107 protein-coding genes, 6 tRNA genes and 1 pseudogene (2 of these 114 running past the window's edge) are annotated in these 115,343 nt (G+C 39.5%); 54 read left to right on the top strand and 60 right to left on the bottom strand.

Going from position 1 to position 115,343, the window contains the following annotated elements:
• The 6 genes from FTU75_RS02650 to FTU75_RS02625 form a co-directional block, all read right to left on the bottom strand.
• Window positions 1-576, bottom strand: partial view of a hypothetical protein gene (locus FTU75_RS02650; protein ID WP_180115050.1) — the 5' portion only. The gene continues 132 nt to the left of window position 1, outside the view; only the first 576 of its 708 coding nucleotides appear in the window; its start codon is at window positions 574-576; its stop codon lies off the left edge, out of view.
• 13 nt (window positions 577-589) lie between these two features.
• The gene (locus FTU75_RS02645) at window positions 590-1,072 is read right to left on the bottom strand and encodes a hypothetical protein (RefSeq protein ID WP_180115049.1); all 483 of its coding nucleotides are present in this window, start codon (window positions 1,070-1,072) and stop codon (window positions 590-592) included.
• 9 nt (window positions 1,073-1,081) lie between these two features.
• Window positions 1,082-2,161: a hypothetical protein gene (locus tag FTU75_RS02640; protein WP_180115048.1), complete on the bottom strand. Its 1,080-nt coding sequence runs from the start codon at window positions 2,159-2,161 to the stop codon at window positions 1,082-1,084.
• A 174-nt stretch (window positions 2,162-2,335) separates the two neighbouring features.
• Complete coding sequence (proB, locus tag FTU75_RS02635) at window positions 2,336-3,469, bottom strand: glutamate 5-kinase (protein WP_180004924.1); 1,134 nt, start codon at window positions 3,467-3,469, stop codon at window positions 2,336-2,338.
• Between the two features lie 40 nt (window positions 3,470-3,509).
• Window positions 3,510-4,724 carry an Obg family GTPase CgtA gene (gene cgtA, locus FTU75_RS02630; protein ID WP_180115047.1) on the bottom strand — a complete coding sequence of 405 codons (1,215 nt, stop codon included), beginning with the start codon at window positions 4,722-4,724 and terminating at the stop codon, window positions 3,510-3,512.
• A 213-nt stretch (window positions 4,725-4,937) separates the two neighbouring features.
• Window positions 4,938-5,312 (bottom strand): helix-turn-helix domain-containing protein, encoded by a 375-nt coding sequence (locus tag FTU75_RS02625; protein WP_180040486.1) that lies wholly within the window; start codon window positions 5,310-5,312, stop codon window positions 4,938-4,940.
• A gap of 115 nt (window positions 5,313-5,427) precedes the next feature.
• On the opposite strand from FTU75_RS02625, the gene FTU75_RS02620 reads away from it, so the two are divergent.
• A complete protein-coding gene (locus FTU75_RS02620; protein WP_180115046.1) occupies window positions 5,428-6,282 on the top strand; it encodes an SDR family oxidoreductase in 855 nt (284 codons plus the stop codon).
• 58 nt (window positions 6,283-6,340) lie between these two features.
• Here FTU75_RS02620 and FTU75_RS02615 read toward each other — a convergent pair whose 3' ends face one another.
• The 7 genes from FTU75_RS02615 to uvrB form a co-directional block, all read right to left on the bottom strand.
• Window positions 6,341-7,021 (bottom strand): hypothetical protein, encoded by a 681-nt coding sequence (locus FTU75_RS02615; RefSeq protein ID WP_078190209.1) that lies wholly within the window; start codon window positions 7,019-7,021, stop codon window positions 6,341-6,343.
• 3 nt (window positions 7,022-7,024) lie between these two features.
• Window positions 7,025-7,726 carry an MFS transporter gene (locus FTU75_RS02610; RefSeq protein WP_143221649.1) on the bottom strand — a complete coding sequence of 234 codons (702 nt, stop codon included), beginning with the start codon at window positions 7,724-7,726 and terminating at the stop codon, window positions 7,025-7,027.
• Window positions 7,727-8,032: 306 nt separating this feature from the next.
• The gene (locus FTU75_RS02605) at window positions 8,033-9,490 is read right to left on the bottom strand and encodes a glyceraldehyde-3-phosphate dehydrogenase (protein ID WP_111885541.1); all 1,458 of its coding nucleotides are present in this window, start codon (window positions 9,488-9,490) and stop codon (window positions 8,033-8,035) included.
• A 710-nt stretch (window positions 9,491-10,200) separates the two neighbouring features.
• Window positions 10,201-11,877 (bottom strand): hypothetical protein, encoded by a 1,677-nt coding sequence (locus FTU75_RS02600; protein ID WP_180115045.1) that lies wholly within the window; start codon window positions 11,875-11,877, stop codon window positions 10,201-10,203.
• A gap of 218 nt (window positions 11,878-12,095) precedes the next feature.
• Complete coding sequence (rarD, locus tag FTU75_RS02595; protein WP_180115044.1) at window positions 12,096-13,028, bottom strand: EamA family transporter RarD; 933 nt, start codon at window positions 13,026-13,028, stop codon at window positions 12,096-12,098.
• A gap of 127 nt (window positions 13,029-13,155) precedes the next feature.
• Window positions 13,156-13,752: a lipocalin family protein gene (locus tag FTU75_RS02590; RefSeq protein WP_111885539.1), complete on the bottom strand. Its 597-nt coding sequence runs from the start codon at window positions 13,750-13,752 to the stop codon at window positions 13,156-13,158.
• 155 nt (window positions 13,753-13,907) lie between these two features.
• Complete coding sequence (gene uvrB, locus FTU75_RS02585; RefSeq protein ID WP_180115043.1) at window positions 13,908-15,929, bottom strand: excinuclease ABC subunit UvrB; 2,022 nt, start codon at window positions 15,927-15,929, stop codon at window positions 13,908-13,910.
• A 294-nt stretch (window positions 15,930-16,223) separates the two neighbouring features.
• Between uvrB and FTU75_RS02580 the strand changes: the two genes are divergently transcribed.
• Window positions 16,224-17,012: a hypothetical protein gene (locus FTU75_RS02580; protein WP_180023438.1), complete on the top strand. Its 789-nt coding sequence runs from the start codon at window positions 16,224-16,226 to the stop codon at window positions 17,010-17,012.
• A 195-nt stretch (window positions 17,013-17,207) separates the two neighbouring features.
• Window positions 17,208-18,665 (top strand): sensor domain-containing diguanylate cyclase, encoded by a 1,458-nt coding sequence (locus tag FTU75_RS02575; RefSeq protein ID WP_180115164.1) that lies wholly within the window; start codon window positions 17,208-17,210, stop codon window positions 18,663-18,665.
• A 60-nt stretch (window positions 18,666-18,725) separates the two neighbouring features.
• Here the strand turns inward: FTU75_RS02575 and FTU75_RS02570 are convergent, their stop codons facing one another.
• A complete protein-coding gene (locus FTU75_RS02570) occupies window positions 18,726-18,905 on the bottom strand; it encodes a hypothetical protein (RefSeq protein WP_078190224.1) in 180 nt (59 codons plus the stop codon).
• A 441-nt stretch (window positions 18,906-19,346) separates the two neighbouring features.
• On the opposite strand from FTU75_RS02570, the gene FTU75_RS02565 reads away from it, so the two are divergent.
• The 4 genes from FTU75_RS02565 to FTU75_RS02555 all read left to right on the top strand — a co-directional run bounded on the left by FTU75_RS02565 (window position 19,347) and on the right by FTU75_RS02555 (window position 23,166).
• The gene (locus tag FTU75_RS02565) at window positions 19,347-20,405 is read left to right on the top strand and encodes an OmpW family protein (protein WP_180035627.1); all 1,059 of its coding nucleotides are present in this window, start codon (window positions 19,347-19,349) and stop codon (window positions 20,403-20,405) included.
• A 244-nt stretch (window positions 20,406-20,649) separates the two neighbouring features.
• Window positions 20,650-21,861 (top strand): MFS transporter, encoded by a 1,212-nt coding sequence (locus tag FTU75_RS02560; protein ID WP_078190227.1) that lies wholly within the window; start codon window positions 20,650-20,652, stop codon window positions 21,859-21,861.
• Window positions 21,854-21,988 carry a hypothetical protein gene (locus FTU75_RS18315; protein WP_257223690.1) on the top strand — a complete coding sequence of 45 codons (135 nt, stop codon included), beginning with the start codon at window positions 21,854-21,856 and terminating at the stop codon, window positions 21,986-21,988. Before FTU75_RS02560 ends, FTU75_RS18315 begins: the two co-directional genes overlap by 8 nt.
• A 221-nt stretch (window positions 21,989-22,209) precedes the next feature.
• Window positions 22,210-23,166 (top strand): TauD/TfdA family dioxygenase, encoded by a 957-nt coding sequence (locus FTU75_RS02555; protein WP_180115042.1) that lies wholly within the window; start codon window positions 22,210-22,212, stop codon window positions 23,164-23,166.
• A gap of 107 nt (window positions 23,167-23,273) precedes the next feature.
• On the opposite strand, the gene FTU75_RS02550 is transcribed toward FTU75_RS02555, so the two are convergent.
• Window positions 23,274-24,185, bottom strand: a complete 912-nt coding sequence (locus FTU75_RS02550; protein WP_180115041.1) for a LysR substrate-binding domain-containing protein — start codon at window positions 24,183-24,185, stop codon at window positions 23,274-23,276.
• Window positions 24,186-24,287: 102 nt separating this feature from the next.
• Between FTU75_RS02550 and FTU75_RS02545 the strand changes: the two genes are divergently transcribed.
• Window positions 24,288-25,139, top strand: coding sequence for a pirin family protein (locus FTU75_RS02545; protein ID WP_180115040.1), 852 nt, complete (start codon window positions 24,288-24,290; stop codon window positions 25,137-25,139).
• 94 nt (window positions 25,140-25,233) lie between these two features.
• Here the strand turns inward: FTU75_RS02545 and FTU75_RS02540 are convergent, their stop codons facing one another.
• Window positions 25,234-26,217, bottom strand: coding sequence for an alpha/beta hydrolase (locus FTU75_RS02540; protein WP_257223703.1), 984 nt, complete (start codon window positions 26,215-26,217; stop codon window positions 25,234-25,236).
• A gap of 335 nt (window positions 26,218-26,552) precedes the next feature.
• Here FTU75_RS02540 and chrA point away from each other — a divergent pair, with 335 nt between their 5' ends.
• Entirely contained in the window at window positions 26,553-27,791 is a 1,239-nt protein-coding gene (chrA, locus tag FTU75_RS02535) for a chromate efflux transporter (protein WP_180115038.1), read from the top strand.
• A 35-nt stretch (window positions 27,792-27,826) separates the two neighbouring features.
• Here the strand turns inward: chrA and FTU75_RS02530 are convergent, their stop codons facing one another.
• Both FTU75_RS02530 and sthA read right to left on the bottom strand, forming a co-directional pair.
• Complete coding sequence (locus FTU75_RS02530; RefSeq protein ID WP_180115037.1) at window positions 27,827-28,939, bottom strand: AAA family ATPase; 1,113 nt, start codon at window positions 28,937-28,939, stop codon at window positions 27,827-27,829.
• Between the two features lie 142 nt (window positions 28,940-29,081).
• Entirely contained in the window at window positions 29,082-30,497 is a 1,416-nt protein-coding gene (gene sthA / locus FTU75_RS02525; protein WP_078190237.1) for a Si-specific NAD(P)(+) transhydrogenase, read from the bottom strand.
• A gap of 206 nt (window positions 30,498-30,703) precedes the next feature.
• On the opposite strand from sthA, the gene lipA reads away from it, so the two are divergent.
• The 3 genes from lipA (at window position 30,704) to FTU75_RS02510 (ending at window position 35,187) form a co-directional block, all read left to right on the top strand.
• Window positions 30,704-31,717: a lipoyl synthase gene (gene lipA / locus FTU75_RS02520; RefSeq protein ID WP_180115036.1), complete on the top strand. Its 1,014-nt coding sequence runs from the start codon at window positions 30,704-30,706 to the stop codon at window positions 31,715-31,717.
• A 410-nt stretch (window positions 31,718-32,127) separates the two neighbouring features.
• Window positions 32,128-34,641, top strand: a complete 2,514-nt coding sequence (locus FTU75_RS02515) for an acyl-CoA dehydrogenase (protein ID WP_180115035.1) — start codon at window positions 32,128-32,130, stop codon at window positions 34,639-34,641.
• Window positions 34,642-34,800: 159 nt separating this feature from the next.
• Window positions 34,801-35,187 carry a carboxymuconolactone decarboxylase family protein gene (locus FTU75_RS02510; RefSeq protein WP_180108291.1) on the top strand — a complete coding sequence of 129 codons (387 nt, stop codon included), beginning with the start codon at window positions 34,801-34,803 and terminating at the stop codon, window positions 35,185-35,187.
• 104 nt (window positions 35,188-35,291) lie between these two features.
• On the opposite strand, the gene FTU75_RS02505 is transcribed toward FTU75_RS02510, so the two are convergent.
• Together FTU75_RS02505 and FTU75_RS02500 are read right to left on the bottom strand one after the other, a co-directional pair.
• Window positions 35,292-35,549, bottom strand: a complete 258-nt coding sequence (locus tag FTU75_RS02505) for a hypothetical protein (RefSeq protein ID WP_180004813.1) — start codon at window positions 35,547-35,549, stop codon at window positions 35,292-35,294.
• Between the two features lie 186 nt (window positions 35,550-35,735).
• Window positions 35,736-36,914, bottom strand: a complete 1,179-nt coding sequence (locus FTU75_RS02500; RefSeq protein WP_078191894.1) for a S1C family serine protease — start codon at window positions 36,912-36,914, stop codon at window positions 35,736-35,738.
• 169 nt (window positions 36,915-37,083) lie between these two features.
• On the opposite strand from FTU75_RS02500, the gene FTU75_RS02495 reads away from it, so the two are divergent.
• Together FTU75_RS02495 and FTU75_RS02490 are read left to right on the top strand one after the other, a co-directional pair.
• Window positions 37,084-37,842, top strand: coding sequence for a Nif3-like dinuclear metal center hexameric protein (locus FTU75_RS02495; RefSeq protein ID WP_180076868.1), 759 nt, complete (start codon window positions 37,084-37,086; stop codon window positions 37,840-37,842).
• Window positions 37,843-37,998: 156 nt separating this feature from the next.
• The gene (locus FTU75_RS02490; RefSeq protein ID WP_078192384.1) at window positions 37,999-38,625 is read left to right on the top strand and encodes a superoxide dismutase; all 627 of its coding nucleotides are present in this window, start codon (window positions 37,999-38,001) and stop codon (window positions 38,623-38,625) included.
• Between the two features lie 324 nt (window positions 38,626-38,949).
• Here FTU75_RS02490 and FTU75_RS02485 read toward each other — a convergent pair whose 3' ends face one another.
• Entirely contained in the window at window positions 38,950-40,293 is a 1,344-nt protein-coding gene (locus FTU75_RS02485; protein ID WP_180115034.1) for a hypothetical protein, read from the bottom strand.
• A gap of 495 nt (window positions 40,294-40,788) precedes the next feature.
• On the opposite strand from FTU75_RS02485, the gene FTU75_RS02480 reads away from it, so the two are divergent.
• The 5 genes from FTU75_RS02480 to FTU75_RS02460 all read left to right on the top strand — a co-directional run bounded on the left by FTU75_RS02480 (window position 40,789) and on the right by FTU75_RS02460 (window position 42,076).
• Window positions 40,789-40,864, top strand: a tRNA-Asn gene (locus FTU75_RS02480).
• A 5-nt stretch (window positions 40,865-40,869) separates the two neighbouring features.
• Window positions 40,870-40,945, top strand: a tRNA-Asn gene (locus FTU75_RS02475).
• A gap of 218 nt (window positions 40,946-41,163) precedes the next feature.
• Window positions 41,164-41,239, top strand: a tRNA-Asn gene (locus FTU75_RS02470).
• 256 nt (window positions 41,240-41,495) lie between these two features.
• A tRNA-Asn gene (locus FTU75_RS02465) sits at window positions 41,496-41,571 on the top strand.
• A 22-nt stretch (window positions 41,572-41,593) separates the two neighbouring features.
• A complete protein-coding gene (locus FTU75_RS02460) occupies window positions 41,594-42,076 on the top strand; it encodes a DUF2726 domain-containing protein (RefSeq protein ID WP_218948310.1) in 483 nt (160 codons plus the stop codon).
• A 75-nt stretch (window positions 42,077-42,151) separates the two neighbouring features.
• On the opposite strand, the gene FTU75_RS02455 is transcribed toward FTU75_RS02460, so the two are convergent.
• The 4 genes from FTU75_RS02455 to FTU75_RS02440 all read right to left on the bottom strand — a co-directional run bounded on the left by FTU75_RS02455 (window position 42,152) and on the right by FTU75_RS02440 (window position 45,567).
• On the bottom strand, window positions 42,152-42,412 hold the full coding sequence (locus tag FTU75_RS02455; protein WP_180101918.1) for a hypothetical protein: 261 nt from the start codon (window positions 42,410-42,412) through the stop codon (window positions 42,152-42,154).
• A 182-nt stretch (window positions 42,413-42,594) separates the two neighbouring features.
• Window positions 42,595-44,055, bottom strand: coding sequence for a S9 family peptidase (locus tag FTU75_RS02450; RefSeq protein WP_180115032.1), 1,461 nt, complete (start codon window positions 44,053-44,055; stop codon window positions 42,595-42,597).
• 122 nt (window positions 44,056-44,177) lie between these two features.
• Entirely contained in the window at window positions 44,178-45,059 is an 882-nt protein-coding gene (ubiA, locus tag FTU75_RS02445) for a 4-hydroxybenzoate octaprenyltransferase (RefSeq protein ID WP_180084131.1), read from the bottom strand.
• A 22-nt stretch (window positions 45,060-45,081) separates the two neighbouring features.
• Window positions 45,082-45,567 (bottom strand): chorismate lyase, encoded by a 486-nt coding sequence (locus FTU75_RS02440; protein WP_180115031.1) that lies wholly within the window; start codon window positions 45,565-45,567, stop codon window positions 45,082-45,084.
• A 202-nt stretch (window positions 45,568-45,769) separates the two neighbouring features.
• On the opposite strand from FTU75_RS02440, the gene FTU75_RS02435 reads away from it, so the two are divergent.
• Window positions 45,770-46,684 carry a polysaccharide deacetylase family protein gene (locus FTU75_RS02435; protein ID WP_180115030.1) on the top strand — a complete coding sequence of 305 codons (915 nt, stop codon included), beginning with the start codon at window positions 45,770-45,772 and terminating at the stop codon, window positions 46,682-46,684.
• Window positions 46,685-46,768: 84 nt separating this feature from the next.
• On the opposite strand, the gene FTU75_RS02430 is transcribed toward FTU75_RS02435, so the two are convergent.
• The gene (locus tag FTU75_RS02430) at window positions 46,769-47,047 is read right to left on the bottom strand and encodes a hypothetical protein (protein ID WP_180101921.1); all 279 of its coding nucleotides are present in this window, start codon (window positions 47,045-47,047) and stop codon (window positions 46,769-46,771) included.
• Window positions 47,048-47,143: 96 nt separating this feature from the next.
• Window positions 47,144-48,559: a type I glutamate--ammonia ligase gene (glnA, locus tag FTU75_RS02425; RefSeq protein ID WP_171263711.1), complete on the bottom strand. Its 1,416-nt coding sequence runs from the start codon at window positions 48,557-48,559 to the stop codon at window positions 47,144-47,146.
• 878 nt (window positions 48,560-49,437) lie between these two features.
• Between glnA and FTU75_RS02420 the strand changes: the two genes are divergently transcribed.
• The 9 genes from FTU75_RS02420 to FTU75_RS02380 all read left to right on the top strand — a co-directional run bounded on the left by FTU75_RS02420 (window position 49,438) and on the right by FTU75_RS02380 (window position 56,242).
• Window positions 49,438-50,022 (top strand): aminodeoxychorismate/anthranilate synthase component II, encoded by a 585-nt coding sequence (locus FTU75_RS02420; protein ID WP_218945341.1) that lies wholly within the window; start codon window positions 49,438-49,440, stop codon window positions 50,020-50,022.
• An 18-nt stretch (window positions 50,023-50,040) separates the two neighbouring features.
• On the top strand, window positions 50,041-51,087 hold the full coding sequence (gene trpD / locus FTU75_RS02415; RefSeq protein ID WP_078191968.1) for an anthranilate phosphoribosyltransferase: 1,047 nt from the start codon (window positions 50,041-50,043) through the stop codon (window positions 51,085-51,087).
• Window positions 51,088-51,103: 16 nt separating this feature from the next.
• Window positions 51,104-51,910, top strand: coding sequence for an indole-3-glycerol phosphate synthase TrpC (gene trpC, locus FTU75_RS02410; RefSeq protein WP_180108178.1), 807 nt, complete (start codon window positions 51,104-51,106; stop codon window positions 51,908-51,910).
• A 106-nt stretch (window positions 51,911-52,016) separates the two neighbouring features.
• Entirely contained in the window at window positions 52,017-53,000 is a 984-nt protein-coding gene (locus FTU75_RS02405; RefSeq protein ID WP_180110057.1) for a hypothetical protein, read from the top strand.
• A gap of 111 nt (window positions 53,001-53,111) precedes the next feature.
• Window positions 53,112-53,801 carry a Smr/MutS family protein gene (locus tag FTU75_RS02400; RefSeq protein ID WP_180108297.1) on the top strand — a complete coding sequence of 230 codons (690 nt, stop codon included), beginning with the start codon at window positions 53,112-53,114 and terminating at the stop codon, window positions 53,799-53,801.
• Between the two features lie 95 nt (window positions 53,802-53,896).
• Window positions 53,897-54,445: a GTP cyclohydrolase I FolE gene (gene folE / locus FTU75_RS02395; protein WP_171262632.1), complete on the top strand. Its 549-nt coding sequence runs from the start codon at window positions 53,897-53,899 to the stop codon at window positions 54,443-54,445.
• Window positions 54,446-54,565: 120 nt separating this feature from the next.
• Entirely contained in the window at window positions 54,566-54,922 is a 357-nt protein-coding gene (locus FTU75_RS02390; protein WP_180115029.1) for a cupin domain-containing protein, read from the top strand.
• Between the two features lie 248 nt (window positions 54,923-55,170).
• Window positions 55,171-55,620 carry a hypothetical protein gene (locus tag FTU75_RS02385; protein ID WP_180095037.1) on the top strand — a complete coding sequence of 150 codons (450 nt, stop codon included), beginning with the start codon at window positions 55,171-55,173 and terminating at the stop codon, window positions 55,618-55,620.
• A gap of 70 nt (window positions 55,621-55,690) precedes the next feature.
• The gene (locus tag FTU75_RS02380; protein WP_180115028.1) at window positions 55,691-56,242 is read left to right on the top strand and encodes a DUF4385 domain-containing protein; all 552 of its coding nucleotides are present in this window, start codon (window positions 55,691-55,693) and stop codon (window positions 56,240-56,242) included.
• Between the two features lie 8 nt (window positions 56,243-56,250).
• Here FTU75_RS02380 and FTU75_RS02375 read toward each other — a convergent pair whose 3' ends face one another.
• The 5 genes from FTU75_RS02375 to hemE form a co-directional block, all read right to left on the bottom strand.
• The gene (locus FTU75_RS02375; protein WP_180115027.1) at window positions 56,251-57,642 is read right to left on the bottom strand and encodes a diguanylate cyclase; all 1,392 of its coding nucleotides are present in this window, start codon (window positions 57,640-57,642) and stop codon (window positions 56,251-56,253) included.
• Between the two features lie 107 nt (window positions 57,643-57,749).
• The gene (locus FTU75_RS02370; protein ID WP_180115026.1) at window positions 57,750-59,654 is read right to left on the bottom strand and encodes a DUF4105 domain-containing protein; all 1,905 of its coding nucleotides are present in this window, start codon (window positions 59,652-59,654) and stop codon (window positions 57,750-57,752) included.
• A 79-nt stretch (window positions 59,655-59,733) separates the two neighbouring features.
• A complete protein-coding gene (locus FTU75_RS02365; protein ID WP_078190276.1) occupies window positions 59,734-60,204 on the bottom strand; it encodes a DUF3015 family protein in 471 nt (156 codons plus the stop codon).
• Between the two features lie 150 nt (window positions 60,205-60,354).
• Entirely contained in the window at window positions 60,355-61,146 is a 792-nt protein-coding gene (locus FTU75_RS02360; protein WP_180115163.1) for a DUF817 family protein, read from the bottom strand.
• A 40-nt stretch (window positions 61,147-61,186) separates the two neighbouring features.
• Window positions 61,187-62,257: a uroporphyrinogen decarboxylase gene (hemE, locus tag FTU75_RS02355; RefSeq protein ID WP_078191978.1), complete on the bottom strand. Its 1,071-nt coding sequence runs from the start codon at window positions 62,255-62,257 to the stop codon at window positions 61,187-61,189.
• A 205-nt stretch (window positions 62,258-62,462) separates the two neighbouring features.
• On the opposite strand from hemE, the gene FTU75_RS02350 reads away from it, so the two are divergent.
• Together FTU75_RS02350 and FTU75_RS02345 are read left to right on the top strand one after the other, a co-directional pair.
• Window positions 62,463-63,683, top strand: coding sequence for a L,D-transpeptidase (locus tag FTU75_RS02350; RefSeq protein ID WP_078191979.1), 1,221 nt, complete (start codon window positions 62,463-62,465; stop codon window positions 63,681-63,683).
• Window positions 63,684-64,225: 542 nt separating this feature from the next.
• On the top strand, window positions 64,226-64,921 hold the full coding sequence (locus FTU75_RS02345; protein WP_180115025.1) for a pirin-like bicupin family protein: 696 nt from the start codon (window positions 64,226-64,228) through the stop codon (window positions 64,919-64,921).
• Window positions 64,922-65,623: 702 nt separating this feature from the next.
• Here FTU75_RS02345 and FTU75_RS02340 read toward each other — a convergent pair.
• The 5 genes and pseudogenes from FTU75_RS02340 to FTU75_RS02320 form a co-directional block, all read right to left on the bottom strand.
• A pseudogene (locus FTU75_RS02340) lies at window positions 65,624-66,025 on the bottom strand (guanosine-3',5'-bis(diphosphate) 3'-pyrophosphohydrolase); the annotation flags it as partial.
• 159 nt (window positions 66,026-66,184) lie between these two features.
• The gene (locus FTU75_RS02335) at window positions 66,185-66,874 is read right to left on the bottom strand and encodes a GntR family transcriptional regulator (protein WP_180115024.1); all 690 of its coding nucleotides are present in this window, start codon (window positions 66,872-66,874) and stop codon (window positions 66,185-66,187) included.
• Between the two features lie 2 nt (window positions 66,875-66,876).
• Window positions 66,877-70,476 (bottom strand): urea carboxylase, encoded by a 3,600-nt coding sequence (gene uca / locus FTU75_RS02330; protein WP_180115023.1) that lies wholly within the window; start codon window positions 70,474-70,476, stop codon window positions 66,877-66,879.
• A 19-nt stretch (window positions 70,477-70,495) separates the two neighbouring features.
• Entirely contained in the window at window positions 70,496-72,310 is a 1,815-nt protein-coding gene (gene atzF, locus FTU75_RS02325; protein WP_180115022.1) for an allophanate hydrolase, read from the bottom strand.
• 454 nt (window positions 72,311-72,764) lie between these two features.
• Window positions 72,765-72,840 (bottom strand) — tRNA-Arg (locus tag FTU75_RS02320).
• A 188-nt stretch (window positions 72,841-73,028) separates the two neighbouring features.
• On the opposite strand from FTU75_RS02320, the gene FTU75_RS02315 reads away from it, so the two are divergent.
• The 7 genes from FTU75_RS02315 to FTU75_RS02285 all read left to right on the top strand — a co-directional run bounded on the left by FTU75_RS02315 (window position 73,029) and on the right by FTU75_RS02285 (window position 79,520).
• Entirely contained in the window at window positions 73,029-73,964 is a 936-nt protein-coding gene (locus tag FTU75_RS02315) for an ABC transporter ATP-binding protein (RefSeq protein ID WP_111883996.1), read from the top strand.
• Window positions 73,961-74,734, top strand: a complete 774-nt coding sequence (locus tag FTU75_RS02310) for an ABC transporter permease (protein WP_078190306.1) — start codon at window positions 73,961-73,963, stop codon at window positions 74,732-74,734. Before FTU75_RS02315 ends, FTU75_RS02310 begins: the two co-directional genes overlap by 4 nt.
• Complete coding sequence (gene queF, locus FTU75_RS02305) at window positions 74,734-75,552, top strand: NADPH-dependent 7-cyano-7-deazaguanine reductase QueF (protein WP_078191985.1); 819 nt, start codon at window positions 74,734-74,736, stop codon at window positions 75,550-75,552. Before FTU75_RS02310 ends, queF begins: the two co-directional genes overlap by 1 nt.
• A gap of 17 nt (window positions 75,553-75,569) precedes the next feature.
• Window positions 75,570-76,220 carry a hypothetical protein gene (locus FTU75_RS02300; RefSeq protein WP_180115021.1) on the top strand — a complete coding sequence of 217 codons (651 nt, stop codon included), beginning with the start codon at window positions 75,570-75,572 and terminating at the stop codon, window positions 76,218-76,220.
• A 788-nt stretch (window positions 76,221-77,008) separates the two neighbouring features.
• A complete protein-coding gene (gene mltB, locus FTU75_RS02295) occupies window positions 77,009-78,010 on the top strand; it encodes a lytic murein transglycosylase B (protein WP_078191987.1) in 1,002 nt (333 codons plus the stop codon).
• 286 nt (window positions 78,011-78,296) lie between these two features.
• Window positions 78,297-78,911, top strand: coding sequence for a septal ring lytic transglycosylase RlpA family protein (locus tag FTU75_RS02290; RefSeq protein WP_078190310.1), 615 nt, complete (start codon window positions 78,297-78,299; stop codon window positions 78,909-78,911).
• 153 nt (window positions 78,912-79,064) lie between these two features.
• The gene (locus FTU75_RS02285) at window positions 79,065-79,520 is read left to right on the top strand and encodes a DUF962 domain-containing protein (protein ID WP_180095001.1); all 456 of its coding nucleotides are present in this window, start codon (window positions 79,065-79,067) and stop codon (window positions 79,518-79,520) included.
• A 253-nt stretch (window positions 79,521-79,773) separates the two neighbouring features.
• Here FTU75_RS02285 and FTU75_RS02280 read toward each other — a convergent pair whose 3' ends face one another.
• The 3 genes from FTU75_RS02280 to rpsB form a co-directional block, all read right to left on the bottom strand.
• Window positions 79,774-80,283, bottom strand: a complete 510-nt coding sequence (locus FTU75_RS02280) for a DUF3465 domain-containing protein (protein WP_180115020.1) — start codon at window positions 80,281-80,283, stop codon at window positions 79,774-79,776.
• 174 nt (window positions 80,284-80,457) lie between these two features.
• Window positions 80,458-81,333, bottom strand: coding sequence for a translation elongation factor Ts (gene tsf, locus FTU75_RS02275; RefSeq protein ID WP_180066391.1), 876 nt, complete (start codon window positions 81,331-81,333; stop codon window positions 80,458-80,460).
• 142 nt (window positions 81,334-81,475) lie between these two features.
• On the bottom strand, window positions 81,476-82,222 hold the full coding sequence (gene rpsB, locus FTU75_RS02270) for a 30S ribosomal protein S2 (protein ID WP_078190314.1): 747 nt from the start codon (window positions 82,220-82,222) through the stop codon (window positions 81,476-81,478).
• Window positions 82,223-82,429: 207 nt separating this feature from the next.
• Here rpsB and map point away from each other — a divergent pair, with 207 nt between their 5' ends.
• The 3 genes from map (at window position 82,430) to FTU75_RS02255 (ending at window position 85,515) form a co-directional block, all read left to right on the top strand.
• Entirely contained in the window at window positions 82,430-83,257 is an 828-nt protein-coding gene (gene map, locus FTU75_RS02265; RefSeq protein WP_078190315.1) for a type I methionyl aminopeptidase, read from the top strand.
• Window positions 83,258-83,527: 270 nt separating this feature from the next.
• On the top strand, window positions 83,528-84,754 hold the full coding sequence (locus FTU75_RS02260) for a pyridoxal phosphate-dependent aminotransferase (protein WP_111883988.1): 1,227 nt from the start codon (window positions 83,528-83,530) through the stop codon (window positions 84,752-84,754).
• Window positions 84,755-85,080: 326 nt separating this feature from the next.
• Window positions 85,081-85,515 carry a PaaI family thioesterase gene (locus FTU75_RS02255; RefSeq protein WP_180115019.1) on the top strand — a complete coding sequence of 145 codons (435 nt, stop codon included), beginning with the start codon at window positions 85,081-85,083 and terminating at the stop codon, window positions 85,513-85,515.
• Window positions 85,516-85,566: 51 nt separating this feature from the next.
• Here FTU75_RS02255 and FTU75_RS02250 read toward each other — a convergent pair whose 3' ends face one another.
• Complete coding sequence (locus FTU75_RS02250) at window positions 85,567-86,025, bottom strand: hypothetical protein (RefSeq protein WP_180115018.1); 459 nt, start codon at window positions 86,023-86,025, stop codon at window positions 85,567-85,569.
• 251 nt (window positions 86,026-86,276) lie between these two features.
• On the opposite strand from FTU75_RS02250, the gene FTU75_RS02245 reads away from it, so the two are divergent.
• Together FTU75_RS02245 and FTU75_RS02240 are read left to right on the top strand one after the other, a co-directional pair.
• Window positions 86,277-86,352, top strand: a tRNA-Asn gene (locus tag FTU75_RS02245).
• Between the two features lie 87 nt (window positions 86,353-86,439).
• Window positions 86,440-87,513 (top strand): hypothetical protein, encoded by a 1,074-nt coding sequence (locus tag FTU75_RS02240; RefSeq protein WP_180115017.1) that lies wholly within the window; start codon window positions 86,440-86,442, stop codon window positions 87,511-87,513.
• 55 nt (window positions 87,514-87,568) lie between these two features.
• On the opposite strand, the gene FTU75_RS02235 is transcribed toward FTU75_RS02240, so the two are convergent.
• From FTU75_RS02235 to FTU75_RS02180, 12 genes are all read right to left on the bottom strand, one after another.
• On the bottom strand, window positions 87,569-88,393 hold the full coding sequence (locus FTU75_RS02235; protein ID WP_180115016.1) for a DUF4198 domain-containing protein: 825 nt from the start codon (window positions 88,391-88,393) through the stop codon (window positions 87,569-87,571).
• Window positions 88,394-88,529: 136 nt separating this feature from the next.
• Window positions 88,530-89,183: a tRNA-(ms[2]io[6]A)-hydroxylase gene (locus FTU75_RS02230; RefSeq protein WP_078191997.1), complete on the bottom strand. Its 654-nt coding sequence runs from the start codon at window positions 89,181-89,183 to the stop codon at window positions 88,530-88,532.
• A 16-nt stretch (window positions 89,184-89,199) separates the two neighbouring features.
• Complete coding sequence (gene pdxJ, locus FTU75_RS02225; protein ID WP_180115015.1) at window positions 89,200-89,925, bottom strand: pyridoxine 5'-phosphate synthase; 726 nt, start codon at window positions 89,923-89,925, stop codon at window positions 89,200-89,202.
• A 9-nt stretch (window positions 89,926-89,934) separates the two neighbouring features.
• Entirely contained in the window at window positions 89,935-90,651 is a 717-nt protein-coding gene (gene recO / locus FTU75_RS02220) for a DNA repair protein RecO (protein ID WP_180115162.1), read from the bottom strand.
• A gap of 8 nt (window positions 90,652-90,659) precedes the next feature.
• The gene (locus FTU75_RS02215; protein ID WP_078192000.1) at window positions 90,660-90,854 is read right to left on the bottom strand and encodes an NF038104 family lipoprotein; all 195 of its coding nucleotides are present in this window, start codon (window positions 90,852-90,854) and stop codon (window positions 90,660-90,662) included.
• A 31-nt stretch (window positions 90,855-90,885) separates the two neighbouring features.
• Complete coding sequence (era, locus tag FTU75_RS02210; RefSeq protein WP_067765139.1) at window positions 90,886-91,914, bottom strand: GTPase Era; 1,029 nt, start codon at window positions 91,912-91,914, stop codon at window positions 90,886-90,888.
• On the bottom strand, window positions 91,914-92,612 hold the full coding sequence (gene rnc / locus FTU75_RS02205) for a ribonuclease III (protein WP_111883979.1): 699 nt from the start codon (window positions 92,610-92,612) through the stop codon (window positions 91,914-91,916). The genes era and rnc overlap by 1 nt, the downstream gene beginning before the upstream one ends.
• Window positions 92,584-92,952, bottom strand: a complete 369-nt coding sequence (locus tag FTU75_RS02200) for a DUF4845 domain-containing protein (RefSeq protein ID WP_078190327.1) — start codon at window positions 92,950-92,952, stop codon at window positions 92,584-92,586. The genes rnc and FTU75_RS02200 overlap by 29 nt, the downstream gene beginning before the upstream one ends.
• A gap of 22 nt (window positions 92,953-92,974) precedes the next feature.
• Window positions 92,975-93,802 carry a signal peptidase I gene (lepB, locus tag FTU75_RS02195; RefSeq protein ID WP_180023354.1) on the bottom strand — a complete coding sequence of 276 codons (828 nt, stop codon included), beginning with the start codon at window positions 93,800-93,802 and terminating at the stop codon, window positions 92,975-92,977.
• Window positions 93,803-93,823: 21 nt separating this feature from the next.
• Entirely contained in the window at window positions 93,824-95,641 is a 1,818-nt protein-coding gene (gene lepA / locus FTU75_RS02190) for a translation elongation factor 4 (RefSeq protein WP_111883977.1), read from the bottom strand.
• Window positions 95,642-95,836: 195 nt separating this feature from the next.
• On the bottom strand, window positions 95,837-96,286 hold the full coding sequence (locus FTU75_RS02185; protein ID WP_111883976.1) for a thioesterase family protein: 450 nt from the start codon (window positions 96,284-96,286) through the stop codon (window positions 95,837-95,839).
• Window positions 96,287-96,405: 119 nt separating this feature from the next.
• The gene (locus FTU75_RS02180) at window positions 96,406-97,788 is read right to left on the bottom strand and encodes a Do family serine endopeptidase (protein WP_111883975.1); all 1,383 of its coding nucleotides are present in this window, start codon (window positions 97,786-97,788) and stop codon (window positions 96,406-96,408) included.
• Window positions 97,789-98,016: 228 nt separating this feature from the next.
• Here FTU75_RS02180 and nadB point away from each other — a divergent pair, with 228 nt between their 5' ends.
• Entirely contained in the window at window positions 98,017-99,663 is a 1,647-nt protein-coding gene (gene nadB, locus FTU75_RS02175; protein ID WP_180115014.1) for an L-aspartate oxidase, read from the top strand.
• Between the two features lie 51 nt (window positions 99,664-99,714).
• On the opposite strand, the gene FTU75_RS02170 is transcribed toward nadB, so the two are convergent.
• The 6 genes from FTU75_RS02170 to pabC all read right to left on the bottom strand — a co-directional run bounded on the left by FTU75_RS02170 (window position 99,715) and on the right by pabC (window position 104,711).
• Window positions 99,715-100,581, bottom strand: coding sequence for a histone deacetylase (locus tag FTU75_RS02170; RefSeq protein ID WP_180115013.1), 867 nt, complete (start codon window positions 100,579-100,581; stop codon window positions 99,715-99,717).
• 11 nt (window positions 100,582-100,592) lie between these two features.
• Window positions 100,593-101,549: a hypothetical protein gene (locus FTU75_RS02165; RefSeq protein ID WP_180115012.1), complete on the bottom strand. Its 957-nt coding sequence runs from the start codon at window positions 101,547-101,549 to the stop codon at window positions 100,593-100,595.
• Window positions 101,550-101,744: 195 nt separating this feature from the next.
• On the bottom strand, window positions 101,745-102,164 hold the full coding sequence (locus FTU75_RS02160; protein WP_180115011.1) for a PaaI family thioesterase: 420 nt from the start codon (window positions 102,162-102,164) through the stop codon (window positions 101,745-101,747).
• Window positions 102,165-102,232: 68 nt separating this feature from the next.
• A complete protein-coding gene (gene tmk, locus FTU75_RS02155) occupies window positions 102,233-102,838 on the bottom strand; it encodes a dTMP kinase (protein WP_180022487.1) in 606 nt (201 codons plus the stop codon).
• 9 nt (window positions 102,839-102,847) lie between these two features.
• Window positions 102,848-103,900, bottom strand: a complete 1,053-nt coding sequence (mltG, locus tag FTU75_RS02150; protein ID WP_111883970.1) for an endolytic transglycosylase MltG — start codon at window positions 103,898-103,900, stop codon at window positions 102,848-102,850.
• Between the two features lies 1 nt (window position 103,901).
• On the bottom strand, window positions 103,902-104,711 hold the full coding sequence (gene pabC / locus FTU75_RS02145; protein WP_180115010.1) for an aminodeoxychorismate lyase: 810 nt from the start codon (window positions 104,709-104,711) through the stop codon (window positions 103,902-103,904).
• Window positions 104,712-104,872: 161 nt separating this feature from the next.
• On the opposite strand from pabC, the gene FTU75_RS02140 reads away from it, so the two are divergent.
• The 8 genes from FTU75_RS02140 to FTU75_RS02105 all read left to right on the top strand — a co-directional run bounded on the left by FTU75_RS02140 (window position 104,873) and on the right by FTU75_RS02105 (window position 112,941).
• Window positions 104,873-105,880, top strand: coding sequence for a sulfate ABC transporter substrate-binding protein (locus FTU75_RS02140; RefSeq protein ID WP_180115009.1), 1,008 nt, complete (start codon window positions 104,873-104,875; stop codon window positions 105,878-105,880).
• 176 nt (window positions 105,881-106,056) lie between these two features.
• Window positions 106,057-107,070: a sulfate ABC transporter substrate-binding protein gene (locus FTU75_RS02135; RefSeq protein ID WP_180115008.1), complete on the top strand. Its 1,014-nt coding sequence runs from the start codon at window positions 106,057-106,059 to the stop codon at window positions 107,068-107,070.
• 33 nt (window positions 107,071-107,103) lie between these two features.
• Window positions 107,104-107,709 carry an alpha/beta hydrolase gene (locus FTU75_RS02130; protein ID WP_180115007.1) on the top strand — a complete coding sequence of 202 codons (606 nt, stop codon included), beginning with the start codon at window positions 107,104-107,106 and terminating at the stop codon, window positions 107,707-107,709.
• A gap of 85 nt (window positions 107,710-107,794) precedes the next feature.
• Window positions 107,795-108,628, top strand: a complete 834-nt coding sequence (gene cysT, locus FTU75_RS02125) for a sulfate ABC transporter permease subunit CysT (RefSeq protein WP_078190342.1) — start codon at window positions 107,795-107,797, stop codon at window positions 108,626-108,628.
• Window positions 108,625-109,512 (top strand): sulfate ABC transporter permease subunit CysW, encoded by an 888-nt coding sequence (cysW, locus tag FTU75_RS02120; RefSeq protein WP_078192018.1) that lies wholly within the window; start codon window positions 108,625-108,627, stop codon window positions 109,510-109,512. The genes cysT and cysW overlap by 4 nt, the downstream gene beginning before the upstream one ends.
• 11 nt (window positions 109,513-109,523) lie before the next feature.
• Entirely contained in the window at window positions 109,524-110,585 is a 1,062-nt protein-coding gene (locus FTU75_RS02115) for a sulfate/molybdate ABC transporter ATP-binding protein (protein WP_180048716.1), read from the top strand.
• A 55-nt stretch (window positions 110,586-110,640) separates the two neighbouring features.
• Window positions 110,641-111,564, top strand: coding sequence for a CysB family HTH-type transcriptional regulator (locus FTU75_RS02110; protein ID WP_078192020.1), 924 nt, complete (start codon window positions 110,641-110,643; stop codon window positions 111,562-111,564).
• Window positions 111,565-111,726: 162 nt separating this feature from the next.
• On the top strand, window positions 111,727-112,941 hold the full coding sequence (locus tag FTU75_RS02105) for an OmpP1/FadL family transporter (protein ID WP_180115006.1): 1,215 nt from the start codon (window positions 111,727-111,729) through the stop codon (window positions 112,939-112,941).
• 57 nt (window positions 112,942-112,998) lie between these two features.
• On the opposite strand, the gene carO is transcribed toward FTU75_RS02105, so the two are convergent.
• Complete coding sequence (gene carO, locus FTU75_RS02100) at window positions 112,999-113,709, bottom strand: ornithine uptake porin CarO (protein ID WP_180023341.1); 711 nt, start codon at window positions 113,707-113,709, stop codon at window positions 112,999-113,001.
• A gap of 374 nt (window positions 113,710-114,083) precedes the next feature.
• Here carO and dapD point away from each other — a divergent pair, with 374 nt between their 5' ends.
• Window positions 114,084-114,905, top strand: a complete 822-nt coding sequence (gene dapD / locus FTU75_RS02095; protein ID WP_078192022.1) for a 2,3,4,5-tetrahydropyridine-2,6-dicarboxylate N-succinyltransferase — start codon at window positions 114,084-114,086, stop codon at window positions 114,903-114,905.
• Window positions 114,906-115,017: 112 nt separating this feature from the next.
• Window positions 115,018-115,343, top strand: partial view of a 7-carboxy-7-deazaguanine synthase QueE gene (queE, locus tag FTU75_RS02090; RefSeq protein ID WP_180023340.1) — the start only. The gene runs 385 nt beyond the window's last position; 326 of the gene's 711 nt are visible here — the first part of the coding sequence; the start codon lies at window positions 115,018-115,020; the stop codon falls past the right edge of the window.

The raw sequence follows: 115,343 nt of genomic DNA, 5'->3' as shown, positions 1-115,343 counted from the left end.
ATGATAATCATGTTTAGTCCCACTATGCTTACCTTTCGAGAAAAAACGCGAATCATCTAAACTACAATCATATATCTCAAGATAACTAAATGTTGTCTTAAGATATTCTTTCCATGAAGCTATGATTTCTTCTTCATTATCTTGATCTGATTCAGGTTTGATATAAATAAACATACCACCATGATTATTTTTTTTCTCACCTTTAGAATATCTTTCTGTTAATTGCAAATACCCCTCTTTCAGATAACTATTACTCGACCATATTTTTGCTTCTGCAAACCACTTATGTCTATCCGTTCTAACAATTATGTCTACATTACCATTAGCATCGGTATCTTTTTCTACTTGATAAATCTTACATCCCTTTAGATAGAGCCAAATACTTGAACTTATTTCTGTTTCGGTTAGTTTTAGATGCTTTTCAACATCTTCCATTATTAAAGAACATGCTTGATCGATATCGTCGTACAAACGCCCTAGAAAATCCTCATAAGAACAACCTTGTAACCACAAAGTCTCGAGTGTTCTCGCTTGTATTAATGGGTTATTAAAATCAAATGTTGGAATACTTGTCATAATTCTCGACCCATCAAACCACTTTAGAAGAGTTAAAAATTTCTCTTCCCTTTTCGGACAACTCGAAATATGGATTTACAAGTGAATTGAATGTTTCTTTAGATATTTCCTTACCGGTTAAAGGATGAAAAAATTCTTCATCCTTATAAGCATCCTCAATCATAGATGCATCCAAAACCACCCATTGTTTTCTAGATTCATCAAACATTCTAAATTTTTGATTAATAATAGAAAATGGATATCTTACAAGCATATATACTGCTTCTATAAAATCATCTAATTGCTCAGCAGTAGCACCACTGATTCCATAAAAATAGTTAAAACTTAAAAAACCGCTCAAGTTTTCCTTTTGTTCTAATAGAAGTTGACTGACAATTTTGTAAATAAAATAGTTAACAGACTCATCTTTTATTGATGAGTCTAAAATTTTATTTAACTTATCTAAATCTGGTTGATGAAACCAATCGGCTAGTGCCCGTTCTTGTATTCCATTCATTACCAATACTCATAATTTCTCAATTATTCTTTCAATCCCATATTCAAAGCTCTTTAAAGATAAAGCATCATCAATAAGAGCTTCATAAATTGGATTCAATGGACTAGCATTATACAATTTTAAAGGTAAGCGAATGGTAAGAGTAACGTCAATAGCGTCAAGTTGTGTCTTATAGTTTTTACAGACACCATAGTAATCCAATTTTTCCTTTGACGTACCAATTTTATAAAAGTTATCATCCCTAACATCTTCATAAGAAGATACTTTGGTAGAGTGATTAAACTTCTGATTCGACGTTGAAAATTGATGTTCAACAATTCGCCCAATTTGTTCACTCTCAAACTCAGGCAATGCCGGCTTCAAATCTAATGCTTTTAAATCTGTGGCATGTATTCCCAAAAAGCCTGCAAGCATTGTGGTTAAATTAGCATAATCTTTATTTCTTTGAGGCTTATCTAGTAGTGAAGACAAATCTTGCCCAAGAATAACCAATGAATTTTTATAATCAATTTTAATAAAATCAAAAGCTGTAACCCAAACCTTTGTATAGGTAATGACTTTGAAGATTTCATCTCGTTGTTGCAAATGCAAGACTCCACCTATTTCACCCATCTTGGCTTCATCAGTAACAACTTCACGCTCATAATAATTTCGATCAATGTTAAAGTAATAATATAAAGCAGTATCCGTTTCTACCAGTGTTTTAAAACAGTATTCTCTATTAACTGAGACACTTTCAGATATAGAAAAATCATCTTCCATATAGTCAATTGCTTTTATAAAAGTGTCTAAATTATCCTTTACTAGATTGAGTTCCTCTGAATCTAAACGAAAAATTGTAATTCTTTTATTACCAAACTTAATAAAATTATTAAGCAACTCATTCAATTCGGATAATGCTTGTGTAACACTAGTATCATTTATCTCTGATTCTTCCAACCCCTGAATTTTAGCGATAAATCTTGGATAACCATTTCCCATAAGACCATTTTTTCTTAGAACATCTACAGCCACATTATAAGGAAATTCACGTTTTGTTAATTCTTTCAAAACCGCAACTAATTTCTCTCTTTTTTCCTCAAAGTTCATATACACCCCCAAATAAATGTGATTATTATATCTAAGATCAAATTCTGCACAATCAAAACAACAACAAGATCAAAAGAAAAACCTGCTTTTGAAGCAGGTTTTTCAGGTAGTCAAATAAGTAGTTAAAAATTAATGATTCCATATTTTTAAATTTAAAAACAATAATTTAAAACATTAATAAATCGACATATGATTGCGATGGATCATTTCAAGTGATCGGGCTTCCCCTAAAACTTGATGAACTTTATCTGAGGCCAAACCTTTGACGATTTCTGCCGAACGTGAACTGAAGTTTACACGACCGACGGCAACACGATGACCTTGTGTATCGACACATTCCACCACATCACCACGTTCGAAATGCCCTTCAACCGCTTTCACACCGACAGGTAATAAACTGCGGTGATTATCACGTATTGCCTTTACAGCACCATCATCAATCACCAAACGTCCAGCTGTTTGTAAATGTGCAGCTAACCATTGTTGATGGGCTGTCACACGGTCATTATCGGTAATAAATAATGTACCGAGTAATTCACCGGCCATTACACGTGACAGCACATTATCACTATCACCGCTCGCAATGACTGTTGGACAACCGGACTTGGCTGCCAAACGTGCCGCACGAACTTTGGTCAACATACCACCACGACCGAATTTACCGCCGCCGCCAGCCATATCGAATAATGATTCATCCATTGCACGTACTGTATGGAACAGTTTTGCATCTGGATTGGAACGAGGGTCTGAGTCAAACATGCCTTCTTGGTCAGTTAGAATCACCAAAAGGTCTGCATGAACCTGTCCAGCCACCATCGCAGCCAAAGTATCGTTATCGCCAAAGCGGATTTCGTCAGTCGACACTGTGTCATTTTCATTGATCACAGGAATCACACGCCAATCAATCAAATGCTGCAAGGCATCACAAGAGTTTAAATAACGACGACGGTCAGCCAAATCGTCATGGGTTAATAAAACTTGAGCTGTACGAATAGAACGTTGTTCTAAAACGCTTGACCAAGTATGTATTAAACCCATTTGTCCAATGGCTGCGCAAGCCTGAAGACTGGGTAGATCTGTGGGTCGGCTGTCCAGATTCATTCGAACCATACCTTCAGCCACAGCACCGGAAGACACAAGAATGATCTCGTGCCCTGCATTGTGTAGTTCTGCAATTTGTCCCGCCCAATGCGAGATTGCATCCAGATCTAACCCTTTTCCGTTTGCTGTGAGTAGTGATGATCCGATTTTAACAACGATACGTTTACAACCCTTGAGCTGACGTTGCCCATCTACCACTTCTATCATCTTGTCCTCAGACTTGTTTGCTTTGACACTTATTCAGCAATTAACGTACGTAGTACGATTCTGCCTCATCATCACCGTCTTCAAATTCATCATCAAAGTCTTCACCTTGACCTGCCAGACGTTGTTGACGACGCATTTCACGATATGCTTCTTTCGCCGCAAGCGTTTGCTCACGTGTTTCAGCTTCAAGCTGATCACGGAACGCTTTAACTTCTGCTGCATATTCAGGATCTTCAGTTTCGCGTTCGCGCTGTTCTTCAATTTGATCCATCAGGTAATACACAACTTCTTTAGTACCTTCAAACGTTAAACCTGAAGTTTTGAATACAGGGCCTTTCCACTGTAACTCTTCGAGAATGTGATCACACCATTCATCACGCGTTTCAGCCGCCAATTGGTCTACTTTATTGAGTACCAATACAACAGGTAATTTTGAAAGTGTTGGGGAGAATTTTTTCAACTCTTCCAAAATTGCTTTTGCATTGTACGCAGGGTCTGATCCATCAATCGGTTGAACATCTACGATGTGCAATAAAATACGTGTACGAGCCAAGTGTTTCAGGAATCGAATACCTAGACCTGCACCTTCTGCCGCACCTTCGATTAGACCTGGAATATCCGCCATTACAAATGAACGGTGACTATCGGCATCAACCACACCTAGGTTTGGCACCATAGTGGTAAATGGATAATCTGCAACTTTTGGTTTTGCTGCTGAAACTGCACGGATAAAGGTTGATTTACCTGCATTTGGCATACCCAACAAACCAACGTCTGCGAGTACTTTTAATTCAAGACGAATTTCACGATATTCGCCTTTTGAGCCGTGTGTACATTTACGTGGAGAACGGTTGGTTGAAGATTTGAAGTGAGTATTCCCCAAACCACCTTCACCACCTGCTGCCACTAACACACGCTGACCGTCAGCCACTAAGTCGCCGATGATATCGCCAGATTCTGTATCTACAATTGTTGTGCCCACTGGAACGAGCAATACGGTATCTTCACCGCCACGGCCTGAGCAGTTCGCTCCACGACCATTTTTAGCACGTTCTGCACGGAATTTACGTGTATAACGATAATCTACTAGGGTACTTGTGTCGTTGTCGGCTTGAACGTATACGTTACCGCCACGACCACCATCACCACCATCTGGACCACCAAATGGTACGAATTTTTCACGGCGAAAACTGGCTACGCCATTGCCACCGTCGCCAGCCTCTACGGTAATGACTGCTTCATCAACAAAGCGCATGTTTGCCAATCCTCTAAAAACTTTAAAACCGCTTATTCTGCCATATTTTAAAGAATTTCTCGAACAATATTATTCAGCAATACTATAAATTTCATTCATCTTGGTGCTGATGCAAATTTTTAAGAAAATCCGCACCTCGCTCGAAAATCTTTAGCTCATCATCAAAATACCTTTGATAAATGGCAAACGAATTTCACTCCCCATTTCTGAAAGCTATTTACGTGCATTTTCCTTGGCTTCAATAATTTCAGGCAAGGTTCGTTCAACCCAACCAATCAGATGCATTAATTTTTCTGCAGCCTGCGAGCCCATTAAAGTCAGTTGATATTCAACTTTGGGTGGCACGACTGGATAGACTGTCCGTAAGATAAAACCATCTTGCTCGAGCATTTTCAGCGTTTGAGCCAGCATCTTTTCGCTCACCCCTTCGATCCGCTGCCTAAGTTCACTAAAACGGTGTACCCCTTCAGTCAAACAACGCAAAACTAATACTGACCATTTATTGGTGAGATGTTCCAATATTTCTCGAGAAGGACAGTCCGTGGATAAAACTTGACCTAATAATTTACTTGTAGCGTATGTGTTCATTAAATCTTTCCTCAAAGTCACTAACTTACTTTTTGGTACGTACTTACATTTAGTAAGTTAGCAGATTAAGATTCAACCATCAAGATTATTTATTCAACAATCAGAGGGTTTAAATATGAAAATCGCAATTACAGGTGCAACAGGTCAACTAGGCCAATTGGTCCTTCAATTTTTATTGAAAGAAACCGCGGCCGAAAACATCATCGCTTTAGTTCGCTCACCAGAAAAAGCAGCATCTCTACAAGCTCAAGGCATCGAACTTCGTCATTTTGACTATGATCAACCAGATACACTGGTTCCTGCACTACAAGGTGTCGATAAATTATTACTCATTTCTGCCAATGAAATTGGTCGTCGTACTCCACAACACAAAGCCGTAATTGATGCTGCAGTAGATGCTAAAGTTCCATATCTTGCTTATACCAGCCTGTTACGTGCTGATACATCGCCATTGGGTTTATCTCAAGAACATCGTGAAACAGAAAGTCTGATTCAAGCTAGTGGTTTAACCTACACCTTCTTACGAAATAACTGGTATGTCGAAAACTATCTTGCCGCTGCAGGACATGTGGTTGAAACAGGCACCCTATTTGGTGCAGCAAAGGATGGGAAAATTAATGCAGCGACCCGTGCTGACTATGCTGAAGCAGCTGCAAAAGTACTTACAAGCTCTGGTCATGAGAATAAAACCTATGAACTTGCAAGCTCAGACAGTTTCACCTTGGCACAGCTTGCTGAAACCCTACAGCAAGTTTCAGGTCAAAATGTTCACTATCAAAATTTAACTGCAGAAGACTACACACAAGGCCTATTACAAGCTGGCTTACCTGCTGGTCTTGTAGATGTGATCGTCGATGCTGATATCAACAGCATTGACGGTGCAATGCAAAGTGATCGTAAGGACTTGGAACAGTTACTCGGTCACCCAACCACTTCTCTACGTAGTGCTGTTGAAGCTGCTTTAAAATAAGATCAAACCAACAAAAAAGCCCGAATTGATTTGGGCTTTTTTTTGAGTTAAATCTAACTTATGGATGTACATTTTTTATCGGCAAATCCATATTCATATCTAAATTTGCCTTGGTATTACGCTCTGCGTTATACATCGTGGCATTAAAGGTTGCAATTTTTCGCATGGTCATCGGGTCATTAAGTTTTAGCTGTGGTGCAAACTGATGTACCACATGCAAATCGACTTTTTCATTAAACTCAAAATACACAGGACCATTAAAATTAATTCGAATAGGAATGTTATAGGTTCTTTTCAAATGAAAAGGCACATCTAACTTGACAGGAATGTCCATTTTTAAGGGAAATTTCGGCACGAGTTTATTTTTAATCACCAAATCTGTGGTCGCCTCAAGCGGCATCGTCTGGTTAATTTGAATATTGGTGGAATAATCAATATCCACTGAGATCGGAACCTCTACACTAAATTGCAAATCTGCCAGATATTTTCCCTTTAAGGGTAATTGCAGCTTCCGATCTAAAGCAATCTGCGTATCCAGAGTCCCAATAGACTGCGTTTGCAAATAATTACCAACGGAAATTTTGGTGGGTAGTGAATGCGACAATTGAATATCAGCATTTTTTGCACGTACTTGCATCGACGCATAAATATTTAAATACAACCAAAATAGTACCGCAACCAATAACGCAACTGCGATAAAACTCAAAATGATGCGCTTCGCCGATTGAAATATCCACATGGCTTACTCCTGAGCTTTCGCTTCAGTTTTGGCATGCTCTCTGTTGAGTCGCATTGTTTTTAGTGGAATTACTAATTCACCCTTTTTAATTTGAACCGGCAACGTATTTTGCACATCCACTGTCGCTTTTAATGCCGTCTTAATTGGAACATTTAAATTACCTTCAATAGGAATGTTGGTTTTTAAATTTGCATTTAGTGGAATATGTAGGTTTTCTTTCAGCACGGTTTTGACTGGCGCATCAAATTTTAAATGTACTTTTTGCTCCAAAGGCACATTCATATTTACTGGAATATCCAATTGTATCGGGATATCACCTTTGAGCGGCAAAGTCACATCCTGCCCCATGACTTTAACTTTCACTTTGGTATTCACAGGTAGGTTTTGATTCACTTTCAAAGTTTCACGCACTGGAATCGTGGTCTTAATCGGGACTTGATTATCAAAATACACCCGTGGCGTCAGCGTTTGAGTTAAGGGAATATTTAAATTTTCATGTATCGGAATTTCAGCATTCACCCTCCCTGTCACGTCCACATCCAAGGCATCATGAATTTTGACTTCGGCTTGTAACGGCTCTTGCAGGTCAATATTGACGTTCTGATTTTCTAGCGGGATATAAATATTAAAGTGCTTAAACACCCAAATGGCGATAAGTACACCACAGAGCGCAGCAAACACAATAAATGCCAATCCACTGAGCATGTGCTTTGCTTGCAAACTAAATTCCTTTTGCTTTTTATTTTTTACAGTCTCATTTTGAACACATTATACAAACCAGTTTGCAATTTTTTGTATTTAATTCTTTAATAATTTCATTAACTTAAAACTTGAATATTTTAGTCAGCTTTTCATTATAAATGACTCTCACTCATCTAACAGTGGCAGAAAAAACAAGAACTTTTGATGCTTTTGATCAATCCATTCGTCATCTATGCCTTAAGTTTTTACCCCTGCTCTTTAGATAAAAAAAGAGCCTCAAATGAGGCTCTTTTTTACAGCATGAACTAATTAAGCATTAGTTTCAGCAGGAACTTTTGGATAGCTTACGCCGCCCATTTGCTCAGCAATACGCAATACTTGGCAGCTATAACCCACTTCATTATCGTACCAAACATAAGCAGTTAAACGGTTACCAGAAGCGATTGTCGCTTGAGCGTCAAACACACCTGCAGTACGTGAACCGATAAAGTCAGACGATACAACTTCAGTTGAGTTTGTATAACCGATTTGACCTTGAAGGTTAGAGTTGATTGAAATTTGGCGAATGTATTCATTCACTTCTTCACGGTCAACATCTTGACCCAAAGTAAGGTTCAAAATTGCAAGAGATACGTTTGGAGTAGGTACACGTACTGAGTTACCAGTCAATTTACCTTGAAGAGCAGGAAGTGCTTTAGCAACAGCTTTAGCAGCACCTGTTTCAGTAATAACCATGTTCAATGTTGCAGCACGGCCACGACGGTCAGCTTTATGGTAGTTGTCGATTAAGTTCTGGTCATTCGTGAACGAGTGAACTGTTTCAACGTGACCATTGATCACTGTGTACTTGTCATTTAACACTTTAAGTGTTGGTGTGATCGCGTTTGTTGTACAGCTTGCAGCAGAGATGATTGTATCTTCATCAAGGATGTCTGCTTGGTTCACACCATATACAACGTTCTTCATATCACCTTTACCAGGTGCAGTTAGAATTACACGTGCAGCGCCAGCGCATTTAAGGTGCTGTGCAAGACCTTCAGAATCACGCCATTTACCTGTGTTATCGATTACAAGTGCATTGTTAATACCGTAAGCAGTGTAATCAACTTCAGATGGGTTAGACGCATAGATCACTTTGATGAAGTTACCGTTAGCAATGATTGCTTCGTTTTCTTCATCAACAGAAATCGTACCTGCGAATGGACCATGAATAGAGTCACGACGTAACAAAGACGCACGTTTTTCTAAGTCACCGTCAGATGATTTACGAACAACGATTGCTTTAAGGTTGAGACCACGACCTAGACCAGATTGGCTGATCATCAAACGTGCAAGGATACGACCAATACGACCGAAACCGTAAAGTACAACATCACGGTTTTCAACGTTAGTTGCATTGCCTTCAAGTGATTTCACAGCGTCAGCAACGAATGCGTCAACATCACCGCCTTTTTCTTTGAACTCAACAGCAAGTTTGCCAAGATCAATTTCAGCAGTACCGATGTTTTCGATTTTCGCCAAAGCTTCAAGAATTGGGAAAGTGTTCACAACTGAAAGTTCAACGTCAAGTACGCGAGTACGACGATGCGCTTTAAGAATTTGGATAACCGAACGGTTAATTAAAGAACGACCGTATACTGTAGCTACGATGTTTTTTTCACGATATAACTGACCCACTAGGGCAATCATACGTTCCGCGATTTCTTCACGGTTTTTCCAGCGACCTTGGTGCTCTGCATGTAGGGCAACGATAGTGTCTTTGCTCACAGATACGTCCTCTAATTAATTGTAAATCTAAGCATAAATTTCAAAACCCCACAATTGTAATGGAAAACTGAAAATTAATGAATCTAAAAGCAGATTTCGACAAGGTTATTTTGTTATATATTCACTATCAATTTTCAAAATAATCATGATTAGTATTATGATTTTATAGCCGAAAGTTGAAAAACCGGCTTTTTCGCAGATTTTTGTCACAAAATTTCAAATGTAGTTTTATCAACCAGATCTCTGCATATTTAGCTCAAAGATAAACGAATATTTATATTTTTCAAATTGTGGTGTTTTTTATTTTGCTCAATTTATAGTATTTTTACTGATGTTAAGCTCGTAATAATAATTTCACATTTTTAAATGATTTTTGAGACTATTCGACGGAGTCTTACATTTGAGGTTTGAATAAAGGGTTTAGCCTTCAGCTAGAGGTACTCTTACGAAACGTTGTTTCTCATTTGGCAAAATGAGAAGCGTGCTTCATAAGGAAACCATCTTGCGGAGCAATGCTCCTCACCGCAAAACTCGTTCACTACTGTCAATTTATTCAAAGTATTGCAAAAACATTTTTTATTAGAAATAACCTTGTCTTAGACAATTGAGGATAACATTACCGAGTATCGTTCTTTTATTTGGATCAAATTACGCCTCTAATGTTACTGCCTAACATTAGTTTTAAAGTCAGATCAATATTTAAAATTCTGTTAATTTTTCAGATTCTCAGCAAACTTTTCCAAATTAAAATCAAAGAAATTTACACTCAGCTCTAATATTTTCGGTAGTGCATTTAAACCATTCTCTCCAGTACTAATCGCAAAATATCTCTGATCACTAAAAGACTGCACCTTTAAGGCATTTTCACATGGCTCAAAATCGAGATTGACGAGCTGTGACGCATGTTCCTTTAGCAACATTAAAACCTGCATATAAGTTTGTCGCTTTTTTTGCTGCTGCGCTTTTAAAGCATCGGCTTCAAGGCTTTCATACTCCCCTGTTTTCGTCATGCGTTTGGAAAATCCAACATGCGCGCCATGGGCACCCGTATTTTCTACAATTACGTCTTTAGCAAAGATCTTCTGTTGATCCTCGTTCGGCTGCAAGAGCGCTTTCAACGCCGTATGAATTTGCTGTGACTGCTGATGATGTAACTCCCAATCATCTTCGTTTTGAACATGAAAAATGTGCGTACGCCGTTTCAACAAAAGCACCTGCCAAGCCTGTAGTTGAAGTCGCAGTCGCTTCAACTCCAAACTTGCCTCAAACTTAGGGCAACTACTCAAGACGTTTAGACTCGTGATGAGCTTCTGAGATATTTGCATGCTATGGAAAAATACAAAGTCATGCTGTATCTGCTCACTCAGTTGATATTGAACAGTCTGATGTAAGGGCTTCAATATCAATGTATTGAACTGCTGCTCAAAAGCAGGTAAAACCGTCGCTAATTGAGTAGCATCCTCTACATGCAGCATTAAAAGTAGATGCTTATCTACCCGTGTATGTAGTTGCTGCATTAAATTTTGTAGATCTAAATGTATAAAACCTGCAATGGATGCCAACTTTGAGACTCGAAATTTTAATTGTTCGATCTGCTGATTCTCTAAAGCAGTAGTTAAATCTATGGCCACCCCATCAAAAACGTCGTCTGCTAAGGCATCATTATGCTTTGTCGATAAAAACCGAGTTGCTGAATACTGCGTCGTCCAATCTAAATCAGGCGACAAAATATAAATAAACTCAGATGTTTGTACGATTTGTAGATATCGCGTTTTTTGTTCACGCTTTAAATAGTATTTAAAAATCGGATGTTGCCAAACCTCAGATGATTTCGGGATAGAAGCATCAAACACTTGCCCCAACACGTGTGACTTTAAGAAAATTTCGATCAAGAAAACTTTAACTTGCAGAGCGGTGAGTTGACGTGCATCACTCGGCGCAATCAAATCCATTTCACGAATGATTTGTGCGGCATTTAAAATGAAATGCTGATGTAATACATTTTTTTCATACTGTAATTCAAAATCTTCTTCTGCATCTATTTTATTGATATAGAGTAGGTTTTCTTCTAATTTTCGCGCAATTTGAATACTCTGGGTCAATATCCTAAGTTCTTCGAGCTGTATTGCCAAATACTGTGCATGCTCACGCATGACATCATATTTTAGTACTTTCATCAGCATGCCCAAATTCATCGGTATATCTCTTTGATACGACTGTGATGAAGACTCCCAACGAATACCTTTTTGCGATAACACCTGCTGTATCTGTGCTAAATTGGATTGATCAAGATCAGTGCATACTTCAGATACAATACTCCGCCAATGCTGATCCAACACAGGCTCTAGCTGTAAAAGTTTAGCGCTTTGATGAAATGGGACAACCACTGACTGCTTCCTGTATCTTGGTTCTTTAATCAATCTTTTATCGATTTCAGTTTATTTTTATCTAAAATAAATTTTTTTGTACACCATCATTCAATACTGTTCTTCCTAAACAATAAATTGAATCATGGCGTGTTTTAGTTTTCTAAGTTTAAGATTTTCTTAAAAAACAGCAAGTGTTAATTGTGAACTGATCAATTTACCGTACCAATATTTTCAGTCTAAGAATCGATTCGATCATTTAATGCTTTTACATTTTTAGCTAGCGCACGTTCATTTTGCTTTTGTTTAAACAGATGCAAGACGCCTTCTATCACCAATAACAATACCGCACCCCAAATTGGAATATAGGTCAGCCATTCTTCGGCTTCTACTCGCTCCCCCAATGCGATGGATGCAAAAGCTAACAACACGGGTTCTAAATAACTCAACAAACCAAAAATCACAAATGGCAAATAACGACTCGCCAACATATAGCTACCTAAGCCAAGCGCACTCAGAAAACCCAGTCCTAAAACCGCAAAAATCAGATACGGGAATAACGACATCAGCGCTAAACTATCGCTATGAATAAATCCTAAATAAAAGGCTACAGGCAAAATTAAGCAAAGATCCCACCAAAAACCACCCAAATGATCGGTTTTAAAGGTACGACGTAAAAAGAAATAAATCGGATAAGCCACAGCGACATAGACAGTTTCCCACGCGATACTGCCAATACGCCAAATTTCGTGGCCGACCCCTAAAATTGCCAATGCCATGGCAGCCATCTGCCATTTAGACAGCTTTTCTTTATACAGTACACATCCAACCAGAACCATCACTAAAGGCAGTAGAAAATAACCCAAAGAAACTTCTAGTCCACGGCCATTAATCGGCCCCCACAAAAACAACCAAAGCTGTGTAGTACATAAAAATGAACTAATGATTAACCAAATGAGAAAGATCGGTTGCTTGACCACACGCCAAAAAATTTCACTGACTTTGTTTAAATCTTTCATCCACCACATAAATAAGGTTAAAAATGGCAAGGTCGCCAACATGCGCCATGCAAAAGTTTGCTCGCTATCTAAAGGTTTTAAAAAGATGGTAAAGAAATACAAAATACCGAAAGTGACCGATGCCAATACAGACAATGCAACGCCTTTATACATCTTTCACTCCAGTCCAAATGACTACATAATCTTGATATTTTGCTTGATCAATCAAGCTTTTCGCATGGACATTCTAGCAAATAAAAAACCATGCACAGGCATGGTTTTTTAGCATTTGTTCAATTATTTAGGTTTTAGGTTTCACTGTTTGCTTGGTATGAATAATATCTGATAAATCATAACCAACAGATTGCGCATAATTTAGATATTCCTGAATCACTTCCTGATCTGGATGAGCCGAACGAGAAAGAACCCACATATATTTACGACGTGGCTCACCCACCAAAACTGTTTGATAGTCTTCATCGGCTTTGAGTACCCAATAATCACCACGCCCCACAGGCAACCAACGAATGGCTTCTGGTAAGAAACTAACTTTTAATTTCGTGTTAAACGGTGCATTTTGTACAAATGCCTCGCCTATTGATTGCTTCTTGGTACCATCTTTAGATACACAGCGATTATTTACATTAATGTTGCCATTTTCATTTAGCGTGTAAACCGCAATCACATCACGGTCACAGCTTTTTTGAAAAACCATAGGCTTACGAGCTACTTCATACCACATACCTAAATAACGATCGAGCTCGACTTTTTCCACAGTCTGTAACGGTTTCGTCTGTGCATAGGCCATTGTGGCTGCACCCAAACCAATTAACACTGCTGCACCAAGTGCAATTTTTGCGAGTTTAAAACCAGCTTTCGGAAGATTCGTTGTTGTCATTTTTATGCCTCATTTCGATGCAAAACATTCGATGAAAATTAAGTAATTCTTTCTCTCGTGTTTTCACTCTAGCGGAAAAAATTGCTCTAAAAATCATTTTCTTGTCTGAATTATGTATGTCATTCAAACAATATTCCGCATCTTGTCTAACAAAATTATGAAATCATCTGTGCTTTTAAACGCAAGATTTCATCGCGTAATCGAGCGGCTTGTTCAAACTGTAATTCCTTAGACGCTTTTAGCATTTCTTTTTCCAACTTATTCATATGTTTTGCCAGAAGTTTTGGATCCGACATCAAATGACGTTCATCTGCAGTTAATGCCTTGGCCTGATCTGAAATTTTTGCATCGATTTCATCATCTGTGAGCACTTCACCAGTATCAATATCATTAACGTTTTGACGCACTGCACTGCGTGGCGTAATGCCATGTTCAAGGTTAAAGGCGATTTGTAAATTACGACGCCGATCCGTTTCATCAATGGCTTTTTGCATTGAGTCAGTCATACGATCTGCATATAAAATCGCTTTACCGTTTAAGTTACGCGCTGCACGACCAATGGTTTGAATCAAAGAACGCTCAGAACGTAAGAACCCCTCTTTGTCAGCATCTAAGATGGCGACTAAAGACACCTCTGGCATATCTAAGCCTTCACGCAGCAAGTTAATCCCAACAATTGCATCGTATACACCTGAACGCAATTCATGAATAATTTTAGTTCGTTCAACAGTGTCAATATCAGAATGTAAATAAGCGACCTTAATACCATATTCTTTCAAATATGAAGTTAAATCTTCTGCCATACGTTTGGTTAATGTCGTAACCAATACACGCTCATTTAAGTTTTTACGATTATTAATTTCTGACAATACATCATCCACTTGCGTTAACACTGGACGAATTTCAATTTCAGGGTCGACCAAACCTGTGGGTCGAACCACTTGCTCAACGACTTGTTCAGACTTTTCCATTTCGTAATGTGCAGGCGTTGCACTGACATAAATGGTCGAAGGAATAATCCGCTCCCATTCTTCAAATTTCATTGGGCGGTTATCAAGCGCACTTGGTAAACGAAAACCGTAATTGACCAAATTTTCTTTACGTGAACGGTCACCTTTATACATAGCCCCAATTTGCGGTACGGTAACGTGCGATTCATCAATGATTAATAAAGCATCATCAGGTACATAATCAAACAAAGTCGGAGGTGCTTCACCAGAAGGACGGCCAGACAAGTGGCGTGAATAGTTTTCAATACCGTTGGTATAGCCAAGCTGCTGCATCATCTCTAAATCATAACGTGTACGTTGTTCGATACGCTGTGCTTCGAGTAATTTATCATTTGCACGAAAGAATCCTAGTCGTTCTGCGAGTTCTTCACGAATCGTTCCAATTGCACGCTGTAAATTATCTTTAGGTGTTACATAATGGCTTTTTGGGTAAATCGTAATCCGTGGCACTTTACGGACCATTCTGCCCGTCAATGGATCAAACCATCGAACTGAATCAACTTCATCATCAAATAACTCTATTCGAATGGCATTTTGATCAGATTCAGCAGGAAAAATATCAATAATTTCACCACGAATACGGTATGTGCCCCGTAAAAATTCGAGTTCATTTCGGGTGTATTGCATTTCCACCAAACGACGGATGATATCATCACGGCTAATACGGTCTCCTTCCACGATATGCAGAAGCATACTCATATAAGCATTGGGATCACCCAGACCATAAATAGCTGAAACTGACGCAACGATAATTGCATCACGTCGCTCTAACAATGCCCGTGTTGCCGAAAGACGCATTTGGTCGATATGATCATTAATCGATGAATCTTTTTCAATAAAAGTATCTGAAGATGGAACATAGGCTTCGGGTTGATAATAGTCATAATAACTGACGAAGTATTCCACGGCATTATGCGGAAAGAAGGCTTTAAACTCGCCATAAAGCTGCGCAGCTAAAGTTTTATTATGCGCCATAATAATCGTTGGACGTTGCGTGCGTGCTATCACATTTGCCATGGTATAGGTTTTACCTGAACCTGTTACCCCTAAGAGCAACTGATCATGCATTCCTTTTTCAATCCCCTTCACCAATTTCTCAATCGCTTGAGGCTGATCACCTGCCGGCTGATATTGTGTTACCAGTTCAAAAGGCTGTTCCTGCATCACACTCTTCTTCAACAGTTTTATATGGCTTTATTATGAGGGCAAAGTTGCACAAAACAACGCTAAATTTATGTAAATACCAGAGGCGTGTACAGACTGAAAATTTATAACTCAACATACCCCCACAGATTTTTCTCATGTTTGAAAAATAATTCGCCTGATTTCGCATGTTTTTCTTGAGGAAACTCTTGGCTCTAAAAAAACTCAGGAATAAAGCGTTCATTTATCCCTTATTGATACTTGACCTATGTAAATTTCACCTGCAACATGAACAAAAGGACGCCACAGATCAAACTTATGACTTACCAATATCATGACGAAAGTATTGTTAAAAACCTACCCGAAGATACTATTTTTGTTTTTGGCAGCAATATGGCAGGTCAACATACTGGCGGTGCAGCGCGTACTGCCCTAGAGCATTTTGGTGCAATGAATGGTATTGGTCGTGGATGGGCTGGTCAAAGTTTTGCTATTCCAACAATGAATGAGCATTTACAACAAATGCCATTGTCTCAGATTCAACATTATGTTGATGATTTTAAAATCTATACCAAGAATCATCCCAAGACCAAATATTTCATTACGTCGATTGGCTGTGGTGTCGCTGGCTATAAAGTTGAAGAAATTGCTCCCATGTTTAAGGGGATTTCCAGAAATGTTATTTTTCCAATTTCATTCCGTCCTTTCGTTGAAAAAGCTTTACCTAAACTTACTTCGAAACTTCTACATACAATTTTTCAAGACTCGGTAATTTTTGCACCTTCGGCAGATGAATTGGTTGATGTTCTGGCCTTAACAGATAATGAAAAAAGTCTTGCGAAAATTGTGCTGAATACCCAAATGTACCCGACAGATAGCAATGGTCGTGACCGTATTTTTGAAATTGAAGATATTTTACATGCCCTGAATGGGAAAATATTTGAGTTTCAAAGCAACTCAGAAGGCCCAATGATGTTTGGCGGCGTCATTTTAGCCCTACTTGAACTGTACAATATTAATGAAAAAGATTTTATTGATGTTTGGAAAGCTGAACGTGAAATCGCTGCACCAAAGCCTGAAAATAAAGCTCGTAAAGCCAGCCGCTAAAGACTATTTTCACCTCATTTCCCCCAAAAAAGCCAAAGTCTACATTGGCTTTTTATCTAAGGTGGATTAATGACTTTTAGCGACTCAAGTCACATTAAAAATAAAGTTTATTTTACATATCACATTATTTTAATATCATTTTTTTCGTCTTATACTACATGCTGTAATTATCATGAAGAATGACGAGCACATAAAATAGACATGCTAGATTCTCCTTTTTTTGAGCTATCCCCCATTGCCATGTGGCTTGAAGATTACAGTGAAGTCAAAAAACAATTTGATCTCTGGCGTCAGCAAGGTGTGCAGGATCTCTCCACTTTTCTTCAACAAGATGAATCACGAATTCTGCAATGTGCAAGAAAAATAAAAATCTTACAGGTCAACACAAAAACGTTAGAACTGTATCAAGCGCGTAATATTGAACATTTATGTCAAAACCTTGATCTCGTTTTTCAGGCGGAGATGTGTCAAACACATATTAGAGAATTGGTTGCATTATGGAATGGGGAAACACATTTTTCCCATTCTGCCGTAAACTATACACTCAGTGGGCAACGTTTAGACATTCAACTCAAAGGCATCGTCCTACCAAATCATGAGCAGGATTTATCAGCAGTCTTAATTACAACTGAAGATATCACATCTTATACCGAAGCTTGCCGTTTACAAGAACAAAGTCGTCATTTAGCGGAAGCGCGTTTCCATTATTCGCCAACCTCTCTTTGGGTAGAAGATTTCAGCCGGGTTAAAATAAAATTAGATCAGCTTCGCGCTTTAGGTATAGAAGATTTTGTGACATTTTTGGATGTTCACCCCGATTTTGTACAAGAGTGTATTAAGGAAATATTGATCGTTGACGTTAATCAGGCCACCCTTGATTTATTTGGCGCTCCGAATAAAGAAATATTGCTCAAAAATGTACATAAAGTATTTGCCAAAGAAATGCTTCAAACTTTTAAAGAACAACTGATTGAACTTTGGAACGGTAATTTACATCATCAACGTGAAGCTATAAATTATGCACTTGATGGCAGTATTCGCCACGTCTTACTACAATTTACTGTATTTCCCGATTATCTCGACGACTGGAGCACCGTGCAGGTTGCATTAACCGATATTACCGCACGTAAAAAGGCTGAAAATTATCTTGAGTATTTAGGTAAGCACGACGTACTGACCAAACTCTATAATCGTTCATTTTATATCGCAGAACTCAAGCGTCTCGAACGCAATCAATTACGTCCTGTTTCTTGTATTTTTATTGATTTAAATGGACTAAAAGAACTCAATGACAGTATTGGGCACGATGCTGGTGACAGTATCCTCAGACGTCTGGGCAACATTTTAAACCAACTTATTCAGCATACGCCCTATTCTGCTTCGCGCATTGGCGGTGATGAATTTGTCATACTTTTACCGGGTGCTGATGATGCAGCACTGCAAAACTGTTTACAAAGTTTGAATGAGTTGTTATTGGTCGATAACCAGTTTTATTCAAATCAACCGATGAGTATATCGATTGGTTCTGCCACCAATATCTTGAATGAGCAAATGGACGATATGCTTAAACGTGCTGATCTTGACATGTATCGTCAGAAGAAAAATTATTATATCAATAAAGACCGTAGAATTCAGTCTGAAATACGCAATTAACATCAATAATTTGCAATAAAAAAGCCATGGTTTGAACCATGGCTTTTTTATTTAAATCTTTTAACGCTTACCCATCGAACGACGTGTACCGCGTGGTGGCATCCAAGTACGGTCAGCATAACGCTGAGGTTTTGGACGCATATCTTCAAAGATTTCATCCGAAGCATTATCTTCAGCTTTTTTAATCGGAAAAGGCAAATTGACTAAAGCCTTTTTCTTGGGAGGGTTTTGCGTACTCATACGAATAACTCAATTGAATCTGGCGCTATTGTACAAAAAAAATGGTTTTGGTGTAAAAGGCTTTGAGAGATTAACCACGATTGACATATAACGACTCAACGATGAACTATGACTTATATCTATATAGGACAACAAAACAAAAAGTTGCTTTGAATATGGTCGTTTTAAACTATTTTATTGACCTAAACAAATAAATTCACTGTCATTTATGTCAATAAATATTGAATATTTACAAATAGATAGAAGCATTTCTAAATTTCAAAAATGTTCGTTTTTTTTACACAAATACCTCAATAAAACCTTCAAACAATACAAATCAACAAGAATGTTACAGGATTATTACCTTTACTCTTGTTTTCTATAACATTTTTTACGCACTAATTTTGAATAATGGGCACTTAGAAAAATTATTATCAATTTACGGACATGGAGTCCTTTCAAATGAAAAAAAGTGTATTGTGCATTGCTGCTTCAATGGCTGCCCTACCTATGCTCAGTCATGCAGACTCACCATATTTTAGTTTAAAAGATGGCGATGGCTTCAAACGTTTTTCTGTCTCTGTTGGTGCTCTACATGTTATGCCACAAGGTAAAGCGCAGCCATTTCGTGTAAATACTGCCATCAATGAAGGCTATGAGGCAGAAGTTGGTGATGTTAAAACACAAACAGTAAAAGACAATATTCGAGAAGGATATAAAGTCCCTCCGCTGCTAGCAGGTGCGCTAAACCTTTTGGACACAGTTCCTGCTTCAATGAGTGGTAAAGCCACGATTTCAGGACTTGAACAATGGGACAATCCAGGGACAGGTCTTGAAGCAGACGACGTCACCACGCTTGGGATCATGACCAACTATTTCTTCACTGACAATGTATCACTAGAAATGAAAGCGGGTATTCCGCCAAAAGTTGATTTACAAGGCTCAGGAAAAATTTACGCACCATTTTCAGCCATTGCGAAACCACTAGGCGGTGCACTGGGAAATCTTGAACTTGAAAATGATATTTTCATTACCGACTTAGGCGCACATGGTGCAGCAGCTTCTGCACGTGCATGGACTCCGGCTGCTGAAATCCAATATCACTTTGGTAAAACTGGCGTCAATAAATTCCGTCCCTATGTGGGTCTAGGCGTGATGTATGCCTACTTCAATGAATTGGAAATGAATCCACAAATTGAGAAAGATTTAATTGCCGCAGGTCACATGATTGCCAACATTAAAGAAGGTAATGCAGGCGCCTCTTTGGAAGGAAAACCAAGTAAGGCAAATCCAAAAGTTGATTTAGAGGCAACTGATGTATTTGCTCCGGTTGCAACGGTGGGCTTCACCTATGACTTCAATGACAAATGGTTTGCTGTAGGTTCTGTCAGCTATGCACACCTACAAAATGAAACAACCATTACCGTTACAGATGCGACACACGGTGAACTGATCAAATCTAAAGCCGATATTGAAGTAAATCCAATTCTTGCGTATGCAGGTATCGGTATGCGTTTCTAATTAATAACCTGAATATAAAAAAGACGGCTACAGCCGTCTTTTTTATTAGGCTATATATGGTCTTTTATTTTGAATTATCTCTTCAACCTCTTTTAAACACTTTTGAATTTATGCTGAGGCAATTTCCTTTATTCATCCATAGTTACCTATAAAAAAAATTTATTGTTTGGTGAATTAAATTTAATCGCAACTCTGCGTTTATTCGAATACCATTGGATTAAATTTAAAGAATGTAGACTGCTGTATGTCTGATACTCGTTTCTCAAAGCCCCTGATTTACATGCTCATTGGCAGTGCTATTATTTTGGCATTGTCTTTAGGGGTGCGTCATGCATTTGGCCTCTATCTCGTGCCGATGAGTGATGAATTCGGTTGGGGACATAACGTATTTAGCCTTGCCATTGCCATGCAAAACTTAATTTGGGGTGCTGTGCAGCCAATTACTGGGGCTTTTGCAGATAAATATGGCAGTAAGATCGTGGTCGCCGTCGGTGGTGCATTATATGCCCTCGGACTATTACTCATGGCCGTCAGCTCCACCGGTTTACTGCTTAATTTAAGCGCAGGTTTAATTCTAGGTTTGGCTCTCTCGGCCACTTCCTTTCCTGTTTTGCTTTCGGCAGTTGGACGTGCAGCGCATCCAGACAAACGTAGTTTAGCCATGGGTATTGCCAGTGCCGCAGGTTCTTTTGGTCAGTTCATTATGCTGCCCTCTACATTACTGCTACTGCAAAAATTTGGTTGGTCTTCGGCTTTGGTGGTCAGCGCCATTTTAATTGCGCTTATTATTCCTTTAGCTTGGATGTTAAAAGCACCAATGTATGTTGCACCAAATGCAACCAATACGCATGAAGCCTCTCTGACATTTAAACAAATTTTGCAATTGGCTTGGGAGCATAAACCCTTTTGGTTTCTAGCACTTGGTTTCTTTGTCTGTGGCTTCCAAGTGGTGTTTATTGGCATCCATCTGCCGGGTTATTTAATCGATCATGGCTTTAATGCCACTACAGGCACTATTTTCCTCGCGCTCGTTGGACTGTTTAATATTGTCGGCACCTACACAGCAGGTTGGCTCGGTGGCAAATATTCCAAACCAAAGTTATTGATGGGGCTTTATGGTTTACGAGGCATTGCCATTATTGCCTTTCTTTTGCTGCCTTTAAGTACATGGACAATCTATGCTTTTGGCGTCATTATGGGTCTACTATGGCTTTCTACCGTACCGCTCACCAACGGTATAGTGGCCAATATGTTTGGCGTTAAATATCTAAGTATGCTCAGCGGTATCGTGTTCTTTACACATCAAGTCGGTTCATTTTTTGGTGGCTGGCTGGGTGGTGTGAACCACGATATGACCGGTAACTATAATGCCATTTGGATTTTTTCGATTGTCCTGAGTATTTTTGGGGTATTGGTACATTTCATGGTTAATGAGGAAAGTGTCATTCATGACTAATTCAACATTATGGTTCCGACTCAGTATTGCCATCAGTATTCTGGCCTTGTTGGCTTTATCCATCGGCTTATGGAGCCAAACACCTCAATTATTTGAATACTTTAACCAAGCGTTTTGTGCGCATTAAAAACGTATTGAAATCTTAATTCCGACCCAAACTGCTGTTTTATCAACACTACAACAGCAGTTTTTTAGCTATTTTCTACACGATTCAATAAAAGCTGCATTTTCAGCATATTAGTATTAATAATAAGTTTTTTCATAAACTTAGCTTATTTTTTAATTTTCCAACCTACACTTTCTTCCATAGATTAAGTCTCAATAAAGAACAATTTGAGAACTTATAAAATGACCGCATTAACTCAACTTTCACAAGCCATCCATGATGCTCCGCGTTGGCATCAAGCAGAACATTTTCAAGATGGCAATGAAATTCGTATTGAAGCGCAACATGACCAAGCTTTGGGGGCTGTGGTTTATGGTTTAGATGCGCGTAAAGCACAGTCTGGGGAAACCATCTACCGTTTAAAACAAGCGCTGGCAGAACACTTGATTTTAATTTTTAAACATCAAAGTCTAGATGATTTACAGTATCTCGCGTTTGCAAGTTACTTCGGTTCAATCTTCCGTCCCGGTGCAGATATTCCTGTGCTAGCGTCACAAGATGATACCGGTACACCGCCAGACGTCGTACCCGTTTCCAATGCAGTGGGCAAAGGTGACTATACTGGGCATGGTGAATTGGCTGCGCACGCAGATCATCAGTGGACTCCTCTGCCATCTTTTGGCTCATTACTCTATGCCATTGAACTGCCACAAGACGGTGGACAAACCTCATGGTATAACACCATTAAAGCCTATGAAGCTTTAGATGAAGCGACACAAAAACATTTAGACCAACTTCAACTCATTACCTATAACCCATTTGTCCGTGCCAAAAATAATAAAGGCACAACGGGATATGGCGCTACACCGCTATATCGTTTCAAAGACCAACCGATTGTTGGACATGCCTATCCACATCCGCTTGTACGTACCCATCCAGAAAGTGGCCGTAAAGGTCTGTGGTTAAATGAACGATCTGAAGTGGAATTGGTTCACTACGATGATCAGTCAGGCAGTGAATTGATTGCATCTTTACGTGAACATTTATTGAAACCTGAGTTTCGATATGAACATCAATGGGAAGAAGGTGACATTGTATTTTGGGATAACCAAGCCACTTTACACTCACGCCGCCCTTTCCCTTCAGACCAACGCCGCTTATTAAAGCGAATTAGCCTAGCAGGAGGACGACCATACTAATGTTGAACTTCATGCCAACAATAAAAAATAAATAACCCTGTAAAATCCGTGTTTGAGCAATAACCCCAAATAATTAAAATATTAAAACAATAAAAACACTGCTCAAATTACGGATGATCTATATCCAAAGCCTTAAAGCCTGAAATCAAATGATCTAACATCGCACGCACACCCGGCAGCATACCTTGTCGTGTCGCGTATGCAACATGGATGACCCCTTGCGGCAATTGCCATTCAGGAAATAGCTCAATTAACTCATCACTTTTTAAAGCATCACGTACAAACACTTTGGGCAAAGAAGCGATTCCCACGCCAGAAATAGCAGCAGAAATCATCGCACTAAAACTGTCAGTTCTTAAGCGTGGATGAAATTCAATTTGTTGGGTTTCACTTTTTTCACGATGTCGAAAATCCCAAAAATGTTTAGGCCGATCAAAACCAATACACGGAAAATTTTGAATCTCAGCCAATTGCTGTGGCATTTCACGCTCTGAGAAAAGTTGTGGCGATGCCACCAAAACATGATCCCATGCATCTAAATCTCGAACGATCAAATCACTATCCATTAAAGGCATATTGCGCACACGAATGGCTAAATCTACCCCTTCCTCAATCACATCAACCCGATGATTAGTCGCCATCAGATGCACACTGACCTCAGGATATTGCTGCATAAAATCGGTGACCATTTTTGCAACAGGCATTTCCACCAAAGCCACAGGACAAGAGATTTTAATCTGGCCACAGAGTTGGTCATTCAACGTACTGAGCACAAAGTTTTCCGTTTCGCTGACTTCCTCTAAAATTTTTAAGCAATGCAAATAGAACTGTTGTCCTATTTCAGTTACTGTAAATTTTCGCGTATTCCGCTGAATCAGACGTACACCCAAACGGGTCTCTAATTCTGTGATACGGCGTGATAGCTTAGATTTTGTAATACCCAATGCTTCACTGGCTTTGGTATAACCTTGGTATTTCACCACTTGCACGAAGTAGTAATAGTCATTTAAATTTTGCATGATTGTTTCATTTTTAGAATAATCTGTTGAGTTTTTCGCCCTGTCATTCCCTCACTATACCTCAATAATAGATCTCAGAAGCAATATATTGAGGGCTGAATTATGAATTCAATCAAACGTGTTTATCATAGTGATCGTAGTACTTGGGTGGGCGATGGCTTCCCAACAAACTCTATGCTCCCTATGCAAGAAATGGGCAATCAAACCAGTCCATTCCTCGTTATGGGCTATACCGGCCAATATCATTTCTCTCCAAGTCATCATCAACGTGGTGTTGGGTCACATCCACATCGTGGCTTTGAAACAGTGACCATTGTTTATGAAGGAGAATTGGAGCATTTTGACTCTAAAGGAAATCACGGCAGCATTGCCAAAGACGAAGTGCAATGGATGACCGCAGGTCGAGGCATTATGCATGAAGAACACCATTCTAAAGATTTTGCCAAAACAGGCGGAAATTTAGACATGGTACAACTTTGGGTCAATTTACCTAGTCATGCCAAAATGACTGAACCTCGCTATCAAGAACTGACTACAGCCAATATTGCTGAAGTTAAACTTGCACAAAATGCAGGCGTGGTACGCGTCATTGCTGGCCAATTTGAAGACACATTGGGCGCAGCTGAAACCTTTAGCCCAATGAATGTGTTGGATGTGCGCTTGAATGCAAATGCTGAACAGGAATTTTCATTCAACCCACAGTGGAATAACATGATTTTTGTATTAAGTGGCGCGATCGAAATTGAAGGTCAACGCTTTGATGCGAAACAGACTTTATATGTCAGTGACCAAGTATCGTCATTGAAACTTAAATCTTTTGAAGCAACCAAACTGCTTATTTTAAGTGGCGAAGCTTTAAATGAACCAATTGCGGCACATGGACCATTCGTTATGAATACTGAAGACGAAATACGTCAGGCATTTTATGATTTTCAACATGGTCATTTTGCTTAAATATTTCCACGATAAAGTCCCAATAAAAAAACCGCCTTCTGGCGGTTTTTTTATATCTATGTTGGTATGAATTACGCATCACGCTTTCAACAGATTATTGCGTGACTTTTTGATAAAACGCATCGATTGCATTGACCATTTGATCGAGTCCCGGCTGTTCCAAAGGATAATGTCCTGCGTTTTTCAACATAACGACATCGACTGGAACTTGCTTAATCTGTGCTAAAAATGGCTGACTTAAAGCCAAAGGTGTCCAGCGGTCTTGCTCAGGCTGCGTGAGTAAAATTGGGCAGACATCAAACTGCTCCGGTGGCGTGTCATTCTTATAATATAAATAAGAATCTAGAAATTTAACCGATACGCTATTCCCAGCTGACGTTTTATCTTTTAAAAAGACCTGAAATGCCGCATCATTATTCACCAAGCGATGCATTTTACTTACCCAACGCATCGGCATTGGCAATGCTGAAAATGGTGTATGTGCTGTCACATGAGCCAGTGGGCTGCCCACGCGGCTCATAAATTTATTCAAAGAGACTTGATCACGCACAGTTTTATTTGAAGTGTCTAGAAAGGTCATACCGACGATACCTTTCACCTTTTTATTTTTTGCCGCCACGTGATAGGTCAACATACCACCTGCACTAAGCCCATACAAAACGATAGGACGATGATCTTTTTGTAGCTCGGCTTCAATGAGGTCATTACCTGCTTGAACCCAATCATCATAACGAATTTTTGAGCCCTTTTTGACTTGGGTGAGGCCATAACCGGGCATATCAATAGCGATAGTTTCATAGCCACGTTGTGCCAAAGGATGACCCAAAATCATCGACATTTGTCGACCATTTGTTCCCACACCATGAAACAGAATCACCTTCACTTTTGCCTGTGGATTCCGATAAGTATCTAAGTGAACAGTATGACCTTGCCAGTTCCACCACTCTTCTTTAGGGCGCTGCGTTTCGTCTAAATGGTATTCTTTGGGTAGATAGTGCTGAATGTCCTGCCAACTGTTTTGATCTGTATAACTTGCTAATGCTTGTGTAGCCGGTAGCTGATCATCTGCAAATGCCATGATTGAAAGTAACGATGCAATGCCACTCATCAACCACTTCAATAAAGCGCTCAAAATTTCTGATAAGGTGTCTGATTTTGGAGAAGTCATTTTTAGACAATTTTTTATGTGTATGTGCTGATGCTAATCAGCGGCGGAAACCGACGCCATGTGCATGTGGGACAGCACTATGTCACTTCGTCCAATTATCTTTTTCCCTGCTAAGCACTTCAAAATATTTTTGAAGCAGGATTTACATACTCCTGCAATAATCAGCCTTTAAGATCTTTTAACTTTAATAATTTTATCCTTTAGAAATTCATAACCTTACTTTTGATTTTAAATATTGGTAACGCATGAGCCAGTCCAAACCACAACGAAACCTTGTCATCTTTCTCACCTTTTTAAGATTAGGGTGTATTGCATTTGGTGGACCTGCGGCACATTTGGTGTTGTTTTTTCAATATTTTGTGAAACAAGAAAAATGGATAACAGAGCATGAATATGCGCATTTGCTTGCCTTGGCTCAAGTCCTTCCAGGCCCAACAAGTAGCCAGCTCGGCATGGCAATTGGATTTCAACTCAACCGCTATCAAGGTGCTTGTTTTGCATGGTTAGGATTTACTTTACCTTCAGCCCTGCTGATGTGTGCCGCGGCCACTTTAAGTATAAAACTCAGTAATCAACTCTCAACTTTATTCTTTCATGTTATTCAGTTAATTGTACTAGCCGTTGTTGCATGGGCATTTTGGCAAATGATGCGAAGCTTCTGTAAAACAAAATTTCAGTATCTAGTCATGCTTTTAGCTGCATTTTTTATTTATTTCTTTCAATTTTCTTTAAATCAAGTTTTGGTGATTTTATGCGCTGCAATTATCGGTTTAGTTTTATCGTCAAATCAATTACACAGCCAAAAGCCAAATATCGCCGAAACATTTCCACCCAAACATGACAATTTTAGCCGGAATGCACATGAAAATACTTGCACCTCTTGGCTATGGCTTCTCGCCTTTATCAGCCCTTTTTTCGTTCTGCCATTCTTCGATATACAACATAGCAATATATTGGCTTTCAGCTTAGAAAGCTTCTACCGCACAGCATCCCTCGTCTTTGGTGGTGGACATATTATTTTGCCATTTTTACATCAGGACTTTGTCTCTACAGGACTGATCAGTAATGAAAATTTTGACTTAGGCTATGCCCTTGCACAACTCATGCCGGGACCTTTGTTTAGTTTCGCCGCCTATCTCGGCACACTTTTACCCATGACCGATGTGCCAATCTTGAATGCCGCACTCGCGACGTTAGCGATATTTTTACCATCATTTTTATTATTGTTTGGCTTATTGCCCTATTGGAATAAATTGATGAAATACCCGATGCTTTTTGGCACCTTAAAAATAATCAATGCGGCTGTCGTTGGTTTATTACTGTGTCTACTATTTCAAATGAGCCAAAAATACATCATTCAATGGACAGACTTTATATTTGTTGCCGTCGTTATTGCTTTACTTCGCAGCAAACTGCCAGTTTGGTTCAGCTTAATAAGCAGTTTTATCAGCTATTATGCTTTTTTAACTTTTCTGCCTTTTTAAACTTAAGCAAAAAAGACTATAACTAAAGAAGTAAATTAATCCTCATCGATTAAGCTTGCGCCCTTGACCACGGTCTTCCCCTCAACCTGATCCAGTTGATAATGCTGCACATCACTATACTGTTTGATCATTTCAACCAGCTCATTGGAATGTGTGGTCAACCAAAGCTGTGTATAGCGACTTGCTTCGGCAATCAGCATCGCCAACGCAGGTAATAAATCGGGATGTAAGCTATTTTCTGGCTCATTCAGTGCCATAAAATTTGGGGGGCTTGGACTCAACAAAGCCACGGCTAAACACAAAAACCGTAACGTCCCATCTGAAAATTCGGCACTTTCTAAAGGTCTTAAGATCCCTTGCTTTTGCATCATCATTTGAAAGCGCCCTCCCATTTCCTGCACATAAAATTGGGTCTGCGGAAAGGCTTTTTCTAGTACTTCAAACAAGGTTTCACTGTTACCTCGCTCACGCAAGGTTTCAAAAGCTGCGGCTAAATTTGTACCATCATGCGCTAAAACTGGCGAACGAATGCCCACTTGCGGGACACGAATCGGTGAATTTCCACTGACTGAAAACTCATGATAAAAGCGCCAATTTTTCATGGTCTCACGCACTTGTGAAACTTCGGGATATAAATGTGGGTCGGACAATTGTCCAAACACCGACTCTTCAGGTGTTAAAGACATCGGATAAGCAATCCGTTCTTCATCAATATTTTTAAGAAATGCCGCTTGGTTGGTTCTTTCCAACAACTCGCTCATTTTTCGACGTTGATAGCCGCTCAACCAAATCCCTTCAACTTTGACCAAAGGATCGAGTGCAAATAACGTAATGAGCGGTTCGGGAAAACCAATTTCAAGTTGATATTCATAATGCTCCATTTCCACAGCAAGCTTCATGCGCTTAGGATCTTTCGATCGATCACCCGCACGGTGACCACCTGCCCACATGATTTTTTGAATCCCGCCTTCATTAGCAATAGCTTGGGATAATTGGCCATTTGCAGCTTCATGTAAGAGACGAACAGCTTTATATAGATTGGATTTACCACAACCATTTGGACCACTGACAATATTCAGACGCGACAAGGCCAGATTCATATGATGAATAGATCGAAAACCTTGAATGGTCACTGAACGGATCGTCATAGGCTACCTAAAATGAGTTGAAAATGCTGATAATTATAAGTTGATTGACTGTATATTTTGTATGCACTTTATTCTACCCATAAAAAACCCGCAAGCCGAAACTCACGGGTCTTTCATTGCACATTCTAAGTTCAATTTAACCTTAGAATAAACGGTTCATACCATTCAATGTTGCAACACGGTACGCTTCCGCCATAGTCGGATAGTTAAATGTGGTTTCTACGAAATATTTAATCGTATTGTTCGGGCTGTTCATCACGGCCTGACCAATGTGGATAATTTCCGCAGCATTATTACCAAAGCAATGAACACCTAAAATTTCTAAAGTATCACGATGGAACAAGATTTTAAGCTCGCCCACGGTATCACCTGTAATTTGCGCACGTGCCAAATGACGGAAAGATGCCTGCCCCACTTCATACGGAATTTTTTCTTCAGTTAACTGTTGTTCAGTTTTACCAATCGAAGAAATTTCAGGAATTGTATAAATACCTGTAGGAATATCCGTTACAGGTGCAATTCCTTCTTCACCGCTCATATTAGAACCAGCACAGCGACCTTGGTCATATGCAGCAGATGCAAGTGAAGGCCAACCGATTACATCACCCGCAGCAAAGATATTCTCTACTTCAGTTTGATATTGATCATTCACGGTTAATTGACCACGGCTGTTTGGTTTAATACCTACATTTTCTAGGCCTAAACCATCGGTATTACCAGAACGACCGTTACACCACAAAATCGCATCTGCTTTAATTTTCTTACCACTTTGCAAGTGCAGAACTACATGATCATCATGTGTTTCAAGATGATCAATCTGCTCGTTGTGGCGAATCAGTACACCCTGCTCACGTAAACGATATGACAATGCATCTGAGATTTCATCATCTAAGTAGCTGAGTAATTTGTGCTGTGTATTGATCAAGTCAACTTTGTGGTCTAGACCAATAAAGATAGACGCATATTCACAACCAATCACACCTGCACCATAAATGATAATTTTTTGGATTGAATAATCCAGATCCAAAATTTTGTCTGAATCAAATACGCGAGGATGATTAAAGTCTAAAGCAGCTGGACGGTAAGGACGTGAACCTGTTGCAATCACTAATTGCTGGAATACTAAAGTTTCCGTCATACCTTCATTGCTAAAAATCAAAACAGTGTTTTGATCTTGGATATACGCACGGCCGTGGAAAATATCAATTTTATTACGGTCATAAAAACGTGAATGCGTTTCAACTTGTTGTTGAATCACTTTATGCGCATTACGTAACACTTGTTTCATCGTGAACTGTTTCCATTCACCGACTTTTTGGAACATAGGGTCACGTTGGTAACGTAAAATGCTTGAAACGGTCTGACGCAATGCTTTACTTGGAATTGTTCCTACATGGGTACAGTTACCACCAAGCTGTTCACGCATATCTACAATAGCAACTCGCTTACCTGATTTAGCAAGTTTCATTGCAGCGCCTTCACCCGCAGGGCCAGAACCCAGAACTACCGCATCGTATTTCACGAAAGTTCCACTAACGACCTCTTTCTTACGTGGCATTCAACGCTCCTTTACAAATATTCTTTAATCTAAGCTGTATTATGACGTATATCCTAACTTTTTTGGATATTTAGCTCACATATATTATGTGATAACCACATTTATTATATGAATATCGTTTTCCCCCTATTTAAGCTCAAGTCCGCTATAATGATCGAGCTAATTTTTTGAATATCTCCTCGTCAAAAACAGTGGAAAAGTTGAATATGTCTGAGAACCGTAAACCTGTACAGGGTGTAAAACTTCGTGGCGCAGAAAAAGTCGCTCGCATACCTGTGAAGGTCGTGCCAACGGTTGAAACGCCTCGTAAGCCTGACTGGATTCGGGTCAAAATGGCTGCCCCTGATGAAGTTCAACGTATTAAAACAACCTTACGCGCACAAAAACTACATACCGTGTGTGAAGAAGCGGCTTGCCCGAACTTACCTGAATGTTTCGGTGGCGGTACTGCAACCTTTATGATTATGGGCGATATCTGTACTCGTCGTTGCCCATTCTGCGACGTTGCGCATGGTCGTCCCAATGCTCTTGACCCAGATGAACCACGTCACATGGCAGAAACCATTGCCAATCTTGGTTTGAAATATGCCGTGATTACTTCTGTCGACCGTGATGACCTTGTTGATGGCGGCGCACAGCACTTTGTTGACTGTATTAAAGAAGCTCGTGACTTGAGCCCAAAAACACTTTTGGAAATTTTAGTCCCTGACTTCCGTGGTCGTATGGATGTTGCCCTTCGTATCATGACGGAGTGCCCTCCTGATGTGTTTAACCACAACATTGAAACTGTGCCACGTTTGTATAAAGCAATGCGTCCAGGTTCTGACTACCAACACTCTCTAAACTTATTAAAAATGTTTAAAGAATACTGCCCAGATGTACCAACCAAATGTGGTTTGATGGTCGGTATTGGTGAAACTGAAGAAGAAGTGATCGCGTTATTAGACGACTTAAAAGCACACGATGTTGACTATGTCACCATTGGTCAGTACTTACAGCCCTCTAAAGAACATGCCCCGATTGACCGTTTTGTAAGCCCAGAAGAATTTGAGCGTTACACTGCACATGGCCAAAAGCTTGGTTTCAAAAACATTTGGGCTGCACCAATGGTCCGTTCAAGTTACTTTGCTGACCGTCAATACTATGGTGAGCCAGTGCCTGCGGTACGTCGTAAAACTGATCCTGCAAAGAAAATTGCAGTTCAAGCGATTGAAGCCTAATCACACTAAGATGTAAAACATCGCAACTTAAAGCCCTCATTGATTGAGGGCTTTTTTTGTAGCTTTCACACTCAGCAAAATTCGTTTCCCACTATAAGATCTTTCGAAAATAGTGTATTCCTTAAACAGTATCCAATATATCGAATTATCCAAGTTTACGTAATGTGACATTTCTTTGCCCGATAGGGATTGTGTTGTGATTATTTATTAATCAATCTATTGATAACACTTTATTTGCGCTTTCATTATATTCGCGCAATTGTCCAATCATACTCACCAGCCGAGTGATGCCATTTTGACAGTCTCATGCACTTTAAAATCAGAAAGACAAAAGATGAGATCATTTTTAAACGCATGTAGGCTGTTTTAAACGCATAACGCTCTGGCCCTTGTCACTGGAGCCATAACAAATGCTATTTATACTCAGTGCCGTACTCTTGATTTTTGCTCTTTGGGCCGTTTTTTTCTTTGAACTTTCACGAACTGTAGGCGCATTAACACTGATATTCGTTTCAATTGCACTCGCCTTTTTAAGCCCATGGTCATTAATACTTGGCATCCCGCTTATTGCTTTAAGTTTAATTGTGTTGATTGACCCACTGAGGCTCAATCTACTCACCAAACCTGCTTATAAAACCTTAGCAAATGCGATGCCGAGTATGAGTACTACGGAACGTGAAGCGTTGGATGCAGGAACAAGTTGGTGGGAAAAAGAGCTATTTATGGGCGCGCCTGATTGGAAAAAATTTGAGGCTTATCCCTATCCTCAGCTCAGTGCTGAAGAACAATCGTTCATTGATAATGAAGTCGAGCAACTTTGTAGCATGCTCAACGAGTGGGATATTCACCATAAACATAAAGACCTCCCACCAGAAGCTTGGCAATTCATTAAGGATAATGGTTTCTTAGGACTGGTGATTCCAAAATCTTACGGGGGCCGTGAATTTAGTTCATTTGCACAAAGCCGAGTCATGAGCAAGATTGCATCCCGCTCACTGACTGCCGCAGTCAGTTGTATGGTGCCCAACTCGCTTGGACCGGGGGAATTGCTTCTACACTATGGTACTGAAGCACAAAAAGACCGATACCTCCCAGGCCTTGCCAAAGGTGAAGAAATTCCATGTTTTGGTCTCACTAGCCCTGAAGCAGGCTCAGATGCAGGTGCCATTCCAGATACAGGTGTCGTCTGTTATGGCACCTTTGAGGGACAACAAGTGCTCGGCTTAAACATGAACTTCTCTAAACGCTGGATTACCCTTGCACCAATTGCCACCGTCATTGGTCTCGCATTTAAGCTATACGATCCAGATGGCTTATTGGGAGATAAAAATAAAACGGAATATGGCATCACCTGCGCCCTATTACCGGCGAGTCATGACGGTGTCATTACAGGCCCACGTCATAATCCAGGCTCACCGTTTATGAATGGGACAGTTGAAGGCAAAGATGTCTTTATTCCATTAGACTGGATCATTGGTGGGATTGAAAATGCAGGCAAAGGCTGGCGTATGCTAATGGAATGCTTAGCGGTTGGTCGTGGTATTTCACTCCCTGCATTGTCAACGGCAGCCGGAGAAATGGCATATTTAAATGTCGGTGCATTTGCCAAAGTTCGTCAGCAGTTTAAAATTTCTGTGGGTAATTTTGAAGGTGTGCAAGAAGCATCGAGTGATATCGCATCAGATGCTTATATGCTTGAAGCATTCCGCTATTTGGTGACTTGTGGTTTAAACCAAGGCGGCAAACCTGCTGTAATGACTGCAATGGCCAAATACTATGCCACTGAAACCATGCGGAAAGTGGTGAATCATGGCATGGACATCGTCGGTGGACGTGCCGTGCAAATGGGACCTCGTAATTTTTTAGCTTTGAATTATCAGGCCATTCCTGTGTCAATTACTGTCGAAGGTGCCAATATTCTAAGTCGCTCTCTGATGATTTTTGGACAAGGCTCAATGCGGTGCCATCCATATTTATTTGAAGAGCTACAATTACTTCAAGCCGAAGATAAAAACGCTGCACTCAATACATTCAATGAAATGCTCTTTAAGCACTTAGGGTATACCTTTAACCGAACTGCACGTGCTTTTGCTTATGCGTTCACAGGTGGCCCATCCGACTCACCTGCTTCAGCAGATGAATTTAGCAGTCCCTACTATAAAAAAATTAATCGATTCAGTGCCGATTTCGCGCTGACTGCAGATATGTGTCTTGGCCTATTAGCCGGTGATATTAAACGTAAAGAAATGCTTTCGGGCCGACTTGCAGACATTCACTCTTATTTATTTATAGCAACGGCTATTCTTAAATATTATGAACAAGGTCAAAGAAGTGAAGCTGAACAATTACATGCGCAACTTGCATTAGATAAAGCTTTGTACAATGTTGAAGAAGCTTTCCAGGGCTTATTTGACAACTTCCCAATGCGGCTGGCAGCTAGCGTAGTAAAAATCATCTGCTTTCCGTTTGGACGAGTTGTTGCTAAACCGACAGACCGTTTAAAACGTGAAGTTGCCACTCAAATGATGCTAGACAATACTTTCCGCCAAGAACTCAAAAAGCATGTGTATTACAGCACTGCAGCAGATGAAGTTTCAGGTCGTATGGAAAATGCCTTTTTACAATTGTTAAAAATTGAACCGCTGTGGAACCAATTTAAAAAAGCTGAATCTAAAGGCCAATTTAAAGGTTTAACTTTTGAAGCACATATAGCCGATGCGATTGCACAAAAAGTCATTACAGCCTCCGAAGCTGAACAGCTCAGCACTTACAACATTCAACGCTATGACAGTATGCTCACAGATGTATTTGACATGCAGCTCATGCATGAACTTGAGCTATCAAATCCACATTTAACCATTGCACCAGAAGTGAAAAAGCAACAACACACCGATGATGAACCAGAAGCCTTCCTGCGTTATTAATCAGCTTCTGCATCGCTTTTGAGCTTAATTTTTCTCAAAATAAAAGCCATTCCACTGTTAAACAATGGGATGGCTTTTTTATACGACCATCAGCCAATGGTATCGCAGAGTCAAAGGTATAGGCTGTACTGAAAAATTACATCACAGAGGGTTTGCTGCATGTCACAACAAGATTATGAAAATGGCTTAAAAGTTCGTACTGAAGTTATGGGCGCAAGTTTTGTTAAACGGGCGCAAGACAATACCGTGCCATTTACTCAACCTTTGCAAGATTGGATTAATGAGCATGCATGGGGTTCAACTTGGCAGCGTGAAGGCGTTTTACCCCGTAAATATCGCTCACTGATTACCATTGCATTTTTAACTGCACAAAAAAGTCCAACAGAACTCAAGGGTCATGTCCGAGGTGCTTTAAATAATGGGGCGACTGTAGAAGAAATTCAGGAAGTGTTACTTCATAGTTTGCCATATTGTGGCGCACCGGCGACTCAAGAAGCCTTTCGTGCGGCACTTGAAGTCATTAATGACTATCAAAAATCTGAATAAGTTACTGCGTTATAAAACGGCTTTAGAAAACTACGATTATCGTGGTTTTCTAAAGGGTTTCATCTTGTTTTTAACTTAGGACCTTAAATGCAGTGAATCCCGAATCAAATCCAATACACATTAAAATTATAGAAGAATTCATTCACTTCAAATCGAACTTGATATCCCAATTCTGTAAGCTCAGCAGATAAACTTCGAATCTCTTCTAAAGCTAAATGCTTGGGTAAAACCGTAAATACGGCGGTATTCCCCTGTTTGGCATTTTCCTCAATCAGCAAAGCCAAACGTGTCTTATATAAGGCGATATCTAAATTGGCTTGACTGGATAAAACTTTGGCATATTCAGCGGGTAAAAAGCTCATATTCTTATACGCTTATCTGATTATTATTGCTTATAAATTAAGCCAAATTCAGCAAAGTGTGCAATGCATTTTTGTAATTGATATTTCAATTACAAAGCGCATTGTTTGGCGCAAACGATGCTCTTCAAAGCGATACACAAAAAAAGGTACTCAAAAGAAATCCCTCATGACGAGGGATTTTCTATGCTAGCGGGGTAATGGAATATATTGCGAGTCACTATTTTGAGTTTGCGGTTTACGCTCTCCCACTTGTACAGGTAATGTCATCGCCTTTCCGTCTCGCTCAATGTCAATTTGCATAGTGCTCAATGGCGCTTGTTGTGCAACGTAGTTGATTAAATGTGAGGTCGAGGTAATCAGCTCATTATTCACTTTCATGATTTTATCACCACGTTTTAAACCTGCTTGTGCTGCAGGTCCATTACGAATAACATCTGCCACAATCACACCATTCACCCGTGGATCTAAAATATTTTCTTGTTTAATTGGAAGTAAACTAATACCTAACCAACCACGAACCACTCGCCCATCTTTTAAAATGGCGTTCAGCACTTGTTGACATACTTTTGCAGGAATGGCAAAACCAATCCCCAAAGAGCCACCTGACTGCGAGAAGATCGCGGTATTTACACCAATTAAGTTCCCTGCAACATCAATTAAAGCACCACCAGAGTTGCCGGGGTTGATCGCCGCATCTGTTTGAATAAAGTCTTCGTAGGTATTGATCCCCAAATCTGAACGACCTGTAGCCGAAATAATCCCTTGCGTAACCGTCTGACCTACGCCAAAAGGGTTACCAATCGCTAGGACAACATCACCGACTTCATTGCCACTTAGCTTAAACGGCAAAACCGGTAATTGACTCATTTCAATCTTAATCACAGCTAGGTCTGTATCTGGGTCTGTGCCTACAACTTTCGCTTCAGCACGGCGACCATCATGTAAAGCCACAACGATCTGATCGGCCTGCGCAATCACATGGTTATTCGTCAAAATATAGCCATCTGGACGAACAATCACACCTGAACCTAAACTATTTTCGTTTTGATTGGTTTGATCTGGAAGTTGATTACCAAAAAACTCACGGTAAACCGGATCATTTAATAAAGGATGATCCAATTGTTTCACTTTTTGCGTAGTGAAAATATTGACAACCGCTGGCGCAGCAACTTTTACCGCAGCACTATACGAAACTACACCGCCTGTACGCGACGTATCAATGAGGGGCTCAACCTTTTCTGCAGGCATTTTAACCCCATCTGGGGCAATGGGTGCTTTAGGTTTTTGAACCTGTTGCCATGTAAAGAAACCGATGATCACAAGTATTAATAATACCCAAGGTAACCATGTAAAGGTCCGACGCACGTCTATATCCTCTAAATTTTATAATTCATTGATGGCTAAATAATTTATATCGTATTGTAATGTAATCTTTTCAACAAAATTAAAAATAAATACAGAGATTTGTGATTCTTTAGTTACAATTTAAACAATCGTAAATTTTGATGCATCTCTTTGAGATTTTGGACAGTATATGGCTCAGTTAAGTGAAATTATTCAGTGGTGTGACAGCACACTCAAAACACATGAATTTAAGGACTATGCTCCCAATGGCTTGCAAATTGAAGGCTCAGCAGAAGTGCATAAAATTTTATGTGCAGTTACCGCATCACAAACAGCGATTGAAGCCGCGATAGCAGCAAAAGCTGATTTGCTATTGGTACACCATGGTTATTTTTGGAAAGGTGAAGCTTACCCAATCACAGGTATGCGTGGCAAACGCATCAAAACCCTGATCAAAAACGATATTTCACTCGTTGGTTATCACTTACCTTTAGATAGTCACCCTACTTTAGGTAATAATGCAGCGATAGCAGATTTGCTCGAATTAAAGAATATTGAAGCCTTAGATCCTACTGAGCGCAATCCTATTGGCAATGTTGGTTATTTAAAACAAGCAATGACTCCAACAGCGTTTAAAGACTTCGTTTCTGAAAAATTAGGATTTGATGTCATTCACTTGCCGGCAGATAAACCATCGATTCAAAAAATTGGTTTGTGTACGGGTGGCGCACAAGACTTTATTGGCAAAGCCGCTGCATTAGATTGTGATGCGTACATTTCAGGTGAAGTGAGTGAACGTACTTTTTACGAAGCTGAAGAATTAAATGTGCATTATTATGCATGTGGACATCATGCAACTGAAAGATATGGTGTACAACGACTCGCAAAAGCTATTTCAGAACAGTTCAATATTGAGTATAGTTATTTCGAATTAAACAACCCGATTTAATTTAAATCGTCCTGGTCTTTGGCTCAGTCCTTATACGTATATTTTCAGGCTTTATTCTGTATTGTTATTTATAAGCAATGCGCATTTTACTGCAAGAATCTATTACAATAACGGCACTTAATGTCAAAACCCAGCAAAATGCAAGGAATTGAAAACATGACAACGATTACTTTACCAGCGTTACCTTACGGTTACGAAGATCTTGCTCCTCATATCAGCAAAGAAACTTTAGAATACCATCACGACAAACACCACAATACTTATGTGGTTAACCTAAACAAAGCAATTGAAGGTACTGACCTTGCTGGCAAAACTTTAGAAGAAATCATCACTGCTGTTAAAGGCGATGCTTCTAAAGCTGGTATCTTCAACAATGCAGCTCAAGTATGGAACCACACATTCTACTGGAACTGTATGGCTAAAAACGGTGGCGGTAAAGCTACTGGCGCTTTAGCAGCTAAAATCGACGAAGCTTTCGGTTCTTACGAAAAATTCGCTGAAGAATTTGCAAATGCTGCTGCAACTCAGTTCGGTTCAGGTTGGGCTTGGTTAGTTGCTGACGAAGTAAACGGCAACCTTTCTATCCTTAAAACTTCAAATGCTGACACTCCACTTGCTCACGGTAAAGTTGCTGTGTTGACTATCGACGTTTGGGAACACGCTTACTACATCGATTTCCGTAACGCTCGTCCTAAATACATCTCTACTTTCTTAGAAAGCCTAGTGAACTGGGACTATGCAAACGCTAAATATGCAGGTCAAGCTGCTGGCGTTGAAAAATAAGTTTTAAAACTTATTCAAAAGTCAAAAAAATCACCCTTTTAGGGTGATTTTTTATGGGTTCTATAATTCTAAATTTATAAAAAGTTATTAGAACTTCTGTTTCTTTTTTTAGTTTCAGTGAAGCTAAAAAAATCTATGCAACATGGACTATTTTTCCCATGTTGCATGATAAACATTTAAAAAATTTAAAATCCGTAGTTATGGCCTTTCCCAACACAAGATTCTGAAATTTATTAAAATTAAGGTGTTTTCAAATACTATGTATTAAATTAATTGTAGGAGAATTACCATAGTTATATTTTTGAGAGTATAACTACGCAATTATTACCTTAAGAGATCATTTACGCCTAAATGACCAAACTTGCCATTTATTAGACGACCATCATCTAACTGCACGTTTTTAAATTCTATAGTTCCCTCTGAATCATTGACAGTTACACCACTACAATGATTATTCGTCAATTTACAGTTCCATTTCAGATAGATATTCACATTTAATTGACCCTTCTGTGGTCTTTGATAAGCTACATTTACATTTTTAGTTATAGTATCGTATTTCACTGTGAACTCTAGATCAGATTGCTTATCTCGACTCATAAAACGATAATATTTACTTTCATTCTCTGCATATGCAACTGCTGAAACAGTTTCATCAATTTTAAAAACTTCATCTCCTGCAATGACTTGACCATAAGGAATTTTTTTCACAAAACCTCCAGATACTTCTAAGTCTGGAGACGCAGTATATTCAACAGGGTTAGTAAATAAGTTATTGATGAATTTAAAGGTCGTTATACCATTTTCATAATCTGTATTTAATGTAAAATCTCGATTGAAGTAACCTTTATATATGTACACATCTTTAGGTTGCTCATTACTGAAATAATTCCCCTCTGTTAAGATAAATCTATCATGATCAATATCCAAAGGATTATTAAAATTAAAATAATATTCTTTATCGGTCGTAAAACTTAAAACAGAACTAGTTTTCCAATCCAAAAACTTTTCTATTGTTGCAGGTTTACCATTAACAATTAAGTCTGATTTCGCAGGATATTCATTAAATCTTTTGATATCCCATACTGGCCAATCAGAATTTACTTCAAACTTAACAGAGCCTTTAATTTTAGCTGTAGATGCAAAGCCAATATTATTTAAACGTCCTGTTATAGAACCATTTGCATCTATAATAAAATAAGTTTTGCCATTACTCTGCTTTTCAATTTTATAAGAAAATGTATCACTGCATGAATTTTGACATTGAACCCGCAGATACCCGTTAGCATTTTCCGAATAGCTAAAAACTCCAACTTTATCGTCATTAGGATAAAAATAAAGACCCGCCAAATTATTAATATGGGCAGACAAATCATTGCTTGGTGTAAGAATTTCTAGATTCCACATATTATTGTTAGTAGCAGATGCTCCAATCACACTATCTGTGTGAAATGGTGAAAACTTGATAGTTGAGTGATTAGCAATGCCAGAATTTTCAATTTCAAAATAGCCATGTGTCAAATCTGGACTTAGTACAGAAGTTTCTTCAATAGGCTTAGGCACAGATGTTTCTGATGACGTTGGACTACTTTCTCCTCCCCCTCCACCGCATGCGACTAATAAAATAGATAAGAGAGTTGAAGTTAATAATTTTCTTCCAATGTGAAGCATATAAATCCCTATGTAAAAATAAATTTTTAAATTTTATAAAATATTGAATTTAGAATACTTTTTTAAATATTCAATAACATTTCATGAAACTTTGTTTTGTTCTTATACAGGAAGCTAAGCCATTTGTGTACTTAGAAGATTATTTATCTAAAAATTATTAAAAAAATCTGCTAATTAATTAAAACAACTGGAATTTACTGACTAATTATTAACTATTTCAATATAATAAAGTTCATCCGAAATGACGGTACATAGTGCTCTCAGCATGTTCAGAACTAGAATAGCGATCTAACGCAACCTTACCCACCATTCCATCCATCACTCTATTAACTATAATTGTTAAAGTATTCCGATAGGGTTTAACGCAACAAAAGCTTAAAAGAATCAATAAATAAGCAACCAACACATCTTTGGATAATAAAAAAACATTTAAGCGCTTTATCTTTTATTTTTACTTGACCGCTTTAGCTTTCATCCCTAAAATGCGCATCAGATTCTCCAATAGCTCAGTCGGTAGAGCGACGGACTGTTAATCCGCAGGTCCCTGGTTCGAGCCCAGGTTGGAGAGCCATCTATTCTTCCATAGCTCAGTCGGTAGAGCGACGGACTGTTAATCCGCAGGTCCCTGGTTCGAGCCCAGGTGGAAGAGCCAGATTCTAAAAAACCCACTCATTACGAAGTGGGTTTTTTATTGCCTGTTGTTTAAGCAAAGCATACCTACTTTTTTTGTTTTTGCTTTCCTAAAAGTATCCGTATAAGTACCAACTTGTCTGATTCGGCTATTTTTAAAACACTTAATTTGATTTTTAAGTATTTTATTTAAATCAGGCTTGACCACCCTCCCATACATCTTTAGAATCCATTTCAGATTCTCCAATAGCTCAGTCGGTAGAGCGACGGACTGTTAATCCGCAGGTCCCTGGTTCGAGCCCAGGTTGGAGAGCCAAATTCTAAAAGCCCACGCATTATGTCGTGGGCTTTTTTTATGCTATGACTTTTGTTTTAAGATAAGTATAACTTGCTCTATGACCTAAGCTATTCACTTAGCTCTCCGACCACATTAGAAAGAATAGTCAGAGCTTAAGTTTTAAAAACGCTTTATATTAAAGGTGTTTATATTTAATACATTCAGCCTAAATTTCCTTATTTTTTGCAATTCTGACTTGACCTCACTGCATTTGCCCCATAGAATGCGTGCAGATTCTCCAATAGCTCAGTCGGTAGAGCGACGGACTGTTAATCCGCAGGTCCCTGGTTCGAGCCCAGGTTGGAGAGCCAAATTCTAAAAAGCCCACGCATCATGACGTGGGCTTTTTTCATATATGTAGTTTATTCCGTGCCAGATCTAAGTCAGTTCATATTTTTTATTATTGGTTGCTTGGCAACTTTTGCCCTTGTCTACTTAGTCGTTCCCAGACTGTTTAGAAGCAAACAAAAGTTTTTCCCACGTCGTGTAATCACTGCCTTTGAAAGTAAGATGTTTCATCGTTTAAATGAAGCATTTCCGGACTACCACATTTTAGCACAAGTGGCGTTTAGCACACTGATCACCACTCAAAATTACAAAATCAGAAATAGATTTAATCGAAAAGTCACTGATTTTGTCATACTTGACCAAACTTATAATGTGCTTGTGATTATCGAACTTGATGACCCCAGTCATATAGGCAAAGAGCAAGAAGATGCTGAACGTGATGCAATGCTTGAAGAAGCTGGCTACCGTGTAATCCGCTATACCAGTATTCCAACAGTTCACACGCTCAGGCATGATGTAAATAAATAGTTGTTAAATACGTAAAGTACAATCGAACATTGAGTGAATGCGCATTGCATTCACCTCCATAACGTAAGCAGAATTTTATTGAGCATTTGACTCTTGAGCTGCCAGCACTTCTGATACTGCTTGGTCAGCCTCAGCAGCCAAAGCCTCATCTTGTGCTTCTTTTGCTTTAATACGCTCAATCATCTCAGCTTGTTGTTGCTTATATTTTTCTTGGTTTTTGGCATCACTATTGACTGCAAGAAAAGCCATACTGACCAAAAATATAGGAATCAATAGCCCAAGTGCCATCAGAGTGATCATCTTTTTGGTATTGGGTTTTGGCTTAACTTCAGACATAACTATTCTTTCATATACATAAATAATTCGACGCCCAATATAGCAAAAAACAAAATTCGCTCAAGTATTCATAACATTCTTTGCTCGAACTAACTGTGCCCCTCATTTTTAAGGATTGAATGATTAATAATCCAATATGCAAAAAAAAGGAGACATGCTCCTTTTTTTATTATTGAAAAAACTTAGCTTGAAGCAGCTACCCCCTTACAATGTGGACTTTGGCTTGCATCTTTTTGCTCATTGGTTAAGACAATACCTGTACCTGCAGACATTTTAGCTTGAATAAATTCGACCGCTTGCGCATTTCTACAGATAATTGCCTGTGTATGACTTGCATTTGGCACAACGTCTAATTGATAACCTTCAGCATAATTTGCATCTGGGAAATACTTCTTCGCTTGTGTTTTCATATTTGCAAATAGCGCTTGCGTAACCACAGGAATAACTGCCTGATCATTTGCACCTTGAATAATATACACAGGCGCTTTAATTACTTTGGCAGCAGTAGCATTTGTCGCTGGCTGATTGTCAATTAAAAATTTCTGAACAACAGGATCGGTATCGATTTTATTCAAATCAATTCCATACTGTGAAACCGTATGCGTTGGATCCTTTAAAAATTCAATCACAGCTGCTTTAAACTGTTCTTGCAAACCATTTGCGCCATTTGGATCGGCATAACTTAAACATGCACCGTCATCCCCTGTACGTCCATAGGCTTTTTCTGCAATAACACCAGCATCAGCAGTAAAAATATTTTTTAAATCATAATTTGGCTCATAGGCTTTAATACCTGAACTGGTCAATGCAGCATATGCCAAAAGCTCAGCATAGCCATCTGCAATTTGATCAATTAACGCCTGTGCTTGAACCTCAGAAAGCTGCCCCATACTAAGTGCATAACGCACTTGTGCCAACTGTTCATCCAATCTATTCAATCCATGGGGTTTAGGTTGACCGTTTGCATCAACATTTAGTTTTGGATCTAAATAGATCTTAATAATCGTGCCTAAACTCGACGCAGGTGCGGCTGCTACTGCACCTTTATAATTAGTATCGGTATTCACAAATTCCGCCGTCCCTAAGGATGCATGACCACCTTGCGATTGACCAATCGACATCCACTGACCATTGAGTTGCTTACCATAATGTTCTTTTGCCGCTTTAACTGCAGTAAGCGCCGAATTTGCCGCACTCGATAAATTAAGGTATGGATGAACCCCCTTGGTTCCTAAACCCTCATAGTCTGGTGCCACAATTACATAACCTGCCGCCATAAGCGTGTTAGCTAGAATTTTAAAGCGTGGATGAATTACATTTTTACTTGGCGCACATTCATCTCCAGCTCCGACTGTTCCATGCTCCCATACCACAACACGATAACCATCTTTAGGTTGAGTAGCTTTGGGAAACAACACTAAAGCCGTTGCAGTCGCTGCTTTCCCCTGTACATTAGTCATGTTATAGGTCATGACTTTAATGGACGATGTATTGTCTACTGTATTGAAAGCATAATTTGCTTCAGACACAAATGTTGATTTTTGATTCGAAGATGATGAGTCATTATCATCGTCATTACACGCGGTTAAAGACAGCATAGAAACTGCAACTGTCAAAGCCAATGCTATTTTTGAACGTTTCATAAAATATCCTTTTTAATCATTATTCTTTAAACATGAAACTACATGCCTTTTTATTAATGCATAAAAAAAAGCACCCGAATAGGATGCTTTAGTTCATTTTAAAAAGTTTCAGATCAATGACATTAAAGAGCCAATGCCATAAAAATTCCAATAAAAATCATAAACCCTACCCAACGGTTATGGCGAAACGCCCAAAAACATAACTGCGGATCACGGTCTTTAGTTTTAGTCCATTGGTAAATAAAATCGGCAGCCACAGCCAACATTGCAACTAAACCAAATGGCATCAAGAGATCTTCTAAATACAACGCAGAACCAATCAGTACAATGCTTAGCGCCTGTAATAAAGAAATGATTTCAATATCATATTTACCAAATAAAATCGCAGTTGATTTCACGCCAATTTTCAAGTCATATTCACGGTCAGTAATGGCATATTGTGTGTCATATGCAACGGTCCACGCCAAATTACCAAAGTACAATAACCAGCAAGTCAAATCAGGTGTTTGCCCCACAGCGGTATAAGCCATAGGAATCGACCATGAAAATGCCGCGCCTAAAAATACTTGTGGCAGATGCGTGTAGCGTTTCATAAAGGGATAAATGAACGCTAAAAACAATGCACCAAAGGACCAATAAAAAGTTTCTATCGGTAAAAAGAACAACATACATGCGCTAGCAAGCACCAAGATCAAGAACACATATATAGCTTCTTTAGCACTAATCACCCCAGTGGCTAAAGGACGATGCTTGGTTCTTTCCACAGCACCATCGACTTTACGGTCAGCAAAGTCATTAATCGCACAACCTGCTGCACGCATAAATATCGTGCCCAAAATCATGGGAATCAAAATACTGAATTGCGGTGTTCCTTGATTAGCAATCCACAGTGCCCACATGGTTGGCCAAAAAACCAGTTCCGTGCCAATTGGCTTATCGAAGCGACATAAATAGTAATAAGCTTCTAAACGCTGCTGCCAAGTAATCTGTTGCACCACGGCCATGACTGTCCTTCATCTGGTAATGTTATTTCTGCAAATATTGCTCAAAACTTTCTAAAAAAGTTTCCTGAACAATAAATTTACAACCATGCCAAGTATAACAGCTCTGACGTGTCCAACCATCGTCTAGCCACAGTACACGCCGCTCGCACTTCGGATTGGTCCGTTGAAATAAAAAATGTCCGATCGGTTTTTTACCAATATGCTGAAAAATCCGCGCACGCCCTTGTATACTGAGGATTGGAAATATACTTTTTGCTTTGACCCACGGCTCAGCTTCACAGCCATATAAATAACTTTCACGTACCCAAGCTGTGTGCTGTATTGGCATTTGTAGCCACCGTGCATCTTGAAGCGTTATGCGTTGAAATTGCTCAATACTCGGCTCAACTTTAAATACACCTTGGGCAAAATCTGTTAATTGTTGGGTTAATGAACCCGAAGCATACAACCATGTTCTTAATTCAGGAGACATTCTTTTATCCCGCATTTCGCATGCTTGACGCTGCATATTTCATTTCCCTTTAACCATTTGCTGAGTATAGCGAATCATTAGTGTAACCAACTCAACATCGTTTTTCATGACCCATAGCTTGTTTTCAGTAAAATGAGCAAAACCAAAACAGCTTAAGCACTTCATTACATATGCAATCAACACAAACCTCACATACACAGTATGATGTCGTGGATAACCACTAAATTACACAAGCATAATGTTTCCATTTTACCCGCTACATGTTTTTATTTTTTTCGTTTTACTTTGTACCAATATCACGGTTCAAGCAAAATCTATTGCACTCAGTTTTGATGATGGATTAAATCCAGCGTTTAACGCACAAGCGGAACAAATCAATGCTCAAATTTTAAAACATCTGCATGATCAACAAATCAAAACTATTGTCTTCCCTAGCCTGATTAAAATTGGCGATTATCAAGGTAAACAACTGATTCAAGCGTGGGGACAATCTGGCCATCTGATTGGCAATCACAGCGCATCGCACCAAAACCTGAATAAACAAAGTGTCACTGTACACGATTATCTACACAGCATTGAACATGCGGATACCGTGCTAAAAACGTTGCCGAATTACACACGTATTTACCGCTATCCATTTTTAAAAGAAGGTAATAGCGCTGAAAAACGTGATGCTGTCTATCAATGGTTAGAGCAGCATCAATACCGCATTGGCGGTGTGAGTATCGATGCCAGTGACTGGTTTTATAACCGAAAATATCTCGACTATGCCAAACTGCAAGATCAGGACAAATTAGACCGACTAAAACAAGCATATATTGCTCACCTGCTTCACCGAGCAGATTATTATGACCAACTTGCCCAGCTCACCATAAATCGTTCGCCACAGCATGTTTTACTTTTACATGTGAATGCTATTAATGCCGCATTTTTAAAGGATGTCATTACTGCTTTTCAGCAGCATGGCTGGACTTTTATTTCAGCAGCAGACGCCCTGCAAGATCCCTTATATACGCAGCACAGCCAAAACATCCCTGCGGGTGAAAGTGTAATTTGGTCTATTGCCAAAACCAAAGGATTAGAAAACTTACGCTACCCCGCCGAAGATGCGCCTTATGAAATCGATAATCTAAAACAGCATGGTTTGCAATGACGGTTGGTGAATTACTGGATATTCAATAAAAATGACCTGTTGTGTTGCAGGTCATTTTTTTCAATTCAATATTATCGTGTTAAATTAAAAGTTATCTGTCTTGGCAATGGCTTCAAACTTGCCTTGCGGCGTTTTTATTAAAACCAGCCCTTCGGTGGTAATATAAAAACTTTCAGGGTATTCAAACTCCAATGCCAGCTCTGGGTTTTTCAGTTCGACAAATTCAGCCTGCTTATAACCTTCAACGGTCCGCCCCACTTCCAAATAAGTCACTTCTGAGAAGTTGAGTTTAAATCCCTTTGCTTGATCCGCTGGATCAATCCAAGGAAAAAAACCGGTATGTTTTTTACGTGGTTTTGCCATGTTTAGATATTCATTCAACTCTTTGCTTTATCTTAACCCATCTCATAAAAAAACCCGCACAAGGCGGGTCTTTTTACAGTGAAATTCTGTACAGAATTACAAGCTGTAGTACATGTCGAATTCAACTGGGTGAGTAGTCGTGTTAAGACGACGAACTTCTTCAGTTTTAAGTTCGATGTAGGCATCAAGCATTTCTTTAGTGAACACGCCACCTTTAAGAAGGTAATCATGGTCAGCTGCAAGAGCTTCAAGCGCCATATCTAAGCTATGAGCCACTGTAGGGATTTTAGCTTCTTCTTCAGGAGGAAGGTCGTACAAGTTCTTGTCAGCAGCTTCACCTGGGTGGATCTTGTTTTGGATACCGTCAAGACCAGCCATAAGAAGTGCAGCGAAACCTAAGTACGGGTTCATCATTGGATCAGGGAAACGTGCTTCGATACGTTTGCCTTTAGGGCTAGAAACATAAGGAATACGAATAGAAGCTGAACGGTTACGTGCTGAGTAAGCAAGCATAATCGGTGCTTCGAAATGTGGAACTAAACGTTTGTACGAGTTAGTTGATGGGTTTGTGATTGCGTTCAATGAACGAGCGTGTTTGATCACACCACCAATGAAGTACAACGCCATTTCTGAAAGACCAGCGTATTCATCACCAGCAAACAAGTTCTTGCCGTCTTTAGAGATCGACATGTGAACGTGCATACCAGAACCGTTATCGCCAACCATTGGTTTAGGCATAAACGTAGCAGTTTTAGCATATTGGTGAGCAACGTTCCAAACCGCATATTTGAACTGTTGAACTTCGTCCGCTTTACGAACCATAGTGTTGAAGCTTACACCGATTTCAAGCTGGCAAGATGCAACTTCGTGGTGATGTACTTCTACACGACCTGGGCCCATGATGTCTTCGATTTTTGCACACATATCTGCACGCATATCTTGTGAAGAATCAACAGGAGGAACTGGGAAGTAACCACCTTTCACACGTGGACGGTGACCAGAGTTACCCGCTTCGTAATCTTTACCAGTAGACCAAGCAGCTTCTTCAGCGATTAATGTGTGGCGCGCGCCAGACATATCGATGTCCCATTTTACTTCGTCAAATACGAAGAATTCTGGTTCTGGACCAAAATAAGCAGTATCACCGATACCAGTTGATTTTAGGTATTCTTCCGCACGGCGAGCAATAGAGCGTGGGTCACGTTCATAACCTTGACCAGTTGAAGGTTCGATAACATCACAAGTCACAACAACTGTAGCTTCTGCAAAGAACGGGTCGATAAAACAAGTTTCTGCATCTGGACGTAAGATCATGTCAGATGCTTCAATGCCTTTCCAACCAGCAATTGAAGAACCATCAAACATTTTGCCATCTTCAAACGTATCTTCGTCGATTGAATCTGCTGGGTAAGTTACGTGTTGTTCTTTACCCTTAGTATCAGTAAAGCGAAAATCGACCCATTTTGCGCCACTTTCTTGGATGAGTTGAAGGACCTTGTTCGCCATGCTCATTTTGCTCCGATGATTTTTTTGTGCACACTGAAGTGCGTGTTAGTAGTTGGTAGTTATTAAGCAATTACCGTACCAACTTTTAAAAGCCAAGCTAAAATATTGAATTCCTTATCAGAATAGAAGATTTTAGCTCCTAGCTTTTCGACTATTATACTGTGTGTAACAGTAAATGCACCATATTCAGCCACTCTTCATCACTTTTGTTTAAAAACTTCTCGCAGGTGTATCAAAATAGTGCAACTTGGTTTTGCACCAAAATGATTAATCGCTTTCAACGATAAAATCATTGAGATTTTATCAAAGCTTTAAGGTCGAATTTAAATACGATAGAAACTAATGGCTTAGCTAGTTATAAATGGAAAAATACTGGCGTAATAACTGAATTAATGATCGATATCTAGGTTTTTTGAGCCCGTAAAGTACCCATTTTTCGACGTTAATTTAATCATTTTGTTTTAATTTTAATCAATTTACCTTTACATTAATTGTGCTCCATTTTGGTGATTTTGCTTCAAAACGGTTCAAATTTTTCCATCTAGAGCCTGAATTGCTATTTTTAACGACATCAAGCAGATCTTTTTAAAATATCAATTGAACATATTTTACCCACTTAAATTCAGCCTAATGTCTTGTTCAAATTAAATCCCAAATTTATAAGTCGAAAATTTATTGAAATGATTTCAGTTGCGATGAACTTTGGCGAAATTGTTCAGCAGAAATTGAATAATATTTGCTATGATTGGCTGCATTCTAAATATTTCACTATTTTTCTATTTAAAATATCCACACGATATTTGGGTCAATATACAACTATTTAGAATCATTTCGGACTATTCAAAGCACATTTAAGTGCATAAATTTCAAAGGTTAATACGCTCATGCTTTTGATGATCGACAATTATGACTCTTTTACCTACAACATCGTCCAATATTTTGGCGAGTTAAATCAAGAAGTAAAAGTTGTACGTAACGATGCCGTGACTTTAGAAGATATCGAGCGATGGCAACCGAAGTATTTAGTCATTGGTCCTGGCCCTTGTTCGCCAAGTGAAGCAGGCATTTCAATTCCTGCGATTCAACACTTTGCGGGAAAAATTCCTTTACTGGGTGTGTGTTTAGGCCACCAAGCCATAGGACAAGCTTTTGGCGGCGATATTATTCGCGCTAAAAAAGTGATGCACGGTCGTTTATCTGACATGTATCACAGCGATCAAGGCATTTTCAGCAACCTCCCTTCTCCATTTGCCGCTACTCGCTATCACTCTTTGGTGATTGATCAAGCGACTTTGCCAGAATGTTTAGAAGTGACCTGCTGGACCAATGAAGAAGATGGCACGATGGAAGAAATCATGGGCGTTAAACATAAGACATTGCCTGTCGAAGGCGTGCAGTTTCACCCTGAATCGATTCTTAGTGAACATGGCCATCAAATCTTTAAAAACTTCTTAGAAATTTACGCATAATCGAGTGCAAAAAATATTATGAATATTCAACAAGCTTTAAATAACATCACGAAAAATATTGAACTCACTCAACCTCAAATGGAAGAAGTGATGCGCACCATCATGCAAGGTGAAGCAACCGATGCTCAAATTGGCGCACTGATGATGGGCTTACGCCAAAAAGGTGAAAGTATTGATGAAATCACTGCCGCAGCACGTGTAATGCGTGAATTTGCGATCAAAATTGATGTCAGTGATCTGCCACATTTGGTGGATATCGTTGGTACAGGTGGTGATGGTCAAAACTTATTTAACGTCTCTACTGCGTCTAGTTTTGTTATTGCAGCAGCAGGTGCAACTATTGCTAAACATGGTGGTCGTGGTGTTTCATCAAAATCAGGCTCTTCTGATCTTTTAGAACAAGCAGGAATTAACCTTGACCTGAACATGCAGCAAACTGAACGTTGTATTCGTGAAATGGGCGTGGGTTTCCTCTTTGCACCTAATCATCATAAAGCCATGAAATATGCTGCTGGTCCACGTAAAGAATTGGGCTTCCGTAGTATTTTCAACTTACTTGGCCCGCTTACGAATCCGGCCGGCGTAAAACGTTTTGTGATTGGAGTTTTCTCTACAGAATTATGTCGTCCTATGGCTGAAGTTTTAAAACAGCTTGGTGCAGAACATGTCTTGGTGGTGCATTCTAAAGACGGTTTAGATGAAATTAGCCTTGCATCAAGTACTTATGTTGCTGAACTCAAGGATGGCGAAGTCACTGAATGGGAAATTCAGCCGGAAGCTGTAGATATAGAGTCGCAAACCTTAACAGGTCTATCTGTAGATAGTGCTGCGGAAAGTCTAAAATTGATCAAAGATGCTTTAGGTAAAAACAAATCTGCACTCGGTGATAAAGCCGCGAATATGATTGCCCTAAATGCAGGTGCCGGTATCTATGTTTCAGGCTTAACCAATAGCTATAAACAAGGTGTTGCATTAGCACATGACATTATTTATGGCGGTCAAGCACTAGAGAAAATGGGCATTTTGTCTGAATTTACGAAAACTTTAAAAGAATACGAAGCTTAAGATTAGGACTCAAATCATGGTAGATATCGCCAATACAATTTTGGGTAAAATTGTTGACCGTAAAAAAGAAGAATTTGCAGCCCGTCTTAAACAACGTAGCTATAAAGATGTCGAAGAGCTAGCTCAAGCAGCTACACCTGTTCGAGGTTTTGCACAAAACCTCGGCTCTAAACGTCCGGGGGTGATTGCTGAAATTAAAAAGGCATCACCATCGAAAGGCATCATTCGTGAAAACTTTAACCCTGCTGAAATTGCGCAGCAGTATCAAGATGCTGGTGCGGCATGTTTGTCTGTTCTCACCGATGTGGATTTTTTCCAAGGTGCCGATGAAAACATTCAGATTGCACGTACGAACTGTGACTTACCTGCGCTACGTAAAGATTTTTTAATTGACCCTTATGGTGTAATTGAAGCACGCGCTTTACATGCGGACTGTATTTTATTAATCGTGGCTTGTTTGTCTGATCAACAACTCGAAGAAATGTCGAAAACTGCTTTTGAGCACAATCTCGACGTGTTGGTTGAAGTACATGACGAAGAAGAACTTGAGCGTGCAATGCGTCTTTCTGACAACTGTCTACTAGGCGTCAATAACCGTAATTTAAAAACCTTTGATGTTGACCTCAATACATCATTACGTTTGAAGAAGTTACTTGAACCTTCTCGCCTACTTGTGACAGAAAGCGGTATTGCAACACCTGCGGATGTTGCCATGATGCAAGAACATGACATTCATGCCTTCTTGGTCGGTGAAAGTTTTATGAAGCAGCCACGCCCTGATCAGGCGTTTAAGGAGCTGTTTGGTGTGTCTGATAAAATATAAATGAAATATGTAGGGTGAGTTCGCTCACCCTTTTTCTACTTTGCATCCATATTAAAAAAATTACACATCCTTTTTATAATTTTTATTCAATTGAGAATTAAAAATAATGAAGTCGATTATTTCTTCTACTCTTCTATTCATTTCATTAATCTTGGTTTCACTACACCAGATAAGTTGGGCAAAAAATATAACTCTTTATACTGGCTCACCGTATCATATTGACCAAAATCATATCCTCTACTTTAATATTTCCACTATGCCCGAAGGCATCATTGCTGCGCAGATTGACCTAAATCAAATTTTTCCAAATATAAATACTAACGTGCTAAAGGGCAAAAATTATGATTTCAATAATAATCAAATTGAAATCATTAGTTATCAAGGCTTACCAATAGTCATTAATTACTCAATCAATACTAAAAACAAGAATATTGAAAATTCAACCTATTTTTCTATTTCTAAAGGACATAAAAATTCTTTATCAAAACCAATCAATATTAAATCTCACCCTATTTCCATGGAAAAATTAAATCATTTTGAACAAATTTTTTATAAAGATACCCCTCATTTATTGAAAAAGAATTTAGCTGATGAGCCATATTTAATAAATATATTCATGTTCCATGCAGCAATAAATGATTTTGATGATATGAATGATTTTTTCCAAAAGGCGATAAAGAACCTGACACAGAAAAATGATATTGATAATTATGAAAAAGCCAAAAAATTGTATCTTGAATATTTAAATTTTGGTGAAAACAATGAATTTTATGATACCACCTTAATTATGGCGGCTATCGAGCACACAGATATTTCTTTCATCAAAAAAATGAAGCTGAGAAAAATAAATGAACTTGTAGTAGATGAAGTTGAACCACAAACATATTATTTCACTAGATGCTCCCCATTAGGTAAAGCTATCCGCCTAAATCAATATCAGATAATTTCTTATTTACTTGAAAAAGGCGCTTCAACCGAAATCGTGTGTATTTCTAAATTTAATGAAGAACAATCAGCATTAGCTCTTGCAGAACAATATAAAAATAAAAAAGTTATTAAATTAATTAATTCAACTTTGAAGCCCAAATAGGACTTGTAATGAATTAAGAGATCTTCTTTATATAAAGTCTTTCCAGTTCAAATCAGTGCCATTTAAGGCTATAATTGCACTAAATTTTTGTATATTTCCCGTTTTTTCATTATGAGCAAACACGATTCTTCGCTTTCAAAAGATCAGTACAACCTACTGAAATCTTTTAAAAAGCAAATTACGAATCCACATTCCTCAACGATTGCTAAACAGCCTGAGCCAACGCCAAAGACTGTTGAACAAGAGCAGGAAGAAGACTTCGCGCTTTTCCAAAAGCAAATGCAAGGTGTTCAAAAAATGAATGCAGGAAATATTGCAAAAATGGAAAAAGTGGGTCGTAAAAAACCTGATGCGCAAACGTTGGCTAAACGTGCTGCTGCAATTGGTCCTATGGAAACAGATGATGCATTACTTTCTGATACGCAAGCGATGCTCAACCCTGTTGCCAGTCAAGCTGCTTTAAGCTATCGCATTGCAACCTTACAACATAAAGTTTTTGAAGATTTAAAAGCTGGTAATCTACGTTGGTTTGAAGCTGTCGACTTACACGGTTGCACTGTTGAAGAAGCCCGTTCTGCCGTGCTGCAAATTATTCAAATGGCGAAAGATGACAATCAAAACGTCATTAAAATTGTGCATGGCAAAGGTCCAGAAGCAATTTTAAAAACTTATGTAAATAGTTGGTTACGTCAACATCGTGATGTATTGGCATTTGTGAGCGCCCCAGAAAAACAAGGCGGCACAGGTGCTGTACTGGTTCTGCTTAAACGTGCAGAAAAAAAACCACAGTTTAAACAATAATCGGATTTAACTCCAAAAGAAGGCATTGTAATAGTTTTCTGTTACAATGCCGTCCTTGTTCAATCTCTCAGTGTAAGTGAACACGTCTTATGTCTATGCAGCAATCCTACGCAAATATCCTAACTGCCGTTGGTGAAGATCTGAATCGCCCGGGTCTTAAAGATACGCCTATGCGTGCTGCTAAAGCTTTTTCATATCTTACTTCTGGTTATAGCCAGACACTTGAAGAAGTGACCAACAATGCGGTTTTCCCATCCGATAACCGTGAAATGGTCTTAGTTAAGAATATCGAATTCTATTCTTTGTGTGAGCACCATTTATTGCCTTTTTATGGCCGTGTACATATTGCTTATCTCCCAGAAGGCAATGTTTTAGGTTTATCAAAATTCGCACGTATTACAGAAATGTTTGCCCGTCGCTTACAAATTCAGGAAAACCTTACTCAGCAGATTGCTGAAGCAGTGGCTGAAGTGACTGGTGCGCGTGGTGTTGCTGTGGTGATTGATTCAGCTCACATGTGCATGATGATGCGTGGTGTAGGTAAACAAGAGTCTACAACACGTACCGTTTCTTTTGTCGGTGACTTTAAAACCAATAAAGAAGAACGTCGTGAATTTTTAAGTGCAGTTCCAGAAAGCTATTAATAGAACATTCAGCGTTAGCACTCATAAAAAAAGCCTCAAACTCTTGAGGCTTTTTTTATTTGTGTTTTAATGTCGCAAATCGTTTGCTTTGATAGCAAAGCACTATTTTCAGGATGAATCATGTCAGATGTATATATTGCCGGTCAGGGTTTAGCGCAAGCCAAACACAGCATAGACTTCCCTCGCCCAGACCGTTTGGTTCAGGGCAATCCTAAACGTGAAACTGCAAGCCTGTATGTACACCCCAATATGGACTGCGGGATTTGGCAATGTGAAGTTGGCGCATGGAATATTGTCTTTGCACCGAACAAACAAGAGTTTTTTACTATCCTTGAAGGATTAGTACGTATTCATGATCAACAAGGCGGATATATCGAAGTTTCTGCTGGCCATGCGGGCATTATTCCCCCATCGTTTCAGGGCAAGTTTGAAGTTGTCGAAGCCGTCAAAAAATACTATGTGGTTGTAGAAGTTTAATCGCCCAAAATATTTATTTTGAAAAAATATCTTTTAAAAATATTGTTTGTAACCGTGCTGTAAGACTTGTAACTCAAAACTACAGCATAAAATTGATATCAATTACTTAATGTATTTCTGTTCATAAATTAAACATTTCATAACATGATTTCACCCCCCATATTCAAGATTAGTCCGTACATTGAAAACAAGATGAATCCTTTAGATTCATTGCTATTTTCTTTTTTTACTAACTAAGGGTGATCACTATGGTAGCCGCAAAAAAGACAACTGAAAAAGATGAGAAAAAGACAGCGAAAACTACGGCAAAAACTGCAAAAAAGAATGAGGATAAAGTAAAAAAATCAGCTAAAGCATCGAGTAAAGATTCAAACAAAGCAACAAAGAAAACTGCTGAAAAAAAATCTAAGGACAGCACTTCTAAAAAAGAAGCTGCAACTAAAGATGAAAAAGTAAAAGCTAAAAAATCTGCGTCAACTAAAAGTTCGCCGAAATCTAAAGCTGACAAAAAAGAGGCCCCTAAAAAAGCCAGCACATCAAAAACAAGCACTAAAGTTAAAGATGAAAAGCCAAAAGCTGAGAAGAAAGCAACAAAAAAATCTTCAACAGCAAAGAAAACGGATGCTAAGGCAAGCAAGTCTAAGGGAGAAAGAACCAAGACGACCAAAGCCAAATCCACCAGCAAAAAGACAAAATAAAAAGTAGCCCCAACTGGGGCTACTTTTTTAGCTTAAGCTTGAAATAGAGTAAGGTTGTAATGGAGTGAATATGAATAATAAATCCATCCCCACACCTAAGCGTGTATCACGCGTTCATTCCAATAGTTTTGATTACAGTTTAGATTTTAAAAAGATAAATTTTCGCGAACACCCTGAACTTTATAGAATTGGACGTGGTGAACAAGGTGTATTACTCGTAGAGCCTTATAAATCTGAAATTTTGCCTTATTGGCGATTTGCTAATGAAGAAAAAGCCATCGAAAGCAGCACCAAAATTTGGCAACTTTTTGAAGAGTATTTAGACGCTGAAGATTTTGTCGGTGCAGATATGGCACGTAAATTTTTGCAGATGGGTTTTACACGTGCACGTCGCTATGCCAACCATAAAGGTGGTAAAAAATATGAGGGTCCAGTCCCTAATGAAAAAAAAGGATTAAGTGGTGCACATGGACGCGAAGAGCTTCCAAGACAAAAAGAGGATCCCGTCAAAGCAGCTGCTGCACGAGTATTTAAACAAAAATGGGATGAAGCTAAAGTTCATCCCAAGTATGTAGAGCAAAAAGCAAAATTTTTAGATTTTCTACAAAGCAAAATTAAGTGAATATCCATTTAGGATGAAGATGATCTTGTTTGCTGATCAGTTTTAGCAACGTAAATACGGTTACGACCAGTATTCTTGGCAGCATAGAGTGCTATATCGGCAGCATCTAGTAAACGTTGATAGTCAGGATGACCATTATACTGCACACAACCAACGCTAACGGTTAAACTAAATTGCTGACCTTGTACTGTTCGGATCACTCCGTTTTCAATATATTGGCGAATATTTTCTGCAACTTTCATCGCACGGTTTACATTGGTGTCCACCAAGAGTAACAAGAACTCTTCGCCACCAATACGGAATGCATAATCGCTACCTTGGCTGTAACGCTGCAAAGCTTCGGCAATAAATTTCAGTGCAAGATCACCTGCCGCATGACCAAACTTATCATTGATCATTTTAAAGTAATCCGCGTCAAAGGCTAGCAAAGACAAGGGCGTTTGATTTTGACGTGCAAAAGTAATTTCACGTGAAATAATAGTACTAAGATAACGACGGTTTAGGAGTTGCGTCAAAGAATCATTGCCTGACTCAATATATTCAGCCACCTGAAATAATTGATCGACTAAATGCTGAATTTCACGATTTAAGTCTCGAATCTGTTGAATCAAATGTTGCAGTTGATCTTTATCCATTATTTGTGTGGTTTGCTGCGTTAGCTCATCCACTTGATAAATTCGATCAATAATTAATTGAACCTGATCTGAACCCGAAAAAGCATACGCCGCTTTATGAATAAACCACAATCCAAATTCTGATTTTGAAAGTAAGGAATGATAGAAACTGACATTTCCCGAAAAGATTTTAAACATCAATTCATTTTCCCAATTGAGCAATGAACCACGTTGTTTATCTTTATGCACTGCAACATCTTGCATCGCTGAAAATAAGCGATAATTATGCTTAGTTTCTTGCTTTTTTTCCGTATTGATTTCATAAGATCGGCACATAATTTCAGTGCTAAATCCGATAATTTGTACAATATAACTACACATATGGAGAATATTTTGAGTTTGGTTTAGCTCTAAAATTTCAAATATTTTACGTTCTATTTCACGTACACCACGCATAATCAACCATGACGGAATGCCGACACGCGCGTGCACCATTCCAACTTTTTGCTGCCATTTAACCGAAATTTCAAAATCATTATTTAGTGCAACATTAAATGTTTCTAATAACCATTTTCTTAAGGTGTCGATGAGCCTTTTTTGAATAATATCGTCTTTAAAAAATTCAGCTGACGCTGGTTCTCTCGACATTTGTTCATAAAAAACAGTAACTAAATGCTCAACATGCTTCTGGATAAATTGCAAAGCTGCAAGATGTTCATTTTCAGTATATTGATCACAAATATCTTTCCAAGTCTGACTTAGACCTGTAATACATTCTTGATTCATTCGGTGACACAAACCACAGCGATTACAAAGCTAGCAATCATACCTTGCTTTACTTACATAAAAAAACAAATTTCTTTGATATTTCACATTTTATCTATTTTTAAAAATTAATAGAAAAATACATAACTCAATTTCAATTTATTCCAATCTTGATCATCTTGTTGCTGGTATTCGTATCCTAGTCTTAAAGCATTTTGTTGGTTGACGATATATTGTAATTCAGCATCGAGTTTCAGATTCCATTGATGTGTATCTTCCCAATACGGAAGCTCTGCCTGAACCAAACTGTTGAGTTTTTCTGACCAAATATTTTGGCAACCCAGTGTCGGCCCAAGGCCCACTCGCCATCCCTGATCAAGTGACTTGCCTCCCTGCACCTGCATTTGAGACTGCACATAACACAAATGTGTACGTTCCTGATTGGCCCAGCTATAACCAGATTGTGCTTTGAATTCAGCAACGCCATGTTGTTTCGTTTCGCTAAATTGACCTGCATCTACAGACACTTGCTGCCAGCCAAAATTAAAACCCCAAGTTAGCGGTGTTTTAAATGGCGTGATCGGATTGTAGGAGTTGACCGATAAAAAATCAAAATGATTGAGTTTGAGTTGGTCGTCACGATATTGAATCGAGCCATCCCAAAACATCAACTGCGTACCAATTCGAAAGCCACCTTGCGGATCGATCAAATCATGATAAGCCTGACGATGACCGAGTTCGATGTATTTTTCACCTTGAACTTCGCCTACTGTAGCTGAAAAATTTCGCGCATGATGTCCATTGACTGGGTTTAGACTTGGCTGCTTAGGTTCAGTCCGTTGTTTTGGTTGCGAAGATTGACTACGTAAGGCCAAGATTTGACGTAATTTAGGCTGCGTTTCTTCCGCACTCACCTTTCTCCCAATCAGTAATAAATACAGATGGTCATACGCCATTTCTAATATTTTCGCTTGCTCTACTTCATTAAACTGAGAGAGTGCTGTAGACATGTTCTCAGGTTTAATTTCAGCGAGTTTATGCGCTTCGCGTGCTAAACGATATCCATGTTGCTGCGCTTGTGACAAAAGCTGCGTTTCTAATGCAGGACGATAAACCGCTGCTCGAATCAGTTGTTCATCATTGATCGCTTTGATCGTCTCAACGGGAATGGAAGCAACTTTAAATTTTTCGGTTAAATTCAGTGTCGGGCGAACCAAATCCATTAAGCCCAATAATCGATATGCACAGTTATCACTGGCGAAATAATAGGGAAAACTTACATTTTGCATTTCCCAAATATGTTTAACCAAATAACTGGTTTCTTGCTCGGTTAGTGCTAGCTCATATTCCCACAAATCACGACTTTCAAAATCACCATATTCTTTCACTTTACGGTAGTACGGCATTAAGGAATATTCACCAGGATATTGCCCTGTTAAGCCTTTCCATGCATAAGACCAGTTATCTTCACCTGCAACTGTCGCTGCATAGTTAATGGCATAGGACACCAAATTTAGCTCTTTCTGATCTTTCGGATCGAGACGCAACAAGGTATGTCCAAACATAGAACTTGGATTCCCCATAAAGTCTGTGGCGTAGATTAATGTTGCTTTATAAGGCTTAATTTTCCCAAACCATTCATCAAACTCAGGGCAACTCACTACTGGTAACTGCTCTGAACGGATGGATAACTCTTGCATCAGCCACTGACTACGCGCAGGGAAACGACAACGAAAGGCTTGATTAGGTTCGGCGGTTTGAAATAGTGCAGCGACACCTGCCTCTAATTCGGCTTGGGCATTTTGACGGCCATTTTCAGCTAGAAAGTAACCTGAAAAAGCAACTTCACTTTGTCCTTTATGATCTGTATATAAAAGTCGTTGCCAACTGATGTGTTCAGACAGTTTTTTTGATTGTGCAAGTTCAATATATCGCTGTAACTCTACGGTTTTAGAGGGAGTAGAATCTACAACTTGCTGAGCATATATGATGCTCGGAATCATAAAAGTACAAAATAAAGCAATTGATTTCATTCAGTTATATTCAAATCCATTTTTATATATTTTAGATAATAAAAAACCCTGCCGAGAGACAGGGTTTTAAAAGCATCGATTAAACGTATGCTTTAAGTACTTCGTCTTTTGCCATTACACTTTGTAATGAAGCAAGTACTTGTAGAGAAGACTGGTTTTCAGCTGAATAGATTTCAGCAAAATTTGCTTTAGACACAGCAAAGAAACGTGCTTTATCTGTTGATTGGATGTTTAAAAGCTCAGCCAAAACATTCAGGCTCTCACCTTGACCAACCGCCATATCACGAGCAAGTGATTCAGCATTTTCATTGGTAAATGTTACTGCTTGAGCAGTCACTGTACCTGTACCGCTACAACCTAAAGTACCAAAGGTGATACCAAGTAACTGGTTAGTAAAAATACCGTTGGTAGTCGCAGCTAAAATTTTAGGAATTTTACCTGATTGACCAGCCCAAACTTGAGAACCAACACCACAACCTACGTCACGGTCAGCAAAAGCAGCTGTAGAACCTAGTGCAACGACTGCAACTAAAGCTAATTTTTTTAACATAGCACTTCTCCAGGGAATTTTATTCCATTGTTTTTAATTATTAAAACATGTGTAATTTTGATTACACACCTGTAGATTAACTTGATCTTTCAGATAAGGCAAAACATTTTCATCTAAAACTTTTGGCTAAAAATAATACGTTCTTTTTCACTATTTTTTGAGTAACCAAGTACCATTTTCGTCACGTTTTCCAAGGATTTTGAGTACTAAAACTAGACTGAGTAATAGCAACAAATACCAAGAACCGAGTTTCCCCCAACCGACCATATGCCATGCATCGACCTGACTTGGATATAACCAAATTTGATAGAAGGTACTGATATTTTCTGCGATCCAAATCAAAAATGCCAAAATCAACAGTATTGGTAACATGGGCAACTGAATCACATGATTTTGTAATTGAAAACTCAGCTTGGTTTTCCAAAAGATCACCACACTCCAAGCAAACAAAAGCATACGAATATCTGACACAAAAAATTTGGTCATAAAATTAAGATATGACAAAACGGCTAAGCACAGCATATTGCAAAAACGCGGTAAGTTACTGAACGACACTTGATATAGACGTAGCGAACGTGCAAAGAAACTCCCCACCGCCGAATACATGAAACCTGCAAACAATGGCACAGTCAGCAGTTTAAAAACCGCAGGCTGCGGATATTGCCATGAGGCAATTTGTGGATGGGTCAGAAATATTTCCATCCCCATTGCAAGGATATGAAACAGTGCTATGACTTTGGCTTCCGCCCAAGACTCGAGTTTCAGGTAGAGTAAACACACTTGAATAATCAGTGCATAAAACAATAAATAATCATAACGGAAAAAGCCAAAATATTCCTGACTTCCCATTGCTGCAGTTAATGCAAAAGCGATCAGCAGTAATATCCCAAATAAGGCAGCCGAAGCTGCCTTATAAGAGAACTCAAAACATGATTTTATCATCTTGACCACGGTTGAATCCTAAACCTATTTCCCTAAAGCCTTATAAATACTTGGCGCTATATTCGTGTACCGTATCAATAAAGGCTTTTGGATTGGCAGGATCTACCCACTGGGTAATACCATGACCTAAGTTCGCCACATAACCGGTTTTTTCACCGTTGGCATATGCGTCATCTAACATAGCACGCGTCGCTTTCGCGATTGCTTCAGGCGAACCATATAATGTTGCTGGGTCTAAGTTACCTTGCAAAGCTGCACGGCCTGCGACTGTTTGACGTGCTACATTTAATGGCGTAGTCCAATCTAAACCAAAGGCATCTGCACCCGTTGCAATCATTGGCTCTAACCATTGACCACCACCTTTGGTAAACAAAATCACAGGGACTTTGCGTCCATCTTTTTCACGCTGTAAACCTGCCACGATTTTTTGCATGTAGTTCAGTGAAAATTCAATGTATTCACGGTGTGCTAATGCCCCACCCCAACTATCAAAGATTTGTACGGCTTGCGCACCTGCATCAATCTGCGCATTGAGATATTCAGTCACCGCCACAGCCAAACGGTCTAATAAGGCATGCAGCACTTCAGGTTGTGCATACATCATTTGTTTTGTAAAACGAAAATCTTTGCTTGAACCGCCTTCCACCATATAGGTTGCCAATGTCCAAGGACTGCCTGAGAAACCAATCAAAGGAACTTGTCCGCCCAATGCTGAACGAATCGTAGTCACAGCATTCATGACATAATCTAAGTCAGATTTGGCATTAAACTTAGGTAAATTCAGTACATCTTGTTCAGTACGTACAGTTTTATGAAACTTCGGACCTTCACCTGCTTCAAAATACAGTCCCAAACCCAACGCATCAGGTACAGTCAAAATGTCTGAAAATAAAATGGCAGCGTCTAAGTCATAACGACGCAAAGGTTGTAAAGTAACTTCACAAGCAAATTCTGTATTTTTACAAAGGGATAGGAAATCACCCGCTTTTGCACGTGTTTCACGATACTCTGGTAAATAACGGCCAGCCTGACGCATCATCCAAACCGGAGTTGCATCTACCGGTTCACGTAATAAGGCACGCAAGAAACGATCATTTTTTAAGGTCGTCATTCACTTTCCCAACTTAATTCGATATTCGCATCATCATATCAAAAAGGTTGTAAATATAATAACTTCTCAAGCATTTAAAAACCGATCATGTTGAGTGCCAAAAATGATATTTACACAAAACAACTACTGCATCTCCACTTTTTTTCTGTAATACTTAGCCAGTTTTTAATACACAGTAAATGAATAATTCTTAAGGTTGAATTACATGTTCGTTCGCACCATGCTCGCACTGAGCCTAAGTTGCATATTTGCTGGTACAGCTATTGCCGCATCTACTGCTGAACAACCATTAACGCCAAAAAAAGTGACTAATGTTGCAGTTCAGGATCCCATTGATCCGTTAGCGACTGAAGCTTCATCTGCAACTAGCCAGATTAGCGCTCAAGAACAAGAAGATCTGAACCAAGCATCGCAAACTTTAGACAGCTTGCAACAATCAGAAGATGTTAAAGCCGACATCGGTGCTGCACCTGCTACAGCGACTGCTACAACTCCAACATCAACTTCGCCTGCTGCCAAAGTTGCTTGGGGTTTAAATGACCTAAATAATGCTCAGTGGTATGACAACATTGGTAAAGGTCAATTCCCTGTTTATGCACGTGCGCATGTCATGCTCAATAATGCACATGCTTCACCGGGTGCAATTGATGGTACCAGTGGTAAAAATACCCTAAAGGCGATCGCTTCATTCCAACAAATGAATGGGTTGAAACCTACAGGGACTTTAACTAAAGAAACTTGGGATGCGCTGATTGCGAAACAAGGTTCTAAACCTGCATTCATTGAATACACATTGACTGATGCAGACTTGAAAGGTCCTTATGCAGCATCAATTCCACACGACTATGCATTACAAGCAAAAATGAAAGGCTTGTACTACACACGTGTGACTGAAATGTTAGGTGAAAAATTCCACATGGATGAAGACTTTTTGAAAAAGTTGAATCCAAAAGCGACATTTAAAAAAGCTGGTGAAAAAATCTTAGTGGCGAATATTCGTAACGAAGTTCCTGAAGATATTCACCTGATCGTTGCACATAAAGGTGCGAAACAACTTTACTTGTTTAATAGCCGCAACCAAATGATCGGTTCATTCCCGGCAACGATTGGTAGTTCAGATACACCATCGCCTACAGGTACATATAAAGTAACAGGTGTTGCACCAAACCCTTGGTACAGCTACTCACCTTCTAACTTTGTTCAAGGCAACAACAGAAAACCATTGTCTTTACCACCTGGTCCAAATGGTCCTGTTGGTAATATCTGGATTGGCTTGAGCAAAAAATCATTCGGTATTCACGGTACACCGAACCCATCTGCTATTTCTAAAACTGCGTCACACGGTTGTATTCGTTTGACCAACTGGGATGCAAATGACTTAGGTAAGAAAGTGAAATCTGGTGTGACTGTTAAATTCTTAGAATAATTTTAGTCATATTTAAAAAAAGCCTGCTTCGTGCAGGCTTTTTTTATCGCTGTGCATTCATGAATTTTAATGTTACTGCGTAACATTAGAACCGCAATTTGACAAAAAAGGAACGATACGCGTTAAGGGCATCCACAAATGTTTGAGACAGCACTTCTTTTAATCAATAATGGTTTGCGATACTTTGAATAATTAGACGGTAGTGAACGAATTTTGTCGGTGAGGTGCACTGCACCGCAAGATTTTTACTTGCGAAGCACGCTTCTTATTTTGCCTAATGAGAAACATCGTTTCGCAAGACTACCTCTAGCCGAAGGCTATTCCCTTAATTTAATCCCTAAATGTAAGACTCCGTCGAATCGGCTAAAATCATTTTAAACGTGCAAAATATCTTTACGAAAGTAACGTCAGTGAATTAAAAAACTTTATCTCGAATGATCGTTGCATAAATAGGATGAATTGTCGCTAAAAAACTATATATACCGATTTAGTTCAATCTTAAAATAGGCATATGTTCAATAATTAAGATAAGGATGAATGCCATGAATGCTTTTTTACATCCAAGTGAAAACCGTGGTCACGTAAAAATGGGCTGGCTTGAGTCTAAACACAGCTTTTCTTTTGGTAACTGGTATGACCCGAAATACATGGGCATTAGTGCGCTTCGTGTAATTAATGATGACTTAATTGCAGCCCATGAAGGTTTTGGTCAACACCCACATGACAACATGGAAATTTTGACCTGTGTGTTAAAAGGCACCATTACGCATAAAGACAGCATGGGCAACCATGGTGGCATTTCTGCGGGTGAATGGCAGCTCATGAGCGCAGGTACAGGTGTGCGCCATAGCGAAATGAACCAAGGTGATGAAGATGTACATTTACTACAAATTTGGATCGTTCCAAATGAACGTGATGCTGAACCGACCTATCAACAAATTAAATGTGATCCACGTGATCAACCCAATCAATGGCATTTAATTGTCGGTCCAAGTGACAATGCACCTATGCATATTCGTCAGCAAGCGGAAGTTAAATCCGCATTTTTGACGAATGGTCAAGCTTTAGACATCCATGCAACGCAGCACATCAACTATATTCATGTTATTTCAGGTTCAGTGCAAATTGCTGAACATAAAGTTGAAGCTGGTGGTGCAATTGCCTTCTTAGAAGATAGCCAAATTGAAGCGCTTGAAGATGCTCAAGTGATTTGGTTTGATTTACCCGAAGTAAAATAACAAACAGCCCTCAAATGTGAGGGCTTTTTTTATGCCGCTTGGCTTAGGCGTTCACTGCGTTTATACAACCACATCAACACAAAGACGGAATAATAAATCCTGCAGCCACCATAATGCCATGTAGGATTGAGGCATAAGGTTCAGCAAGCATGGCCACATGTTTCATTGGAGATGTTAATGGATGGAATCACTTTAAACATCTCGAAATCAAGCATTTCGAGATATTCTTAAATGACACTCAGCATCTAATTATCTAGATAAAATTCATCAATCAAAGGTGATTTTATTCTATTGCTGATGCAATCTATCTAATCAGCCTTCAGTTTCCACGCGATAAAAATGATTTTGCATAAAGACGCAAAACATAGAGGCAAATAATTGCCGATCTTGTTCAGTTTGAAAGATGCCCCCGAAATAGTCTCGATCTATGGTTAAAATTAAATTTAAGAATATTGCCTGCTTGGGAACCACTCCCATTCTTTGGCAATATGCAAAATATGCGCTGACATCTTCAAATAAAATCCACCATTCCTGTGGACTTCCAATCTGAATACCACCTAATGAATGCTCTAGATCAAACATCGCATTGAGCAGATACTGAAAATTTTGCTGTGAACTCTGAAATTGAAATCTCGGATAATCTGTTGTTAGATTTAAATCGATCAGATGTAAATGGATGCTCCGAGCACGCTCTAATCTACGTTTTACTTTTACATATTGTTGATAACGACGTCGATCTTTTGCTGTGACCGAAGTTAAGCGCGATAAATCCATATTGTCGTGTAAATCACTGAGTTTTACTTCACACGCTATTGCATTTTTAGCGGTACGCTGCGCAGCTTGAAATCGGTTCTCACCTGCTGTTTTAGTCAGTGCCAGTATCGCGTCGATAATATGGGCTTGAAAACCTAAAGCATGAAGCTCATCCGTCGTCGTCGAAGTATCTTCTAAAATGTCATGTAATACAGCGACGATTTTAGCATCGGGATGTTGCACATTTTGCATCACACGAAGTGGATGCTGAATATAAGCTTGACCCGCTTTATCGACTTGTCCGAAATGGCGTTCAGTCGCCAATGAAATCGCGTTTTCTAAAGTTGAAATAAAGAATCTCCCCTTCGTGGTCTTTTTTATTTTTCTCCATCATATTAACCAATGAATACATCTATTTATAGCTCTAAGCACGCCCCTAACGACACAGATTGACTCGTAAAATACATATCTACCGTGAATTATCGTGAGCTAGATCTTTTGCAAATAGTTCTATGCCATTCGCGCCAACATTTCCAAAGTAATTTTTTTCACCTCTTCTTTACTTTGCTGAATATGGCTGCGCATTTTCTCCAATGCCGCTGTCACATTATGTCCAAGGATCAATTGTAAAATCTGTTGATGCTCTGCATAAGTGGCTTCAATTCGATAATCTTTAGAAAAATCTAAGCGACGAATAATACGGATTTTTTCACTCACATCCCGATGCACCTTTGCCATTTCACTATTAGCGATTGCTTCAACCAATTGGCAGTGAAATGCTTCATCTTGCATCGATAAAGTTTTTAAATCATGCAAAAACTGCTCAGGCGGAATACACCACACATTTACTAAGTCCTGTAAAGCCTGTTTGAGTTGTTCTGGTTCCATTTTGCAGAGCTGCTCAATGGCATAGCATTCCAGCAAAATCCGTAAATCATACAGTTCTTCATAGGCTTTAAAATTGAGTGGCTTCACCTCCCAACCGCTACGAAAATTTACCCTTACATAGCCATCTTGCTGTAAACGGTATAAAGCCTGCCGTACGGGTGTACGGCTTACTTCATATAATTCAGCAATTTCAGATTCGGTGAAACGTGCGCCCGGTTTGAGCTGGAAATCAAAAATATCGCTTTTTATTTTTTGGAAAACCAGCTCAGACAAGTTGTCTGAGCTTTTCCCAACAATGGTGGTTGTGGTCATGTTTATTCCATATAAACCAGCGGTTCACCGCTATGTACCGTTTGTCCTGCACGGCAAATAATCGCTTTCACGATACCATCATCATCGGCATAGACTGGAAGCTCCATTTTCATCGCTTCAATAATAGCTACAGTCTCACCTTTCTTCACAGACTGTCCAGCTTCGACAAAAATTTTCCAAATGTTTCCGGTCATCGATGCATTCAAGGCTGCATACTGGCTATAGTCGGTATCATCTTGCAGGGTTTCCATTTCCGCAGGTGCATCAAACTCATCTTTCCAACATTCAACTTCAGTTGTAAATGCCTGTTGCTGCTGTGCTTTAAATTCTGCAATACTGTCCTTTTCTGTTTCCAAAAAGGCTTGATAGGCTGCAAAATCAAATTCAGTTTCTTCAATTTTGATTTCCGCCACACCATTGGCAAAGTCAGCACGGAATTGATCCAGTTCAGCTTCGGTTACTTCATAATATTTAATTTGATCAAAGAAGCGTAAGAACCATTGCTGATCGCCAAACTGTTTGTTCTTTTTAAACTTATTCCAAATGGGCAATGTACGACCAATCAACTGATAACCACCCGGTGAGTCCATGCCATAAATACACATGTACATCCCGCCAATACCGACTGTACCTTCTGCGGTAAAGGTACGTGCAGGATTATATTTCGAGCTGAGTAAACGATGACGTGGATCAATTGGTACAGCACAAGGTGCTGTTAAATACACATCGCCCAAGCCTAAAATCAAATAATTGGCATCAAAAATAATGTCTTTGACTTGCTCACGGCTGTCTAAGCCATTAATGCGCTGAATGAAATCGACGTTATTTGGTAACCACGGCGCTTTGGCACAGACACTTTCTTGATAACGTTCTACAGCACCTAAAGTGGCCGAATCCTCAAATGCCATCGGCAAGTAAATAATACGGGATGGAATTTTGATTTGGCTCAAATCGCCCATCTCATTTTCCAGACCCAATAAGAACTGAATTAAATTCGCTTGGCTGAAACGCAATCCATCATATTTAATTTGCAGTGAACGCACACCCGGTGAAAGCTCTAAAATGCCATCAATATTCGCTTCACGAATGAGCTGCATCAGCCGATAAACGCGTAAGCGTAATGCTAAGTCGAGAACGTTTTCACCATATTCTAGCAAGATATAACTGTCACCCGCCTGACGATACACCGCTTTTGGCGCATACGCATCTGCTTCACGCACAGCCAATATCCCTTCAGGCTTACATTCAAAAGTTGCCGCCTGTTTTGCTTCAGGTGCTTGAGCAAAGTTTTGGATATCGGCAATTTGTTGAACTTCCAAGGAATTAGCTTGTTCAACACTCATCGGATAGAAACTGATGCTGTCATCTGCTTTAAGCTGACCAATCTTCCAAAGTTCTGCTTTGGCAATGGTTACTGGGCAAACAAAGCCACCGAGGCTTGGACCATCTTTAGCCAAAATCACAGGGAAATCACCGGTGAAGTTAATCGCCCCAATAGCATATTCACAGTCATGCACATTGGATGGATGCAAACCTGCTTCACCGCCATTTTCACGTGCCCAGCTTGGTGTCGGGCCAGTTAGGCGAATACCTAAACGGTTTGAGTTAAAGTGCACATTCCATGTTGAAGCAAAAAATTCTTCAATATATTCAGGTTTAAAGAAATCTGGTGCGCCATGCGGGCCATAGAGCACACCAATTTTCCATTCTTTGCCATAGCTTGGAATACGGTCTGCAGCTAAAGCTTGCGGTGCTGCTGTTGCAATTTCCAATCCATCTAAAGGCAAGCTTGGATTGACCATTTTAATCATGTCACCTGCACGCAGCACTCGCCCTGCATGACCGCCAAAATTACCCAATGCAAAGGTTGAGCGGCTGCCTAGATATTCAGGTACATTTAGCCCGTTACGGATCGCAAGATAAGTACGGCAACCCGACTCAACTTGTCCAAGTACTAATGTTTGCCCTGCTTTGATGCTGATCGGTTGCCAAAAATCGACATTCACACCATCTAGAGTCGCGCTACATGGCGCACCTGCAAGGGCTACAATGTTGTCTGCATGAAATTTTAGACTCGGCCCTTGTAAGGTAAACTCAAAGCCTGCTGCCGATTTTGGATTACCGACAATTTGATTGGCCAACTGAAATGCATAATCATCCATCGGGCCTGATGGCGGTACACCAATATCCCAATAGCCCACACGCCCCGGATAGTCTTGAATCGAACTTTGCGTGCCCGGTTGCAGCACTTCAATTACATTTGGCACGTATTTAAAATCATCCAGTAGACGTGTCCAGATTTGCATATTTTCAAAGCGTGCATCTGAAACTACGGTATGTGCATAGTCTAAGTTGGTACTGATGCCATTCAGGCGGGTTTCAGCCAAGGCTGTTTTTAGCTTAGCAATCGCACTGTCTCGGTCTGCTGCATGCACAATAATTTTGGCAATCATCGGGTCAAAATATTGTGAAATTTCTGTGCCTGTTGACACCCAAGTATCCACACGAATATCTTCAGGGAAATATACATCCGTGAGTACACCCGGACTTGGCTGGAAGTTTTTCACTGGGTCTTCCGCATAGATTCGCACTTCAATGGCAGCGCCATTGGGCTGAATATTGCTGAGTTTGTCCCAATCTAAAGCATCACCTGCCGCCACTTTCAGCATGCATTCAATCAGATCTAAACCCGTCACCATTTCAGTGACTGGATGTTCAACCTGCAAACGGGTATTCACTTCAAGGAAATACACTTCATCACGGGCAGCATCATAGATAAACTCAACTGTGCCTGCGCTGCGGTATTTCACCAATTGACCGAGCTCTACGGCAGCACGGTGCAATTTTTGACGAGTTGCTTCTGGTAAATGCGGTGCAGGTGTTTCCTCAACGACTTTTTGGTTACGGCGCTGCAAGGAACAGTCACGCTCACCAAAGGCCACGACTTGACCTAAACCATCACCAAAAATTTGTACTTCTACGTGACGAGCTTTATCGACAAAACGTTCAAGAAACACACCCGCATCTTTAAAGAACTGCTCGCCTAGACGCTTTACACTTTCATATGCATCTTTTAATGATTGCTCATCATCACAGCGGGTTAAACCAATCCCGCCACCGCCTGCGGTACTTTTCAGCATGATTGGATAGCCAATCTCTGCAGCAGATGCGAGCGCTTCATCCAAATTTGCCAATAAACCTGTACCCGGTGTCATGGGCACATTGGCTGCCGCAGCCAATTCACGTGCACGATGCTTCAAACCAAATTCTAAAATTTGTTCAGCCGTTGGCCCCATAAAGGCGATACCATTTTCCTCACATGCACGGGCAAAGTCAGCACTCTCTGACAAAAAGCCATAACCAGGAAAAATAGCTTCCGCACCGGTTTGTTTGGCTGCTTGAATCAGTTTTTCAATACTTAAATAAGTCTCTGCAGGTTTAACACCTTTAAGTGAAACTGATACATCTGCATCTAAGACATGCTGTGCATAACGGTCTGTCTCTGAATACACGGCAACTGATTGAACACCGAGTTTCTTTAATGTACGAATCGCACGAACAGCAATTTCACCACGGTTTGCAATTAAAACTGTTTTAAACATGATTATTTCCCCGAATTTTTTAATTTGATTTTGCTGTTGTTGCTTGCAGTGATTGGATATAGGCGCGCCAGCCGCCAAATTCACTGATATTTTTTGCACCGTTTAGGCCATAAGGTTCACAAATAAAGCCTTTCACCCAACGTCCATCGGCAAGCTCGATATTGCCCATACCCAGTGGTGTTGGAATTTCGGCGACAAATTCACCAAAGCGTGCTTTTGGAATATCCCAAAGCTCGACAATAATTTTTTGACCCGCTTCTTGACGCGCTAAACCTGGTTTCGGAGGTACTGTGCCCGGCAGTGCATAGAGGGCGTAATCAGCAGAAGTGGTTGTGGTTTCGACATGCACGGCTTGGCGTGTTGTCAGTTGGAAATTGAGTGGCATGCCTGTGAGATGTGCGCCTACAACAGCAACACGAAAATGCTGTGCTGATGGTGCAGAAATGACTGAAGCTGTTGCAGGCAATGTTTTAGCTACTGCACCGAGGGGTAGTTGCAGATGGTTTTGCCATTTTTCGGCAAAATCTGCTAAAGCCGTATCGTGCCAAGCAGGTGCAATGAATGTGATTCCAAAAGGCAGCCCGTCGGCACAAAAGCCTGCAGGTACAGCGATGGCACTGAGGTCTGCTAAATTGGTAAAGTTGGTATAGGTGCCAAAGTGGCTATTATTTTCAATTGGCGATTCAGCCATTTCAGCCAGTGTGTGAATGGTTGGTGAGCTTGGCACCACTAAGGCATCAAACTGCGCTAAGGTTTGCTGAATGTCTCGAGCCAATTCTTGCTTTAAATATTCGGCGTTATAAGCATCAACCGCAGTATACTGCTGGCCTTTTTGAATAATTTCTAAAACTGTTGGATCAAAGTCGTGTACCGATGTTTCTAATAAGTCTGCAACTGCAGCAGTACGCTCTGCAACCCATGACCCTTGGTAAAGTTGGCTCGCCAATTGACTAAAAGCACTGAAATCAATTTCAGTCAGTTCTGCACCTAAGTTTTTTAATTCAATTAATGCTTGCTGAAATGCAACAACAGATTGAGCATCGCCAAAAAAATCTAATTGTTTTGGAATGGCTAAATTTAATTGTGCGCTGAACTTTGCAGGCGCTGTAGCAGGATTCACACGTGAATAACTGTCGGTTACATCAAAACCTTCCATAACTTCTGCCACTGCAGTTGCATCAGCGACGGTTAAGGCAAAAATTGAAATGCAATCGAGGCTCTTACAGGCAGGCAATAAGCCTGTATTTGAAAAGCGACCTTTGGTTGGCTTTAAACCAACAATATTATTAAATGCTGCGGGTATACGCCCTGAGCCTGCTGTATCTGTACCGAGCGCAATCGGGACTAAACCGCGCGCCACCACACTGCCTGAACCTGAACTTGAACCACCGCTTACAAAGTCAGAATTAAAAGTATTCGGCACAGCACCAAATGGCGAACGTGTACCCACTAAACCAGTAGCGAATTGATCTAAATTGGTTTTGCCTACAATAATCGCACCCGCTTGTTTTAAGCGTTGCACCACATAGGCATCTTCAGTTTTTATGTCCGTAAATAATTTGAATGCAGCCGTTGACGCAAAGCCCACCACATCAATATTGTCTTTAACAGCAATAGGCACACCAAATAAAGGCAAAGCAGTAGCATTCTCAATTTGTTTTAAAGCTTCAATCTGCGCAGTTAATTGCTCTATAGAGGCAATGGAAATCCATGCTGGATCTGCATGATCAAATTGCTCGACCAAGGCATATAAGTCTTCGAGTTGAATTGTGTTATTCGTGTAGCCCGCTTTCCATTCTGCTAAAGTCCAGCCTAAAGTTTTTATTGAGTTCATTGATGTGCTCATTCTTGTATCCAAGTTTGAATACTGTATTGCACACATCATGCCAAAATTAATTTTTTATTATTTTTCAATATCTTAATATTAAAAAAACAATCATTTCCCTATTTTATTTAGGCAATACAAAACGATAAGTGTTCTATTAAGTTTCCAAGCTCCACTATTTTGGTGCATGACTTTTATAAGCGTGTTTTCAATAGATTCTTTTCATTTAGATGCAGATATAAATACAGTGAAATTACTATTGCCACTATTTATAAGCTTTCAATTTAAAGTTTTGTATCACTTTTAATTTTCAATAAAAAGATTGAGAAATATTTTGAAATTTATGTGTTTGGAAAAAGATACATCAATATTGTTTTTTGAAATTGATTGGGATGAATAGAAATAGAGATATAAAAAAAGCAGTTGATTTGCAAAATTTAGTTAAAAAGTCAAAACTAAAAAATGGTGCGCTCAGCGGGACTCGAACCCACGCCACAGGCTTCGGAGACCTGTACTCTATCCAGTTGAGCTATGAGCGCTTATTTTGGATTGCGCACATCATAACAAAAAAAACTCTAAGGTAAAGCAACTATATAGATGTTAGGCTTTTTTCTGCTTAAGCTTTATACAACGTTCTATTTATAAAATGCAGAATTCCATACGATTTACTTGGTTTATTTGCCCCGATATCGCACAATACTCACACTATTTATAGAGTGAATTATTTATGACTGATGCACTAACGTTAAAGCAGCTGTCAAAAACCTATAAAAATGGGTTTCAGGCGCTTAAAGGTATTGATTTAACAGTACCCGAAGGTGAATTTTATGCACTGTTAGGTCCCAATGGTGCAGGAAAATCTACCACGATTAGTATTATCAGTTCACTAACCCGTAAAACTTCAGGCACTGTCGAAATTTTTGGGCACAATTTAGATACCCATCCCTCGCATGCAAAGCAGTGTTTGGGCGTTGTCCCTCAAGAATTTAACTTTGGTCAATTTGAAAAAACATTTGATATTTTGGTGACTCAAGCTGGTTATTACGGTATTTCTAAAAAGATAGCAGAGAAACGTGCAGAGGAATATTTAGAAAAGCTTGGCCTTTGGGAAAAACGTAGCACCCAAGCACGCATGCTATCGGGCGGTATGAAACGCCGTTTAATGATCGCTCGTGCCATGATGCATGAACCTAAACTACTGATTTTAGATGAGCCGACTGCTGGTGTTGACATTGAACTACGCCGTTCGATGTGGGATTTCCTCACTGAAATGAACGAAAAAGGCACGTCCATTATTTTAACGACACACTATTTAGAAGAAGCAGAAATGTTGTGTCGTCGAATCGCAATTATTGACCGTGGTGTGATTAAAGAAGACACCAGCATGAAAGGTTTTCTCAGTCAGTTAAATGAAGAAACCTTTATTTTCGATTTAGCCGAACCCATTGAACCGATCCATATAGAAATTATTGGTGTCCGTTTCAACTTAGTAGATCCTGTCACCTTAGAAGTCACTATGGATAAAGCCCATACCTTGAATGATTTATTCCAACTCATGGAATCTCAAGGTATTCAGGTTCGAAGTATGCGTAATAAATCTAACCGACTAGAAGAACTGTTTGTCCGTATGGTCGAAAAAAATCTTGAAGGTGCAGCACAATGAATTTTAACCAACTGTGTATCGCCCTCTACACCTTAGTGTATAAAGAAATTCGCCGTTTCATGCGTATTTGGCCGCAAACTCTTCTCCCACCGGCGATCACCATGAGTTTGTACTTTGTGATTTTCGGTAATTTAGTCGGTTCACGCATTGGGCAAATGGGCGGTTTTAGCTATATGCAGTTCATCGTGCCCGGCTTAATTATGATGGCGGTCATTACCAACAGCTATGCCAATGTGTCATCCAGTTTCTTTAGTGCAAAATTTCAAAAAAGCATCGAAGAATTAATCATGAGTCCAGTACCGTTACACATGGTGCTTTGGGGTTATGTGATCGGTGGTGTTTGCCGTGGTGTTTTAGTCGGCTTTATTGTCACAGCGATGAGCCTATTTTTTACTGAATTACACCTGACCAATATCTTCGTAACTATATATACAGTTCTCATTACTTCGCTACTGTTTTCTCTTGGCGGATTTATTAATGCTGTTTATGCAAAATCTTTTGACGACATTTCGATTATCCCGACTTTCGTCCTGACTCCGCTGACTTATTTAGGCGGTGTTTTCTATGCCATCTCATCACTGAGTCCTTTTTGGCAAAATCTCTCTTTAATCAACCCTGTCGTGTATATGGTCAATGCATTCCGCTACGGTATTTTAGGTCATAGCGATGTGAATGTCGGCATTTCACTGACAGTAATTACTGCATGTTGCGTTGTACTTTATGGCGTGGCGTATCATTTACTTTCTCGTGGTTCAGGAATGCGTGAATAATGAGTGTAGAACAATCCCTTTTAGGCAAAGACACCAATTACCCAACAGAATATCAACCTGATATTCTGTTTCCGATTGCACGTGCCACTGCACGTGAACAATATGCCCATGTGGAAGGCATCCGCCAAGGTACAGACTGGTGGCATGTTTTTGAAATTTCTTGGTTAAATGCTTCTGGTGTGCCTCAAGTCGCTATTGGCCGTTTAACTTTGCCTGCAAGTTCAGACAACCTCATCGAATCCAAATCTTTAAAGCTCTACTTTAATAGTATGAACTTTACCAAATTTGATTCTCAGGCAGCGTTTAAAGCAACCGTTGAAAAAGACTTATCTGCTGCAGCCAATGCCGCTGTGACTATTGATCTATTTCATGTTGATGAAGTTGAAATTTCAAAACCGCAAGGCATCTGTATTGATGACTTAGAACCCACCCAGTTAGAAAATCATCCAAATGCAGCTTTACTCGCTTTAGATGAAGATGCAGCGCAAGAAGAAGTTGAAATTCAACTTTATTCACATTTATTAAGAAGTAACTGTCCAGTCACGGGTCAACCTGATTGGGGAACGGTATTTATACGGTATAAAGGTACTAAGCCTTGTTATCGTAGTATTCTGGCTTATATTATTTCTTACCGTCAGCATAATGGTTTCCACGAACAATGTGTGGAGCAAATGTTTGCCGATATTTGGCAACATTTAAAACCAAGTCAGCTGATGGTATATGCTGCCTATACACGCCGTGGTGGATTGGATATCAACCCTTGTCGTGTATCGGATTTAACATGGATGCCTCGCCCCATTCGATTGGCGCGACAATAAAAAAATTGAGGTTAGTGATGCCATTTTTTGGTTTTATTCCTTCTGAGGAACTTCTAAGCAGTATCCAAAATGGTCACGCGAAAAAAAATTCGAGTGAACCACTTTATCCTTTACGTGATAAAACAGCTTTGCTGATTAATGAAGAAATCATTGGTGCAACTATATTAGCTCCTGTTCATCTGTTTCCTGCAAGCGATAAGCGCGACACAGCAGAAAAACTGGCTGGCTATGTCAAATCAACAGTCGCTGTATTGTTAAAGCAACTACTAGGTAAATCTCCGAATGATGTGGTGAAACAATCCATTGAATTTTCAGAACGAAGTTTATTTCAAGACGCGACTGGCACTTATCGTGTAGGTCTAAGTTTAGATGCAGGACTAGTCACTAACCTTAAAAATAGTTATGCGGAAATTAAATCGGGTGTAGATATAAATAAAGCTGCTTTTGGTGAACTGTATAAACAGTTTGCTGAAGCTGCAGTGCGTCATTTTATGAATGACTTTAATAAAACTCTCGATTTAGGCATGATTAAACGTAAAGCAGCCGATATCGGTTCTTCTGCTGTGATTAAAGCTATTCATATTGCAATTGATAAGATCTTCCCAAATTTAACCAAAGAAGAGCTAAGTGCCCTTGCAGAAGCACATGATGCGATGTTTAACAAATAAATCTCGCTTTTCGTCAAAACCTAGCTTTGGCTAGGTTTTTTTATGGCTAAACGCATAAAATCGAATCCCGATACAATGACTATATAGTCATGCAAACACAGTTCTAGAATTAAACAGATTTTTATTAAAAGAAAGACAGTACATTGATATCCACAATTTTTAAAAATCTACAAAGAACAGGAAGAACCTGAATATAGATCATATTTTAATGTGAGCCGTCATTTTGGCTTAAATTTCAATGCGTCCATTTTAATATTCAATCTCTTTCTTTTTTATCATTCAGTCTATATTTCTACTATATATAGCGACGTTTTCAACAGCATTGAAGCGCTGGCGAACAAAAACTATGTAATGAATAAACCACTGCTTGCATATGGGTGTTTTAGACCGGTACCTTTTTAATCCTGTCCCTTTATTTTTAGATATAACATTGCAACTTTTGTAGCTTCTAAACAGTATTTCGCAACGCGATAAAGTTTACTCGTTCTGCGTTTTTATGACGCATGAGTTTTAGAGTCATCTTTATTTCAAATGATTTGTGAATATTTGCAAGTTATGTAAATGAATATGTCACTTTTCAATATGTTAACTGCGAAAAAACCCTTTGCTTTGTCTTTTTTTGTATATCTATTTATGAAAGCATGCGCTGTCAGTGGTATCTTAGTTGCTATTGGTAACGTTTACCTTTAATGAGCTATGAAACCAGAAGGTCATCACAATTTTCAGGATCTTTTCCCCTCGAAATTTTGTTCATACTCATCGCTAAAGCAACTGGAAATTTTTTATTTATGCTAAATCGAAATTTTTATAAAAAACTATCACATATTGCCATTATGGCCGGTTCAATTTCACTGACCAGTTTTTGTCAGGCTAACGACTTCCAATCTCATCCGGCATATGCAAGCTTTAAACAAAATGCAATGCAAACCTATGGTCTGAGTGAAAATCAAATTGATTGGGCAATGCAAGGCAGTAAAAACCTACCCAACATTATTAGCATTATGAATAGACCTGGTGAATCAAAGCCTTGGTACCAATACAAAACCAATTTTTTAGCTGAAAGTACAATTCAACGCGGCGTTCGCTTCAAAAATCAATATGCCGACACTTTAAATCGTGCAGAACAACAATTTGGTGTGCCTCAATCCGTGATTTTAGGCATTTTGGGTGTTGAAACAGGCTATGGCAGCAATAAAGGTAATTTTATCACCCGTGATGCTTTGGCGACCCTTGGTTTTGGCTATGAACGCCGTGCGCAATATTTCCAAGATGAACTTGCTGCACTGATTGCTTGGTCATATAAAGATGGTGTTCCAACCAACTCTGTCGTCGGTTCATATGCAGGTGCTGTGGGTTATCCTCAATTTATGCCAAGTAACATTCCAAAATTTGGTGTGGACTACGATGGCAATGGTCATGTTGACCTGCGTAATTCGGCTGTCGATGCCATTGGTTCAATTGCAAATTATTTAGCAAATTATGGTTGGCAGCGTAATCAACCGATTGCTTTTGCTGCTCGCTATAGCGGAAACAACCCAGATGCTATTATTGCAAAGGATTTAAACCAGCCAACACCCTATGGTGTACTCAAGGCTCAAGGTGTAACCCCTATGAATCCATTGGTAAAAATCGATGATCTCGATTTAGTCAATGTCATCCAATTGCAAGATAGTTATGGACCAATTTATTACATCACTTATCCAAATTTTCAGGTCATTACAACCTATAACAAAAGCCGTATGTATGCGACTGCACTATGGCTTTTAGGCACTGAAGTTACCAGTCGATAAGACTGGTTTTTTCTTATAAAGCAAAAAAGTCAACAAATATTTTCACCAAAATGAGTATTTATTCGACATTTTACACACCTTGTTACATTATTGATTATTTTTTAACCAACTATTGTTAATTTTTTAGACATTTTCAAAGTATTTTAATTAAACACTAGACAGCCTATTAATGGCATGAATATTATCCATCTCGTTAAATATAGTTGCAAAAGTGAAATATCAGACGTGTTTACATGGATATCAGCGACTTAGTTGAACCAGTAAATATGCCATTGGGAGATAAACAATGCAGTCATCAATTATTAAATATGCCTTAGCGGTTGCCACGGCAGTTGCGCTAAGTCAGTCACAAGCTGAGATGGTTCAGTCATCATCATTTAATCATGATAATGACAACTCGCGTCTTGCAGCTCGTGTATTGAATAAAGAAGCTCAAAGCTTCAATTCAAACTTTACGAATTTAAGTAGCCTTTCAATCACTGAGCGTTCTGGCGATAAAATTCGTCGTCAAACAATCGCTGCTAAAATCGAAATTCCTGAAGATGAGCCTTCAGTGATTGAAAAGTTAAATACTGTTGCATCGAATACTGTTCGTAAGTTCACTCAAACAGGTACTGCTTCTTGGTACGGTCGTCAATTCCACGGTCGTAAAACAGCAAGCGGTGAAACGTTTGACATGAACGCACTTACAGCAGCACATCGTAGCCTGCCACTTAATTGCTTTATTCGTGTTACGAATCGCAATAATGGTAAAAGCGTCGTGGTAAAAGTAAATGACCGTGGTCCATTCCATGGCAATCGTGTTCTCGATTTATCTTATGGTGCTGCTAAGCAACTGGGTATTACCAGTGCGGGTACTGCAAACGTGAGTATTGAACGCGTAGACGGTCCAAATTCTTAATTCTCCAATGAAGTGACTGCATTTAACAGACCACGCCTAGCGTGGTTTTTTTATTTGTAGCCTCTTAGCCTTTCAAATCATCAGTAATCCTGATTTTGGCCCTTCCTCCATTCTTGTTTATATTGGAGTCCTTCCCCATGATTAAGGACTATCATGAAAACAATCAACGAATGGTTTGATGAATACAGCGAAAGTCATCAAAATAAAACCAATAAAATGATTCACTGGATTTGCGTACCCACAATTTATTTTTCAATCGTTGGCATATTGGCGCATTTTAGCGCGCTACTTACTGCTGTCTTACTTGCCTTAGCATTTATCTTTTACGCACGTTTAGACATTGTCCTTGCTGTTGCAATGGCCGCGTTAACATTAATCATGGCATGGCTAATTTGGGTGTTACCAGTTGGATATGGCTTTTATATCGCGCTCTTTATATTCGCATGGATTGGTCAATTTTATGGCCATAAAATTGAAGGTAAAAAGCCCTCTTTTTTCAAAGATCTCCAATTCCTCCTCATTGGCCCTATTTGGTGTTTAGATACATTTGCAGGAAAAGTACTTAGTAATTGGAAAACACGCCATAAATCGCAAATAAAGAGCATTTAAAGCATGATTAATTTCATAGATCTCTTTTTCACTTCTTCCACATCGGTTTTCTTCATATTTGATGCTTAAAACCCTATTGTTTATAGGTGTATTTATCTTTGGTTTTTCCAATCATTTTTTCTATTTATACAACCAAAAAGCCAGTGTTTAAACACTGGCTTTTACTCAATATGATTAATCCAATTTTATGTTTATAGCTTCATCTGAATCATGATCATTTAAATGACTAAAGTTAAAAACGACTACGTGATTTTTATTGATAGGTTTTACCTTGATGCTTTAACCAACCATCTTGATGACGTCCATTCGGATCGTGATGTGTCCAATGCATCACACCACCCTTATCTGAATATTCGTATTCACCGTAAAATTGAACTATATCGCCTTTTTGCAAGTTATCAATTCGTGGAGCAAGATCGATATTATGCGCGACCAAAAGCGTTTGACCATTATTTAAGGTCAAAATGAACTTTTGATGGCGACTACCTTCATTATCATCTCGTAGTACCGCTTTGACTTGACCTGCACCCTCAACCTGAACATTACTGAGTTTATTTTTAAATGCATGCGCAATAATATCTTCAGCACTCTGCCCTTTTTGTTGAGCATCTGCGGGTTGTACTGGTTCTATTTGTGGCTGTGAGTTTTGTTCCGCTGTCGTCTGAACTTGTGCAGTTTTTTGTTGTTGTAAATCGATTCCGAAATAAGCGGCTGTAAGCGCAACAATAATTCCGCCGATGGTTAAATTTGTTTTGTTTGCCATAAGATAGTTTAAATCTAAATTTTCAACTCATTATAGTCATTAATATGGATAAAAATAGAATCTATGCACAAGAATGCACACAATATAAAGTTTAAATAGCTTTGAAATCAGTAAAGCTACAGCCATAAAAAAAGCCCTCTAAAACGAGGGCTTTTTTCTACAAATAATCAGAGATTATTTTGCAGCAGCTTGAGCAGCAGCAACTTCTTCAGCGAAAGAAAGTTCAGCTTTTTTCTCAATACCTTCACCAACTTCGAAACGTACGAAGTTAGCAACAGTAGTACCAGTTGCTTTAAGAACTTCTGCAACTTTCTTATCGTTGTCGATAACGTACATTTGGTTCTCAAGAACAACTTCGTTCAAGTATTTCTGAACTGAACCAGTTACCATTTTTTCAACGATGTTTGCTGGTTTACCAGATTCAATTGCTTTCGCTTCAGCAATTTCTTTTTCTTTAGCGATAAGTTCAGCAGAAACGCCAGCTTCGTTTACAGCAACTGGGTTGAATGCAGCGATGTGCATAGCCAAACCTTTACCAGTTTCAGCATCACCAGCGTATGCAACTACAACACCGATTTTTAAACCGTGTTTGTAAACTGCAAGGTTGTCGCCTTCAACGATTTGAGCACGACGTACTTGGATGTTTTCACCGATTTTTTGAACAAGCGCGATACGAGCTTCTTCAACAGTAGCACCATCTTCAAGTTTCAATTCAGCAATTTGAGCAACGTCAGTTACACCAGCAGCAAGCGCAGCAGCAGCAACTTTAGCAGAGAAACCAGCAAAGTTTTCGTCTTTAGCAACGAAGTCAGTTTGACAGTTAACTTCTAAAAGGATTGCTTTATTACCTTCTTGAGCGATAGTGATCGCGCCGTCAGCAGCAATGTTACCCGCTTTTTTAGCAGCTTTAGCTTGACCAGATTTACGAAGGTTGTCGATCGCTAATTCGATGTCACCGCCCGCTTCTGTTAATGCTTTTTTACATTCCATCATTGCAAGACCAGTACGATCGCGCAATTCTTTAACCATGCTTGCTGTAACTGCAGTCATGTTAATCTCCTAAATACGGTAGAAAATGAATTCTTTTTTAGAACAGAAACGGCCCAGAGCTGTCTCTTGGGCCGTCTGCATACATGACGCTTACTTTGCCACCATCACGTGTCGCAAAAATGACAAGCTTACGTCAAACGCATTAAGCCTCAGAAGCAGGAGCTTCTTCGCCTTTAGCTTGTGCATTTGCTTGTGATTGAGCGTATTCTTTACCAGCAAGAATCGCATCAGCCATAGCAGAAGCGTAAAGAGTAACTGCACGGATCGCATCGTCGTTACCAGGGATAACGTAGTCTACGTTGTCTGGGTTAGAGTTTGTATCAACGATACCGATAACAGGAATACCAAGGTTTTTAGCTTCTTTAATTGCAATTGCTTCGTGATCAACATCGATTACGAATAATGCGTCAGGTAAACCACCCATGTTTTTAACGCCGCCAAGAGCGCGTTCAAGTTTTTCCATCTCACGAGTACGTTCTAAAGCTTCACGTTTAGTAAGTTTAGCGAAAGTACCGTCAGTAGATTGAGTTTGAAGATCTTTTAGACGGTTGATTGACTGGCGAAGAGTTTTCCAGTTAGTCAACATACCACCCAACCAGCGGTGATCAACATATGGTTGACCTGCACGTTGAGCTTGTTCACGGATGATTGCAGAAGCTGCACGTTTTGTACCAACGAACAAAACTTTGTTCTTTTTGCTAGCCAAGTTGTTAGCAAAGTTCAAAGCATCATTTAACGCAGGAACAGTGTGCTCAAGGTTGATGATGTGAATTTTGTTGCGCGCGCCGAAGATGTATTCGCGCATTTTTGGATTCCAAAAACGTGTTTGGTGACCGAAGTGTGCGCCTGCTTGAAGAAGGTCGCGCATGCTTACGTTGTAATCTGCCATTTTCTTTACCTTAAAGTTTGGGTTAGGCCTCCATATACCCGCATTCTCCACCTAAAAAGGCACCCAGAGAAATGTGTCGATATATGTGCGGATTTTATTGCCCCATCGCACAAAGCTCGTGAAAGATATTCACGAAAAAGCATTTGATAAAATGGGCGGCTATTTATACCATAGTCACATACAAATTTCCAAAAGTTTTTAGAGATCATGAACAGTACTTACGAAGCTCCACGTCGATTAATTAAAACTCCTGACGAAATTGAAAAAATGCGCGTCGCGGGTCGACTGGCGGCAGAAGTTTTGGATATGATCAAACCGCATATTGTTCCAGGTGTGACTACCCTCGAACTTGATACGATTTGTCATGACTATATTGTCAATAAACAAGAAGCTATTCCTGCTTGTTTAGGTTATGGCGCTGCGCCGGGTCGTCCAGCATTTCAGCACGTGATCTGCACTTCAGTGAACCATGTGGTGTGTCACGGTATTCCATCTGAAAGCAAAAAGTTAAAAAAAGGTGACATTTTAAACATCGATGTCACTGTGATTAAAGATGGTTACCACGGTGATACCAACATGATGTACATCGTGGGTGGTGAAACCACTATTTTAGCGAATCGTTTATGTAAAGTTGCCCAAGAAGCCATGTACCGTGGTATGGCGGTAGTAAAACCGGGCGCAACCATGGGTGATATTGGTAATGCTATTCAACAATATGTGGAATCAGAACGTTTTGGCGTTGTACGTGAATATTGTGGTCATGGTATTGGTACCGTTTTCCATGACGAACCACAAGTTTTACACTACGGTCAACCCAATACAGGTATGATCTTAGAAGAAGGCATGACCTTTACCATCGAACCAATGGTGAACGGTGGTGACTGGAAAACCAAACTTCTTGGCGACAAATGGACTGTCGTTACTAAAGATCATAGCTTGTCTGCACAGTACGAACATACGCTACTTGTAACAAAAAATGGTGTAGAAGTGCTAACTGCTCGCCCTGAAGAAGATTTATCGCGTTTTGTTCAATAAGCAAAGTATTTGAAGCACAAAATTTTATTAAAAATGGTCACACATGTTGTGGCCTTTTTTAGGCCTTATTTTTGTCCGTGACTTTAAGAATTTTCCATAAAATTTGATTAAAAATTTAAGTAACTCAATGTAAATTTTCTCAATTATAGGGCTAGGATGGAATATCACACTTTTTTGCACATTGTTGATTTTGCCACTCCCCATTACTGTGCATTTAAGCTAAGATAGTGTGCTTTTTATTTTTTAATCCCTATAAGAAGGAATACTGCCGTGGACGTACGTCTGTCTGATCGTGTAAATAGCATCAAACCGTCCCCTACACTTGCTGTTACTAACAAAGCTGCTGAATTAAAAGCTGCTGGTAAAAACGTAATTGGTTTAGGCGCAGGTGAACCGGATTTCGATACCCCACAACACATCAAAGATGCTGCAATTGCTGCTATCAACAATGGCTTCACTAAATATACAGCTGTTGACGGTACTCCAGGTCTTAAAAAAGCAATTATTGCTAAATTAAAACGCGACAATAACCTTGATTACGCTGCAAACCAAATCTTGGTTTCTTGTGGTGGTAAACAATCTTTCTTTAACTTGGCACTTGCTTTGTTAAATAAAGGTGACGAAGTAATTATCCCTGCTCCTTACTGGGTAAGCTACCCAGACATGGTGATCATTGCTGAAGGTACTCCTGTAATCGTGAAATGTGGTGAAGACCAACGTTTCAAAATTACGCCTGCTCAATTAGAAGCTGCAATCACTGACAAAACTCGTTTAGTGGTTCTAAACAGCCCTTCTAACCCAACAGGTATGATCTACACTAAAGAAGAATTACTTGCTTTAGCTGACGTTCTACGTAAATACCCAGAAGTTTTAGTTGCTTCTGATGATATGTACGAACCAATCCGTTGGGACGACGAATTCTACAACATCGCAACAGTTGCACCAGACCTTTACGATCGCGTAATCGTTCTTAACGGTGTATCTAAAGCTTATGCAATGACTGGCTGGCGTATTGGCTACGCAGCGGGCCCTGCTAAACTTATTGGTGCGATGAAAAAAATCCAATCTCAATCAACTTCAAACCCAACTTCTATTTCACAAGTTGCTGCTGAAGCTGCATTGAATGGCCCTCAAGACGTTCTTGAGCCAATGATTGAAGCATTCAAACGCCGTCACGACCTAGTTGTGAAAGGCTTGAACGACATCAACGGTATTACTTGCCTTCCTGCTGATGGTGCATTCTATGCATACGCAAACATCCGTCCATTGATTCGTGCAAAAGGTTTAAAATCTTGCACAGAATTCTCTGCATGGTTATTGGAAGAAACTGGTGTTGCAGTAGTTCCTGGTGATGCGTTCGGTCTAGGTGGTTATATGCGTATTTCTTATGCAACTGCAGACGAAGTTCTTGTAGATGCGCTTGCACGTATTAAGAAAGCTGCTGACTCAATCGAAGGCGTAGACGCTGCGATTGCTTCAATTGCTGCTGAAAAATAATTTGATCTAAAGATCAAATCAAAAAAACCCGCGATATTCGCGGGTTTTTTTATACTCATCAAAAAATAAATTAATACGCTTCACTTCTACACGCTTTTGATCAATTTTTTTTCGCGGTTCAAACTAAATAACAAAGCTCATCCAGCCCATTTGACTTCCTTCAAATCGACTTAAATATTAAAAAACCAAACGATAAAACCTAAAACTAATCTTCATATTCAAATCTTTAGTTTGCATTCTTTTTACGTTTTCAGCTATGTTATTTAAATAAGTTCCATTTTAGAACCCAAAACAACCACAAAACTAACCTATCCAGAGATATACCAATGAACATCAAAGAAATGACTGGACTAGAAATTTTAAAGGCAATGATGCAAGGCCAAATTCCACCTGCAAGCATTAGTGAAATTATTCCAATGCAACCCAAAAAGATTGAACAAGGTAATGTAGAGTTTGTTGTAAAAGCCGATCAGCGCCATTTAAATCCACTTGGTGGTGTGCATGGTGGCTTTGCAGCAACAGTCTTAGATACAGTTACAGGGTGTGTCGTACACTCAGCATTAGAAGCTGGTATAGGCTATGGCACCATTGATCTCAATATAAAAATGTGTAGACCTATCCCTAAAAATCAAGATTTAACCGCAATAGGCCATTTAATTAATATCAGCAAAAATTTAGGAATTTCTGAAGGGAAAATTATTGATGACAATGGCAAACTTTATGCACATGCAACTGCAACCTGCATGATTATACGTCCTTAATATTTTTATTTTTCTGCTCTCAATTCAATGCGAGCAGATGATGATTCAAACTTAAATTGCTGAATGTAAGGCACGAATTAATTGGCCTTCGCTTAGATCAATGCGATTACTGCCCTTTTGAAAGCAGTAATATTTTAAAGCACTATCTAACTCAACACGAAGTTCCCGTTGTTCTGAAATAGACCATACTTTAGAACGATTTGAGCCTGATAATGCATTACCTGCCAATTGGTATAAATACAAGTCTTGCTTGCGTTGCAAAGGCACACGACGACCATCATCTTGATGTTCAAAACGTAAATGACATGGCGCGTTGATCAACCATTTTTCACTAAACCACAGTTGTAATAAATCACCCAATGCCAAGTCACGTCGACCCAAAGGCCAAACGTCAACGTATGCACCTTCGACAGGTGTTTGATATTGCTCTTGGTTACTAATAATAGAAAGATAGTTTTCTTGATAAAAAGTAAAGTTTGAAAAAATCTGAGAAATAGTCAGCGTATTCATTCGCTTTCTCCTGTTTAGCCATTTTAGTGCTGGCAAGTTGGGTTTAAATCCACACTGTTTAAACATATGTTTAAACGCTCTGTTGTTGCATTCAGACTATCAATTGAATTTTTTCTTTGCAAGCCTAAGATTCATTTTTTCTAAAAAATCATTCTTTTTGTTCAAATAAAAAACATCTATCACGCATTTCTCCTCATATTCGTATTTTTAGCTTGACCCTCCTCAAAATCTGCTTATAATCGCATTCAGATTCTCCAATAGCTCAGTCGGTAGAGCGACGGACTGTTAATCCGCAGGTCCCTGGTTCGAGCCCAGGTTGGAGAGCCAAATTCTAAAGCCCATTTATTTAAATGGGCTTTTTTAATGCCTATGATTTACATATAATCTATAAGTCATTGTCATTAAAATAAAAAAATGTTCATTCAAGTTGATGCTGAATCAAATAAAACTGCCTTAAGACACTACCTCACTGCATTCATTTTTCTTTTAATTATTATCAGCCCATTTGCAATTTATTTGGTGAGCTGCACACCCGAAAGTGAAATTGAGCAACATTTCAAAACGCCACCCAATTTATATAATAGTGAAACCCACACCCTTCTTGACAGCAGCCTACAATGGTTGATTCCACCTCAGCAGATTCAAAATCACAATACTATTCCGGAAATATCTGAATCTGTATTGAACGAGATGACAGAAGGACAATATTGGGCGAGCACACCGATTACACTGCAAAACCAATCCGATCAACTGTATGTTCATATTGATTTTGCAGGTCAGCAACAAACTCGAAAAGATCTTGAAATTTCGGTACTGCCGTTATGTATTGTTCACGAAAAAGAAACACCATGTATGAAAGCTGGGTTAAATGCAAGTGGACAACTCTTTAACATCTCAACTCAAACAAATACGAAATATCACACATTGGAAACCAATAAGTCTTGGATGTTTTATGGCCATGATTTCCAAGAAAATTATATTATTCCACCGCAAGCCACACTCAAATTTTTAGTTAAAGCCAACATCCCTGAACACTTAACCCTGCAATGGCTTCGCCTAAGCATCAGTAGTAGCCCCATTGTTGAGAAACAGCAAAATTTTATGCTCATGACGCAAAAGAGTATGAAAATAAAATATGCACTTGCTCTATTGCCACTCTTCATTTTAGCTTTGATGCACATTTTTCAAGGGTTTGAAAGCCTTCGTAATTTATCTATCGGCGCACTTTCAGCACTTTTATTTGTAATCAACACCATCATTTGGGATATCCACTATATGGTGATTGGTTGTCTGATTTTATGTTTTGCAAGTGTCTGTTATTGTTTTGAGAGCCGATATTATCGATTGCTTTATTTAACGGGTTATTTACTAATTGCAGGCTATTCGCAGCAATATTATGGTGGTTTTAATAAACACTTCTTCACCCAAACCAGTTTAATTTTATTGATAGGTTTATCGATGTTTTATCTTGAACCTAAAGATAGCTAAATCATTTTCATAAAAAAGCTCCGCAAATCGCAGAGCTTTTTCTCTTTTAATCACCTTAGATTACATTAAAGCTCAAAGTATATTTATATCGTTTTAATGTATCGCCTTTCATTTCAAAAGGCTGTTGATAATCGATTTTCAGTAAATACTGACCACAATCTGATAGGTTAAAATTTAAGTTTCCATCTTGATCAGTTTTAAGCGTTTTATAAACTTTTCCTTCACGGCTGTAATCCGTTGTTTGCTGCAAAATTTCAATCTGCAAACCCGCAACCGCCTTTTTCTGATCTAGCACTTTCAGTTGTACTGGCTCATTTTGCATAATGGCATTCGGATGAGTTTTAAATTGCACATCAAAGCCATCATGCAAATGATTCACCACTTGTGTAGACGTTACACGGCGCGATACAAAAGTTTCAATGATTTCTTGAGTTTGAATACTTTTGATTTGCGACTTTTTAGTCAACTCAGCTGTATAAATGACATTTGCATTCGCTGTTTTTTGAGGATCACGCACACCATTGATTAACGCTTTCCACTGCTTTTGATCATAAGCAAAACGCGCTGTACTTCCCTGCTTTTCACCACGAATACGATACGTGCCATCTTGCTTATTCTCTAAACTATAACTGCTGACCGTTTGCGTTTTTACCCAATCGGCATCTGTTAAATGCAGCTTATCACCTGATGGTGTATGTACATGGAAATTAAAGTTTTTAATGGCTATTTCAGAAACAAACGGATTGTCATAAAAACCAGAAAGAATGGCACTATGATTATTAAATGTTTGATAGTTTAATGGCGCCACATAAGGATAATGCGCTTCAGCCTGACCAACCGCACACAAAGCGATACAGAGTAAAGTGAATTGTAATTTCATATTAAAGAAGTGAGCTTAAATTGTTTGATTCATAGAGATCGTTTCATTTTAGATTCACCCAAGATAATTGTAAATAATTCTTATTATCATTTATTTTAAGTGCATAAAAAATCCCCCATTTTGGAGGATTATTTTATCAAGCGGCTTTGACTGGCACACCACTATGAAAGCGGAATAAATCATCTGGGCTGCTAATCAGATTTTTTTCAACTTCACGAATATGCTCAATACGCATCTGAATATCTTCTTTCGGGTTCTTTAGCTTATTGGTCGTCGCCACATCCATGGCCAATGCTAAATAGTCCTCATAATGGCGTGATTCAGACTTTAGCAAATAGCGGTAGTAACGCCCCAACTCTTCATCCACATGTGGTGCAAGCGCATAGAAACGCTCACATGACCGTGCTTCAACAAATGCGCCAATCACCAAGATATCAATTAACGCTTCTGGCTCATAAGTCCGCACTTCTTTGCGTAGGCCACCTGCATACCGTCCAGCACTGATTGCAGTCCATTCCTGACCACGTTTTGCCATCAGTTCCAGCACTTGCTCATAGTGCAGCATTTCTTCACGTACTAGCTGTGCCAGTTTGATTTGTAAATCCGAGAAAAAACTATAACGAAACATCAAATTCATTGCTGTACTTGCTGCTTTCTTTTCACAATTGGCATGATCCTGCATCAGGATATCCAAATTATTTAAAGCTTCATCTAGCCATGCTTTTGGTGTTTCACACCCCAAGAAGCCAATGACTGGCTTCATTAGGGCATCATAATCAATATTTGACATATACTTTACTTAAAAATTAACGTGCAGATTTAATCGCAGCTTTCATTTGTTTTACAGACTGTGCCAATCCAATAAACACTGCATCAGCAATAATCGAGTGACCAATATTCAATTCATGAATTTGAGCAATGCGCGCAATCGGAGTGACATTGTCAAGATTTAAGCCATGACCAGCATTCACAATCAATCCTTTAGATGCCGCATATTCAGCACCTCGAATAATACGTTCCAGCTCTGCTTTCTGCGCTTCAGGTGTTTCAGCATCTGCATATGCACCTGTATGCAACTCAATCGTAGGCGCACCACAGGCAATCGCTGCATCAATTTGAGCAAAGTCAGCATCAATAAATAATGAAACTTCGCAACCAATCGCCGCGAGTGCTTGAGTCGCGTTTTTTACATCTTCAAAATGCCCAACCACATCTAGACCACCTTCAGTCGTGACTTCTTCACGCTTTTCAGGAACAAAGCATACATGATGCGGCTGAATCTCTTTGGCAAATTCAACCATTTCATTGGTCACTGCCATTTCAAGGTTCATATGGGTTTTTAATACAGAACGCATACGACGTACATCATCATCTTTAATATGGCGACGATCTTCACGTAAATGCAGCGTAATCCCTTCCGCCCCCGCTTGCTCACAAATAATTGCGGCATTCACAGGATCTGGATAAGTTGTCCCACGTGCATTTCGTAGTGTTGCCACATGGTCAATATTTACACCAAGCAAAGCTGCCATAATTCTTTCCTAATGACGTTGAGTTTGATAATTCTGTATCCACAATTGACGACTTTTTAATGGACGATCGCCAAGCAAGGAAGTAATCATTTGTCGGTACAACTTAGACAGTAATTGTAACTGTTCAGGATTAAATTCCCCACCTTTTTCATAATCACACATACTTAAAATATGTTGACCTGACAATGTTGCGCGTGAGGCTTTAATGACAGGTTGAAAACCTTCGTTTAAATGAAATTGATAATTTTCATGAGGCTGAATTTGCTGTTGATTTGCATCAGTTGAAAAATCCAACGCAAAACCCAACTCTTCAAGCAGCACATGCTCAAATTGTCTAAGGATTTGCCGTAAGAATAGATCTGGGTGGGCCTGGACAGATATGCATTGAAGTTTTTCCAAGGTGTGTGCATATTGAGCAAATGTCTCAGGCATCTCAACCTCTAACGGACATAGCCTCAATAAAACTTCATTTAGATAAAATCCTGAAAAAAAAGCATCACCAAAAAAGAAAATCGGTTGATTTACAATTTCGAGTTTACTAAAGTTTTTAAGTTCGGACTTACCAGATGCTTGCAAGCAAATTGGTTGATACTGGGGAGGTGGCGTTTGCCTGAGAATACCATCAATTCGACCATGCTCCTGAGTAAACAAGTGCACAATATGACTTTTTTCACGATATTTACGATGGTGAATTAAATAACCATGCAGTATCTCATTACGCATGATTTGAAATATTAATCCTTGTCTTTCTTTTTCTTGTCGTCTTCATCTTCATCCCCATCTGGAATGACTGCACCCACAACTGCAGCAGTACCTTTAACCACGCCTTTTGTGGTTTTATAAGCCACTTTGACAGGAACAGTAACGATTTTATGAATACACCCTTGTAGAAACAAAACACATGCAACTACGGCCAATACTTTCATCATTACTCTTCCCTCAAAGTTTGTTATTTAACGATTAGATATCGCTATAACCTAAGCTTTTCAATGCACGCTCATCATCAGACCAACCGCCTTTGACTTTCACCCAAAGCGTCAACATGATCTTTTGCTCGAACATTTTTTCCATATCTACACGTGCATCCATACCGATTTTCTTCAGTTTGGCACCCTTCTCACCAATAACAATGGCTTTTTGGCCAGAGCGATCGACAAAAATCGTCGCATCAATATAGGTACACGCCGCTTTAGGACGACCAGTTTTTGGATTAACTGTTGCCTCTTCTGTTTTAAACGACTCAATTTGAACCGTTAAATCATAAGGAAGCTCTTCACCCAATTGACGCATGATTTTTTCACGGATAATTTCAGACGCAAGGAAACGCTCTGAACGATCCGTTAATTGCTCAAGTGAATACAGTGGTGGTTGGAATGGTAAATATTTCTCAATCGTGCTGCGCAAATGATCTAAATTTGCACCACGTAATGCTGATACAGGAACAATTTCTGCAAAATTCATTAATTTTGCACGCTCTTGTATCAATGGTAATGCATGGTTTTTATTCTCTAGTGTATCAATTTTATTGATCACAAGAATCACTGGCATATCGGCATTTTTTAGCTTTTCTAACACTAAATCATCATTCTGTGTCCATTTGTCTGCATCAATCACAAACAAAACTAAGTTCACATCACGAAGTGCAGAATGTGCCGCACGGTTCATCATTTTATTGATGGCACGGACTTCTTTTTTGTGCATCCCAGGGGTATCTACAAATACCGCTTGAGATTTTTCGCGTGAGTCAATACCCACAATTTTATGACGTGTGGTCTGTGGTTTACGAGAGGTAATGGAAAGTTTTTGACCCAAAATATGGTTCATCAACGTTGATTTACCCACGTTTGGACGACCAACAATCGCCACAAACCCACTTTTAAAATCGGCAGGAATTTCAGTGCCTTGTGCACTAAAAAACTGACTAATTAAATCGTTACTGTCGCCTTGCGACTCGTGATCAGCATCTACGTGATCGGAATGAGTAGTCATTAAGACTTTTTCTCCAAAATTTCTAAGATTTCTGCCGCTACTGCCTGTTCAGCAAAGCGACGGCTTGAACCTTCACCGTATTTAACAGGGAGCCCTTCAACTGTACATTCAACTTTAAAATGTTGGTTCGGAGCATCACCCTGAATATCTACAACCTCGTAAACCGGGAGAGGTTTTTTACGTGCTTGTAAATACTCTTGCAAACGTGATTTAGGATCTTTCAGTTGATCAGTTGGTTCAATATGATCTAAATATGGCACATACCATTTAAGAACAATCGGTTCCAGAATTTTTAAATCCTGACAATCGACATAGATTGCACCAATGATCGATTCAACGGTATCCGCAAGTATAGACTCGCGATGATGACCGCCAGATTTCAACTCACCTGTACTCAAGATTAATTCTTGACTGAGTTTTAAGTCATTGGCAATTTTTCCTAGCGCTTCCTGACGAACCAGTGTCGCACGCATACGCGTTAGACGCCCTTCATTTTCATGCGGGTAGGCATGGTATAGATAATTAGCAATTATCATACCCAACAATGAATCGCCCAGATATTCTAGGCGTTCATAATTGTATTTATGGCTCACCGATCGGTGGGTCAAGGCCAGTTGTAACAATTCAGGTTGTTTAAACTGATAACCGATACGACTTGCTAAACGAGCTTCATTTAGCTTGGACTGAGCTTTGATCAAAACTTTTCTCGAACTTCAACACAATATCAATATTCAATAAGAAAGGTTTTCTTATTTCATAATTTTTTTCCACGCGTAAACCATTATCATTGTTTACTTGTGCAATATCTGAAAATTTAATATCAATCATATTCATATTAAATCGTTTATCCATTTCCTTTACAAATCCAGCTGGACTAATATTCTTAGGAGCACTAACAAGTTGCTCACGGATCTGACTATTAATCATCCGATCCTCAAAATATGGCCCCCATACTGCAATTGCAACCTTCGCCATAAATGCAAAACCAACTACAGCTAACATTATAGCTAAATAAGACGTTCCCCGTTGATGTCTCATTTTATATTCCTATTTTTATAGACTAATCAATACTGCCATTACGACTAAATGAAGGCAGTTTTAAACCAGGTTCCTTATGCATCCACTTGTAAAAAGCACGTCCAGTGAGGTTTTCTTCAGGCACAAAGCCCCAAAAACGACTGTCCGCACTTTGATCACGATTATCCCCCATCGCGAAATAGTGACCTTCAGGAACCTTAACTTCCCAATATAAACCATTTTCTGTTGAATATTTACCATTTTCAACATAGTTGATAAATGGCGCTTGGCGCGCAACATTGACACCTTCAAGCTCGCGCATAGTAAACGTATGCTTACCCATAGTTTCTTTATGATAAATCGATGTAGGTGTGTCGAGTTGATCTTTTTCACGGCTAAATTCAACTGGAACTTTTGCCACTTTCTGACCATTCACACTCAGTTGACCATGATCATAAACAATATGATCCCCTGGCAAACCGACCACACGTTTAATATAGCTAATGGTTGGTTGTGGTGGATAACGGAATACAATTACATCTCCACGTTCAGGCTCACCAACATCAATAATTTTTTTATTAATAATAGGTAATCGTACGCCATACTGATATTTATTCACCACAATAAAATCACCTGTCTCTAAGGTTGGCACCATAGAGTCAGATGGAATATTAAATGGCTCATATAAGAATGAACGCATCACCAAGACTATCGCTAGAATCGGCCAGAAATCATAAGCCCATGCGATAACGACATTTTCATTCCCCTTACCTTTAGTCTGCCGTTGCTTCCAAACAAACTTATCCAATAGCCAAATTAAGAAAAAAATGACTGTGGCAGGAACAAGGATCAAATTAAAGTCAAAATCCATGAGCTCATAAACCTCTATTTATTATCTTTCTACTTTCAATACAGCAAGGAACGCTTCTTGTGGGATTTCGACGCTGCCCACTTGTTTCATACGTTTCTTACCTTCTTTTTGTTTCGCAAGAAGTTTCTTCTTACGCGACACGTCACCACCATAACATTTAGCCAAAACGTTTTTACGCATCGCTTTTACAGTTGAACGTGCAATGATTTGTGCACCAATCGCTGCTTGAATAGCCACATCGAACATTTGACGTGGAATTAAATCTTTCATTTTTTCCACAAGTGCAATACCACGATGGCGAGCATCTTGTCGGTGGCAAATCATGGCCAAGGCATCAACCTTTTCACCGTTGATTAACACATCCACCTTAACTAGAGATGAACTCTCAAAACGCACAAAGTTATAGTCTAACGATGCAAAACCGCGTGAACATGATTTCAATTTATCAAAGAAATCCATCACTACTTCAGCCATTGGAATTTCAAACGTAATGGCCACTTGGTTCGCCATAAACTTCATATTCTTTTGAACGCCGCGACGTTCAACACATAAAGTCATCACATTACCCAAGTATTCTTGCGGTACTAAAATGTGACATTCAGCAATTGGCTCACGTAAATCTTCAACTGTTGAACCATCCGGCATTTTAGAAGGACTATCGATGTAAATAGTTTGACCATTTTTCATCACCGCTTCATAAATTACGGTTGGTGCTGAAGAAATCAGGTCAAGATCATACTCACGCTCTAAACGCTCTTGTACGATTTCCATGTGCAGCATACCCAAGAAGCCACAACGGAAACCAAAACCGAGTGCATCCGAACTTTCAGGTTCAAAGAATAATGCGGAGTCATTAATTTGCAGTTTGTGCAGCGCTTCACGGAAGGGTTCAAATTCACTTGAATCGATTGGGAATAAACCTGCATAGACCTGTGGTTTCACTTTTTTGAAACCCGGTAAGCTTTCAACTTCTGGTGTAGTTGCCAAGGTAATCGTATCACCAACTGGAGCACCAAAAATATCTTTAATACCCGCAATCACGAAACCAACTTCACCTGCTTCGAGCATGTCAGTTTCTGTATGTTTAGGATTAAAAATACCTACTGAGGTGATAATGTGCGTTTGACCAGTTGATTTCATCAACATTTTATCGCCTTTACGCACACGACCTTCTTTAATACGAACTAAAGAAACCACGCCCAAATAGTTGTCGAACCAAGAGTCAACAATTAAGGCTTGTAATGGTGCATTACGATCGCCTTCGGGTGCAGGAATGACATTGACTAGTGTTTCAAGCACCCCTTCAATGCCTAGACCGGTTTTAGCTGAACATGTAGGTGCTTCAGTCGCTTCGATACCAATAATGTCTTCAATTTCTTGAATAACACGCTCTGGCTCTGCTTGCGGCAAATCAATTTTATTTAAAACAGGTAGGACTTCTAAACCTTGTTCAATTGCTGTATAGCAGTTAGCAACAGACTGTGCTTCGACACCTTGTGCAGCATCGACAACCAACAGTGCACCTTCACATGCAGCAAGTGAACGTGAAACTTCATAAGAAAAGTCAACGTGCCCAGGTGTGTCAATGAAGTTGAGTTGGTATTCTTCACCGTTAGGATGAGTGTAATACAAAGTCACAGACGTAGCTTTAATCGTGATACCACGCTCACGTTCTAATTCCATAGAATCTAGAACCTGTGCCTGCATTTCACGATCTTGCAGGCCACCACAAGTTTGAATAAATCGGTCGGCAAGCGTCGACTTACCATGGTCGATATGCGCAATGATCGAGAAGTTACGAATGTTTTTTATATCAACAGATTTTTTAGCTTGCGCCATGGGCTACCTTGGAAAAATAAAAGCGCTATGCATGCAATTCTTTATGCATAGCAAAAGCCGAATAGAAATTGCCGAGGATTATAGCAGATGGATTTTTCAAAGTATCGAAAATAATGCATTGCTTTTATGCTAACCACTTTTCCTGCGTGTACAACTTAACTAGTCTTCGCATTAATATGAGGTTTCAATTAAAACTCAGAGATCATAAGCACTAAAATCAAGCGGATTTATGCTATCTGCGATGGGTCGATAAGCTTGGGTAAATGTTGGCGACATGCGCTTTGGACGGCCTGTAGCAATTTCAATGCATGCCCACTGTGTATTGCCTGTAAATAATATCGCTTTGTCTTTAGGGCGGTAAAATACGTACTGCCGAAACGAATACAATGCATTGATATCATTTAGCCAAGTTCGTAAAATAATCTCCTCACCTTCGAGCGCTGCTTTACGATATTGCACATGATGCTCAACAGCGACCATAGCATGCTTCAATTCAATATATTCTTTTAAGCCTAAACCCAAAGCTTCAATATGTGCTGTCGCGACATCTTGCATCCAACTGACGTACACCACGTTATTCACATGATTTAATGTGTCGATATGTTCAGCTTGAACTGTAATTTTTAAATCAAAGATATCGCTCATAGCGTCCTGCAAATTTTAAATTGTGGCCCACAGTCTACCCATTTTTATCTAAGGGTGAATTGCAAAAACGCTAAAGTTAAAAAACCACTCGCTTGGAGTGGTTTTCATTTAGTAACTCATTACTGAATACGCATGCCCACAATCGCACGCTGCCCCTGACGAATCAAAGAAACACGTGCAATGCTACCATTTTTCAACTCAGAAATAACTTTCACAAAATCTTCAGCATTGTTTACGACTTTATTATTAACTTGGGTGACAACATCCCCCGGCTGAATTCGTGCTTGTGAAGCTATACCTCCTGCACGTACATCTTGAATTAAGACACCGCCTTTTAGACTCAGTTGTTTTAATTCATCTGCGTTTAAGTTGCGAATTGACACCCCAATCACTGGACCTTTTTTCACAGATGTCGTTTCAGCTTTTGCAGGCGTATCATCTGGTGCTGTGATCAAGGTTGCGGAAATATTTTGGCGTTTATCATCACGCAGCACTTCAAGCTGAATACTTTGATTTGGACCTGTACGATTAAGATAATTCAGCAGTTCGCCTGTACGTGAAATTGGTGTGCCATTAAATTTCAAAATGACATCACCCACTTTAAAGCCAGCTTTTGCAGCAGGTGAATTTGGTGCAACTTGAGTAATCAAAGAGCCTTCTGGTTTTGAAAGGTTATAAGACTCTGCAAGATTACGATCAATATCTTGTAGCATGACGCCTAAATAAGCACGTGTTACCTTGCCGTTTTTCTTTAATTGGTCTGCAACATCCATTGCAACATCAATGGGAATCGAGAACGATAACCCCATATAACCGCCTGTACCACTAAAGATACGAGAATTTACCCCAACCACTTCACCAGACTGATTAAATAATGGACCACCAGAATTACCTGGGTTCAATGCCACGTCGGTTTGAATGAATGGAACCGAGGTTTCTCCCATCATATTACGCATTTTAGCACTAACGATTCCTGCCGAAGCTGAATAGTCAAAGCCAAATGGTGAACCAATGGCCAACACTGGCTCACCTACACGTAAACGGTCAACATTGCCTGTGCGTAGCTCAGGAAAATTTGAACCTTTGACCTTTAACAAAGCCACGTCAGTCCGCTCATCACTACCCACAACTGTGGCATCAATTTCACGGCGGTCATTCAGTACGATGGTGACTTTCGAGGCATCTTCTACCACATGGTGATTTGTCAATAAATAACCATCTTTACTAATAAAGAATGCGCTTCCATAACCGGTCTTTTCTTGCGGCATTTTTTGCTGCGGAATAACCACCTGATTACCGAAAAAGCGTCGTAATATTTCTGGGACTTGTTGCTGCAAAAGCTCTTCTTGACTAAGCTTTTTAACCACATTCACGCTTACGACAGCTGGGCTGACTTGTTCAACCAAATTGGAAAAATCAACAGGACCCGCTGCCTGAGTCTGCACGCTAGCAACCGTAAACACAGCTGCATAGAGTCCCTTTTGTAAATACGATTTATTCATTGTTAGCATTCACTCAATTGTGCTTATCATTTGAAATACGTTAGTTTTTATCACAATGCAAGTCTAAGCTTCGTAATAAAATGTTTGATGATTATTTATGATAAACAATCTTAAACATTCCTTAAATATTACAGATCTATGAATATTTTTCATTATTTAGTTAATTTATAGTCATTGCGTTTTTAGGCAAAAACAGTTGTGATGATCGGACATTTTTAAAATTAGCTGATGGACATGTCTAATTTAAACACGATACATCAATTTGATGTAATTATTGTGGGAAGTGGCGGTGCAGGCCTAAGTTTAGCCCTATCGCTACCAGATCATTTTAATATTGCTGTTTTAGCTAAATCGACGCTGACGGATGCCAGTACATATTATGCGCAAGGTGGTGTTGCTGCCGTTCTCGATAAAACAGATTCTATTGAACAGCATATCAATGACACCATGATTGCCGGTGCGCATTTATGTGAAATGGCGGCGGTAAAACAAACCGTTGAAGGTGGTAAATCTTCTGTCGATTTTCTACTGAATCAGGGTGTGCAATTTACTTTAGACGAACAAGAACAGTTACATCTGACACGTGAAGGTGGTCACTCTCACCGGCGGATTATCCATGCAGCAGATGCCACAGGTCGTGCTATTTCCACAACATTGGTTGAACGTGCGCAAGAAAAAGCCAATATTCATATTTTTGAAAATTTTATTGCAATCGATTTAATCACCGCACAAAAATTAAATCCTGAAACTGAAAACCGTGCTCTCGGTCTGTATGCTTTAGATGAAAAAACCGAAAAAGTACATACCTTTTTAGCACCCTTCACTGCCCTTGCCTGTGGTGGTGCCATGAAAGCATATTTATATACATCAAATCCCGACATTGCGACGGGTGATGGTATTGCCATGGCGTATCGTGCAGGCTGCCGTGTTGCCAATATGGAGTTTAACCAATTCCATCCAACCTGTTTATATCATCCTCAAGCTCGCTCTTTCTTAATTACCGAAGCGATGCGTGGCGAAGGTGCCTATTTACGTCTTCCAGATGGTGAACGCTTTATGCTGCGCTTTGATGAGCGTGCCGAATTAGCACCACGCGATATCGTAGCGCGCGCTATTGATTATGAAATCAAACGTCTAGGAATCCGTCATGTTTGGCTTGATATCACCCATAAACCTGCAGAATTTGTCAAAGAACATTTCCCAACATTGTATGCACGCTTAATGGAACTCGGTATTGATATTACCAAAGAAATGATTCCGGTGGTTCCGGCAGCACACTACACCTGTGGTGGCGTTGTGGTTGATGAAAACAGTCAGACCGATATTCCAGGCCTATATGCCATTGGGGAAACCTCTTATACCGGCCTACATGGTGCAAACCGTATGGCAAGTAACTCCTTACTTGAATGTTTCGTCTATGGTATGAGTGCTTCAGCACATATCACATCACAACATCAAGGGACTTATCAGGCGCCTCATGTCCCAGAATGGGATGACTCGCAAGTGACCAACCCTGATGAAGACGTGGTGATTTTGCAAAATTGGGACGAGCTTCGCCAAACCATGTGGAACTACGTGGGTATTGTCAGAACAACCAAGCGCCTCCAACGTGCCCTACACCGCATTGAAATGCTTAAGCGTGAAATCACCGAGTATTACCAAGATTACCAAGTCAGTAAAAATCTGATTGAACTCCGTAACTTAGTATTGGTATCAGAAATGATTGTGCGCTGTGCAATGGAACGTAAAGAGTCTCGTGGTCTGCATTTCACTTTAGACTATCCTGAACAAGCAGACGAACTACGTAAAACGGTGTTAAGTCCACCCGATTTCACGGTTGATTGCCCTGTAGTTAATACTGAATTAGTTTCTTAAAACTTTTAAATCAAAAAAAGCCGCACATGAAGTCGGCTTTTTTTGATCTTACTATCCATAAATATGTAGTGCAGCTTTGAAAGTTTCTAAGTGCAGATTTACAAGATCATTCATATTTTGATAGCCCCCAGCCAATACAAACATCAATGGTATATCTGCACGTTTAGCCAAGTTAAAGACCATTTCTTCACGTTTTTGTATCAAAGCGGTGCTAAACCATGATGAGCCAAAAGGGTCAGCATGATGACAATCCATCCCTGCTTGATAAATAATTAAATCTGCACCCCATGCTTTAGCTTGCTGAATTCCTTCATGTATAGCCAAAGTATATTGTGCGAAATTTCCACGATCTTTATGCACATGCCGTGTTAAAGAACGTTCATAAGTAGGACAACCAAAATGTAGCCCATAAATACTAAAATTAAAAAGGTTCTCTAACCGTCTAGTAAACTCAGCTGTGCCGTTCCCCCCATGTTGATCGCAATCGAGTACAAAGATTTTTTTATTCGGATTCTGCTGTGCCACCAAAGCCAAACCATTGAATGTGCAAAATGATCCGCCATATTCATACACTGCATGATGAAAACCCTGTGCAACATTTGCTGCAATACCTCTTTGCAAAGCCATTTCTGCTGCCATCAACTGCCCTGCATTGATTCTCAGCACGGCATCTCGAAGCTGAGTATTCCAAGGCTTAAAACCTGAAAAGGTCGCAAGCTTAGCGGGCTGCCCTGTCATAAAAGCATCCACATAAACAGGATCATGTACTTGGCTTAAAATTTCAGCGTCGATACACTCAGGCTCATGTATTCTGATGTTCTGCCATTGTTCTAAAGCTGTTCCAACCGCCAATAATTTTTCCATACTATTGGTATGAGTATGAGCAAAATATTTTGGCGAAAAGCATACATCTAACATGATGGAAACACTCAAAGTTGCGCTATTGCCACATCTATTAATTGCTGAAGCTCAGTCGTACCTGGGCTATACAGACCATTATCCACTTGCTGCTGAAAATGTGTACTGAAGGCACGCTTTCGATTTTGAGGCGACACTGACAAAGTCGTTAAGCGTAAAAACCACCACCCAGAAATGGCCTGATAAGGAATCACAAAACCTTTAAACTCACGATTTTGTCGTTTTTCAACTAATTGTTCAGCATCATAACTCACGGAAAAAAGTGAACCGGCTGGAATACGGACACCATTCATGAGTACAGGTTTCAAGCTGATACAAGAATGGTTATCCCCCATATTTAATTTTTCCATAAATAAGGGCTGACCGTATTCATCTACAAAAATATTAATTTCACCGCTACGAAATACACGTCGATGTGCAATTTTTAAAAAGAAATTTTCAGCCATTGGACAAGAGCCAACTTTTGGCTTTTTAGCCAGTGCTTGTACTTCAACGATTTGGTTTTCAGTTGACGATTTTGGCAAAATCAGATCTTCAATCAAGGTACAAATAAGCTTACTTTCTTCCAAATTTGCATGTTGCTGAATTTGACGCAAACTTTTTTGAAGATGTAATTCTTTCTGTAAAACCTCGTAAAAGTCTGGGGATTGTTTCAATTGCTGAATATTTTGATTTAAATCTAGATGACGCCAACTAGACAAATCTAAATGATAAGCACGACTATGATCTAAAATTTTGCGTAAACCATGCGTGTCATATTGATCAAAAAGTTTGAGATCTTGAAATTCATGTGATGCACGCGGCACATTAATATATTCAGCTAACACACGTGTGGCTTGGGTATAGCCACAGCCACGTCGTTCAGTTTGATGTGAGTAATGCTCATTCAACATTTCTGTCAATTTTTCTGACAAAGGATATGCATGCTCCTGAAAGAGCCGAACAACTTCATGTGCAGTAGCAGTCATGTATTTAACCAATCAAATCTGTGATTCAATTATAGATTTAAAATAACACTTATGAGTTGATTGATTTCCACTAAGCTCTTGAAATTATGCAAATAAAAATACACTATGCAGAAAATTCACCAACCAATGCACAATTTATTTAGACAGACTGCTGCATTTTAATCCAATCTAATGGATCAACTGCATATTTTCAGTTCAATGTCGCTGCGGAGGAATCGAATAACTCCCTGTTATATGTGCAACGGGCTCATCCACACCTACTGAATACACCAACACTTCACCATAAATTATACTTTTACCGACTTTAAGTAATCGACATTCTCCCCGCAAATCTTTATTCGCCTCAGGCTTCCTTAAAAAGTTAATATTCATACTTGTGGTGACTGCAAGTCCGACAATTCCAATCTCTGCAAGTATTGCCACATACAATGCAAAGTCCGCCAAAGTCATCATAGTCGGGCCTGAAACAGTATTGCCAGGCCGCAAATCTTTTTCAGTCACATGCCAAATTAAAGTGGCAGCCTTTTCACCAACTTCAACGATAGTGCAATGCTTTAAGCTTGGCGCAAATTCAGTCTTAAGGAAATTGATAATCTCCTGTTTTGTAGCATGCATAAAAAATCATCCATAACTTTTGCTATGAATGATTTTTAAATCAATTACCTAACAAATACTATGGCATTTTAGATCTGCTGTAGTTGCGATAATGCCTGTTGGAATACATGCTCAGGTGTTTGGGTTGCGTCAAGGCGTTTCATTCGTTCAGGATGCGTTTGATGAATCTCAGCAAAACCTGAACGCACTTTTTCAAAGAAAGTTGCTTTCTCTTGCTCAAAACGATCTAAAGCACCACGTTCACGTGCACGTAACATCCCCGTTTCAATTGGAGCATCCAACCAAAAAGTAATATCCGGTATACGCGCAACAAAACTTGCATTTAAGACATTGAGCTTGTCACGATCTAAACCACGTCCTGCACATTGATAAGCAAAACTCGAATCGGCAAAACGATCACATAAAACGATTTTACCTTCTGCCAATGCAGGTAAAATCACGCGCGCCAAATGCTGTGCGCGTGCAGCATACATAAGTAACAACTCTGTATCATCACTCATTGCTTCATCATGATTGACGGCCAGAAGTAATGCACGAATTTGTTCAGCCATAGGTGTACCACCCGGCTCACGTGTAAGTACGACATTTTTACCCAAATTTTGGAAATGATCATGTAATTTACGAATGAGTGTAGTTTTACCCACACCTTCCGTGCCTTCAAAGCTAATAAACATGCTCACTCCTTAGTTTTTCGCACGAATTACAGATAAATATTCTTGTACCGCGCGGTTATGGTCTTGCAAATTACTGCTAAATTTATGGCCGCCATTTCCTGTTGCAACAAAATATATATTGTTAGATGAATCAGGATGCATTGCAGCTTCAATAGCTTTTTGACTCGGCAAAGCAATCGGTGTAGGCGGTAAGCCATTGATCGTATAAGTATTATATGCTGTAGGTGTACGTAAATCTTGGCGAGTGATATTGCCTTGGTATTTATCGCCCATGCCATAAATCACAGTTGGATCTGTTTGCAAACGCATCCCTTGTTTGAGACGACGCACAAATACACCAGACACTTGTTCAAGCTCACTATCAATACTGGTTTCTTTTTCAATAATCGATGCCATGATCAAGGCTTCATATTTATCTTTATACGGTAAATTTTGAGCTCGATTGTTCCAAGCCTGATCTAAGGCTTTGATTTGTCGGTTATATAAATCCTTCAAAATTTTTCGATCAGACTCGCCTTTTGCAAAGAAATACGTATTCGGTGCAAATAATCCTTCAGGGTGTGAATACGGAATGCCGAGCTCTTTTAAGATTTCTGCATACGGTAAATGACTGATGTCATGCGTCACCAAAGGGTCATTTTTTAAAGCATCTATCAGTTGCTTAAATGTCGTCCCTTCGATCACTAAAATTCGATTCATTTGCGCATTTTCAGAATTAGAAATCAACTCCATAACTTCTCGCACACTCATGCCTTCATGGATTTCATACACACCTGCTTTTAAGGTGTCATTGATCATGAACTTTTGGTACAACTTCAAAATAATAGGAAAATGAACTTGTTTCTCTTTGGCTAGTCTGTCAATAAATCCTGAATAGGTATCCCCTGCTCCAATCGCCAACATTTGCTTTTTGCCTTCCACAGGATAGGCTTTAAACAAACTCGACCACAGTAAGATCGCCACAAGTACAACGATACCAAGTAGCACAACCAAACATGCTTTAAATGGAAAACCTGCTTTGGCAGATTTTTTCTTATTTGTTTTTTTAGACACGGTGGACATATTAACGAATCTGACTTAATTGAAGTGTTCGGAAAAGTTCAATACAAGCTTGAACATCTAACTCAACTCCATTCAGAGTTGATGCAATTTTCATGGGACTTAAGGCATTACAGAAAAAAACACTCTGAAAATGCGTAATTTCATCCATATTGACGTGACGTTGAGTACATGGAATCTGAAGCTGCTGCATCCGTTTTAAAATTTCTGCACGCATGACACCATGCACGCCATTATAACGAAGTTCAGGCGTAATCCATCCTTCATTTGTGCGAATAAAACAATTACTGCTCACACCTTCAACAACTGTACCTTGCACATCCGTCACCAAAGCTTCGCCCCATGGGGTTTGATCCAACTCTGCTTTGAGCATAACTTGTTCTAATCGATTTAAGGACTTCAAACCCACCAAACTTGGCATGGTTAACCCAATGGCTTGATGTAATACACCACTTTCGACAGTTTCGTACTCAAAATCTGCAACAGCTTTGGGGTAATAAAACACCCAAACATCTGCTGGATGCTCAGGCAAACTATAGCCACGCTGACCAATACCACGACTCAACACAATTTTTAAAGTGCCATTGACGATATCTTGTTTACGTAACAATTTTAAAGTGTCTTCAATAAGGTTTAAATCTGCATTTAGCTTTAATCGCTCATTGCTCAATTTTAATCGTGCAATATGCAAAGCTAAAAGTTCTATTTGTCCTTGGCGAATACGTGCCGTGCTAAAACAGCCATCGCCATAGTGAAAGGCTCGATCAAGTAAATTAACTTGTTCTATTTGCTGCGCATTTTTAAAACACTGCATACGTCGTCATCCCAATTACATCACTTTATTTTAAAAAATAATCGCTCAGCATATATTTCTTTTTTGTTCATATTAAATTCTTTTTTAATTATTTTTTCTGCATAAAAACTACAGATATTCTTGCCTCATCCAACAAAACATGTATAAAAATTGAGGACAACATGAATCTATCTAAATTAAAACTTGGGGTTTTGGCTGCATTCATTTCTGCCACAGCATTCAGTGCATCTGCCAAAGATTTCTTAAATGTGTCATATGATCCAACCCGTGAATTGTATGACAACTTCAATAAAGACTTTAGTGTTTACTGGAAAAAAACCACAGGCCAAGACATTAACTTTAAACAATCTCATGGTGGATCAGGTAAACAGGCTCGTGCAGTTATTGATGGTCTAGATGCAGATGTCGTCACTTTGGCTTTGGCTGCAGATATTGATGAAATTGCTGCACGTGGTTTAGTTGCAAAAGACTGGCAAAAGAAATTTCCGCAAAACTCAACCCCCTATACATCGACCATTGTTTTCTTAGTGCATAAAGGCAACCCGAAAGGCATTAAAGACTGGGGCGATTTAATTAAACCGGGTGTCGACATTATTACCCCGAACCCAAAAACATCGGGTGGTGCGCGCTGGAACTATCTAGCAGCGTGGGCTTGGGCAAAACATCAAGCAGGTGGTAATGATGCAAAAGCCCAAGAATTTGTCCGTCAAATTTATAAGCAAACCAAAGTCCTCGACTCAGGTGCTCGTGGTGCAACAACTACATTCGCTGAACGTGGTATTGGTGACGTGTTATTGGCTTGGGAAAATGAAGCACATTTGGCAATTCGTGAACAGCCGGGTAAGTTTGAGATTGTGACCCCTTCATTTTCTATCTTGGCCGAGCCGCCTGTTGCGATTGTAGAAAAAAATGCCAAGAAAGATGGCAATGAAAATTTAGCCAAAGCGTATTTAAATTATCTGTACTCACCTGCAGGTCAAACCATTGCTGCACAGAACTATTATCGTCCACGTAATGCGGCAGTTTTAGCAAAATATAAAAATGTTTTTAAACCTTTAAAACTCGTCACGATTGATAAAGAGTTTGGTGGTTGGAGCAAAGTGCAGAAAAAACATTTTGAAAATGGTGGTGTCTTTGACCAAATCGTGAAGATCAATAATTCAAAATAATGCTTTAAATACTGAAATGCATCTTCCTTTCGCATAAGGTCGATGCTTTTTTTTCATAGACATGCCTTTTATCTTTTTTATTCATATAAAATTCGTTTTTAATTATTTTTTATGCATAAAGATTGGCGCTATTCTTCACCCATGTTACAGATAAAGTAAAAATTATTGAGGTTCACATGAGTATTTCCGCAAAATTAAAATTGGGTGTTCTTGCTGCAGTCATTTCGACGGTTTCTTTTGGCGCAGCTGCAAAAGACTTCTTAAACGTATCTTACGACCCAACGCGTGAACTCTATGAAAGTGTGAATAAAGACTTCAGTAAATATTGGGAAAGCCGTACAGGTCAAAAAATTAATTTTAAACAATCTCATGGTGGTTCAGGTAAACAAGCGCGTGCCGTCATTGATGGCTTAGATGCCGATGTGGTGACTTTAGCTCTCGCAGCAGATATTGATGTGATTGCAGAAAAAGCCAAACTTTTACCTGCAGATTGGCAAAAGAAACTTCCGCAAAACTCAACGCCATATACCTCAACTATTGTGTTCTTAGTACGCAAAGGCAACCCAAAAGCGATTAAAGATTGGGGCGATCTAGTTAAACCAGGCGTGGGTATTATTACCCCAAACCCGAAAACTTCAGGCGGTGCGCGTTGGAACTATTTAGCTGCATGGGCGTGGGCAAAACATCAAGCGGGTGGTAATGATACAACGGCTCAAGAATTTGTCCGTAAAATTTATAAAAACACCAAAGTGCTCGATTCAGGCGCACGTGGTTCGACTACGACCTTTGCTGAACGTGGTATTGGTGATGTATTGCTGGCTTGGGAAAATGAAGCACATTTAGCGATTCGTGAACAACCGGGTAAATTTGAAATTGTGACCCCTTCACTTTCAATTTTAGCTGAGCCCCCTGTTGCTATTTTAGAAAAAAACGCAGAGAAAAAAGGTAATCTTTATTTAGCCAAAGGTTATTTAAACTTCCTTTATTCACCACGTGGTCAGCAAATCGCAGCTCAGAACTTTTACCGTCCACGTAACGCTACAACGCTTGCACAATACGCATCAGTATTTAAGCCACTTAAACTCGTAACCATTGATAAAGAATTTGGTGGTTGGGATAAAGTCCAAAAAGCACACTTTGAAAATGGCGGCGTGTTTGACCAAATCGTCAAAGCCAACAATGGAAAATAAGACCATTCATTGACTGAATCAGGAGAACTTGACATGACACATACAGTAATTGTCCCGGGTGTAGGCGGTAGTGAACACGCACATTGGCAATCTTGGTTACAACGTCAGCTCATGTCTAGCTCTCGTGTTCAGCAAAAAGATTGGAATCATCCTGTACTAAAAGACTGGATTAAACAATTCGTTCAAACCGTACGACCTTTACAGGGTGAAATTCAAATTGTGGCGCATAGCTTTGGTTGTTTAACCACGGTGGCAGCATTGGCCTTGTATCCAGAACTTAATAAAAAAATCAAAAATTTAGTTTTGGTTGCGCCAGCCAATCCAGCACGCTTTGGAGAAAACGGCTTTGCACGCGACAGTACGACGGATTACAAAGCATTTTTTCATCAGTTAAGTATTCGTGTGCCGACAACGATGTTGATTAGTGAAAATGATCCTTGGCTAGCATTTGACGATGCAAAACAACTTGCTGATGCTTGGAAGCTCTACCCTGTAAATATGGGCGCTGTGGGTCACATTAATGTTGCATCAGGTTTTGGACCATTTCCTGAAATTTTCAATTACTTAATTTCAGAAAACCACATGAAACATATCAGCTTTACTGATGAAAACAAGTATTTATTTCAATTTGCTTTTTAAGTACTGAGCATTAAGCTTGTCGCAAAATCATTTATTCAATTTTGCTGACCTTTTAAGTCAGCTTTTCTCATTTTGAGGAGTCATCATGTCGCAGCGATCCCGAGTGCTGCCAGGATTTGGTCTTTCTCTAGGCTTTACCCTAGCGTATTTATCCTTAATTGTGCTCATTCCCCTTTCAGCCGTATTTATTAAGTCTTTAGGTATCGGTTGGGATGGACTATGGGAGATTTTAAGCTCAGAACGTATTTTAAAATCGTTACAACTGAGTTTTAGTGCCGCCATTATTGCTGCGTTAGTTAATGTGGTTTTTGGTTTACTCTTAGCATGGTGCTTGGTTCGTTATACCTTCCCGGGTAAACGTATTGTCGATGCATTGGTTGATTTACCTTTTGCATTGCCAACTGCCGTTGCTGGTATTGCATTAACTTCGTTATATGCACCGACTGGTTGGATCGGTCAGTACCTTGAACCCATTGGCATTAAAGTCGCATATACCCCGATCGGTATTACCTTGGCTCTCATCTTTATTGGTATTCCTTTTGTGGTTCGTACTGTACAGCCTGTACTGAGCGACCTAGAAACTGAACTTGAAGAAGCTGCTTCTGCACTGGGTGCAAATCGCTTTCAGATTGTGACCAAAGTGATCTTACCTATTCTATTTCCTGCGCTGTTAACAGGTTTTGCTTTGGCCTTTGCTCGTGGTGTGGGTGAATATGGATCGGTGATTTTTATCGCAGGTAACCAACCCTTCAAGACTGAAATTGCCCCATTGATGATTATCTCTCGCCTTGAAGAATATGATTATGCAGGTGCGACCACGATTGCTGTTGTGATGCTGGTGATTTCTTTTGCCATTTTATTCTTAATTAACTTGGTTCAAGCATGGGCAAGTCGCCGTACAGGGAGAACTGCACGATGAATACGAACAGTAATGCGCTTGCGGAAAAATTACAGTCGCGTGATGCAACGCGTGAACCGACATGGGTTCGTTATACCCTGATCATCATTGCTTTAATTTTCTTCTTAAGCTGCCTGATTCTGCCATTGGTTTTGGTTTTCGTTGAAGCCTTTAAACAAGGTGTTGGCGTTTACTTCCAAGCACTGGTACATCCAGATACATTATCAGCAGTAAAACTTACGTTACTGACAGCTGTGATTGCCGTACCGTTGAACGTCGTCTTTGGTGTAGCTGCGGCATGGTCTGTTGCCAAGTTTAATTTCCGTGGTAAATCTATTTTAACCACGATTATTGATATGCCATTTTCAGTCTCTCCAGTTATTGCTGGCTTAATGTTGGTATTGATTTTTGGTACTCAAGGTTGGTTAGGCGGCTGGCTGATGGATAACGACATCAAAATTTTATATGCCGTTCCAGCCATTGTCCTTGCTACTGTGTTTATTACCGTTCCTTTTGTGGCACGTGAGTTGATTCCATTAATGGAAGCTCAAGGGACTGAGGAAGAAGAAGCAGCTATCGTATTGGGTGCTTCAGGCTGGCAGACTTTCTGGAAAGTGACACTTCCAAATATCAAATGGGGCTTAATCTACGGCGTGATTCTATGTAATGCACGTGCAATGGGTGAGTTTGGTGCTGTTTCTGTAGTTTCAGGTCACATTCGTGGCGAAACCAACACCTTACCGCTACACGTAGAAATCCTTTATAACGAATATACCTTTAGTGCTGCTTTTGCTGTGTCTTCACTATTAGCGCTCTTGGCGATTGTGACCCTGATTTTAAAAACATGGGTTGAACTACGTCAGGAACGACAAGACAAGCGTAAAGAAGATTCACAAGTTTCTTAAGGAATGACCTCATGAGTATTCAAGTAAAAAATATTGAAAAACACTTTGGTGCATTCCATGCACTTAAAAATATCTCTTTAGATTTCCCAGATGGTCAGCTCGTTGCGCTGCTTGGCCCATCAGGCTGTGGCAAAACCACCCTGCTCCGTATCATTGCAGGACTTGAATCTGCCGATAGCGGTCAAGTCATTCTAGAAGGTGAAGATGCCACTAAAGTTCATGTCCGTGAACGTGAAGTTGGTTTTGTATTCCAACATTATGCACTGTTCCGCCATATGACCGTATTTGACAACATTGCTTTTGGTTTACGTGTACGCCCACGTGCAACACGCCCATCTGAAGCCGAGATCAAAAAGCGGGTTACTCGTTTGCTTGATCTTGTTCAGCTTGGTTTCTTGGCTGACCGTTACCCTGCTCAACTTTCAGGTGGTCAACGTCAACGTATTGCACTAGCACGTGCTTTAGCGGTTGAACCGCGTGTGTTATTACTGGATGAACCTTTTGGTGCATTGGATGCCAAAGTTCGTAAAGAATTACGCCGCTGGTTACGTACCTTGCATGACGAACTCCACATCACCTCTATTTTCGTGACCCATGACCAAGAAGAAGCGCTTGAAGTGGCCGATCAAATCATTGTGATGAATAAAGGCAACGTAGAACAGATTGGCTCGCCGCGTGAAGTTTATGAAAAACCTGCAACACCGTTTGTATTTGACTTTTTAGGTCAAGCCAACCGTTTTGAAGGTCAAAATAGCAATGGCCTTTTTCAAATTGGTGAAGACCGAATTTTGTTGCCACAAAATGCCAATGCACCGCAAGGCAATGTCATTGCCTTTGCTCGTCCGGATGAACTGCGTATTCATGCACAGCCGCAAGAAAATGCCATCCAAGCGACTTTTGTACGTGAGCTTTGGATTGCAGGTAAAGTCATTGCTGAACTGCATGACCGCCAAGGCAATCTGATCGAAATTTCATTAACGGCTGATGAAGCGAAAGCACATCAATTCCGCCCAAATCAAACGGTATGGTTAAGTGCAACGAACTTGCATTTATTTGAAAACCAAGTTGCATAAAACAATAAGTTGGGGCCTTCACAAGCCCCACTTGCTTTTAAGGTAAAATAAAATTATGAATTTCCAACAATTAAGAATTATTCGAGAAACAGTACGTCAGAATTTTAATTTAACAGAAGCGTCTGCTGCACTTTACACCTCGCAGTCAGGCGTGAGTAAACACATCAAAGATCTAGAAGATGAACTTGGTGTACAGCTGTTCATCCGTAAAGGTAAACGTTTACTCGGTTTAACCGAACCAGGCCAGTCATTATTGGGTATCGTTGAACGCATGCTTGTAGATGCAGACAATATTAAACGTCTAGCAGATGACTTCAACAAAGTAGATGAAGGGACATTGACGATTGCGACCACACATACGCAAGCACGTTATGTCTTGCCGCCGATTGTGAACCAATTTAAAAAAGAATTTCCAAAAGTTCATCTAATTTTGCAACAAGCAAGCCCTATTGAAATTACAGAAATGCTCCTTCAAGGTGAAGCGGATATCGGGATCGCAACCGAATCATTAACCAATGAAGATAACCTGGCAAGCGTGCCTTACTACAACTGGCAACACAGCATCATTACGCCTAAAGAGCACCCACTGACCCAAAAATCAAATATCACCATTGAAGATTTATCGAACTATCCAATTATTACCTATCACGGTGGTTTTACAGGTCGTTCAAAAATTGATAAAGCCTTTGAAGATTCAGGCTTTGATGTTGATATCGTGATGTCCGCACTTGATGCAGACGTTATTAAAACCTATGTTGAACTTAATATGGGAGTGGGTATTGTCAACGATGTGGCATATGACCCAGAACGAGATTACCGTTTAAAACAGATTCCTACCGATATTTTTGGTGTTAATACCACTTGGATTGCTGTTCGCAAAGGACATTTACTACGCGGTTATGGCTATGAGTTTATTTCTTTATGTTCACCAGATGCTGACATCAAAGCGTTGAAAAAAGTCGCTTACCCAGAAGACTGATAGACCAATTAACGAATTAAAGAGGACACCTACTGTCCTCTTTTTTTGGTAAACACATATTTTATCTAGGTTTTCTTGGCTTTATTTTTAATTGTGATTAAAATACATCCAACACAATAAAAATTAAAACCTCATTACTTCCGACCCATAAGCCAGGACTTTATGAAAAATCAATTCGTCGCAGTGGCAGTCGGTATCGTCTGCCCCATACAAATCATGTATGCAGCAGGGATAGAAAACTCGGATCAATCGATCTCGGCCTTTCTTGAACCCGGAAATTATACTGAAGCCAGTTTCGCTTATGTTGATGCTCAAATTGACGGGAAAGTGCAGAACCAAGCTTCAATTAGTGAACTAGGCGTAACTGATTTTTCTACAGGGAATCTCGCCCATCAACAATTTTCTGGGAAATTGGCACTCAAAATTCAAGCACATGAAAATATTTCTGCGGGACTAATTTATGAGCAACCTTTTCATACTGATATCAGTTATCAATATAGTCCTCGCTTACCAGATAGCTCAAATATCGATATTGAAAGCGCCGATATTAACTTTAGAACGCATAACCTAACTGGACTGGTAGGCTATCAACCCAATAATAATTGGAATATTTATAGCGGTTTAAGCCTACAAACATTTAAAGGTGATTTAAAAATTTCTGGGCAACAATATGCTGCTCTCAATGGCTACCATGCCGATTTTAAACAAGATGAAGCGCTTGGTTGGCTGCTCGGATTCAGTTATCAAATCCCTGAATATGCTATTAAAACTAGCCTAACCTATCGTTCAACAATCAAACATGAAAATAAGACCTTTGAATCAACTTTATATTCAAATGGTCCTTTTCAATTAGTACCAGACACCCATACCTCCATTCAAACGCCACAAAGCGTCAATTTTGAATTTCAAACAGCCATTAGCCCATACAATGTTGTATATGGCACAGTTCGGTGGATTAATTGGAAAGATTTCAACATTCAGCCACCGCAGTTTAATGCCGTGCTTCAATACGCAGCACTCGATCCACAATACCGTGATTTAGCTGATATCCAATTGGTGGAATATCAAAAAGATCAATGGTCAGGAAAGTTGGGCATTGCACATCAATTGAATCCGAGTTGGCTCGCTGCTGCAGAATTTATTTGGGACAACGGGACAGGAAATGCGGCGTCTACCTTAAACCCAAGTGATGGCTATCGAGGTTTAGGTTTAGGTATGATGCATAAATTTAACCCGAACAATTTTCTAGCAACTGGCTTGTATTATCTGAAACTCTCAAAACCATCAAATACTGAAACATCTCATATTTCAGGTCTTGCAAGTGTCTCAGACAATGATGCCATGATCTATGGTCTGAAATTTGGTCACAGATTTTAAACGCTTTCAAAAAAAAAAAAACGAGCCGAAGCTCGTTTTTTTTGTTTCAGTAAGAACTTACCAATGGTAGCTCACACCTACTTTACCTACTGGAAGCCATTCATATTTGTCATCTTGTTCGATGCTACGTTCATGGTCAGCAAGTAATTCGCGGTCAGCAGCAGTACCACCAACAGCCGTTAATTTTGCAGTTGGGTTACCAGTGTAATAAGCACCTACTTCACCGAATACGCCCCAGTTTTTATTTAATTTTGGTGCAAAACCAAAACCTAGGTATGGTGCGATATCGTTATCGTAAGACACTTTACCGTTTAGGCGTTCGAAAGAAGTTTCTTTACCATCAATTTCGATTTCACCGCTTTTCGCTGTAGATTTCAAACCATATTCAGTGTCGATATAACCTACACCCGCAGCAACATAAAGACCTTGAGCCCATGGATTAGCACTTGCACCCCAAGGACGAACTTCTGCATTTAAGTAACCAACTTTGTTATCCATATCCATGTCGTATTTTACGCCATCGACAGATAAGTCATCAGACCATGAAATATCACCACCGTTATAACCTAATGCAAGGCCGACGTATGGGTTCGCAGTCCAAAGTAACGCACCACCATAACCAGTCGTACCCACTTCTAGACGAGCGCCAGTTGGGATAAGTTGGTTTTGATCAAATGCATAGCCATCATGAACTACAGAGGTATCTGCCATTGCAGTACCTGCAGCAGTAAGTAGAGCAGCTACTGTTAATAAACGTAATGATTTCATGTGTTTCTCCTCAAAATAAACTGTTATTCAGATTTTACAGACTTGTTATATGGCACATGTTAAAAGGAAACACAGCTCAACATTTATGCAAATTTACTGATTTTTTGTTAACTTTTGATACATTTAGATTTTAATATTGATTAATAAAGAGTTTTTGTTTCATTTTTTTAAATATAATAATGATGTTAAGGAACAATTCTGTATATTTTGCGTATTTTTTATACAAACCTTATGAAAATGCTAAATTCATCACTCTTAATTTCTTGGTTTTAGTACTTGCTTAATAATTAATTCCGATCCTAGGCCGATTTACCATCTATTTTTAACTCGATTTAGTGTAAAATCTTGGAAAATTTTTTTCTGGATGGAAGAACATGTCTCAGCTTTCAACAATCATTGAACAAGCGTTTGAAGACCGTGCTAATTTCACTGCAGCTGACTGTCCTGCTGAAGTACGTACAGCAGTAGAAGAAGTGATCGCTGGCCTAGATAACGGTACATTACGTGTTGCTGAAAAAATTGATGGTGAATGGATTGTTCATCAATGGGTGAAAAAAGCCGTTTTGCTTTCATTCAAATTGAACGACAACAAACCAATGGAAGCTTGTGACTTACGCTTCTATGACAAAGTTGATACTAAGTTCTCTGACTGGACTGAAGAACAATTTAAAGCTGCTGGTGTACGTGTAGTACCACCTGCTGTAGCACGTAAAGGTTCTTTCCAAGCAAAAAATGTTGTATTGATGCCTTCATATGTCAATATTGGTGCATATGTTGACGAAGGTACTATGGTTGATACATGGGCAACCGTTGGTTCATGTGCTCAAATTGGTAAAAATGTTCACTTATCTGGTGGCGTTGGTATTGGTGGTGTTCTTGAACCACTTCAAGCGAACCCAACAATCATTGAAGACAATTGCTTTATTGGCGCGCGTTCTGAGATCGTTGAAGGTGTGATCGTAGAAGAAGGTTCTGTGATTTCAATGGGCGTATTTATTGGTCAATCGACTAAGATTTATGACCGTGAAACTGGCGAAATCCATTACGGTCGTGTTCCTGCTGGCTCTGTTGTGGTTTCTGGCAGCCTGCCTTCTAAATGCGGTAAATACAGCCTATATGCTGCAGTAATCGTGAAAAAAGTTGACGCGAAAACTCGTGCGAAAACAAGCTTGAACGAATTATTACGCGAAGACTAAGTTTTATTTCAGCGGAGCATTCGTGTTCCGTGGAGCTTCTATCGCTCCTCGTCTCTACGGTTAGCAATAATCGTAGAGATTTTTTGTTTTTTTATATCTGGTTAATTTTGTTATGAGTACCCTTCGATCTTCCGCTATTCCTGTTTCTGATCCGTCTGCGGGTTTACGTATTACGGAGATTTTTTATTCATTGCAAGGTGAAGCCAATACCGCAGGTTTGCCTACGGTCTTTATCCGCTTAACGGGCTGTCCGTTACGTTGCACTTATTGTGATACAACCTATTCGTTTGAAGGCGGTGAACGCCAATCATTAGAAGAAATTATTCAAACTACTTTAGATTTTAAAACCCCTTATATTTGCGTGACGGGTGGTGAGCCGCTTGCTCAACCGAACGCCCTTCCCCTCATGACTCGTCTGGCCGATTTAGGCTGCGAAGT

This window comes from Acinetobacter sp. YH12140 (genome assembly GCF_013418475.1).
Lineage (GTDB): Bacteria > Pseudomonadota > Gammaproteobacteria > Pseudomonadales > Moraxellaceae > Acinetobacter > Acinetobacter amyesii.
Note: the sequence above shows the minus strand (reverse complement) of the source record. Positions and strands in the feature narration are given on the sequence as shown.

Bases quoted from the DNA above. Each gene is read 5' to 3' on its own strand.
- proB (WP_180004924.1), bottom strand. From the start codon at position 3,469: ATGATAGAAGTGGTAGATGGGCAACGTCAGCTCAAGGGTTGTAAACGT.
- lipA (WP_180115036.1), top strand. From the start codon at position 30,704: ATGTCTGAGAACCGTAAACCTGTACAGGGTGTAAAACTTCGTGGCGCA.
- FTU75_RS02280 (WP_180115020.1), bottom strand. From the start codon at position 80,283: ATGGCAAACAAAACAAATTTAACCATCGGCGGAATTATTGTTGCGCTT.
- FTU75_RS02515 (WP_180115035.1), top strand. From the start codon at position 32,128: ATGCTATTTATACTCAGTGCCGTACTCTTGATTTTTGCTCTTTGGGCC.
- FTU75_RS02345 (WP_180115025.1), top strand. From the start codon at position 64,226: ATGAATGCTTTTTTACATCCAAGTGAAAACCGTGGTCACGTAAAAATG.
- trpD (WP_078191968.1), top strand. From the start codon at position 50,041: ATGAATATTCAACAAGCTTTAAATAACATCACGAAAAATATTGAACTC.
- FTU75_RS02375 (WP_180115027.1), bottom strand. From the start codon at position 57,642: ATGAATCAAGAATGTATTACAGGTCTAAGTCAGACTTGGAAAGATATT.
- FTU75_RS02440 (WP_180115031.1), bottom strand. From the start codon at position 45,567: ATGCAGCGTCAAGCATGCGAAATGCGGGATAAAAGAATGTCTCCTGAA.
- FTU75_RS02365 (WP_078190276.1), bottom strand. From the start codon at position 60,204: ATGTTAAAAAAATTAGCTTTAGTTGCAGTCGTTGCACTAGGTTCTACA.
- FTU75_RS02385 (WP_180095037.1), top strand. From the start codon at position 55,171: ATGGTAGCCGCAAAAAAGACAACTGAAAAAGATGAGAAAAAGACAGCG.
- FTU75_RS02640 (WP_180115048.1), bottom strand. From the start codon at position 2,161: ATGAACTTTGAGGAAAAAAGAGAGAAATTAGTTGCGGTTTTGAAAGAA.
- FTU75_RS02565 (WP_180035627.1), top strand. From the start codon at position 19,347: ATGAAAAAAAGTGTATTGTGCATTGCTGCTTCAATGGCTGCCCTACCT.
- FTU75_RS02290 (WP_078190310.1), top strand. From the start codon at position 78,297: ATGCAGTCATCAATTATTAAATATGCCTTAGCGGTTGCCACGGCAGTT.
- tsf (WP_180066391.1), bottom strand. From the start codon at position 81,333: ATGACTGCAGTTACAGCAAGCATGGTTAAAGAATTGCGCGATCGTACT.
- FTU75_RS02540 (WP_257223703.1), bottom strand. From the start codon at position 26,217: ATGGCATTTGCAGATGATCAGCTACCGGCTACACAAGCATTAGCAAGT.
- FTU75_RS02130 (WP_180115007.1), top strand. From the start codon at position 107,104: ATGACACATACAGTAATTGTCCCGGGTGTAGGCGGTAGTGAACACGCA.
- nadB (WP_180115014.1), top strand. From the start codon at position 98,017: ATGGACATGTCTAATTTAAACACGATACATCAATTTGATGTAATTATT.
- FTU75_RS02455 (WP_180101918.1), bottom strand. From the start codon at position 42,412: ATGTCTGAAGTTAAGCCAAAACCCAATACCAAAAAGATGATCACTCTG.
- cysT (WP_078190342.1), top strand. From the start codon at position 107,795: ATGTCGCAGCGATCCCGAGTGCTGCCAGGATTTGGTCTTTCTCTAGGC.
- FTU75_RS02135 (WP_180115008.1), top strand. From the start codon at position 106,057: ATGAGTATTTCCGCAAAATTAAAATTGGGTGTTCTTGCTGCAGTCATT.
- FTU75_RS02460 (WP_218948310.1), top strand. From the start codon at position 41,594: ATGACGTGGGCTTTTTTCATATATGTAGTTTATTCCGTGCCAGATCTA.
- FTU75_RS02335 (WP_180115024.1), bottom strand. From the start codon at position 66,874: ATGACCACAACCACCATTGTTGGGAAAAGCTCAGACAACTTGTCTGAG.
- pdxJ (WP_180115015.1), bottom strand. From the start codon at position 89,925: ATGGCAGCTTTGCTTGGTGTAAATATTGACCATGTGGCAACACTACGA.
- FTU75_RS02510 (WP_180108291.1), top strand. From the start codon at position 34,801: ATGTCACAACAAGATTATGAAAATGGCTTAAAAGTTCGTACTGAAGTT.
- FTU75_RS02140 (WP_180115009.1), top strand. From the start codon at position 104,873: ATGAATCTATCTAAATTAAAACTTGGGGTTTTGGCTGCATTCATTTCT.
- FTU75_RS02530 (WP_180115037.1), bottom strand. From the start codon at position 28,939: ATGACGATCCGTTCAGTGACCATTCAAGGTTTTCGATCTATTCATCAT.
- FTU75_RS02435 (WP_180115030.1), top strand. From the start codon at position 45,770: ATGTTTCCATTTTACCCGCTACATGTTTTTATTTTTTTCGTTTTACTT.
- FTU75_RS02555 (WP_180115042.1), top strand. From the start codon at position 22,210: ATGACCGCATTAACTCAACTTTCACAAGCCATCCATGATGCTCCGCGT.
- FTU75_RS02215 (WP_078192000.1), bottom strand. From the start codon at position 90,854: ATGATGAAAGTATTGGCCGTAGTTGCATGTGTTTTGTTTCTACAAGGG.
- lepA (WP_111883977.1), bottom strand. From the start codon at position 95,641: ATGGCGCAAGCTAAAAAATCTGTTGATATAAAAAACATTCGTAACTTC.
- FTU75_RS02370 (WP_180115026.1), bottom strand. From the start codon at position 59,654: ATGAAATCAATTGCTTTATTTTGTACTTTTATGATTCCGAGCATCATA.
- carO (WP_180023341.1), bottom strand. From the start codon at position 113,709: ATGAAATCATTACGTTTATTAACAGTAGCTGCTCTACTTACTGCTGCA.
- FTU75_RS02310 (WP_078190306.1), top strand. From the start codon at position 73,961: ATGAATTTTAACCAACTGTGTATCGCCCTCTACACCTTAGTGTATAAA.
- era (WP_067765139.1), bottom strand. From the start codon at position 91,914: ATGACTACTCATTCCGATCACGTAGATGCTGATCACGAGTCGCAAGGC.
- tmk (WP_180022487.1), bottom strand. From the start codon at position 102,838: ATGTTTATTAGCTTTGAAGGCACGGAAGGTGTGGGTAAAACTACACTC.
- ubiA (WP_180084131.1), bottom strand. From the start codon at position 45,059: ATGGCCGTGGTGCAACAGATTACTTGGCAGCAGCGTTTAGAAGCTTAT.
- FTU75_RS02620 (WP_180115046.1), top strand. From the start codon at position 5,428: ATGAAAATCGCAATTACAGGTGCAACAGGTCAACTAGGCCAATTGGTC.
- folE (WP_171262632.1), top strand. From the start codon at position 53,897: ATGCAGCAATCCTACGCAAATATCCTAACTGCCGTTGGTGAAGATCTG.
- FTU75_RS02285 (WP_180095001.1), top strand. From the start codon at position 79,065: ATGAAAACAATCAACGAATGGTTTGATGAATACAGCGAAAGTCATCAA.
- FTU75_RS02300 (WP_180115021.1), top strand. From the start codon at position 75,570: ATGCCATTTTTTGGTTTTATTCCTTCTGAGGAACTTCTAAGCAGTATC.
- FTU75_RS02390 (WP_180115029.1), top strand. From the start codon at position 54,566: ATGTCAGATGTATATATTGCCGGTCAGGGTTTAGCGCAAGCCAAACAC.
- FTU75_RS02200 (WP_078190327.1), bottom strand. From the start codon at position 92,952: ATGAGACATCAACGGGGAACGTCTTATTTAGCTATAATGTTAGCTGTA.
- FTU75_RS02180 (WP_111883975.1), bottom strand. From the start codon at position 97,788: ATGAATAAATCGTATTTACAAAAGGGACTCTATGCAGCTGTGTTTACG.
- FTU75_RS02115 (WP_180048716.1), top strand. From the start codon at position 109,524: ATGAGTATTCAAGTAAAAAATATTGAAAAACACTTTGGTGCATTCCAT.
- uca (WP_180115023.1), bottom strand. From the start codon at position 70,476: ATGTTTAAAACAGTTTTAATTGCAAACCGTGGTGAAATTGCTGTTCGT.
- FTU75_RS02420 (WP_218945341.1), top strand. From the start codon at position 49,438: ATGCTTTTGATGATCGACAATTATGACTCTTTTACCTACAACATCGTC.
- lepB (WP_180023354.1), bottom strand. From the start codon at position 93,802: ATGGATTTTGACTTTAATTTGATCCTTGTTCCTGCCACAGTCATTTTT.
- mltB (WP_078191987.1), top strand. From the start codon at position 77,009: ATGCTAAATCGAAATTTTTATAAAAAACTATCACATATTGCCATTATG.
- FTU75_RS02590 (WP_111885539.1), bottom strand. From the start codon at position 13,752: ATGACAACAACGAATCTTCCGAAAGCTGGTTTTAAACTCGCAAAAATT.
- FTU75_RS02490 (WP_078192384.1), top strand. From the start codon at position 37,999: ATGACAACGATTACTTTACCAGCGTTACCTTACGGTTACGAAGATCTT.
- FTU75_RS02255 (WP_180115019.1), top strand. From the start codon at position 85,081: ATGAACATCAAAGAAATGACTGGACTAGAAATTTTAAAGGCAATGATG.
- FTU75_RS02485 (WP_180115034.1), bottom strand. From the start codon at position 40,293: ATGCTTCACATTGGAAGAAAATTATTAACTTCAACTCTCTTATCTATT.
- FTU75_RS02505 (WP_180004813.1), bottom strand. From the start codon at position 35,549: ATGAGCTTTTTACCCGCTGAATATGCCAAAGTTTTATCCAGTCAAGCC.
- FTU75_RS02610 (WP_143221649.1), bottom strand. From the start codon at position 7,726: ATGCTCAGTGGATTGGCATTTATTGTGTTTGCTGCGCTCTGTGGTGTA.
- FTU75_RS02560 (WP_078190227.1), top strand. From the start codon at position 20,650: ATGTCTGATACTCGTTTCTCAAAGCCCCTGATTTACATGCTCATTGGC.
- FTU75_RS02230 (WP_078191997.1), bottom strand. From the start codon at position 89,183: ATGTCAAATATTGATTATGATGCCCTAATGAAGCCAGTCATTGGCTTC.
- glnA (WP_171263711.1), bottom strand. From the start codon at position 48,559: ATGAGCATGGCGAACAAGGTCCTTCAACTCATCCAAGAAAGTGGCGCA.
- FTU75_RS02405 (WP_180110057.1), top strand. From the start codon at position 52,017: ATGAAGTCGATTATTTCTTCTACTCTTCTATTCATTTCATTAATCTTG.
- FTU75_RS02170 (WP_180115013.1), bottom strand. From the start codon at position 100,581: ATGTTAGATGTATGCTTTTCGCCAAAATATTTTGCTCATACTCATACC.
- queF (WP_078191985.1), top strand. From the start codon at position 74,734: ATGAGTGTAGAACAATCCCTTTTAGGCAAAGACACCAATTACCCAACA.
- FTU75_RS02550 (WP_180115041.1), bottom strand. From the start codon at position 24,185: ATGCAAAATTTAAATGACTATTACTACTTCGTGCAAGTGGTGAAATAC.
- FTU75_RS02185 (WP_111883976.1), bottom strand. From the start codon at position 96,286: ATGAGCGATATCTTTGATTTAAAAATTACAGTTCAAGCTGAACATATC.
- FTU75_RS02430 (WP_180101921.1), bottom strand. From the start codon at position 47,047: ATGGCAAAACCACGTAAAAAACATACCGGTTTTTTTCCTTGGATTGAT.
- rpsB (WP_078190314.1), bottom strand. From the start codon at position 82,222: ATGGCAGATTACAACGTAAGCATGCGCGACCTTCTTCAAGCAGGCGCA.
- FTU75_RS18315 (WP_257223690.1), top strand. From the start codon at position 21,854: ATGACTAATTCAACATTATGGTTCCGACTCAGTATTGCCATCAGTATT.
- FTU75_RS02625 (WP_180040486.1), bottom strand. From the start codon at position 5,312: ATGAACACATACGCTACAAGTAAATTATTAGGTCAAGTTTTATCCACG.
- FTU75_RS02400 (WP_180108297.1), top strand. From the start codon at position 53,112: ATGAGCAAACACGATTCTTCGCTTTCAAAAGATCAGTACAACCTACTG.
- FTU75_RS02380 (WP_180115028.1), top strand. From the start codon at position 55,691: ATGAATAATAAATCCATCCCCACACCTAAGCGTGTATCACGCGTTCAT.
- FTU75_RS02105 (WP_180115006.1), top strand. From the start codon at position 111,727: ATGAAAAATCAATTCGTCGCAGTGGCAGTCGGTATCGTCTGCCCCATA.
- FTU75_RS02495 (WP_180076868.1), top strand. From the start codon at position 37,084: ATGGCTCAGTTAAGTGAAATTATTCAGTGGTGTGACAGCACACTCAAA.
- FTU75_RS02350 (WP_078191979.1), top strand. From the start codon at position 62,463: ATGTTCGTTCGCACCATGCTCGCACTGAGCCTAAGTTGCATATTTGCT.
- FTU75_RS02645 (WP_180115049.1), bottom strand. From the start codon at position 1,072: ATGAATGGAATACAAGAACGGGCACTAGCCGATTGGTTTCATCAACCA.
- chrA (WP_180115038.1), top strand. From the start codon at position 26,553: ATGAGCCAGTCCAAACCACAACGAAACCTTGTCATCTTTCTCACCTTT.
- cysW (WP_078192018.1), top strand. From the start codon at position 108,625: ATGAATACGAACAGTAATGCGCTTGCGGAAAAATTACAGTCGCGTGAT.
- FTU75_RS02160 (WP_180115011.1), bottom strand. From the start codon at position 102,164: ATGCATGCTACAAAACAGGAGATTATCAATTTCCTTAAGACTGAATTT.
- FTU75_RS02240 (WP_180115017.1), top strand. From the start codon at position 86,440: ATGTTCATTCAAGTTGATGCTGAATCAAATAAAACTGCCTTAAGACAC.
- sthA (WP_078190237.1), bottom strand. From the start codon at position 30,497: ATGCCACGTAAGAAAGAGGTCGTTAGTGGAACTTTCGTGAAATACGAT.
- FTU75_RS02570 (WP_078190224.1), bottom strand. From the start codon at position 18,905: ATGAGTACGCAAAACCCTCCCAAGAAAAAGGCTTTAGTCAATTTGCCT.
- FTU75_RS02545 (WP_180115040.1), top strand. From the start codon at position 24,288: ATGAATTCAATCAAACGTGTTTATCATAGTGATCGTAGTACTTGGGTG.
- FTU75_RS02110 (WP_078192020.1), top strand. From the start codon at position 110,641: ATGAATTTCCAACAATTAAGAATTATTCGAGAAACAGTACGTCAGAAT.
- FTU75_RS02360 (WP_180115163.1), bottom strand. From the start codon at position 61,146: ATGATAAAATCATGTTTTGAGTTCTCTTATAAGGCAGCTTCGGCTGCC.
- dapD (WP_078192022.1), top strand. From the start codon at position 114,084: ATGTCTCAGCTTTCAACAATCATTGAACAAGCGTTTGAAGACCGTGCT.
- FTU75_RS02165 (WP_180115012.1), bottom strand. From the start codon at position 101,549: ATGACTGCTACTGCACATGAAGTTGTTCGGCTCTTTCAGGAGCATGCA.
- map (WP_078190315.1), top strand. From the start codon at position 82,430: ATGAACAGTACTTACGAAGCTCCACGTCGATTAATTAAAACTCCTGAC.
- FTU75_RS02450 (WP_180115032.1), bottom strand. From the start codon at position 44,055: ATGAAACGTTCAAAAATAGCATTGGCTTTGACAGTTGCAGTTTCTATG.
- pabC (WP_180115010.1), bottom strand. From the start codon at position 104,711: ATGCAGTGTTTTAAAAATGCGCAGCAAATAGAACAAGTTAATTTACTT.
- mltG (WP_111883970.1), bottom strand. From the start codon at position 103,900: ATGTCCACCGTGTCTAAAAAAACAAATAAGAAAAAATCTGCCAAAGCA.
- hemE (WP_078191978.1), bottom strand. From the start codon at position 62,257: ATGACGACCTTAAAAAATGATCGTTTCTTGCGTGCCTTATTACGTGAA.
- FTU75_RS02235 (WP_180115016.1), bottom strand. From the start codon at position 88,393: ATGAAATTACAATTCACTTTACTCTGTATCGCTTTGTGTGCGGTTGGT.
- cgtA (WP_180115047.1), bottom strand. From the start codon at position 4,724: ATGCGCTTTGTTGATGAAGCAGTCATTACCGTAGAGGCTGGCGACGGT.
- FTU75_RS02615 (WP_078190209.1), bottom strand. From the start codon at position 7,021: ATGTGGATATTTCAATCGGCGAAGCGCATCATTTTGAGTTTTATCGCA.
- trpC (WP_180108178.1), top strand. From the start codon at position 51,104: ATGGTAGATATCGCCAATACAATTTTGGGTAAAATTGTTGACCGTAAA.
- FTU75_RS02580 (WP_180023438.1), top strand. From the start codon at position 16,224: ATGACTTACCAATATCATGACGAAAGTATTGTTAAAAACCTACCCGAA.
- FTU75_RS02315 (WP_111883996.1), top strand. From the start codon at position 73,029: ATGACTGATGCACTAACGTTAAAGCAGCTGTCAAAAACCTATAAAAAT.
- atzF (WP_180115022.1), bottom strand. From the start codon at position 72,310: ATGAACTCAATAAAAACTTTAGGCTGGACTTTAGCAGAATGGAAAGCG.
- FTU75_RS02250 (WP_180115018.1), bottom strand. From the start codon at position 86,025: ATGAATACGCTGACTATTTCTCAGATTTTTTCAAACTTTACTTTTTAT.
- rarD (WP_180115044.1), bottom strand. From the start codon at position 13,028: ATGTATAAAGGCGTTGCATTGTCTGTATTGGCATCGGTCACTTTCGGT.